Genomic DNA, 87,959 nt, shown 5'->3' with positions numbered 1-87,959 from the left:
CGACTACCTCGCAAGCGTCGTCACGGCATGACCCGTTCACCCGATTCCCCTGCCGCTCAGGTCGGAACAATGGGGTCCTCGGCCCGGTGCTGACAGTCGACGCGCGGACAGACCCGGCAGGAGACGCCAACGGGCTCCGCCCGCGCCCGTCCGGACAGGTCCAGCCCGTCGCCATACACCAAGCGATCCGCATACTGGGCATGACAGACGATGGCCACCGAAAGCTGCCGCGCGGGCACGGCGAAGCTGTCCACTCCCTTGCGCACGACCCGGGCAACAAACAGGAACCGGTCACCGGCCGGCAGTTCAACCAGCTGCCGCACCACCGGCCCGGGCGTCTGGAAGGCCCGATAGACCGCCCACAGCGGGCAGGCCGCGCCGTGCCGGGGCATGGGAAGACGCGGCAAGGGAAAGCGTTTCGACAGGTTGCCCGCCGGATCGACCCGCAACATGGCAAAGGGCACGCCCTCCGCCCCCGGCCGCCGCAGGCTGACCAGCCGCTGGCAGATCTGTTCGAAACTGGCCTGGTAGCGCCGGCGCATCAGGCCGATGTCGTAACGCAGGCGCTCGGCGTCCTCCAGGAATGGGTCGTAGGGAAACAGCAGCGCGGCCGCGCCATACGAAGCCAGGACACTGACCACGCGCTGCCGAGCCTCCTCGGAAATCAACTGCGGCGCCTTCGCGACAAGGTCGTCGATGGTGTCCTTCAGATCATGCAGCACGGCGTGGCGAGCCATCGCGAACCGCCGCCCCGCCTCGCTGGCCGTCTCGTCCCCGTCCCACAGCGGGTCCTCGCCATGCCCCCCGTTTCGATACCCGGCCCGGGCGCGGCGCGGCGCACTGAGCGGGCGGTGGTTACCCTCGGCGACGTCCTTTCTGGACGCCAGAACCGCGGCCAGCGCCACCGGTCCGCCCGCCGCGTTGGCGCCCAGGCGCGCGCGCAAGCGGGCGGTGCCCTCTTCCAGGGCCGGGAAGTGATTGCCATGGGCGATGATGAAGTCGTCCACCTCCTCGCCCGGTGTGATGGCCTGCTTCGGCGCCTCCGAGCGGTCGAAGAAGTCCGCCAGGGCCTGAGCCGCCTCGGACAGCCGCGTGCTTTCGGCCGCCAGATTGGCGCGGAAGCGCCGCGACTGGGTCGCCTCCAGGTCATCCACGCTGTCCAGGATCTCGGCCGTCGAGCGGATGCCGGCGATCGTCGTCAGCATCCGGTGCACGACGTCGGACAGGAACGGATCCTGACTGAGACGATCGGACATGGCGGAGATCACCTCGCCGCGATCGCGGCATTCTCGGTGCAGCAGGGCCAAGGCGCGCGCCCAGGCGGGATGGCGCCCGACCAGGGCCGGCACCGCCGCCGCATCCAGGTCAAGACCGCTGAGCAAGGGATCGGCCGCCGTTTCCGTCAGTTCGGTGACCAGCCGGCGTTCCGCGTCGTCGTCCAGCGCCGCCGGATCAAGGTCCAGGGCGCGGGCGATCCGCAACAGCAAGGCCCCGCCAATGGATCGCTTGCCGCGCTCGATGAGATTGAAATACGACGTGGAGATGCCCACCGACCGGGCCACCTCGGCTTGCGTCAGGCCGAGGGTCTTGCGCTTTTCCCGGATCTTCAGCCCGAACCCGCTCTCCATCCAGGCCTCCCATCCCTCGCCCTTGTGCGCCGCAAGGTGGAAAATTTGACAAACTCGGCGCTCCGCAAAGACAATTTGTTACAAAAAGCGGCTGGCAAATCAATATTTTATTGTCATTTTTACAAGGGACCTGTAACACAACGCCAGAAAGCCCGGATGAACCGCCGCAGACAGAGCGCGGAGCGGGCTTCGATCGCGTGGGCGCCGGGCGGCGGCAGCCATGGCCGGGACACCCCTCGGGCCGAGCCACGCCGTATGATCCACAGGGAGGAACGCAATGGTTGATTTCTTGAATCCCAGCCGTCGTGGTGTGCTCAAGGGCGGCGCCGCCGTTGGTGCCGGTCTGGCCATGCCGACCATCTTCAGCTCCAAGGCCTGGGCGGCGGACTACCTGAACAAGCCGACCGGCGACACCGTCACCTTCGGCTTCAACGTGCCGCAGACCGGCCCGTACGCCGACGAGGGCGCCGACGAGCTGCGCGCCTACCAGCTTGCCGTCAAGCACCTGAACGGCGAGGGCGACGGCGGCATGTTGAACACCATGAACCCGACCGTCCTGACCGGGAATGGCGTTCTGGGCAAGAAGGTCGCGTTCGTCACCGGTGACACCCAGACCAAGTCCGATGCGGCCCGCGCCAGCGCCAAGCGCATGATCGAGAAGGACGGCGCCCTTATGATCACCGGCGGCTCGTCCTCCGGTGTGGCCATCGCGGTGCAGTCCCTGTGCCAGGAAGCCGGCGTCATCTTCATGGCCGGCCTGACGCACTCCAACGACACCACCGGCAAGGACAAGCGTCGCAACGGCTTCCGCCACTTCTTCAACGCCTACATGTCCGGCGCCGCGCTGGCCCCGGTGCTGAAGGACGAGTACGGCAACGACCGCAAGGCCTATCACCTGACCGCCGACTACACCTGGGGCTGGACCCAGGAAGAGTCGATCAAGAACTCCACCGAGGCCCTGGGCTGGGAGACGGTCAACGCCGTCCGCACGCCGCTGGGCGCCGGTGACTTCTCGCAGTACATCACGCCGGTGCTGAACTCCGACGCCGACGTGCTGATCCTGAACCACTACGGCAAGGACATGGTGAACAGCCTGACCCAGGCCGTGCAGTTCGGCCTGCGCGACAAGCAGGTCAACGGCAAGGACTTCGCCGTGGTCGTGCCGCTGTATTCCCGCCTGATGGCGCAGGGCGCGGGCGAGAACGTCAAGGGCATCCTGGGCACCACCAACTGGCACTGGTCGCTGCAGGACGAGGGCTCCAAGGCCTTCGTGAAGTCCTTCGGCGAGGAGTACGGCTTCCCGCCGTCCCAGGCCGCGCACACCTGCTACGTCCAGGCGATCCTGTACGCCGACGCCTGCGAGCGGGCCGGCACCTTCGCGCCGTGCGGCGTGGTCGAGGCGCTGGAAGGCTTCGAGTTCGACGGCATGGGCAACGGCCCGACGCTGTACCGCGCCGCCGACCACCAGTGCTTCAAGAAGGTCCTGGTGGTGAAGGGGAACGAGAACCCGACCTCGCAGTTCGACATCCTGGAAGTCGTCCAGGAGGTTCCGGCCGAGCAGGTCACCTACGACCCGTCGATCTTCGGCGGCGAACTGGGCGAGTGCAACAACGGCGCCTAAGCCGGACCCACACCCATCCCAGGCGCGGTCGCTCCGATCCCGGGGCGACCGCGCCGCGTCTCCGGCCGCCGCAAGCCTCTTGCGGCGTCCTTGGTCGACGTCATTCGGTCCACGGCCCGGTCGCGCGTCCCGTTCCCGATGACGGAGCGGCCGCAGGCGGGCCCCCAAGGAGCGTTGGCGAATGGATGCGATCCTTCTCCAAATTCTGAACGGGCTCGACAAGGGCGGTGCCTACGCCCTGATCGCGCTCGGCCTGACCCTGGTGTTCGGCACCCTCGGGGTCGTCAACTTCGCCCACGGGGCGTTGTTCATGCTGGGGGCGTTCTGCGCCGTCACCTTCAATCAGTTGATCGGCCTGGAGAAGGTCACCATCGACCCGACGCAAACCACGCCGTGGGGCTCCCCCGTCGAGATACGCGTGCCGATGATCGAGGAGTGGCTGGGTCCCACCGGCACCTTCATCCTCGATTACTCGGTGCCGTTCTCCATCCTGGCCGCGATCCCGGTGATGATCGTCATCGGCCTGATCATGGAACGGGGGCTGATCCAGTTCTTCTACCGGCGACCGCACGCCGAGCAGATCCTGGTGACCTTCGGCCTGGCGATCGTCCTGCAGGAGATCATCAAGTCCTTTTTCGGCGCCAACCCCATTCCGCAAAATCCGCCGGACACGCTTCGCGCGGCGGCGGATATCGGGGCGCTGTTCGGATTCGAGCCGGGGAACATCGTCTATCCGTACTGGCGACTGGTCTACTTCCTGTTCTCCGCCATCGTCATCGGCTGCGTCTTCGCCTTCCTGCAGTTGACCACGTTCGGCATGGTGGTGCGCGCCGGCATGGCCGACCGCGAGACCGTGGGCCTGTTCGGCATCGACATCGAAAAGCGCTTCACGGTCGTGTTCGGGCTGGCCGCCGTGGTCGCCGGCCTGGCCGGGGTGATGTACACGCCCATCCTGCCGCCCGACTACCACATGGGCATGGACTTCCTGGTGCTGTCGTTCGTGGTGGTCGTGGTGGGCGGCATGGGCAGCCTGCCGGGCGCGGTCGCCGCAGGGTTCATGCTTGGGATCCTGCAGTCCTTCGCCTCCATGACCGAGGTCAAGAGCATTTTCCCCGGCATCGACCAGATCATCATCTATCTGGTGGCCGTCATCATTCTGCTGGTGCGGCCGCGCGGTCTCATGGGCCGCAAGGGCGTGATGGAGGGCTGAGGTCATGACGAAAATCGTACGAGAGACGGCCCACGGGGACGCGATTCGCTTCAGCCTCTTCGCCGTGTTGATCCTGGCCATGCCGGTGTGGCTGGTGCCGTTCGGCGCCGCCTATCCCGACCTGATGCAGAAGTTCGCGATCTATGGCCTGTTCGCCATCGGCTTCAACATCCTGTTCGGCCTGACCGGCTATCTGTCCTTCGGCCACGCCGCGTTCCTGGGGGTGGGGTCCTACACCGCCGTCTGGAGCTTCAAGCTGCTGGGCATGAACCCGTTGCCGGCCATCGCCCTGGCCATTCTGCTGGCCGGCGCGTTTGCCTGGGTGATCGGCTACGTCAGCCTGCGCCGGACCGGCATCTACTTCGCCATCCTGACGCTGGCCTTCGCCCAGATGTCCTACAATCTCGCCTACTCGGTTCTGACGCCGATCACCAATGGCGAAACCGGCCTGCGGGTGCTGAACAGCGATCCGCGCGTGCTCGACCACATGATGGGCGCCGGCGAGGTCGACGGGCCGCTGGTCACCAATCTGTTCGGGATGGAAATGAGTGGCCTGCCCGGCTTCTATTTCTGCGCGGTCTGGCTGCTGATCGGCATGTTCATCTCGTTCCGGATCTTCCGCTCGCCGTTCGGGCTGATGCTGATGGCCATCAAGTCCAACCAGAACCGCATGAACTACACCGGCATCAGCACCCGCCCCTACGCGCTGACCGCGTTCGTCATCTCCGGCATGTACGCCGGCCTGGCCGGCGCCCTGCTGTGCGTGACCGACCCCCTGGCCGGCGCCGAACGGATGCAGTGGACGGCCTCGGGCGAGGTGGTGCTCATGACCATCCTGGGCGGCGCCGGCACCCTGCTCGGCCCCATGCTCGGCGCGGGCATCATCAAGTATTCCGAAAACATCTTCTCGGCCTTCAACGAGCAGACCCTGCATAACATCTTCGGCTTCCTGCCCGACGGGATCGAAGGCGCCGTGGTCTCGGTGGCCGGCCTGTTCGTCGGCGAGGGCTGGCACCTGACGCTCGGCCTGCTGTTCATGCTGATCGTCATCTTCCTGCCCGGAGGCCTGATCGAGGGCGGGCACCGTATCCAGGCCGCAGTGGCCCGTCGCGGCAAGGGCGGGGGCTCAGGCCACCAGGCCCAGCCGCAGGCCGCCGAATAGGGTCGAGGGAGACACACCGATGGGCATTCTCCAGGTCCAGAACGTCAACAAGAGCTTCGGCGGCCTGAAGGCGCTGAACAACGTCAACCTCGACATCGAGGAAGGCTCGCTGCACGCCATCATCGGCCCCAACGGCGCCGGCAAGTCGACGCTGCTGAACTGCTTCGTCGGCCGCTTGCGCCCGGATACCGGCACGGTCAAGTTCAATGGCCGCTCGCTGTTGGGCTTGTCGCCGCACGAGATCAACCAGGCCGGCGTCGCCCGGGTGTTCCAGACGCCCGAAATCTTCAGCGACCTGACGCTGCTGGAAAACGTCATGATCCCGGCGCTGGCGGTGCGCGACGGCGCGTTCCGCATCAACACATGGCGCCGGGTGGACAAACAGCCCGACGTGCGCGACCGCGCCGAGGCCATGCTGGCCGACGTCGGCCTCGCCGACAAGCGCAACGACCACTCGGGCAACCTGTCGCGCGGCGACAAGCGCCGCCTGGAGCTGGCCATGTGCCTGGTGCAGCGCCCCAAACTGGTGCTGTTGGACGAGCCCACCGCCGGCATGTCGCGCGCCGACACCAACAACACCATCGACCTGCTGGCCCGCATGTCGGAGCAGCACGGGGTCACCAAGATCATCATCGAGCACGACATGCACGTCGTGTTCTCGCTGGCCGACCGCATCACCGTGTTCGCGCAGGGCCACCCGATCGTCGAGGGCACGCCGGAACAGATCAAGGGCGACCCCAAGGTGAAAGAGGCCTATCTGGGAGGAGCACACGTATGAACGCCCCCACGCCCCTCGACCGCGTCATCCCGGCCGCCGCGCCGGCGGGCGGCGCCGCCGCCGCCGCCACCTCGCGCGCCGACGCGCCGTACTTCCAGGCCCACGACTTGCACGCCTATTATGGCGAGAGCTACATCGTCCAGGGTGTCAACTTCTCCATGAAGGAAAGCGAGATCCTGGCCCTGCTCGGGCGCAACGGCGCCGGCAAGACCTCGACCCTGCGCACCATCGCCCGCCTGGCCGAGCCGCACCTGACCCAGGGCGAGGTGTGGCTGGCCGGCCAGCCGCTCCACCGCATGAAGGCCTATCAGGCCTCCCGCCTGGGCGTCGGCTTGGTGCCGGAAGACCGTCGCGTCATCCAGGGCCTGACGGTGCAGCAGAACCTGCAACTCGCCCAGATCGCGCCGCCCAAGGGCTGGTCGCTGGAGCAGATCTACGAGCTGTTCCCGCGCCTGGGCGAACGCAAGAACCAGGAAGGCACCACCCTGTCGGGCGGCGAGCAACAGATGCTGGCCATCGCCCGCACGCTGGCGCGGGACGTGAAGCTGCTGCTGCTCGACGAGCCGTACGAGGGCCTGGCGCCGGTCATTGTGCAGGAAATCGAAAAAACGCTGCAGAAGGTCCGCGACCTGGGCATGACGACGATCATCGTCGAACAGAACGCCCTTGCCGCCCTGCACCTGGCCGACCGCGCTGTCATCCTCGACATGGGCGAGGTCGTCTACGACGGCACGGCGAAAGAGGTGCTCGACAACGAGGACCTGCGGCACGAGTATTTGGCGGTGTAGTGCGGTGCGGCCCGAAGGTGGCGCAATACTTCTGACGCGAAAGTGTAATTGTTCCGACGCCAAGGCGTCGCTCAATCTTCACAGTGTTCCGATTGCGGGCATGGGGAGGCCAGCCTAGACTCCAAACGATGATGGTTCGCGCGATGGTGGGGGCGGAGGCGATAATATCCGCCCCGGTCGCGCGAAAGATCTCTTCCGCGAAGAGCATCCAACGGAGTCTCCCATGCACGACCACTTGACCTTTGGCCAACGCCTTGAAGCCGACGACGATGTCGCCGTCAACCGCTCGACCGAGCGGCCGTTCGAGTCCATTCTCGCCGCCCGCCTGAGCCAGATCGGCACACCGGCCGGCGTGGCCGCGACCGCCGTCGGTGGCGTCGTCGCCGCCAGCCTGTTTAGCGGCAAGACCCTCAGTCGTCGCGGCCTGATGAAGGGCGCCGCCGCCTCCGTGGCGCTGGCCAGCGCGGCCGGCGCCTTGGGCACGGCCATTGCGCCGCGCGCGGCCCAGGCCGCCGAGGGCGCCAGCACCCTGACCTTCCCCGGCCTGCCGCACAGCTATGACGAGAATAGCCACGTCGCCGAGGGTTACGAGATCCAGACGCTGATTCGCTGGGGCGACCCGGTGGTCGCGGGCGCGCCCGAGTTCAACCCGATGAACCAGACGGCCGAGTCCCAGTCCAAGCAGTTCGGCTACAACAACGACTATGTCGGCTTCATGCCACTGCCAGTCGGCTCCAACACCTCCGACCACGGCCTGCTGTGCGTGAACCACGAGTACACCAACCCGGACCTCATGTTCCCGGGCAGCCCGAGTGCCGAGGACCTGACCGCCGAGCAGGTTGACATCGAGATGGCCGCCCACGGCCATGCCGTCGTCGAGATCAAGCGCGAGGGCAACACCTGGAGCGTGGTCAAGGACAGCCCGCTGAACCGCCGCTTTACCGCGTTGGAAACCGAGTTCGAGTTGACCGGTCCGGCCGCCGGCTCCGACCGCCTGAAGACCAGCGCCGACCCGACCGGCACCAACGTGATCGGCACGGTCAACAATTGCGCCGGCGGCAAGACCCCCTGGGGCACCATCCTGTTCGCCGAGGAGAACTTCCACGGCTACTTCATGGGTGACGTCACCAAGACGGCGGAGGCCGAGAACTACGAGCGCTACGGCGTCGGCGGCGGCCGCTATGCCTGGGGCAACTTCCACGACCGCTTCAACGTCGAGAAGGAGCCGAACGAGCCCAACCGGTTCGGCTGGATGATCGAATACGACCCGTATGATCCCAATTCCGTGCCCAAGAAGCGCACCACCCTGGGCCGCTTCAAGCACGAAGGCGCCACCACCGCCCTCGACAAGAGCGGTCATGTGGTGGTCTACGCCGGTGACGACCAGCGCTTTGAGTACGTCTATCGCTTCGTGACCAAGAATAAGTTCAACCCGAACGACCGCGCCGCCAACATGGACCTGCTGGACGAGGGCACGCTGTCGGTCGCCAAGTTCAATGAGGACGGCACGCTGGACTGGAACCCGCTGGTGTTCGGCGAGGGTCCGCTGACCCCGGAGAACGGCTTCAACAGCCAGGCCGACGTTCTGATCGACACCCGCAAGGCCGCCGATCTGGTGGGCGCCACCCCGATGGACCGCCCCGAGGACGTCGAGCCGAACCCGGTCAACGGCATCATCTACGCGATGATGACCAACAACACCAAGCGCGAGGGTGACGACCTTAACGTCGCCAACACCCGCGCCCACAACCGTCATGGTCACGTGGTAGAGATCATTCCGCCGGGCACCGCTCCGGACGGCGACGGCGCCAACGCCGACCACACCGCCGACCAGTACACCTGGGACATTTTCCTGCTGGCCGGTGACCCGGCCAAGGACGAGGATGGCGCCAAGTACGGCGGTGATGTCGGCGAGAACGGCTGGCTGTCCTGCCCCGACAACGTCGCCTTTGACAGCAAGGGCCGCATCTGGATCTCCACCGACGGCGGTCCGAAGAGCGGCATCGCCGATGGCGTCTGGGCCGCCGACGTGCATGGGCCGGGTCGCGCCATCACGCGGCGCTTCTACGCCTGCCCGCGCGGCGCGGAGCTGTGCGGTCCGGAGTTCACCCCGGACGACAGCGCCTACTTCGCGGCCGTCCAGCACCCGGCGGACGAGAAGGGCAGCACCTTCGAAAACCCGTCGACCCGCTGGCCGGACTTCGACGAGGCCATGCCCGCGCGCCCGGCAGTGCAGGTTCTGGTGAAGACGGGCGGCGGCGCCATCGGCTGATCCCGACCGACGGCTGACGTCCGACCTTGAGAGGGCCGGCCGGGGGATGACTCCGGCCGGCCTTTCCGTCGGGGTGACCGCTCGGGGTGACCGGTCTTGATGACAGGATGACGATTGGATGACACGCGCTGCCGCGTTGCGCGCCGTCAAGGCCGCGCGGTCGCACGAGGCGCATCCTGCCCCCCACGACGATAGCGCATTGTGAGAAAAGGCAACGGAGGTGATCCCATGACCTTCTCCCGTCTCAACTCGGCCAGCCGCCGCGCCCTGTTGCGCGGTCTACCCGCCGCGCTGCTCGGCCTGTGCGCCCCCGCCCTGGTGGGCGTGGGTCCGTCGCGGGCCAAGGCCGGAACCGATGCGGCGAACGCGTCCTATGACCCTCTCAAGCAGGTGTGGGTCTGCACGTTCAACGAATGCGACCCCTACTATTATCACCCCGAGAAGGGCGACCCTGTAAACATCGTCGGCGGTCACCCCATCCCGCCCAACACGGCGTTCGAGGATCTGCCGAGCGACTGGCGCTGCCCGATCTGCGGCGCCGGCAAGGACTGGTTCGTCAAGGAGACGTGATGGGCGCGGACGAGGGCGGATCGCTGCTGCACCCCGCGCGAACCAGCCCAAGGGCCGCCTCACACCGGCGCGCCCTGAGGCACGCCCTCGCGCAAGTGGCGCACGATGTCCTTGAGCGAGGCTGGTTTTCGCAAAAGGGCATCGGCCCGCTGGCGCAAGCGTTCGAGTTCCCGGGTTGAGCGGGCGGCCTAGGGCCTCTGCCCAAGGTCTATTGGCGGGTACACCCCGGAGGTGGAGCGCATCGGCAAGGGCAAGGCCCACAAGACGTACGAGTTCGGCTGCCAGGTCAGCGTGCCATGACCCCTACCCGGGCCACGTGACAATCGTGCCAATGACGGCCACCCCCAGGCACACGGCACCCAGGATCAGCCCGCGCCGGCGCCACGTCGGCGACATCGGGAACGCCTGTACGCCAATGAACAGCGCCAGCGACAGCAGGACCAGCACTTCCATGGCCTGCGCTTCACCGGTGGTGACGATCATGGCCGCCTCGCTCCGGCAGGCAATCGCTTACGCCCCCGTGCCACCCACCGTCAGGCGGTCCATCAGCACTGTCGGCTGGCCGACCCCCACCGGCACGCCCTGCCCGTCCTTGCCACAGGTGCCGATTCCGGGGTCGAGCGCCAGGTCATTGCCGATCATGGAGACGCGGGTCAGGGCCTCCGGCCCGTGGCCGATCAGGGTGGCGCCCTTGACCGCAGGGCCGACCTTGCCGTCCTCGATCAGGTAGGCTTCCGACGCCGAAAAGACGAACTTGCCGGAGGTGATGTCCACCTGCCCGCCGCCGAAGTTCACGGCGTACAGGCCCTTCTTGACCGAACGAATGATCTCCTCGGGGTCCTTGTCGCCGGCTTCCATCGTGGTGTTGGTCATGCGCGGCAGCACCGGGTGCGCGTGCGACTCGCGCCGTCCGTTGCCGGTGGGCGCCACGCCCATCAGGCGCGCGTTCATGCGGTCCTGCATATAGCCCTTGAGGATGCCGTCCTCAATCAGCACGGAGCGCGAGGTCGGCGTGCCCTCGTCGTCCACCGACAGCGAGCCGCGCCGGTCCGGCAGGGTCCCGTCATCCACCACCGTCACGCCCGGCGCCGCCACGCGCTCGCCCAGGCGGCCGCAGAAGGCCGAGGTCTTCTTGCGGTTGAAGTCGCCTTCCAGGCCGTGCCCCACGGCCTCGTGCAGCATCACCCCGGGCCAGCCGGAGCCCAGCACCACCGGCATCTCGCCGGCCGGCGCCTCGACACTCTCCAGGTTCACCAAGGCCTGCCGGAACGCCTCGTCGACGGCGGCCTGCCAGCGCTCCTCGGTGACGAAGGTATCGTAGACCATGCGGCCGCCGCAGCCATGGCTGCCGCTTTCCATGCGCTCGCCCTGACGCGCGACCAGGGCCACGTTGAGGCGCACCAGCGGCCGGATGTCCGACACCGCCACACCCCCGGGGCGCAGGATGGTCACCGCCTGCCACGACGCGGTCAGGCTGGCCATCACCTGCACGATGCGCGGATCCTTGCCGCGCGCGTAGGCGTCGATGGCCGACAGCACGGCGACCTTGCGGTCCATGGCCAGGCCGTCGATGGGGTTGTCGTCGGTGTACAGGTGCCGGTTGGTGCCCTGCGGCGGTAGGGCCAGGGTGCCGCCCGATCCGATGCGCACGGCCTTGACCGTCTCGGCCGCGCGGGCGATCGCGTCGTCGTCCAGCAGCGTCGCGTGGGCGAACCCGACCGTCTCGCCGGCCTCGGCGTGCAGACCGAAGCCCTGCGCGGTGTCGAACGAGGCACTGCGGATGCGCCCGTCGTCGAGCGCGAAGCTCTCCGACTGCTTGTATTCCAGGAACAAGGCCCCGTCGTCGCAGCCGCTCAGGGCATCGTCGACGATGGTGGTCACCCGTGCTCGGTCGAGACCGGCGCGGTCAAAGAACAGGGCCTCGGCCTGGGCATCATGCGGCATGGAAACAGTCTCCCGGAACGATCACGAGTCGGGCGCGGGACCGCCCCTGGGAACGGCGCGCACCCCGCTTCCTAGCAGATCGGGTCCTGGGCGGCCACGTCAAGGCACCGGCGCAAACCCGCGATCGAGGGGCGCGACGGCCCCGAACCACGCGCGCGGTGACGGACGTTAGGCGCAATGGCTTCAGTTCTTAACGACTTCGTGACATTAATTGGGAGACATTCCAAGGAACAAGGCCCGTCCAGAACCGTGTCGCGGTCGGGCATGGGGACCCATCGACAAGCGATGGGCGGATGCCGGGGGTGCTGTCGGTCGTATGGCCTATCTGAACGAAACACACTTCGCGCCGCCGGAACGGCTGGACCGGGACACGCTGGAGGCGCAGGCCAAGAAGGTCGCCGGAGCCGACTATCCGGCGGCGATCCTCGACGGCGTCAGCACGCCGGTGTTCATTCTCAACAGCAACCGGCAAGTCGTGTTCGCCAACTCGGCCTTCCGCGAATTCGTCCCCGGCGGCGAGACGCTGGATTTCATGGGCCAGCGGGCCGGCGAGGCGGTGAACTGCATCCATGCGGACATGGACGAAGCCCCCGGCGGGTGCGGCACGGCGATCGCCTGCCGCAACTGCGAGGCCATCGCCTCGATGCTGCGCGCCCAGTCCACCGGCCGCGACCAGCGCCCGTTCCAGCTGGCGCTGCGCGGCGGCGACGCCGTCAACGCCGTCATCCGCACCACCCGGATCACCGTCGAGGGCGAAATCTTCATCATCGTCGCCCTGATGGACATCAAGGACACGCTCTGGCACCGCGACATCGAACGCGCCTTTCTGCATGACGTCATGAACATCGCCGGGTCGATCCGCAGTTCGTCGGAGGCCCTGCCCCATTTCGACCCGGAGACGCAGAAAGCCTACATGGAGCGGATCGTCGTCGCCTGCGACACGCTGATCAACGAGATCCAGAGCCACCGGCTGATGATCCATGCCGAGGACGGCATGTTGCAGCCGGTCTACGAAACGCTGAATTCGATCGAGTTCCTGTCCGACATGGTGGCCATCATCAGTCAGCACACGGTCTCGCGCGAACGCCGACTCGAGATGGCGCCGGAGGCGCGCGGCGTCGCGTTCGCCTGCGATCGAGGCCTGCTGTCGCGGGTCCTGATCAACCTTTTGAAGAACGCCCTGGAAGCCAGCCAGCCCGGCCAGACGGTCACGGCCAGCACCGGCGGGTCCGGCTCCGAGGTCTGGTTCTCGGTTCACAACGAAACAGCCATGCCGGAAGCCGTGAAGGGCAAGATCTTCCAACGGTTCTTTTCGACCAAGGGCAAGGCGCGCGGCGTTGGCACCTACGCCGCCAAACTGTTGACCGAGAAGTACCTGCACGGGTCGATCGGGTTCACGACCGCCCCGGACACCGGCACCACCTTCACCGTCAGTTATCCGCCCGGGCCGGGCCCCAGTGCCCCGGATGTCGAAAACAGGTCGGCCTGACCCACGCCAGCGCCGGAGGGGCCATCGGGATCGGCGGTGACGGCCAGCGGTCCGTCCCACGCCGAGAGCAGCCCACGCACGTCGGCGAACGGGCGCTCGGGGTCGAGCCAGGCCGCCTCGGCCCTCGCGTCGCCCAGGATGGCCGGCATCCGCGAATGCAGCCCCTCCATGGCCGCCGTGGCCGCGCGGGTGATGACCGTGAACCGCCCCTGGCCGTCCACCAGGCCGGCCATGGCCCACAAGGGGGCATCGGGCCGCGCGATCCGATGGCGCCGCTTGCGCGCGCGGGCGGGGGCGCCGGGCACGGCGGCCCATTCGAAGAACCCGGTCGCCGGCACCAGGCATCGGTGGCCGACGAAGCGGCGGAACGTGGGCTTCTCGGCCAGGGTCTCGGCCCGCGCATTGATCAGCGGCTTGGCGTCCCAGTCCACCCGAAAGCCCCACGACAGCGCCACCGGCACCCGCCGTGGCCCGATCACCGGCGCCTGGTCGGTCGGGCGGATTTCGGCCTTCGGCAGCCCCGCGAGCACGCTTCGGGTGGCCGCGTCGTCGTCGGGCGGCGCCTCCAGGCCGAACCGCGCCAACAGATCGTCCGGCGCCACATTCAGTTCGAAACGAGAGCACATGAACGATAGGATGGGGCTTTTCGAGACCACCGCAAGGACCCTCGCCCATGACCGACGCGACCGACCCCCTCGCCGAGCCGAAAAACCGACCGGCGCCGGACGAACCCCGCTACACCGGTCACTCGGTGGTCATCACCGGCGCCAGCCAGGGCATCGGTCATGCCATCGCCTCGCGCTTCATGGCCGAGGGCTGGCGGGTGATCACCTGCGCGCGGCGCGACGTGCCCGCCCATTGCCGGCGCGACCCGCTGTGGACGCACCACTTCGTGGCCGACCTGGCGCAAGCCGAGAGCCTGGACAGCTTCGCCCGCCAGACCATCGAGGCCCTGGGCGACGAGCCCCTGCACGCCCTGATCAACAACGCGGGCGTCTCCCCCAAGACGCCGTACAAGGAACGCCTGGGCATTCTCAACGGCTCGATCGAGGGCTGGCATGAGGTGTTCGAGCTGAACTTCTTCGCACCGCTGCGACTGGCCCGGGCGCTCGGCGTCAAGCTGTCGCGCGGCAAGGGCACGATCATCAATATCACGTCGATCGCCGGTCACTATGTGCATCCGTTCGCCGGCTCGGCCTACTCGACCTCGAAGGCCGGGCTGTCCGGCCTGACGCGCGAGATGGCCGCCGAATTCGCCCAGTTGGGCGTGCGCGTCAACGCGGTGGCCCCCGGTGAGATCGCCACCGAGATGATCAGCGAGGAATACGAGGCTCTGATCCCGCGCATCCCGCTGGACCGCATGGGCACCGTGGCCGACGTGGCGGGGGTGGTGTACCGCCTGTGCGACGCCGATTTCAGCTATGTGACGGGCAACGAAGTGTTCGTGGATGGGGGACAGCGGCTGTTGTGACGGTGGTCGGGCTGTGGGACCCGTTGGAACGAGAGACCGGCGCGGCGCGTTCCAGAGGTGACACTCACAGAGCCGGTTCGACACCGGCCCGAACCACAGGACCGTGCCCATGACTCTCACCATCCCCGGCATCGAGCCGATTCTCGCCATCGTCGCCGGCATCGCCATCCTGATCGTGCCGCGGCTGCTGAACTACATCGTCGCCGCCTACCTGATCGTGATCGGAATCCTGGGGCTGGGGTTCATCAACATCTAGCGGACCCCTCTCGATGGACACCGACCAGTTGCTTCCGGCGCGCTCAGAAAGATCGGTCGGGCATCCCGCGCCGCAACCAAGTCTCGTATTCCACCAGGATGTTGAACTGATCCAGGGCAACGACGGCGCCCGCCACCGCAAGGGACAGCCCGACGAGGCCCCAGGATAGCCCGCGCCGCAGGCGATGCGGTGCACGCAAACCGGCCAGTCCCATGACCAAGCCCGGGAGGGCGACCATCAGGGCCAAGTACGGCGAAGCCCCGATGTGATTGACCGAGGAGCCGGCGATCCTGACAAACAATGCAGCCACGATCCCGGCCTCAAGGACCAGGACGGCCGCGATGGCCAGCAGATGCAGGCGGCGAAGGCGTGTGGATCTCGTCATGGTGATGGCCTGAAAGGTAGGGTCTCAAAGTAACTTGTATTATACCGGGCGACGATAGGAATGACTCGTCCCCGTTCGCCGGGCGCAGTGCCGAGGCGGGAGATCCCTCGGCTCGCTGTCGCTCGCTCGGGATGACGATTTTCTTAAAAAAACAAACACCTACGTCATCCCGAAGCGTCCGTTAGGACGCGAGGGATCTCCCAAGGTGGTGTGCCGACGGTCCGGAAACCGTGTCACGATTTCCGTCGCTTGGTATTAAAGGTCGTCTGATGCAACGCCAGAAGGCGAACCGGCCCACACCATCCGCGCCGCATAGAACCCATCCATGCCACCCTGCTCGGCCAGATGGCACGGCAGCGTGCGCAGGTCACCCTCCGGCGTGACCACGTCGGCCTGGCCGCCCACCTCGCCCGGCGCGATCGGGTCGCGGGCCAAGTCGGGGTGACGGCCCAGGGCGGCGGCGACCACGGCCGGCCCTTCCTCCGGCTGCAACGAGCAGACGCAGTACACCAGCACGCCAGCCGGCCTGACCATCCGCAGGGCCGCGTCCAGCAGCGCCGCCTGGGTCTCGGCCAGGCCGGCCACGGCCTCCGGCGTCTTCAGCCACAGCGCATCCGGATGGCGGCGCAGTGTCCCCGTCGCCGAACAGGGCGCGTCCAGCAGCACGGCGTCGAACGGCGCCTCATCGGGGGTCCAGGTCAGGGCATCGGCCGCCACCAGCCGGGCTGTCAGGCCGGTGCGCGCCAGATTCTCCCGCACCCGCGCCAGTCGTCCGTCCGAGCGGTCGAGCGCCGTGACTTCGGCGCCGGCCGCCGCCAGGTGCAGGGTCTTGCCGCCCGGCGCGGCGCACAGGTCGAGCACCCGCACCCCCGGCCCGGCCCGCAGCAGTGGCGCCGGCAACGCAGCGGCAGCGTCCTGGACCCACCACGCCCCTTCGGCGTAGCCGGGAAGCTCGGTCACCGGGGCATGGTCGGCCGCCAGACGCAGGCCCCCGGCGGGCAGCACCCTGGCCCCCAGGCGCTCGGCCCACTGCTCTGCTTCGGCCGAGTCACGAAGTGTCAGGTCCAGCGGGGCCGGCGCCAGGTGCGCCGTGGCGATGGCCCGCGCGGTCGCCTCGCCATAGGCCGCACACCAACCTTTCCACAGCCAATTCGGCGTGTTCATGTGGGGCGCGTCCTGGGCCGCCCACCACGCCCGGCCCTCCCGATCGAGCCGGCGCAGCACCGCGTTGACCAGCCCCTTGTGCCCGCCCTGCTTCGCCGCCACGCACAGGTCGACGGCGGTCGACACGGCCGCGTGCGACGGCATGTCGAGGACCAAGAGCTGTGCCGCGCCCAGGCGCAGCACATGCCGCACCGGTCGCGCCTTCGGCGGCAGCGGTCGTTGCAGGCAGCGGTCCAGCAGGGCGTCGAGCCGGCCCAGATGGCGCAGGGTCGCCGCCACCAGCGAGTGGACGAACGCCCGGTCGCGGGCGTCGAGGCCACCGGTGGCGCCGCCCAGCACCTCGTCCAGCGGGCGGCGGCGGTCCAGAACCTGGCGCAAGGCGACCAGGGCGGCATGGCGGGAGGCGGTCATGGGCTCCGCTTACGCCCCGCCCGGACCGCCGTCAAGGCACCGCTTGGCGCGAGCTCTCACCCCAGGATGACGTGCGCCTCCAACGCCTCGGAATGGTCGAGGGCGATCATGGGGCCGTTGGTGGGGAACAGCCAGCCGCGCACCTGGATGAACTGGTGCTTCAGGTCGAGCAGATCGGCGACCGCAAGGCCTGCGTCGCGGGGGCGCTCGACCATCACCGTGAAGTCGCGGCGCCAGTCGGGGCCGAAGTTGAGATAGACCCGCCCCCGCACGCGGGCGGCGTCGCGCACCGTGCCGCGCACGATCTGAAAGGTGCCGATCCAGGGCCAGGTCTCGGTGGGCGCGCGCGGCGCATAGAGCGGATCGTCCCACAGGCCGCGTCGCGCGATACGCGCCCGGGCCTCCAGCCGCAGCAGGCGGTCGGCCCCGGCGGCGGCGCCGGGCATGGTGGCCACCCGCGCCAAGCCGCGCCCGATCAGGTCCGCCTGCAGCCAGCCAACGCCGGGCGACAGCACCACCTGAGCCACCACCCGGCCGTACCGATCCCGCGCCACCCGCGGCGTCCACAGGCGCACCGGTCGGCCGACGCAAACCGCCCGCAGTCGGTCCCGCGCCGCCCCTGCCCACGCCGCGACCCGCGTTCGCTCGTCCGCCGACGCATCCGGTGGAAGGTCGGTGGCATGGGGCAAACGGAGGGCCGCCAATCGCACGCGGCGCGCATCCTCCAGCACCAGCACACCATCGTCGCCCACCGCGCGGACGACCCCGTCGGCGGCCGGGCTCAATCCGGCCGCTGGGGCCACGTCGTCGCTCCCCCAAGCGGCCCGCGCGCACACAGCCGAGACGCCCGCCAGCGCCACAAGAGCGCCTCGTCGGGTCCACGGCTGGCCGGGTGTCATGGGAAGCCTCACCGAACCGGGTCGGCCGGCGCCCCGCCACCCAGGGCAGGGCCACGGCCCCACCCGCGACGGCCCGCCAGCAGGCAGATCAACTGTTCATCGACTCGAAAAAGTCGGCGTTGTTCTTGGTTTCCTTGAGCTTGCCCAACAGGAATTCCATGGAATCCTGCACCCCCATCGGCATGAGGATGCGCCGCAGCACCCACATTTTCGACAGTGTCGGCTTGGGCACCAGCAGTTCCTCCTTGCGGGTGCCGGAGCGGGTGATGTCGATGCTGGGGAAGATACGCCGGTCGGCCAGCTTGCGGTCGAGGATGATCTCGGAGTTGCCGGTGCCCTTGAACTCCTCGAAGATCACCTCGTCCATGCGCGAGCCGGTGTCGATCAGCGCCGTGGCGATGATGGTCAGCGAGCCGCCCTCCTCGATGTTGCGGGCGGCGCCGAAGAACCGCTTCGGCCGCTGCAGGGCGTTGGCGTCGACACCGCCGGTCAGCACCTTGCCGGAGCTGGGCACCACGGTGTTGTAGGCGCGCGCCAGGCGGGTGATGGAATCGAGCAGGATGACCACGTTGCGCTTGTGCTCGACCAGCCGCTTGGCCTTTTCGATCACCATCTCGGCCACCTGCACATGGCGGCTGGCCGGCTCGTCGAAGGTCGAACTGACCACCTCGCCCCGCACCGAGCGATCCATGTCGGTCACCTCCTCGGGCCGCTCGTCGATGAGCAGCACCATGAGGTAGACGTCGGGGTGATTGGCCGAAATGGCGTGGGCGATGTTCTGCAGCACCATCGTCTTGCCGGTGCGCGGCGGCGCGGTGATCAGCGCGCGCTGCCCCATGCCCAGCGGCGTCACCAGGTCGATGACACGGGTCGTGTAATCCTTGCGGGTCGGATCGTCGATCTCCAGCCCCAGCTTCTGGTCCGGATACAGCGGCGTCAGGTTGTCGAAGTTGATCCGGTGACGGACCTGATCCGGTTCCTCGAAGTTGATGGTGTTGACTTTGAGAAGGGCGAAGTACCGCTCGCCGTCCTTCGGCGCCCGGATCTGGCCCTCGACAGTGTCGCCCGTCCGCAACGAGAAGCGGCGGATTTGACTGGGCGAGACATAGATGTCGTCGGGTCCGGGAAGGTAGTTGGCCTCGGGCGATCGCAGAAAGCCGAATCCATCCTGAAGGATTTCCAGCACGCCTTCGCCAAAGATGGCCGTATCGTTGTCGGCCAGTTGCTTGAGGATCGCGAACATCATCTCCTGCCGCCGCAGGGTGCTCGCGTTCTCGATTTCCAGTTCTTCGGCAAACGCCAGAAGATCCTTGGGCGTTTTCTTTTTCAGGTCTTGAAGCTGCATGATTGTCTCGAAGGTGGCACCGCAAGGGGGGTGTGCGGCTGGGCCTGTCGCGGGTGAGGGGCCGACCCGACCCGCCATTCGCTTCGACGCGGTGCGGCGACGTCGGACCGCTGGCCAGGACATGGGCCATCAGGCCCGTCGACAACGGAAAGCGAAAGACCGATCCGGGTGGCCGGAAACGGGACGCCGGGGGCCTGGACAGGGCCGCGAAGACCAGCCGTCGCGGAGGTGGCCGCGCATGGCCGGTGGGCCTTCATCATCCTGTTCATCGCCGATCGCTCGCTTCAGTGCGGAGCGACGCAGACGGCCTGGATGATTTCTTTTTTGGAGGGATCGTGTCCGTCCGGGAAGAACCGAACGAACACAACAGTAGGAAAACCGAGCGTGCGGCGCAAGCAGAATCTCCACGCCTTTTGCGATTAGTCACCGAAGGGCGTGGCCGTCCGGTTGGCCGTCTTGGCGGCCGCCCGGCAGTCCAGCCGCTGTCCGGCGCGCCCCGCACACAGCGGAAAGCCCGTCACCCGGATCGAGCCGATGCGCGAACAGGGCCCGTCAAGGGCCGGAAACACCGCCGGGGTGGCCTCCCCCGGGATCAACGGCATGGCCAGGACGTCGACCTGCCGCAGAACGCCCCCATCCGGGGCGAACAAAAGCAGCCGCAGACTGAACGTGCTCACCGGCACCGCGCCCGCGTGCTCGATGCGCAGGTGCGCCCGGCAGGGATCCGCGCCGCCGCCGTCCTCCAGCGCGGTCAGGACGATGGTCAGATCGCCAGGGGACAGGTCGGGGCCGCTCTCCGCCGCCCGCGCCGGCGCCAGGTCGTTCGCCGTGCTCCACGCCAACGCCAAGGCCAGGACAATGGCCAGGGCCTGCGGGGTCCGGCGACGGACACGCGCGAGCGGACACGACGGAACGGCGGGCATGGTCGGTTCCCTTACGATCCGTGGGGACTTGCCATGCTACTGTAGCACGCCCGTCACGGAAAGGAAGGCACCGGCCCCCTGCAAGCCTGCCGCAAGCGCCCCGCTCCCCCTACACCCGCAGAAACCCGACCGTCTCGTAGACCTCGTCTAGCACCGGGCCGGCGATGGCCTGGGCGCGTTCGGCGCCGCGCCGCAGAATGGCATCGATCTCGCCTGGGTTGGCCAGCAGGCGGTTCATTTCCGCGTTCATCGGCCCCAGGGTCTCAACCGCCAGGTCGGTCAGGGTCTGCTTGAAGGCGCTGAAGGGCTGCCCGCCGGCCTCGGCCAGCACGTCGGCGCGCGAGCGATCAGCCAGGGCGGCGAAGATGCCCACCAGGTTGGCGGCCTCCGGCCGGCCCTCCAGCTCGGCGGCCTCGCTCGGCAGCGGCTCCGGGTCGGTCTTGGCCTTGCGAATCTTCTGGGCGATCAGGTCGGCCTCGTCGGTCAGGTTGATGCGCGAGAAGTCCGAGGTGTCGGACTTGCTCATCTTCTTGGTGCCGTCGCGCAGCGACATGACGCGCGTCGCCTCGCCCAGGATCAGAGGCTCGGTCAGCGGGAAGACCTCACGCTCGAAGTCATAGTTGAACTTGGCGGCGATATCGCGGGCCAGTTCCAGGTGTTGCTTCTGGTCCTCGCCGACGGGAACGTGCGTGGCCTTGTACAACATGATGTCGGCGGCCATCAGCGCCGGATAGGCGAACAGCCCGACCGACGCGTTTTCCTTGTGCTTGCCGGCCTTCTCCTTGAACTGGGTCATACGGTTCAGCCAGCCCATGCGGGCCACGCAGTTGAACACCCAGGCCAGTTGCGCGTGTCCGGGCACCGCCGACTGGTGGAAGATGATGCAGTCCTCGGGATCGATGCCGGCCGCGATGAAGGCGGCGGTGACCTCGCGCGTGCTTGTTCGCAGCTCGGCCGGATCCTGCCACTGGGTGATGGCGTGCATGTCGACGACGCAGAAGATGCTCTCGTAGTCCTTTTGCAGGCGCACCCAGTTGCGGATGGCGCCCAGGTAGTTGCCGAGGTGCAGGTTGCCGGTGGGCTGGACGCCCGAGAAGATGCGCTTCATCGCGGAGGCCTGTGCAGCGAGGGAACGGGAGCGTGTCGGCGCGGAGGTAGCCCAATCCCCGCCGCCGGTCAACGGGGCTGCGCATGGGGCCGCCGCGATTTCCGGCTGCCCTCGCGTCGCCCCGTCATGTTAAGAGACGATGACAGGCGGGCGACCGCCGCCGGCCCGCGTTCTCATGACCCAAGCAGAAGACCCCCGCCCCGATGATCGTCGAGTGGATCCGTCACACCGTCACCCCGGCGCCGCGTCCGTTGCGCCGCATGGGCGCCCTGCATGACCTGATCGCCATTGATGCCCGCCGGCGCCGCCACCCGCGCGCCTGGGCGCCGCATCTGCGCGCCACCCACGGCGTCATCCTGGACTGCGCCGCCCGCCTGGAGCGCTGGGATACCGTGGTGGTGATCGGCGCCGGGCTGACCGCCGACATCCCGCTGGTGAGCCTGGCCCTGTTGTTCCGCCGCGTGGTCTTGGTGGACCTAATGTTCATGCCGTCGGTGCGGCTGTCGGCCATGCGCATGACGGCGGTCGAACTGGCGCCGTGCGACGTGACCGGCGTGATCGAGGCCGTGCGCGCCTTGCCGGAGGGCGCCGAACTCCCCGCGCCGCAGGGCGCCGTGCCCGAGATCGACAGGGCCGACCTGGTGATCTCCTGCAACGTGCTGTCGCAACTGCCGCACCTGCCCGCGCGATGGCTGGGCCAGCACCACCATCTCGACGAGGCGGCGCTGGAGCCGTTCCGCCGCGCCCTGATCGCCGATCACCTGCGCGTGCTGAGAGAGGCCCCCTGCCCCGTCTGCCTGATCACCGACACCGAACGCCAGGAAATGACCGCCGACCGGCCGACCGCCGCCGAGGACCTGCTGTACGGCGTCGAGCCGGAGGTTGAGGGGTCCGCCTGGTGGTGGAACATCGCCCCCAAACCCGAGCAACGCTGGCTGCACGACGTGCGCCACCGTGTCATCGGCGGCTGGTTGAAGGGCTACAGCATGCGCGACGAGGCGCCAACGGATGTGGGTCCGGGCCCGGCTCACGGCGGGGCGGGGTGAGGATTGAATCCGCCGGGCGTCAGGTTTCGTCCGGCGCCGCCCGAACCTCCCGCGCCCGTCCGCCTACCGCTCCATCACGCCCAGGAACCGCTGGAACCGGTCGCAGGTCCGGTTGGTGGGCGGCGAGACGTTGCAGCCGCACGCGAAATAGTCCCAGCCCACCGTGGTACAGTCGCGGCCCCTGAGGCGCTGCCGCACGCCACGGCTCAGGCACACCTCCTGCGCCTGCCGCGCCGAGGCCATGGGCGTGAAGGTACCGCCCGGCTCCACGTAGTACATCGTCGGCGCCTCGGACTCGTGCCACACGAAAGTCGGCTTCTTGTTTTTCGAGGTGCATTCGGTGATGTCGGCGGCCTCGGCCCCGCCCGCGATTCCCATGGCGACCAGCACCGCGACGGCCCATCCCATGCCGCGCCCCATGTGAGTGTTTCCTCGTCTCTTCATCGTCCTGTCCGATCAGCGCGTGGCGGAGGCCCCATGAGCTCCCCGCATTGTCCTGTGGTCAAATCATGGCGGCGGTGTGGCGGGACCCCGTGTGCGCGCCGGTCACGCCGCGCCTACATCCGCAACGTCCGCCGCCGGGGAGAAAACGCCGACAGGGCGGCGCGTGCTTCATCCGACAACGCCCGCTCCAGGGACCGACGGGTGTATCGGTCGTGCAGCATGTGCGCCAGCCGCACCGACGGCTTGGCCGTGAACAAGACGCTGCCGACCACGAAGAGCCAGATGGCTGGGTTCTCGGTCTCTTTCCAGAAGAACAGCACGCTGCCCACCGTGAAGGTCAGGCCGGCCAGGAAATCGACCACCAGATGACCGAACGCGTACAGGTCGTGCAGGTGTTGGACCCGGTCGCGGGCTTCGTCCAGAGACGAGTCATTCGCACCCGGCGCCGAGGCCTTTGCGGTCCGTTCAGACGCTGCACTGGAGTCATACATTGTGGGCTCCGTCCAATATCAGCGGCAGACGAGTGTTTGGGCCGAACTCCGTGAGGCGTGGACAGGATTTTGGGGAGCGCGCCCGGCCGGTGCAAGAGGGCCAAAGGGGGCCACCGCCCGCCCGGAAGGGGGATTCGTTTTCCTCGCGCCGGCAACAGCGTTAGGATGCGCGCCACATCTGCGAACCGCTGGACGACGCTTCGGTCTGCTGGTCGATCGCCCCGGTCCCCTGCTGAGGAGCATGTTGCCATGAACGCTCCGCCGTTTTCCCTCCGCCTGCCCCCGGATCTCAAGGCCGCCGCCAGTGAACAGGCCCAGGCCATGGGGATCAGCCTGAACCAGTACGTGGCCACGACCCTGGCCGCGCGTGTCGGCGCCCAAGCCGAGGCCGCGCGGTTCTTCCGCCAGCGCGGCGCCCGGGGTGATCCGGCGACGGCCCTGACGCTGCTGGACGGCCTGGGCGACCCGGATGTCGTGGCCGACGACGACCGGCTGGACGCGCCGTCCGCCGACGCGGACGACATCGACGACGAGGGACGCGACACGCCGGCGTGAGCCGCCGCCCCACGGTTCCCTCGCGGCGCCAACGGCGCTAGGATAGGCGCCGGCTGACCCGTCCCCGACACCGCCCGTTCCCCGCTCCCTCTCGCCGCCTGGAGGTCCCATGCCGCGCGCGCGTAAAGCCACCCCCGCCGCCACCCTGTCCGACGGTCCGGCCTGGACGGCGCTGGCCGCCCACCGCGACGCCCTGGCCGGCACGACCATGCGCGAGATGTTCGCCGCCGACCCCGACCGTTTCGAGCGGTTCTCGCTCCGGCTGGGCGACGTGCTGCTCGACTACTCCAAGAACCGCATCACCGAGGAGACGATGCGCCTGCTGCTCGACCTGGCCGCCGAGACCGGGGTCGAGGCCAAACGCGACGCCATGTTCGCCGGAGAGGTCATCAACGCCACCGAGGGCCGGGCGGTGCTGCACGTCGCCCTGCGCAACCGCTCCAACCGGCCGATCCTGGTGGACGGCGCCGACGTCATGCCGGAGGTCAACCGGGTCCTGGACCAGATGCGCGCCTTCTGCGAGGCGGTGCGCGGCGGCGCCTGGACCGGCGCCACCGGCCAGGCGGTGACCGACGTGGTCAACATCGGCATCGGCGGTTCCGACCTGGGACCGGTGATGGTGGCCGAGGCGCTGAAGCCCTATTGGCACGACCGCATCCGGCCGCACTTCGTCTCCAATGTCGATGGCACCCACATCGCCGAGACCCTGCGCGGCCTGAACCCGGAAACGACCCTTTTCCTGGTGGCGTCTAAAACCTTCACCACCCAGGAGACGCTGACCAACGCCCACACGGCACGGCGCTGGCTGACGGCGGCGCTGGGCGAGGGCGCGGTGGCCAAGCACTTCGCCGCGTTGTCCACCAACGGCCCGGCGGTGGAGGCGTTCGGCATCGACACCGCCAACATGTTCGCCTTCTGGGACTGGGTCGGCGGGCGTTATTCGCTGTGGTCGGCCATCGGCCTGCCCATCGCCATCACCATCGGCTTCGACCGGTTCACGGACCTGCTCGACGGCGCCCACGTCATGGACGAGCACTTCCGCGCGGCGCCCCTGGCCGAGAACATGCCGGCCATCCTCGGTCTGCTGGGGGTATGGTACGTCAACTTCCACGGCGCGGCGGCGCACGCCCTGCTGCCCTACGACCAATACCTGCACCGCTTCGCCGCCCATTTCCAGCAGGTGGACATGGAGAGCAACGGCAAGCGCGCCCGGCTGGACGGCGCGCCGGTCACCTATGACACCGGCCCGGTCATCTTCGGCGAGCCCGGCACCAACGGCCAGCATAGCTTCTATCAGCTCATCCACCAGGGCACGCGGCTGGTGCCCTGCGACTTCATCGCCCCGGCCGTCAGCCACAACCCGATGGGCGACCACCACCCCATCCTGCTGTCCAACTTCTTCGCCCAGACCGAGGCCCTGATGAAGGGCAAGACGGAGGACGAGGCGCGGGCCGAGCTGGAGGCGGGGGGCAAGAGCGCCGATGAGATCGCCGCCCTGCTGCCGCACAAGGTGTTCCCCGGCGACCGGCCCACCAACTCCATCCTGGTCAAAAAGATCGACCCGCACACCCTGGGGATGCTGGTGGCGCTGTACGAGCACAAGGTGTTCGTGCAGGGCGCGGTGTGGGGCGTGAACAGCTTCGACCAGTGGGGCGTGGAACTGGGCAAGCAATTGGCCAAGGCCATCCTGCCCGAACTGGCGGGCGACGGCCCGGTGTCCGGTCACGACGCCTCCACCAACGGGCTGATCAACGCCTACAAGGCCTTGCGCGACTCGTGAGGGACGGCGCGGCCACCATCCGGGCGCTGCCGCCCACCCTGGTCAACCGCATCGCCGCCGGCGAGGTGGTGGAGCGGCCGGCCAGCGCGGTCAAGGAACTGGTGGAAAACGCCATCGACGCCGGGGCGGCGCGCATCGACGTTACGCTGGGCGACGGCGGCCGGGGCCTGATCGTGGTGGTGGACGACGGGCGCGGCATGGGGCCGGACGACCTGGCCCTGGCGGTCGAGCGCCACTGCACCAGCAAGCTGGCGCTCGACGCCGACCTGACCGACATCCGCACCCTGGGCTTCCGGGGAGAGGCGCTGCCGTCCATCGGCTCGGTGGCGCGGCTGAGCCTGACCAGCCGCGCGGCCGGCGCCGACGCGGCCTGGCGCATCGCCGTGGACGCCGGCGTGGTCGGGCCGGTGGAGCCGGCGGCGCATCCGCCGGGGACGCGGGTCGAGGTGCGGGACCTGTTCCATGCCACGCCGGCGCGGCTGAAGTTCCTCAAGGCGCCGCGCACCGAGCAGGGCCACGCCGTGGACATGGTCAAGCGCCTGGCCATGGCTCATCCCGAGGTGGCGTTTTCCCTGACCGACGGGACGCGCACGGTGCTGCGCGCCCCGGCGCTGTCCGGCGACCTGCTGGGCGACGTACACGAAGCGCGGCGGGCGCGGCTGGGCGCCGTGCTGGGGCGCGACTTCGCCGAGAACTGTGTCACCGTCGATGTGGAGCGCGAGGGCACGCGCCTGTCCGGGCACGTCGGCCTGCCCACCTTTCACAAGGGCACGTCGCAGGAACAGTACCTGTTCGTCAACGGTCGCCCGGTCCGGGACCGCCTGCTGCACGGCGCCGTGCGCGGGGCCTATCAGGACTTTCTGGCGCGGGACCGCCATCCGGTGGTGGCGTTGTACCTGGACCTGGACCCGGCCGCCGTGGACGTCAACGTGCATCCCGCCAAGGCAGAGGTGCGCTTCCGCGACGCCGCCCTGGTGCGCGGGCTGATCGTCTCCGGCATCCGCCATGCGCTGGCCGAGGCGGGGCACCGCGCCAGCACGACCGTCGCCGCCGGGGTGCTGGGCCGCGCGCGGCCGGAGGGCGGAGAGGAGCGGCCGGCGCCGCGCCTGGCGCTGCCGCAGGGGTGCTGGGGCGGCGGCCTGCGGCCGGCGTCGGACACGCTGGAAACGGCGCGCGCGTGGCAGGCCCCGGACCCCGACGCGCCCCCGGGCTTCGCCGAGGCCACGGCGCCGTTCGGGGCCGAGGGCGCGCCGGCATCCGGCCCGCCAGACGACGCCGACAGGCCGCTCGGCCGGGCGCGGGCGCAGGTGCATTCCACCTACATCGTCGCCGAGACCGCCGAGGGGCTGGTCATCGTCGACCAGCACGCCGCGCACGAGCGCCTGGTCTACGAACGCATGAAGGCCGCCCTGGCCAACGGCGGCATCGCCCGCCAGGGCCTGCTCCTGCCCGAGGTGGTGGAGCTGGACGAGGGCGCGGCCGACCGCCTGCTGGCCCGCGCCGACGACCTGGCCGAGCTGGGGCTGGTGATCGAGGGCTTCGGCCCCGGCGCCGTGGTGGTGCGCGAGGTCCCCGCCCTGCTGGGACAGGTCAATGCCGCCGGGCTGGTGCGCGACCTCGCCGACGAGCTGGCGGAATGGGGCCAGACCCTGGCGCTCAAGGACCGGCTGGCCGACGTGTGCGGCACCATGGCCTGCCATGGCTCTGTGCGGGCGGGGCGGCGCCTGAACGAAGCCGAGATGAACGCCCTCTTGCGCCAGATGGAGGCCACGCCCCACAGCGGCCAGTGCAACCACGGCCGGCCGACCTATGTGGAACTCAGGTTGGCGGATATCGAGAGGCTGTTTGGGAGACGGTAGGGGAATTGCGGCGGGTCGGACGGGCCGCTATATTTCTGGTGACCATGCCCGGCCAGACGGAGACCGCCTGATGACCGCCCCGGCGCGGCACCCCGCTCCTCCCACGCGAACGCCACGCCCGTCCGGACGCGAACTGGCACGCGTGCAGGTGCGCGCGCCCGAGGCCGACCGTCCTTTGGTGCGCGCGCTGGCCCGCCGTCTGTCGGAGGGCGGACCCGACGCCGAGCGCCTGCGCGCCCTCGTGCGCGACGCCCTGGGCACGGAGGGGGCCGAGACCGGCGGCGTGCTGGCTTCGTTGCGGCGCTCGCCCATGGCTGGGGCGGACCTGGATCTGTCGCGGGACGACGTCAGCGAATAGGCCCGTAGGGTGCGTCCGCGCCGAAGGCGCGACGCACCGTCCGGCGATGGCACGGTGCGTTGCCCGCCGCGTCCCTACGGGCCGCGACGGTCGAATGCACCCTACGGACTTGAAGCGCCCCCGGTGCTGTTCAACCCGATGCGGGCCGAGGATTGAGGCCCGTAGGGTGCGTCCGCGCCGAAGGCGCGACGCACCGTCCGGCGATGGCACGGTGCGGTGCCCGGCGCGCCCCTCTCGGGCCGCGCCGGTCGAACGCACCCTACGAGCCGCCGCGCCACACCCCCGTCTCCCGGATCGCGTCGTACAGCGCGTCCGGGGCCAGATCGGCGCCGGTGGGCCAGGTCACCGCGCCCAGATCCACCGTGGCCCCCGCGAACACGGCCGGATCGGCCAGGGCGGCGAACACACCGGCGTCCGGCGCACAAACCAGGGCCGACAGGTCGGCGATGCCCTCGGTGCCGTCGTTGAACCGCACGCGCAGGCGGTAATCCCCCAGCACCATCACGTCGGCCACCCGCCAAGGGGCAGCCGGGGTCACAGACGTCTTCATTGTCACAGCCGATTCACGCACACCACTGGAATTCCAAGGAACACCAGTGGTTTGCGATCGGCTGTGAGGGCGCGATCTTCCTCGGAGACGGCTTGCGTTCGCATTGTGCCCAGTCCTCCAGCAATTCGTCCCGGTGCTCCGCCGCCCAATCCAGCTCCAGCGCCAAGGCCCGCCGGGGCAGCCGACCCCGCAGGACCTCCAGCGTCCTTATGTTCACATGGGCCTCATGCTCGCCATACAGGGCATGGAAATGCGGCGGCGCATGGTCTTCCCAGAACATCTGGATGATGATGCCATAGAACACGCTGATGGTGGGCATGGGCGCGGCTCCGGACGGATCAACCACCATACCATATCGACGCAACGCGCGACCGCTCACCCCGCGCCGCGCGGGCGGGCGAGGCCCTTAGGGTGCGTCCGCGCGGAAGGCGCGACGCACCATTGGCGATGGCGGCGATGGCACGGCGCGTTGTCCGCCGCACCCCTGCCGGCCGCGACGGTCGAATGCACCCTACGGACTTGAAGCGCCCCCGGCTGCCCGCCGAAGCCGCGACTCTCTCAAAACGTCGGGCATCGTGCCGACGCGGGAATTCCCGTCGGGACGACGATTTTCTTCAAGAACAACCACATCCGTCACCGCGAAGCGCCGTCAGGCCACAAGAGACCTCTCGGGGCAGAGGGCCGCTTGCCCGGCTGGCGCAGCCATTTCGGCGAACGGGTCGGGCTAGCGGTTCTGCCCGGCGTAGCAGCCGTCGCGCGCGCACACCTTAAGCTGGCCCTGGCGGTTGATCCACAGCGCGGTCACGCTGTCGAGCTGGCGGTTGTCCATGGGCAGGACGCGCGCGGCGCGGTCCTGATTGCGCCAGATCCAGGCGTTGCAGACGTTGCGCACGGCGATCGGCTCGCACGCCTCCTGGCCGGCGCTGATGAACTCGGCGTCGGTGTCGGCGTCCGGACACACCACCAGGGCGATCGTCCCGTACACGCCGACCACGTTGCAGGACTCGCTGCCTTGCGCCGCCTGGGCCGAACCCGACACCGTCACCAGGCCACACAGCACGGCCAACCACTTGAGATTCCGCATCTGTCGCTCACCCCGTCGTCTTCGCCATGTCGCGCCATGGCTCGTCGTCTCTCTCCGGTTCCCGCCGCCGGCCGTTCGTTCGGCACCAGCCCACGCGCCCTCTATCCATGGACCAACGGCGGAGTCGTGCCGCCGGCCGGTCCGGGCGCAAGGTCATCAGGGGCTTGCGTGCGAGATGGCGGCACCCTGCTGGTTTGGAACGGCCACGTCAACCGTATGAATGCCGTTCATCGAGTCGCAGGCACCACAAGCCCTGCCTTAGGTCTGACAGAGTACCCTAAAGAGAATTACAGATCAATACTTTGACCGCCCCTCTTAAGGCCTAGCACAAAGGTCCAGCCTGCCGGCCCGCCACGCGTCGCCGCGCGCCCGCCTCCCCCGCCAACCGCCGGCGGGCGCGATCCGCGCGGCCGGGACTCCGCGTGGGCGCGTCGAAGTGCGAGTTCAAATGACTCGAATGTTGCCGTCGGCCGTATCCCCTGCAATACTTGACCGAAACGAATGGACATGCGGATGGCGGCTGCCCGGCGTCACCGCGCCGGAGTGGCCCGGGTCCGAGCGAAAGCCAGCAGGGATCAGGGAGAACGGGACCATGCGCAGGGTTTTCATTGGAATGGCAATGGTGGCGGTGACCGCGTTGGTCAGCGGGTGCGTCACGGTGCAACGGCCCACCATCGCCCACACCCACATCGGACACACCATGACGGCGTGGACCGACACGCCGGACAAGGCCGGGCTGCTCGACACCGCCGAGCAGGAAGCCGCCGCCGCCAGCCGTGCCGCCACGGCCGCCGCCGGCGCCGGGGATCTGGCGGGCATCAAGGCCCACGTGCGGGACATGCGCCACGCCATCGATCCGACTCTCGAGCCCAGCGGGGCCGGCGCCGGGTATGGCCTGCGCCGCGCCCTTGAGGGCGCCATCAGCCATGTTCAGTTCGCCGCCGCGTCGGCGGACGCCACCGCCAACGTGCGCGGCTACGCGCCGGAGTTCGCGGCCAAGGGCGAGGCCATCCTGCGGGACGTGGATGTCATGGCCGGCCTGTCCGACGCCGCGCTCCAGGCCAGGTCCACCACCGAGGCCCGCACCCTGGCCCAGGAACTCGCGCGCCTGGCCGGCGAGGTGCGGCGCGGTGCCGACGAGAACAACGACGGCGAGATTTCCGTCGAGGAAGCCGGCCTGATGCAGATGCGCCAGAGCATGAACGAGACCCTGGCGCAAGAGGCCCCACCCTATACAACGGTGCCCCGCCGGTGGCTGTTCAACCTGATCCGCCTGCCGTCCGGGGACTGGGCGTGGCGCGATCCCGCCGGCGGCACGGGCGGCTCGTCGATCATGGGCGGCGAAGCGGGAGGTGGTGGAGGTGGTGGCGGGTACTAGTCGTTTTTCCCGGATACCGCGTTCACTACGGCGAGCATCTATTTTGGCGCAAGTAGGACGGCGGATCGGCCTTGCGGTGCTCGCTGGGGCTCTTCTGTGGGCCCCGGCCGGCCCTGCGGCAGCCCAGTCGTTGGCGGCGCAGTGCCTGTCGACCGGTCCGGCCCAGGCCGTCTCGTCCTGCCGCCGCGCGTTCGAGGCCGACCGCAGCGACACCCGGGTCGCTGTGAAACTGGCCGAGGCGTTACGCTATAGCGGCGAGGCCGCCGAGGCGGTGCGGGTACTGGAACAGGCGCGGGCGGCAGGGGCTGGCGGGTCGGCGTTGGCGCACGCGCTCCAGGTCTCACGCAGCTATCTCGAAGAGCAGCGCTTCCAGGAGCAGCAGGCCCAATCCCGCAACGATGGCGGCGCCGCCGTCCAGCTCCAGGTGGCGCGGATCAAGTGCACCACCCTGAGCGGCCGGGCGGCCCTGGCGGCGTGCGACGAGGCCTTGCGGCTGGCCCCCAACGACAGCGAGCTTCGCGTGGCCCGGACCCGCCTGCGCGCCGCGCTGGGCGGCGCGGGAACGCCCTCCCCCGCACCAGCGTCACCCGCCCCGAGCCCGGCGCCGCAGCCGCAGGTGGTCGTTTTGCCCCCTCCCGCCGGGGTCGGTCATCAGGCCCTGGGACCCAAGCCACCGCCGCCCGGGTCGATCCCCGAGCCGATCGCGACCGCCCCGGAGACGGTCGCTGAGGCCGAAGCCGCCGAGGCACCCCCCGCGCCGCCGCCGGAGGACCCCGCACCCGCCGCGATCCCGGATCAGCAGCCCCCGGATCAGCAGCCCCCGGATCAGCAGCCCCCGGATCAGCAGGTTGTCTCGCTCCCTGAGACGGAGGCGGAGCCGGAGGCCGTCCGCGAACAGGCCCCGGCCGCACCGGACCCGGCGGACCAAGTCACCGACGCGCCGGCGGATCCGCCCGAGACGACGCCCGCCGCCACCAACGACGCGCCCCCGCCCGCGGACGCGAACACGCCGGACCAGGCGGATGCCCCTCAAAACACGCCGGCTGATGGAACACCTGATGCGGACTCGATCGCCCAGAAGCTGGAGGCCTTGAAAACCCTGCTGGTGCTCGGACAGATCAGCCGCGAGGAGTTCGCGGCCCGGCGGACCAGCATCCTCAACGCCGCGTTCGGCGACGTGACCGACCGCTCGGGCGGATCGGAAACCGCCGCCGATACGCCCGACGAGACGGCCGACGAGGGTCCCGGGGTCGAACTGGCGACCTTCTCAGACATCGACTTCGGCACCTATCACGCCCTGATCATCGGCAACCAGACGTATCGGGAACTGCCCGATTTGGGCACGGCCGCCGACGACGCGAAAGTCCTGGCCGAGATCTTGGAAACTCAGTACGGGTTCAAGGTCCGCCTGCTCCTGGACGTCGGCCGCGCCGAGATCATCGAAGCCCTGGATGCCTACCGCAACAGCCTCGGGCCGAACGACAACCTGCTGATCTACTACGCCGGCCACGGTTGGCTCGACGAAGGCGCCGACCAGGGTTACTGGCTGCCGGTCAACGCCCATCTGGACCGCCGCACCCACTGGGTGTCCAACGCCACCATCCGCGATGCGGTGCGGGCCTTGCGCGCCAAGCATGTGCTGGTCGTCGCCGACAGTTGTTTCGCCGGCACGCTCACCCGCAGCCTGACGGTGCCGGAGGCGCCGACGCCCGCCTATCTGCGCCGCATGGCCAGCAAACGGGCGCGCCTCGCCATGTCGTCCGGTGGCCTGGAGCCCGTGGCCGACAGCGTCGGCGATGGCCATTCGCCGTTCGCCAGCGCGTTCATCTCGACGTTGCGGGACAACACAGGCGTCATCGACGGCACCAACCTGTTCGCCCAGTTGCGCCGGCCGGTGATCCTGAACACCACACAGACGCCGGAGTATTCCGACATCCGCCTGGCCGGGCACGAGGGTGGTGACTTCCTCTTCGTGCGGGTGCAATAGGGCCGAGAGGGGCAATCGGGTGAACGATGCCTGTGGGAGCGAGAACCCTCCCAAGTGGTTTATTGGGGTCGCGAACACACAATCCGTCATTGCGAGGAACGAAGTGACGAAGCAATCCAGATCCTTGTGGGGCGGGGGTTGGCCCCCGCCCCACAAGGGGGCAATCCAGGGCGAATACATCATGAACAAGCCCTGGATTGCTTCGCCGGCGTCCAAAGACGCCGGCTCGCAATGACGGGTTTTGTGCGGGCCTCTGCCCCGGTGGTCCGTCTCGACGATGGGCCCACGTTCACCCGATTGCCCTGAGGGTCGAGCCCTACCCCATTGCCCGCAGGTCCTTGCGCATGATCTTGCCGGTGGTGGTCATGGGCAGGCTGTCGACAAAGGCGATGCGGCGCGGATAGGCGTGGGCGGCGTGGTGCGCCTTGGCGAAGTCCTGCAAGGCGCGAATCAACGCCGCCTCGCCGCCGTGGGCCTCGATCGCGCCCGGGACCGGCACCACGAACGCCTTGACGATCTCGGTGCGCTGGGGATCGGGGACGCCGACCACGGCCACCATGGCCACGGCCGGGTGCTTCAGCAGGCAGTCCTCGACCTCGCCCGGGCCGATGCGGTAACCGGCGGAGGTGATCACGTCGTCGTCGCGCCCGACAAACCAGACATAGCCGTCGTCGTCCATGCGCCCGGTGTCGCCAGTCAGCAGCCAGTCGCCGACGAACTTGGCCGCCGTCGCGTCGGGATTGTTCCAGTAGCCCAGGAACATGACCGGGTCGGGCCGGCGCACGGCGATGGACCCCAATTCGCCTGCCGCCACCGGCGCGCCTGTGTCCGGATCGACCACCGCCACCGTGTGACCCGGCACGGATCGCCCCATGGATCCCGGTCGTACCGGAAACAGGTCCGCGCAGTTCGAGACCACGAGGTTGCACTCGGTCTGGCCGTAGAACTCATTGATGGTCACGCCCAGGGCTTCCCGGCCCCAGTCCAGCAGGCCTTCGCCCAGCGTCTCGCCGCCCGACCCCACCGAGCGCAGGTCACCGCCGAAGCGGCGCGGATCCGGAACCTGCCGCAGCATCTTCAGCGCCGTGGGCGGCAGGAAGACATTGCGCACCCGGTGCCGCGCCATCAGGGCGAAGGCGCCCTCGGGATCGAACTTGGCGCCGCGATGGGCCAGAACCGGCACGCCGTGATGTAGCGACGGCAACAGCACGTCGATCAGGCCGCCGATCCAGGCCCAGTCGGCGGGCGTCCAGAACAGGTCTCCCGGCTTCGGGAACAGCCGTTGCGGCAACTCGACGCCCGGCAGGTGGCCGAGCAGCACGCGGTGAGCGTGCAGCGCGCCCTTGGGCTTTCCCGTGGTGCCCGAGGTGTAGATGATCAGCGCCGGGTCGTCCGCCGCCGTGTCCACTGGCGCGTGCGCCTCCGACGCGGCGGCCAGCGCCGCGTCCCAGGCGATCAGGCGTTGCGCCGGGTCCGCAACGTCGCGGGAGCCCGCCCCCAGGCAGATGATGGTGCCCAGGTCGGGCACATCGGGCAACAGGTCGGCGATGCGCTCGACCTGCGCCGCGTCGGTCACCAGCGCCCGCGCACCGCTGTCCGACAGACGGTAGGACAATGCGTCGAACCCGAACAGGGTGAACAGCGGCACGGAGATCGCGCCCAGACGCCACGCGGCGACATGGGCCACCGCCGTTTCCCATTGCTGCCCCAGCAGCACCGCCACCCGATCACCAGCCCCGACGCCCCGTCCGGCCAGGACGTTGGCCAGACGGCTTGAGGCCCGCCGCAGGTCCGCGAAGCTGTACCGGCGGACCGTGCCGTCCGGAGATTCTTCGATGATCGCCGGCGCCGCGCCCCCCTCACCGCCGGCGCAATGGCGGTCGCACACATCGACGGCCAGGGAGTACCGCTCGGGCACATGCCACGTGAACCGGCGCAGCAGGTCATCGAACGTCCCCGCCTCAGGAAGCATGGGACACATCCTCCCGGTTGGCATCGGCCCCATCGCATTGGCCCACGGTTCCGGCCCGGACCATGGCAAGAAGACAGGGGGTGGCGGCCGCCGCCTCGGACGGCGCGGTCACGGTGACCGTCACGGTCCGGGAGCCCTCGCCGTCCGGACGCGCCAGCATCCCGTCGAGCGGCGCGCTCCGCGTACCCGGCTTCGCCAGGGCGTGGGCCGTGGCCTCGGCCAGCGCGTCGCTGTCCGCCTCCGTCACGAGTTCGCCAAGCGGCCGTCCCACCAGTTGGGTGACAGACCGGCCGAACAGGTCCACGGCGGCGGGGTTCGCGTTCTCAACCCGGCCATCGGCGCTCAGGACAAGAATCGGCGCGGGCACCATGTCGAGCACGGCCGCCTGGCGGTCCGCGTACTCGCGCACAGCCTCCGCCAGGCGCCGCCGTTCCGCGTCCAAGGCACCGACGGCCTGCGCCAGAACCCCGATCTCGTCGCCCAGCAGATCGTGGTCCGGCACATTCACCGGCGCGTCGTCGCGGGCCGCCCGCACCGCCTCGGTCAGCCGCCGCAGCCGGTGCAAGCCACCGCGCCACAGCACCAGCCCAGACCACAGCGCCAGCCCGATCCCCAACAGGGCCACGCCACCGATGCCCACGGTCCACATTGGCGCCAACAGGGCTCGGTCAGCGGCGCGCACGGCGCGGGCCTGCTCCAGGTCGGCGATGATCTGGGTCACGGCGGCGCTCAGCCGATCCGACGCCTGATGCGCCCGTTCCAGCACCGCCGGCAGGTTCTGCGCCATGGTCAGGCGCTGGCGCCGCACCCGGAACACGCTGTCGGCGCCGTCCACCCCCTCGGACAGAGCCACCAGTTCGGCCTGAACCGCCTCCATCACCGGCATGGCGCCCCGATCACCGGCGCGGATGGCCGACGCGGCCCGGCGCAGGGACTCCTCGGCACGCGCGGCCAGGTAATCCAGGTCGGGGCCGCCGCCCGCGCCCGACGCCGCCAGCATCATGCCCACGGTCACCTGGGCGTGGCGCGCCCAGCCCCGGATCGCATTTGCCGCCTTGGTGCCGCTGGGACCGGGCGGAAAGGTGAGGTCCTGGGTCTCGAGCACGCCCGCCACCGCCTCCGGCGCCCGCCCCGCCAGCAACGCCTGCTCCAGGTCCGGCAACAGGTCGCCCAGCATCCCGAGCCGGGCGTTCAGGTCGGCGGTCGCCTGGCGCATCTGAAGGCGGCGGGCCACCAGGGCGTCCAGGGTCTCCAGCGTCTCCCCCACGTCCGCCACGGCGGCACGCAACCGATCGCGCGTTGCCGCCTCAAGCTGGCTGCCGTTCAGGGCGGCCAGTCGCGCCTCCAGGTCGGCCCGGGCGCGGTCGGCGGTTTCCAGGGCGGCGCGGCGCTGAGCGGTGTCGACAGCCGTGGCCAGGGCGCCGGCGGTCTCGGCAAGTGTGTCGCCGAGCCGGCTGACCTCCAGCATGTCGGAAAACCGAGGCAGAGCCGCGTCCAACAGGGCGCGCCGATCCTGCTCGTACCAGCGCTGAACGAACAACAACGCGCCGGCGAGCGCCAGACAAATCAACGCCAAGCCGCCGTGCCCAAGCAGCAGTCGCGTGGAAAAACGGGGACGGGGTGTCACGGTGGGCGGGTCCATTCTGCGACCACGGGGTCAGGGTTCGCGACCCACTATGCCATCGCCGCCGCCGAATGGCACCCATTGTGGCGAGCGCCTCAGGCCACATTCTGGCCCGTTATCCGGCAATCACCCGCGCGGTTCCAGCCGCCGCCACGCACAGAAACGCCACCGCGAGCAAGGCCCCACCCCCCACCGTGCACCAGACATGCAGCCGGTAGCCGCCCAGGAGGTCATCAAGGAGCAGACGGCGGAGGGTTTGAATGTCTTCGGGCGAGGCGCCCTTGATCGACTTGAGTCCATCGAGCCGGTCCCAGAACCGCCGCTTGCTCAGATCCATCAGAGCTGGGATGGCGAGAACGATCGAGCCCAGAAGACCGAAAGCGCCCCCGACGATCTCGATGGCAGCCAACCAAGTGGTCACGGAAGCGCTCTTCGCTTGATGGATCGATCGTTTTCCGGTTGAACGCTGACGGGCCGCGTCGCCCGCGCCGTGACGGCCAGCGGCACGAACGCCACGTCCATGCCCAGTGCTTTGGCGATCGCCCGGATCTTCCGATACGTCGGGCCGTCCTTGCCTTCGCCGCGTTCGATGGCGCTGATGGCCGATTGGTGCAAGCCGGCCGCCTCGGCGAGGTCGCGTTGCGACATCCCCGCCGCCAGACGCATCTCCCGGACCATCTCACCGATTTCCAGAGCAACGCTGGAGATGGGGGCTTCCGCCGCCAGATCCGGATGGTCCCGTTCGAGTTCAACGATCACGTCCATGACCGACGCACCATGGGTCTCCCGACGCTTCCGTCGGGGAAGGGCGGTCAACCGCTCAGACTTGGTTCGATCACTAGAGTCCTCCATGGGTATCACCCTCGCATAGACCGAGTGACAGACACCGCCGGTGGATCAGGTGCTTCAACTGATCTTTGAGGTCCTCATCGGCCCTCGACAACCGGCGAAACCCGCCGAGCACATGGATCACGACCCGCACCGCTCCATCTTCGTCTTGCTCTTCCACCGGCGCGAAGAGCGCACCAGGTTCTCCCGGAGTCTGGTACACAGGCAGGTCATCGAACCATCGCCAGACGGTGTATCCGACGAGATGGTCCAGAAGACCGTCGTATGCCATTCCTTTCATCTCAAGCAGGTCTTCAAAGACCAACTCGTAAGCCCGGTTTCTCTCGTGACGATCGCCAATCTCGATGATCCGGATCATGTCGTCCATGAACCGCCCCTCATCGTGCGGCCAGTCCATTGGCGTTTCGTAGAACTCGACCGTGATCCGCATCCGGACGTCCCAAATATAATGAATTCTGTATCACCCTGCAATGCGCCGCTCGGCATATCCAGCAATGCACGCGGACGCGCGCCATCAATGCCAGAACGAGCATTGGCACACAAGCAAACCCCCGCCGTCCGGCGGCGGGGGCGAAGACTTGCAGGAAGGGTGGGCGTGCGGATGGACGGGCGGCTAGGCGCCCCGCTTCAGGCCGCGTCCTGGTCCGTCTTGCGGTTGGCGTGGCTGGCGCCGGACCCGGCGCAGGCCCGGGCCGACTCACGGTCGGCCTTGGCCGCGTCGGCCCGGTTCATTTGCCGCCGCACGAAATCGTCGAACACCCATTGCGCCGGGCGCTGGTGCTCGAACGACACCTCCGGCGCCATGGGTCCATCGGTGCGGATGCCTTTCAGCGCCACCGTGAGCGCCTTCCACGGCCGGCGCACGGTGTCCTCGACCGCCGTCGCCTCGTAGCCGCAGTGCATCATGCAGTTGGCGCACTTCTCGTAGCGGCCGGTGCCGTAGCTGTCCCAGTCGGTGGTCTCCATCAGTTCCTTGAAGGTGGCCACCGAGCCCTCGTTGAGCAGGTAGCATGGCCGCTGCCAGCCGAACACGGTGCGCGTCGGATTGCCCCAGGGGGTGCAGTCGTAGGTCTGGTTTCCGGCCAGGAAGTCGAGATACAGCGACGACTGGTTCCAGCGCCAGCCCTTGCCCTTGCCGCGCGCGAACAGGTCGCGGAAGAGCTGTTTCGTGCGCTGGCGGTTCAGGAACACCTCCTTCATTGGCGCCCGCTCATAGGCGAAACCGGGAGCGATTGTCACGCCCTCGACGCCCAGATCGTCAGTCGCGAAGGAGAGGAATTCGGCCACCCGTTCCACCTCGACGCCCTCGAACAGGGTGGTGTTGCAGGTCACACGGAAGCCGCGCGCCCGCGCCTCGCGGATGGCCGCCGTGGCCTTGTCGAACACGCCCGTCTGGTCCACCGCCTTGTCGTGGTGCTCGCGGTCGCCGTCCAGGTGGATGGAGAACGTCAGGTACGGGCTCGGCGTGAAGTCGTCCAGGCGCTTCATCAACAGCGTGGCATTGGTGCAGAGATAGACGAACCGCTTCCGGGCCGTCAGGCCCTCGACGATCTGTTTGATCTCGCGGTGCAACAGGGGCTCGCCCCCGGCGATGGAGACCACGGGCGCGCCGCATTCCTCGGCCGCCGCGACGCAGTCCTCGACCGACAGGCGCTTGTTCAGGATGCTGTCCGGGTAGTCGATCTTGCCGCAACCGGGACACGCCAGGTTGCAGCGGAACAGTGGCTCCAGCATCAGAACCAGGGGGTAGCGCCGGGTGCCGCGCAGGCGCTGCTTCATCAGGTACGCGCCGACACGGACTTGCTGGATCAGGGGAACGCCCACGCTCTTAACCTCTTTGGAGATCGGAAGGAAACCGGCGCTTGGTCACGCCACGTGAAGGTCGGTGCGGTCGCGATCGGTATCGGGTTGAATGCCGCGTTCGGCCATGGCGTCGGCCAGGACGCGCGGCAGCTTGAACTGCATGTTTTCCTTGATGCCCTGGAGCTGCTCGACCGTCGACGGCGCCACCGCGTCGATCCGCGCGATCAGGTCGCGCACAAGTCGTTCCGGGGCCGAGGCACCGGCGGTCACCCCCACCAGCGACACCCCCCGGAACCACTCGTCCTGGACCATCGAGGCGTCGTCAATCAGGTAGCTGGGCACGCCCATCGTGACGCCGATCTCGGCCAGCCGGTTGGAGTTGGACGAGTTGCGCGCGCCCACCACCAGCAGCAGGTCGACCCGCGCCGCCAACTCGCGCACCGCCGTCTGCCGGTTCTGGGTGGCATAGCAGATGTCCTTGACGTCCGGCCCCTGGATGTTGGGGAAGCGCGTCTTCAGGGCATCGATCACGTCCTTGGTGTCATCCACCGACAGCGTGGTCTGGGTCACGTAGCCGACCATGTCCGGATCGCGGACCCGCAGGTTCTCGACGTCCTCGACCTTGCTGACCAGATGGACGCCGCCTGGGACCTGCCCGCGCGTGCCCTCCACCTCGGGGTGGCCGGCGTGGCCGATCATGATGACCTCGCGACCCTTGGCGGCGAGGTTCTGGCCCTCCCGGTGGACCTTGGAGACCAAGGGACAGGTGGCATCGATCACCGGCAGGGCACGGCGCCCGGCCTCCTTGACCACCGCCTGCGGCACGCCGTGGGCACTGAACACGGTCATGGCGCCGTCGGGCACCTCGTCCAGCTCCTCGACGAACACGGCACCCTGAGCGCGCAGGGTCTCCACCACGTGCTTGTTGTGCACGATCTCGTGGCGGACGTAGACCGGCGGCCCGTAGATCTCCAGCGCGCGCTCGACGATCTCGATGGCCCGTTCGACGCCGGCGCAAAACCCGCGCGGGCTGGCCAGAATCACCTGCAACCGTGAGGGCATCTCACCGGGAGGCGTGCGCGCCTTATCGACGGGCGGGGTGTGTTCAGGGGTGGTGGCGGTCTCGTCCACGGCGACCATCCTCGTGCAAAAGCTTGATTCCGGACCTTATCTAGCGGCCCACCCCAGGCGGATGCAAGGATGGGCTCACCTCAATCGACCAAGGGGCTTCCACCTGCGACGGATTCGCAACAGTGCGCGCCCCTTGCCCCGCACCGCCCCCCAGGGTAGGCATGAGGCCCCTGTCCCGCGGCCGAGAGACCCTTGCCCATGCCCACACTCGTCACCGGAGGCACCGGCTTCGTCGGATCCGCCGTCGTGCGCGCCCTGTTGGCGCGGGGCGAGGCGGTGCGCTGTCTGGCGCGGCCGGACGGCGACCGGCGCAACCTGGCTGGGCTGGACGTCGAGATCGCCGACGGAGACCTGACGGACCCGGCCTCGCTGAAGGCCGCCGCGCGGGGCGTGGACGCGCTCTACCACGTCGCCGCCGACTACCGCCTGTGGATCCCCGATCCCGCCGCCATGGAGGCCGCCAACGTCCAGGGGTCCCTGAACGTGATCCGGGCGGCGCTGGACGGCGGCGCGCGTCGGGTCGTCTACACCAGTTCCGTGGCGGTGCTGAAGCCGAACGACGACGGCACCCCGGCCAACGAGGACACACCGACCACCGAGGCCGACATGATCGGCGCCTACAAGGGCAGCAAGTTCCGCGCCGAGCAGGCCGTGCGCCTGCTTGTCGAGGCCGAGGGCGCGCCGGTGGTCATCGTCAATCCCTCCACGCCCGTTGGCCCGCGCGACATCAAACCCACGCCCACCGGCCGGGTGATCGTCGAGGCCGCGTCGGGCCGAATGCCGGCCTATGTCGACACCGGCCTGAACATCGCCCATGTGGACGACGTGGCGGCCGGGCACCTGCTGGCCTTTGACCGAGGCGCCGTCGGCGAGCGCTACATCCTGGGCGGCGAGGACATGACGCTGGCCGACATCCTGACCGGCGTGGCCCGCCTGATGGGCCGCCGCCCGCCCCGCGTCAGCCTGCCGCACGGCCTGATCCTGCCCTTCGCCCACGTGGCCGAGGCCGTCGCCCGGGTCACCGGCCAGGAGCCCTTCGCCACCGTCGACGGCCTGCGGATGGCCCGCAAGCGCATGTATTTCTCCAGCGCCAAGGCGGAACGGGACCTCGGCTATCGCGCGCGGCCGGCCGGTGACGCCATCGCCGACGCCGTCGCCTGGTTCAGGGCCAACGGGTTGGTGAGATGACGGCCGGCCTGATCGCCGCATGGGTCGACACCGCCCGGCGTCATCGCTGGCTGGTGCTGCTGGTCGCCCTTCTGCTGACCGCCCTGTCGCTATGGCTGGCGGCCACACGGATCGGCGTGTCCACCGACACCTCGACCATGCTGGACCCGGACCTGCCGTTTCAGCGTCAGAACCAAGCGCTGAAGGAGGCCTTCCCGCAGCTCGGCGGTGACCTGGTGGTGGTGGTCGAGGGCCGAACCACGGCGATGACCGACCACGCGGCGGCACGGCTGAGCAACGCACTGGCCGCCCGAACCGACCTGCTGGCGTTCGTGTCCGACCTGCAGGGGGACCCGTTCTTCCGCCGCAACGGCCTGCTGTTCGTGCCGCTGGACGACTTGTACGCCCTGTCGGACACCCTGGCCGAGGCGCAGCCGGTGCTGGGAACCCTGGCGGCGGACCCGTCGCTGCGCGGGGTGGCCGACCTGATGGACACGGTGGCCGACGGGCTGGCGAACCCCGGCACCGGAGCGCCGCCGGTGCCGCTGGCGCCGGTGCTCGACCGCATGAAGGAAACGACCCAGGCGCGGCTGGCGGGCGAACCGGCCCGGCTGGACTGGCAACGGCTGATCGGCGGCGAGACCGGCCCCCTGGCCGAGACCAACCGACGCCTCATCCTGGCCAAGCCGGCGCGCGACCTGACCGGCCTGTCGCCGGCGGGAGAAGCGATGACGGCGGTGCGCACCGCCGCGCGGGACCTCGGACTGACGCCGGAGAACGGTGTGACGGTGCGCCTGACCGGCGCGGCGGCCATGGAGACCGAGGAACTGAAGAGCGTGCAGACCGGGATGGACATCGCCGGCGCCATCACCTTCGCCGCCGTGGTGACCCTGTTGATCCTCGGCCTGCGCTCGCCGCGCCTGATCGGGGCCACGGTGATCACCCTGGTCGCCGGCCTGTGCTGGACCGCCGGCCTGGCGGCGGCGGTCGTGGGCACGCTGAATCTGATCTCGGTGGCCTTCGCCGTGCTGTTCATCGGCCTGTCGGTGGACTTCGGCATCCACTTCGCCCTCCGCTACAAGGAGGCCCGCGACCAGGGCGCGGACAACGCCGCCGCCCTGGACGAGGCCGCGCGCGGGGTGGGACCGGCGCTGGCCCTGTGCGCGGTGGCGGCGGCCATCGCCTTCCTGTCGTTCCTGCCCACCGACTACCGGGGGCTGGCGCAACTGGGCCTGATCTCCGGCCTGGGCATGGCCGTGGCCTTTGTCGCCAATCTGACGCTGCCGCCCGCTCTGCTCGGCCTGATGCCGGCAAGGGCCGGGCGCGGTGCCGCGATGGATGCGTCCGGGCGCCTTGCCGGCCGCCTGGAGGCCGCATTGCGCCGCCACGCGCGGACGGTGGCGCTGGTGGCGCTGGTCGTCGGCGTCGGCGCGGCGGCGCTGGCCCCGGGGGCGCGTTTCGATTTCGACCCGCTGAACCTGCGCGACCCGAACACCGAGTCCGTGGCCACGCTGTTCGACCTGATGGAAGACCCCCGGGTCACCCCCTACACCATGGACATCCTGGCCGAGGATCTCGACACCGCGGAGGCCCTGGCCGACCGCGTCGCCGCCCTGCCGGCGGTGGGCAGCGCCATCACCGCGCGCGATCTGGTGCCGGACAACCAGGACGAAAAGCTAATGGTGATCCAGGATCTGGCACTGTTCCTGGGGCCGACGCTGGCGGTCGATCCCCTGCCCTCGCCGGACGCCGAGGCACGCCGCGCCGCGCGCGCCGCCCTTGTGGACGCCTTGCGCCGGCTGGCCAGCACGCCCGGCGCCGACGCCGTCCTGCGCGACGCGGCCACCGGCTTCGCTGAGGCTCTGGCGCGGGCCGACACCGACGATGCGCTGGCCGCTGTCGCCGAGGGGCTGACCGTCGACCTGCCGCCGATGCTGGAGCGGCTGGAGACGTCCCTTGGCGCCCAGCCGGTCACGCTGGACGACCTGCCCCCTGCCCTCCTGGGCCGCTATCTGGCCCCGGACGGCCGCGCCCGGGTCGAGGTGCGCCCGGCGCTCGACCCTCGCGAGCCGGACCAGTTGGCGCGCTTCGTCGACGCGGTGCGGGCCGAGGTCCCCAAGGCCACCGGCTCCCCCGTGCTGATCCGGGAGTCCGGCCGCACCGTGGTCTGGGCCTTCGCCGAGGCGGCGGGCCTCGCGTTCGTCGGCATCACGATCCTGCTGGCCGTCACGCTGCGCAGGGGACGCGACATCCTGCTGGTGTTCGCGCCGCTGGGGCTGGCGGCCCTGTTGACGGTGGCCACGGCGGCGGTGTTCAACCTGCCGTTCAACTTCGCCAACGTGATCGTGCTGCCGTTGCTGTTCGGGCTGGGGGTGGCCAGCGCCATCCACCTGGTGCAGCGCGAGCGCGACGAAACGGACGTGAGTCGCGCCATGACGAGCAGCACGCCGCGCGCGGTGGTCTTCAGCGCGCTGACCACCATCGGCTCGTTCGGCTCCATCGCCGCGTCGAGCCACCCCGGCACCGCCAGCATGGGCGTGCTGCTGACCATCGCCATCGGCCTGACGCTGGTGTGTACGTTGGGCGTGCTGCCGGCGTTGCTGGCGCTGTGGCCGAGCCGGCGGCATCCGCCGCCCGGTTGATCCGTTCGGCCCTGCCGAACCGCACTCCTAAGCCGCTGACACCGTGGCCGCGTCGTACTCCGGCACCAGATCGCGCAGCCGCGCCAGGGCGCGGTCGGTATCACCCTCGCGGCAGGCCGCTTCCAGCGCGTCCATCAGGGCGGCCACGCGGGCGTGGTCCTGGTGGCGCGGGTCGGCGATCAAAACGCCCTCGCATTCCGTCGGCAGCGGCCGTTCGGCACCGTGGAAGATCTCCTCGAACAGCTTCTCGCCCGGGCGCGCGCCGGTGAAGACGATGGGGATGTCCTCGTCCGGCCGCAGCCCGGCCAGCCGGATCATCTGCCGCGCCACATCGACGATGCGCACCGGCTTGCCCATGTCCAGCACGAAGATGCGCCCCCGATAGGCGTCGGCGGCCGTGCCCAGGGCGGCGGCCTGCAACACCAGTTCGACCGCCTCGCGGATGGTCATGAAGTAGCGCGTCATCTCGGGATGCGTCACGGTCAGCGGGCCGCCGCGCGCCAACTGGCGCTGGAACAGCGGCACCACGGACCCGGTCGAGCCCAGCACATTGCCGAAGCGCACGGTGACGAACCGGGTGCGGCCCGGGCGATCCTGGTCGAGCACGTCCAGCGCCTGGCAATAGGTCTCGGCGGCGCGCTTGCCGGCGCCCATGATGCTGGTCGGATTGACCGCCTTGTCGGTGGAGATCATGACCAGGGTCGCCACGCCGTGAGCGCGGCAGACGTCGGCGACGTGGCGGCTGCCGGCGGCGTTGGTCCACAGGCCCTCGGTCGGGTTCATCTCAACCATCGGCACGTGCTTCAAGGCGGCGGCGTGGAACACCACGTCGGGCCGGGCCTCGGCAATGACCTGATCGAGCCGGCGCCGGTCCCGCACCGAGCCCAGGCAGCCGGTCCGGGCCAGGTCGGGGTACCGCTCGGCGATCTCCAAATCGATGGCGTAGAGGGCGAATTCACTGTTGTCCAACAGGGTCAGCGCCGCCGGCCCGAGCGCCGCCACCTGCCGCACCAGTTCCGATCCGATGGAGCCGCCGGCCCCGGTCACCAGGACCCGCCGCCCGCTGACCAGGGCGGCGATGGCGTCACGGTCCAGCACCGCCTGCGGGCGGCCCAGCAGGTCCTCGACCGAGACGGGGCGCACCTCCAGGCGGTCGGCGGCCCCGTCGCGGAGGTCGGTCGGGCGGGGCAGCCGGGCCAGCGTCAGGCCCAGCCGGTCGGCGACGTCGAGCAGCGCCTGCACGTCCTCGCCCGCCAGATTGGCGTCGGTCAGCACCAGCTTCATCGGCCGCTGATTGCGGCCGGACAGGGTGGCGACGATGTCCTCCACCTGGTCCAGCGTGCCCATGACCTCGACGCCGTGGATGTGGCGGCCGACCCGGCGCTTCTTGTGGGTGACGATGCCGACGACGCGGTAGCTGGCGCCCTGCTGGCGCTGCACGGTGCGCAGGAATAACTCGGCGCCGTCGCCGGCCCCCACCAGCAGCACCGGAATGGCGTCCGGATCGCGCCGCGCCTCGAAGCGGAAGTCCAGGCGCCCGTCCTTGAGCACCCGGTAGATGAAACGCGGCCCGCCCAGCAGGGCCATCAGCACGAACCAGTTGATGAGGAAGGCACTGCGCGGCAGGTCGTCCAGCCGCCCGGTCAGGAACATCGCCGGAACGAACAACAGGATCGTCAGCGTCACCGCCTTGGTGATGGCCACCAGGTCGCGCATCGACGCATAGCGCCAGATGCCCTTGTACATGGGCTGGTACAGGAACACGACCGCCGCGATCGCGGTGAACAGGACCGCGCCGATCGTCAGGGTCTCGGGCGCGACATGCACTTGCCATGCGTCGCCCACCCTCAGGTAGATGGCCAGCAGGAACGACAGGCCCGCCATCGCCACATCGTGGACATAGGCGATCCGAGCACGCGGCGAGGTGCTGAGGAACGGAGGCAGTAGGGCCAAGGCGGACGTCCCTGCGGTGCGGCGCCGACTCCGGATATCGGCGGAAACCCGACGAATAGGACATCGCGCCCCGCGAGGCCAAGAAAAACCCTCGGCGCCATGCCCTCGCGCCTCACCGCGCCGGGGCGTTGAAGTTGGCCGACTGGTTCACCGCCTCGCCGGTGGCCGGATTCTCGATCCGGAAGCGGAAGGGAGTCGCGGCCCCGTCCAGCGCCTCCGGCGGGGCCGAGACGTAGACGCGGAACGTGCCCACGCTGTCGCCGGTCACCGGCAGGCGGGCCGTGGCCGCATCCCCCGGCACCGTCTCGTGACCGACGATGTCCATGGTGGCCTGAGGCAGGTCCTCAACGGCGACGGTGAACGTGGTATCGGTGCGCTCCATGTTGAGGATCTTGACGGTATAGCCGTTGCGGATGGAGCCGTCCGAAAGCTGCACATAGAGCGGGCTGCGCTCGGCCAGGACGTTCACCTCCAGGCGCGAGCGGGTCACGAAGGCCGTGGTCATGACGGCGATGGCCACCACCAGCGCCGTGATGTAAATGAGGGTGCGCGGGCGCAGCCAGCGGATCGAGACGTCTTCGCCCCGCGCGCGGCGCGCCTGGTTCTTGACCGAGTCGAAGCGCACCAGTCCGCGCGGCAGGTTGAACCGGTCCATGATGCTGTCGCAGGCGTCGGCGCACAGGCCGCAGCCGATGCAGGCAAGCTGCGTGCCCTTGCGGATGTCCACGCCGGTCGGACAGACCTGATAGCACAGCGTGCAGTCGACGCAGTGGCCGCGCTGGCTGAAGTCCTCGGTCTTGCGGGCCTTGCCGCGCGGCTCGCCGCGCCATGCCTCGTAGGTGACGATCAGCGACTCGTCGTCCACCATGGCCGACTGGAAGCGGGCATAGGGGCACATGTAGATGCACACCTGTTCGCGCGCGTATCCCGCCAGCAAAAAGCAGAACCCGCCCACCACGGCGATGGTGCCGTAGGGCGCCGCGCCGGCCTGCAGCGTGACGATGTCCATCACCAGCGTCGGCGCGTTGCCGAAATAGAGCACGAAGCCCAGCCCGACCAGGAAGGCCACGGCCAGCCAAGCCGCGTTCTTCATCGCCTTGAGGCCGACCTTCCGGACCGTCAGGCGCCCCCGGTCGAGCCGCATCCGGTCGGCGCGCTCGCCCTCGATGGCCCGCTCGATGGTCACGAAGATGTCCGTGAACACGGTCTGGAAACAGGCAAAGCCGCACCAGACGCGCCCCAACAACGCCGTGGCGAAGAACAAAATGATGGACAGCAAAACCAGAATGCCGGTGAGGTAATAGACCTCCTGCGGCCAGATCTCGATGGCGAAGAAGTAGGCCTTGCGGTCCGGCATGTCGATCAGGATGGCCTGATCGGGCGCGTTCGGCCCCCGGTCCCAACGCAGCCAGGGGCCGACGAAGAAGATCGACAGCAGAACCCAGTTGGCGATCGTCTTGAGCCGGCGGAACGGCCCGTTCACATAGCGCGGATAGACCTTTTCGTGATCGCCGTACAAGGAGGCCTTGCGCGCCGCCTCCGCCGTGTTGGCCTTGGTCGTGGTCTTCTCCCGGGTCGACGTTGCGGCCACTCCGTCCGTTGCCGTCATGTGCCCTGTGCCTTTCTGGTCGTGCGGCCCGATGGGAATCGTCCGGACCGCTCCGACCGCGATCCCGGGTCCGTTCCGTCCGCCCGTGTGGTATCTTGTGTCTCGCTGTACCGCCTGCAACGCAGTCGCGACATTGATGTCGATCAAATCTTTCGTCGCCTGCGCGGGCCGCGCGCGGCCCCAACCCTGATCACGGACCGCCGATCCCAAGGACAGGAGCCCCACAATGGACTATAAAATCACCCACGGGCCGGCCTTTGCCCTGCTGGAAATGGACATGGCCCAGGGCGAAGAGGTGCAATGCGAATCAGGCGCCATGGTGTGCATGTCCGCAACCCTGTCATTACGCTCCAGCATGGGTGGCGGCTCCGGCGGTGGTGGAGGTTTTCTCGGCCGCGCCGTCGGCGCCCTGACCCGCTCGGCCATGGGCGGCGAGAGCTTCTTCGTCACCCACATCACCGCCACCGATGGCCCCGGGTACCTGGCGCTAGCCCCGGCCACGCCGGGCGACATCCACGACGCCGAGGTCGACGCCGCCACGCCGCTGATCGTGCAGGGCGGGTCGTTCCTGGCCTCGGCCCCCGGCGTGACGGTCGATCCCTCGTGGGGCGGCCTGCGCGGGATGCTCGGCGGCGAGGGTTTGTTCATGCTGCGGGCCAGCGGCACCGGCACGCTGTTCATGGCCAGCTTCGGCGCCATCTTCCGCCGCGACCTGGCGCCGGGCGAGCGCTTCGTCGTCGACAGCGGCCACATGGTCGCCTACCAGGAGGGCATGGCCGTGCAGACGCGCATGGTCGCCGGCGCCGGCGGCTTTTTCCAGCGCATGGTGACCAGCGCCACCAGCGGCGAGGGCCTGGTGATGGAGTTCACCGGTCCCGGCCCGGTGTGGATGCAAACCCGCAATCCAGAGGCCTTCTCCGGCTGGGTGCGCAGCCTGCTGCCCAACCTGAGCGGCAAGTCGAGCGGGCAGTGAGGCGGGATAACCGCCACACCTACAGGCTGATCGGCCACACGATCCATCCACGGGCGCTGGCACCCTTCGCGACGCATTGATAGGATGCGCCGCGTGCCGGCGGCCCCCGCGATGGGCCGGTGCGCGCCGGATGAGGTGTCCTCGTCCGCCCCTGGTGTTGTCCGTCAACGGCCGCGTCCCGCGCCGCCGGGTTGGCCGCCACAACAAAGGAGCCCTCGCCCCATGCGACCCCGCATCGCCGTGGCCGCCGCCGCGCCCTTGATCGCTTTTGGATTGCTGTTCTCCACCCCCACCGCCCACGCCCAGAGCAGCGATGGGTCCACCGCGCCGCCGGCCGACGGCGGCGGGTCCGGCATCGTCAGCAACGTCACCATGGGCCAGTGGCGCATCCACCACATTCCGGAACTGCGGCTGGGCCAGCCCACCATCGACCCCGCCACCGGCGCCATCTATCACCCCGTGGCCATCACCGGCACCTCGATCTCGTTCTACGTCATCGGCGCCGGCGAGCAGGAACTGTGGGAGGTGCCCGTGATCTGGGCCGGCGACCAGCCGACCGGCAACAAGTACCACAAACTGGACTACTTCGGCATTCTTGAGGAAACGGGCGGGCTTTACATCTATAGTCGTGAAACCGAGTAGAGCCGTGCCTTCGCGCCCTGGCCGGGTCGCGGTCTGGAGCCTGTCCCTGGTCGTGGCGGCCCTGGCGGTGGCGGCCGTGGGGATGGGCACGCGCGCGGCGCTGCCGCCCGCGCCGGAGCCGGCCCCGGCGCTGGCGTTGACGCCGTCCCGGACCCTGACCGTGGCCACGGTCGGCGGGGCGCTGCCGCTGTCCGGAACCGGGCCTGACGGGCGCGCGGCCGGCCTGCATGTCGCCGTCGCTCGTGCCGTGTGCGAGCGCCTGGACATCGACTGCCGATTCACGGCGGTGGCCCCCGACGGGCTTGTCGACGCCCTGGCCTCCGGCGCCGTGGACATGATCGCCGCCGATCTGGTCGCCGCGCCGGCGCGGGCGGCACGCGTGCACTTCGCCCCGCCCCATGCCCGCGCCGCGTCGCTGCTGCTGGGCCGTGCCGCCTCCTGGACCCATGCGCAGGGAAACGAGTTCGCGATGGAACACCTGGCCGGGCGGGTGGTGGTCACCGCCGCCGGATCGGACCAAGCACAAGCACTCCGGCGCCTGGCCCCGGCGGGCGCCAGCGTCGTCTTGGCGACCACCCAGGACGAGGCCCTGGCCGCCCTGCGACGCGGCGAGGCGGACGCCGCGTTCCTGCCCCTGGCCGTGGCGATGGAGGCCCTTGGTCACGTCGCGCCCGGCGATGCCCTGGTGCCGCTCGGCCCGCCGCGTATCGAGCACGGCGCCGGCGGGCCGGTGGCGCTGGCGACGGGCGCTGGTGACGGGATCCTGGCCGAGGCGGTCGACGCCGCCCTCACCGCCTTGCGCGACGAGGGACGCCTGCGGGCGCTGGCCCGGCTCAGCCCCGACCCTCTGGCGGCGAGCCCTCACCACGGGTCCGCAGAGGCCGGCCGATGACCCCCACACCGGGAGCCAAGCGCCCGCGTCCCGTGCTGGGGCTCGTGGTGGCGGCGATGGTCGTGTTCGCCCTGCTGTGCGCCCCGGCGGCGCTGGTCGGCTGGCGCGTTCTCGATCTGGCCCCCCACGTTGACGACGGGGCGCTGGACGCGGCCCGGGCGGAGGCCGACGCGTTGGCCACTGTTGCCCGCGCGGTCGAGGGCTTGCGTGGTCTGGCGCGGCAGATCCGCCACGCCCCGGCCGGAAGTGCGGGCGAACCGGCGCGGCAGCGGGCCGTGTCGCGCTTTCGCGTGCTGTCGAGTGATCCGGCATGGCGCGCCGGCCTGCCGGCGGCGTTCGGCACGGCCCTGGACGACGCCCGCGCCGCCGTCGACCGCCTGGCCGCGCACCGCAACGCCCAGACGCCCTGGACCACGCTGATCGCCGACCGCCTGCGCACGCTGGACCGGTTCGCGACCGCGCCGCAGGACGAGGCGGCCACGCCGCGCGCCCGCCAGCTTGGCCGGTTGAGCGAGACTCTGACCCTGGCCGCCCGCGCGCAGGCGCCTGCCCTGCCCTTCCTGGACCGCGAGGCGCGGCGGCTGGCGGCCCGGGCCATCGCCGCGCCTGGCCTGCCCGCCGGCCTGGACCGCACCGGTCCGCTGGGATCAGGGACTGGCGTGCACGCGGCCATGGCCGACGCCCTGGACATTCCGGCCGCGCGCCGGGCGGCCCTGCTCGACCAGGCTGCGGTCGACCGGCTGTGGCAGAGCGCCGACGGCACTCTGACCCGCGCCGCCGATCTCGCCCACACCACCGCCGACACGCGCCTGGCCGAGGCCCACGCGACCGTCGCCACCGGCTTCGTGCGTCTTCAAGACGCCCTGATTGCCGCCCTGCTGGCGGTGTTGGCCGTGGCCCTGGGCAGTGCGGTGCTTGCCGGGACGGCCTATGCGGCGCCGCTGGGGCGAATCGGCCGCCGCGCGGAGGTCCCGGCCGCCGCCCCCGTGCAACCGACCGCACCCGACCGCGACGCCGCCACGCTGCGGACCGCCCTGCTCGGCGCGGCGACGGAGGCCGCCGCCGGGCGCGCCCTGGCCGCCACGGCTCCCCTGCTGGCGCAGGCGCTGCCCGACGACCCGACCACCGCCGCGCGGGTGGCCTCGGCGCTTGGCCACCTGACGGCGGCGCCGGACACCCCCGCGCCGCCGCTCGACCTCCTGCTGGAGGACATCCTGGCCGTGCTCGGTCAGCGAAGCCGGGCCCGGGGCGTTGACCTCACCCTGGCCTGCCCGCCGGACCTGGCGGCCACGGCCCACCCGGGTTTGCTGGCGGCCGTGATCGGTTATGCCGTGGAAAGCGTCCTGTTACGAGTCGACGGCCCCGTGGATCCGGACCAAGCCCCGTCCCGCACCGTTTCGGTCAGCGTGCAGGGGAACGACAGCGGCGGCGTCCGCCTCACGATAGAGGATGACGGCCCGCCGCCGTCGGCCGCCGCGCGGGAGATCCTGACCGCCCACACAGCGCACGGTGCGGCACCGGTCGATCCCGCCACCCTTGCCGAAGCGCTGCGCGCCGAACCCGACGCGGCCGCCCTGCTGTTGGCCGACGGCCTGGCGCGGGCGGGACTGGGGCGGGCGCTGGAGCTCACCCTGGACACCGGTCACGGGCCTCGGGTGACCCTGCCTCTCGCTTGACGCACCTGGTCGAACCGCCGCACCGCCGGCCTCAAGGTTGGCCCGGACACGATGCCGCCACGCCATTGCCCCGCTTGGCCCGCCGCGATAGACTGAACGAATCCTGAACAGGGCGGATTGCGCCGGCGACGTTGTTTGAGTTGGTTGAAAGGCCCAGGGCATGGATCATGTCACGGTTTCCCTCCCCGAGCCCCTGAAGACGTGGTGCGAGACCCAGGCGAGCGCCGGCGGGTATGCCGACGTTGGCGCCACCGTCCGCGACCTGATCCAGCGCGACCACGCCCGGGCCGGGCTTCAGCGCGCCATCGACGAGGGACTGGCCAGCGGCGTCAGCGACAAATCGCTGGACGAGATCATGGCGGAGGCGCGGGCTCTGAATGCCGCTTGAATCGACGTGAGTGCATGACCATTCACGTTATCATAAGCCGTTGTGCGATTAAATGTCGCGGCATCGAAGGCGCGTGGCTACCGGGCATGGCGGTTGACACAGTGATGCTTCACCGGAAGTTGGCGAGATGAGCAAGTCCTACGTATTTGTCGTTCAGCCGAGCGGCGGGAAGACGAAGCCCCTCGCGATCGATGATGCGATGCACCAAATCCTCGATTTGGTGGAGTGGTTGCGCGCGCCCGCACGAGCCAGGGGAAACGTGTGCCGTTATACCTGGGTCTTGAAAGCAGCCACGACCAACAGCCCCCTAACGGTGGAAATCGCACCAGAAGCGACCGAAGAGGGCACCGATGTGAGCGGCGAGGCCGACGCCGACTTTGCCCGGGCTTCTGACGCAATGAGAGGCCTTTTGGGTGACATCAATACGGGCATCCCGGACTGGTTGGACCGAAAGGGATTGGTGGTCGGAAAACGTATACTGCAACGACACCAAGAACGGATCGGCCTGACACGTGTATATCGACGTGGGGAAGACGACAACGTTATCCATATTACCCCACACATCTCCAAAACGGCCCTTGATCATATTGAGTTATATGAAATTCCTGCTGGAAGTGACATTCCGAAACATACCTCCTTTGGCGAGGTCTTCGGCCGTATTCAAAATGTTGGGGAATACCGAAATCGGCCCGCCTTCTGGATCTTGACCAAGGGCGGAGACCGCATTACTTGTCGTCTGACCGAAACGCGCGCCAAGAACGTTGGAATGGATAAGACATTAACGGATGTATGGGAAGGAAAGCGGGTTCGTGTTGTCGGCCGCAAATACTACGGTGACGGTGGTGATATCCGCTATATTGAAGCCGAGGCGTTGGACATTATTAGTTTTTCTGCTGTCGGCCTTGACGCTATTTTGGATGACACGTTTACCGGCGGCATGAAATCTGAGAACTACGTTGACATGCTAAGAGGCGGAGATGGCTGAAAAGCGCATATACTGGGATTCGTGCTGCTTTATTAGCCTTATTCAACAGGAAGATGGAAGATTTCCCATATGTCGCAGCATATATACGGCCGCAGAAAAAGGAGATCTTGTTATTGTAACTTCTACATTGACGCTGTCAGAAGTATGCAAGGTTAGGTGCGAAGACGGAAAAACGAGGGAATATTTTCAGGAACAGCACGATCACTTATTGGATCGATTTTGGGACAACGATTTTTTTGATATTATTGATCTTTCCCCTTCTATAGCTACACATGCCAGAAATCTTTTTCGTCGCCATCCGAAGATAAAAAAACCAAACGATGCCATTCACCTCGCCACTGCATTGTTCTCCAATTGTGATGAGATGCACACGTTTGACGGAAATGATCTGCTCGGGCTGAGCGGTACCTTTCGCAGACGGGACGGCGAGGCCTTGGTCATAGGGCCACCACAACCATTGCAGCATGATCTTGTGACCTTGGCAAAAAAAGAAGACGATTTGGACGGGTCGTGAACACCCAACCAAGAGACTCGCTTCGCCCCCCACCCCATTGCCCGCCCGGTGATCCTCCGTTAGAACGGGCGCCACCTGATGCGACCCAGCCACGCACGGCCCGTGTGCCCACACGGGGCCGCGTTTGGCGTCCGCCCTGTCTTTAGCCCCTCCCGGAGGAGCCCATGCCCGCCTACCAGTACATCTACGTCATGAAGAACCTGTCCAAAGTCTACCCGGGGGGGCGGGAGATCCTGAAGGGCCTGACGCTGTCCTTCCTGCCGGGCGCCAAGATCGGCGTGCTCGGCCCCAACGGCGCCGGCAAGTCCACCGTGCTGCGCATCATGGCCGGAGAGGACACCGACATCGGCGGCGAGGCCTGGGCGGCGGACGGTGTCCGCGTCGGCTATCTTGCGCAGGAACCGCATCTGGACGAGTCCAAGGACGTCATGGGCAACGTCATGGACGGCGTGGCGGAGGTCAAGGGCCTGCTCGACCGCTTCGAGGAGGTCTCGGCCAAGTTCGGCGAGGTCACCGACGACGACGAGATGAACGACCTGATGGCCGAACAGGCCGACCTTCAGGAGAAGATCGACGCCGCCGACGCCTGGGACATCGAACGCCACGTCGAAATCGCCATGGACGCCCTGCGCTGCCCGCCCGGCGATGCCGATGTCTCAAAGCTGTCCGGCGGCGAGAAGCGCCGGGTGGCGCTGTGCCGCCTGCTGCTGTCCAAGCCGGACATGCTGCTGCTGGACGAGCCCACCAACCACCTGGACGCGGAATCGGTCGCCTGGTTGCAGCGCCACCTGGAAGAGTTCCCGGGCACCGTGGTGGCCGTCACCCACGACCGCTATTTCCTCGACAAGGTCACCGGCTGGATCCTGGAGGTCGACCGGGGCCGCGGCATCCCCTACGAGGGCAACTACTCCACCTACCTGGAACAGAAGGCCAAGCGCCTGGAACAGGAGGCCCGCGAGGAGAAGTCCCGCCAGCGGGCCATCAACCAGGAACTGGAGTGGATCCGCTCCTCGCCCAAGGCCCGCCAGACCAAGAGCAAGGCCCGTATCACCGCGTTCGACGAACTGGTCAGCCGCGCCGCCGACCGGGGGCCGGATCAGCTCTCCATCACCATTCCGCCGGGCGAGCGCCTGGGCAACCGGGTGATCGAAGCCGAGGGCCTGACCAAGGGCTTCGGCGACCGCCTGCTGATCGAGGGACTGGACTTCAAGCTGCCGCCGGGCGGCATCGTCGGCGTCATCGGCCCCAACGGCGCCGGCAAGACCACCCTGTTCCGCATGATCACCGGCCAGGACACGCCCGATTCCGGCACCCTGACCATCGGCGACTCCGTAAAGCTCGGCTACGTCGACCAGAGCCGCGACAGCCTGGACGGCAAAAAGACCGTTTGGGAGGAGATCTCGGACGGTCTCGACGAGATCGATCTGGGCAAGCGGAAGATCCCGTCGCGCGCCTACGTCGGTCAGTTCAACTTCAAGGGACCGGACCAGCAAAAGAAGGTGGGCCAGCTTTCCGGCGGCGAGCGCAACCGCGTGCACCTCGCCAAGATGCTGAAGAGCCACGCCAACGTGCTGCTGCTTGACGAACCGACCAACGACCTGGACGTGGAAACCCTGCGCGCGCTGGAAGAGGCGCTGCTGGAGTTCCCCGGCTGCGCCGTGGTCATCTCGCACGATCGTTACTTCCTGGACCGTATCGCCACGCACATCCTGGCGTTCGAGGGCGACAGCCATGTGGAGTGGTTCGAGGGCAATTTCGAATCCTACGAAGAGGACAAACGGCGGCGTCTGGGCGCCGACGCGACCGAACCCCACCGCATCAAGTACAAGCCCATCACCCGATGACCCCGGCCGCGGTCGGTCCGCCCGGCAAGAGGGTTTGACCGGCGACCGGACGCCGATAGGATCCGGGGCGACACTCGCGGCGGAGCACGACCATGGTCCCCTCGGACGCTTCTGATCCCCCGATGCCAGGGCCCCCAACGGGCACGATCAGTGGCAGCTTCCTCGGGGACGATGCCGCGCGCCTGTTCGATGCGCTCGGCGATCCGGTCTATGTCCATGACCAGACGGGACGCTTCCTGGCGGTCAACGAAGCGGCCTGTGCCGCGCTCGGGTACAGCCGCGACGAATTCCTGACCCTGCGCGTCAGCGATGTCGAAACCGCGATCCCCCCCGAGACCGCAAGGGCGATGTGGGAGCGCCTCAAGACCGAGGGCGTCCCGCTCAATGCGCACGGCCGGCATCTTCGCAAGGACGGGTCTTTTGTTGATGTCGAACTGCGCGGCACGCACATGGTGCGGGACGGCCGCGACCTGTTCGTGATCCTGGCCCGCGACGTCACCGCCCAGCGGCAGGCGCAGGAGGTCCTGCGCGACAGCGAGGCCCACTTCCGTACCCTGATCGAACTCAGCCCGTTCGGCATCGCCGTGACGCTGAAGGACGGGCGGGTGCTGATGGCCAACCGGCGGCTCGCCGACCTCCTGGGCCAGACCACGTCCGCCCTGAAGGGAACGACGATCAACGACCTGTATGTCGACCCGCAGGAGCGGGCGCGGATGCTGGAGTTGTACGCCTTCCGGGGTCGCGTCCTGGAGCACGAGGTCCGCCTGCGCACGCGCGACCCCGACACGGGTGCGGACACCGCCCGCTGGTTCCTGGTGTCCTGGCAGCCGACACGGTTCGAGGGCCAGACGGCCATCGTCAGCTGGTTCCAGGACGTGAACCACCGCCACCTCGCCCAGAGCGAGATGAGCGACCTTCACGCCGAATTGCAGTACCGCATCGAGGAACGGACCCGCGAACTGGGCGTCGAGATCACCGAGCGCCGCTACGCCGAGGCGGCCTTGAAGGAGACCAACGAGTTCCTTGAACAGCAGGTGGAGGAACGCACCCGCTATCTCAAACGCGAGATCGAGCAACGCCGCCGCGCCGAACAGGAGCGGGAAAAGACCGAAATGGAGCTGCTCGACATCATCCAGACCGCGCCCATCGCCATGGGAATCGCCGCCCAGGACGGCCGGTTCCTGTTCTGGAATCCGATGTTTTACAAGTTGGGGCGTCAGAACCTTGACGATCGTGGCAAGTACAACTTCAGCCTCGACTGCTCGGACCCGGACCTCGTTCAGGCTTTGCAGAAACAGGCCATCGCCGGCAAGCTCGTGGAGCATGTCGAGGCCCATGTGCGCACCGGCAACGGCGATGCCCGCTGGGTGCTGGTCTCCATGCGCCGGCTGACGTTCGAGGGGCAGGCGGCGATCCTGACCTGGGTTTTCGACATCACCGACATGAAGGAACAGGCCGAGGCCCTGGAAGAGGCCCGCCAGGCGGCCGAGGACAGCGCGCGCGCCAAGTCGGTCTTCCTGGCCACCATGAGCCACGAGATCCGCACGCCCATGAACGGCGTCATCACCATGGCCGAAATGCTGGGCCAGACGCGACTGGACGCCGAACAGCGGCACATGCTGGACGTGGTGACGGAAAGCGCCAACGCGCTGGTGACCATCATCGACGAGATCCTGGACTTCTCAAAGATCGAGGCGGGCCGCGTCACCCTGGAGACGGTCAGCCTGTCCCTGACCCAGGTGGTCGAACGGGTCGCCGACCTGCTGGCCCCCAAGGCCGCCGCCAAGGGCCTGGACCTGATCTGCCGCCCCACACAGGACAGTCACGACCATTACGGCGGTGATCCCCACCGGTTGCGGCAGATCCTGATCAACCTGGCCGGAAACGCCATCAAGTTCACCGAGCACGGCCATGTGACGCTCTCCGTCAGCCGCATCGACGCGGCCCCCCGCGACAGCGACAACGCCGACGCGCCGCACGGGATCCGCTTCGAGGTCACGGACACCGGCATCGGCATGACGGATCAGCAGATGGCCGGCCTGTTCAAGCCGTTCTCGCAGGCCGACCACACGACCCAGCGACGCTTCGGCGGGACCGGCCTGGGGTTGTCCATCTGCCGCACGCTGGTCGACCTGATGGGCGGCCGCATCGGCGTGCACAGCACACCCGGAAAGGGATCAACCTTCTGGTTCGAGGTACCGCTCACTCCCCGGCCGGAGCGGCGCGACCTGAGCCCGCCGCCGATCCAGGGCGCGCGCGCGGTCGTGGTCAGCGACAGCGGCACGGCGCGCGACCACTTCGGCGGCATTCTCGACTGGGCCGGCGCCGAGGCCATCCCGGCCGACACGACCGACGCCCTGAAGGCCGCCCTCATGCTCGCCCTGGTGCGGGATCAGCCGGTGGACGCCGTGATTCTCGACCGCCGCGTGGAGGACGCGCCGGCCCTCCGCCTGGTCGACGACATCCTGCGCATCGGCGCGGCGAATCCACCCCGGATCCTGGCGGTCGTTCCGCGCGGCAGCAGCGAGACCAGCCGCGCCGCAGAAAGGCCCGGCGTCAGCGCCGTCATCGGCTGGCCGGTGCATGGGTATGAGGTGGCCTTCGCCCTGGCCGTGGCCCTGGGCCGCCTGGCCCCAGACGCCCAGAGCCCATGGCGCCGCCGCCTGTCCGACCGCCCGATCACCGGCACCACGGGAACCTACCAGGCCCCTGACCGGGCCACGGCGGAACGTGAAGACTGCCTCGTCCTGGTGGCCGAGGACAATCCCACCAACCAGACGGTCATCCGCATGTTGCTGGATCGACTGGGCCTGGTGGCGGACTACGCCGTCAATGGGGTCGAGGCCCTGGCTCTGTTCAAGGGCCGATCGTACGGCCTGGTCATCACAGACTGCCACATGCCGGAGATGGACGGGTACGAGTTGACGGAACGCATCCGGCGTCGCGAAGGGGAGGCGGCGGGCGCGCGGCACACCCCGATCATCGCCCTGACGGCGGATGCCATCGCCGGCACCGCCCAGGCCTGCCTGGAGCGGGGCATGGACGACTACCTGACCAAGCCGGTGGCCGTCGCCGATCTCGATGCCGCCATCACGCGGTGGCTGCCTCGCGCGCTGGATCTGCGCCACATCAAGGTGCCCGGGATGGCGGCCGACCCACCCTCCGAGGCGCCTCCCAGCGATCCCGGCGCCACGTCATCCAGTGCCCCCGCGCCCGACGTGGACTTGGTTCCGGACGCGCCGGTGCTGGACACCACCTATATGGCGGACCTGGTGGGTGGGGACACGGCCGTTCTCAAGGGGCTGTTGGCCGAGTTCCTCGAGTCCACCCAGGGCGATCTGCGGGAAACCGTGGCCGCGCTGGACGACGGCCGCCTGGAGGCGGCGCGCAAGGCGGCTCACACCGTCTCGGGCGCGGCCCGCTCGGCCGGGGCGCTACGCCTGGGCACTCTGTGCAAGCAGGTCGAACAGGCGCTCTTTCACGGCGACACGAAGACGCCGAAGGCCCTGCGCGACAGCCTTGAACCGGCGTTCCGAGAGGTCGAGGCGGCCATCCAGGCCCTGGACGGCTGAACGCCAAAGCGGATGGCCGTTGCACAGGATGGACGTTGCACAACTGTATCCGAAAGGATACGCTGAAGGCCATGTGCACGAACCTCCGCACGGACGCCTTCGACGCGGCCGACTATCTGACCGATGACGAGACCATCGCGGCCTACCTGACCGCTGCCCTGGAGGACCCCGATCCGGACGCCTTCCTGGCCGCCGTGAAGGACATCGCCCGCGCCCGGGGCATGGCGCAACTGGCCCGCGACACCGGGCTGGGCCGGGAAAGCCTCTACAAGGCGCTGTCCCCGGGGGCCAAGCCGCGCTTTGAGACCGTGGTCAAGGTGGCCCATGCCCTCGGCGTCCGGCTGGAGGCGAAGCCCCTACATCCGGCGTGAAAGGACGGCCGACGTCTGTCCGAATGGGATGCATCCCCTCCTGTGCACCGCCAGCAGAAGGCCTAGCCCATTGAAGACCCTAACGTGTCGACACCAGAAAGCGTGTCTGGGGGATGGTGCCCGGGGCGAGACTCGAACTCGCATGGTGTTACCACCGCCGGATTTTGAGTCCGGTGCGTCTACCAATTCCGCCACCCGGGCCGGGCGACAAGGTCGTCCGGAGGTTATTGCAGGGCCGCCGCCGGCCGTCAATGGCGCGCGGAGCGGCTCGTCAGTTCACCTCGGTCAGTTCACCTTGGTCGGTTCGCAGAACTGGCCGGCGCCCCGCAACTGGTCGCACAAGCGCGCCGTGCCGCCCGGGATCTCCACCGGGCCGGCCTTCAGGCGGATGAACTCGCCCTTGTCGGGGATGGTCACCCGTTCGAAGGTCGGCATCATGCCGCGCATCAGGCCGGCATAGCGCGCGCTGAGCGCCGCCCAGCCGGCCTGGGCGCTCTGCAAGGTGCGGTACGAGGCCAAATGGACGTGGTTGCCGTCAGGCTGGGACGCGGCGGCATCACTGCGGGCGCCGGTGACGCCGGAAAAGCGTTGCGTGGCCGGGTCCTCGGCATTGGCCGTCGGCGGCCCGGCGGTCACGCCCGGTTGGGTCGGCACCGGCAGCAGCGGACGCGGCCCGTCGGCGGAGTCCTCGCTCGCGTCGTCGGTGTGCCCTTCGTCCTTGGCGGGGTCGTCCATCCCGCCGTGTCCGCCCGGCGCTGGCGGCGGCACGGCCGCCGTGGCCGCCTGCCCGTGCTGCCGCGCCAGGGCGTTCAAGGCCGCGCGTTCGGCATCGTACTCGGCGTTCGTGATCAGACCGCGCCGCAAGGCGTCCTCCAGCCGGCGGGCCATGCGGGCGACATCACGGGCGTTGCGCGGCCGCATGTCCGCGGTTTCGTGGGTCACCGGCTCGGCGGGCAGCAGGGCATCAAGGATCGCCCGGCGCTCGGCGGCGTGCTGGCTGGCGGAGATGGCACCGCTCTCGAACGTGCCGGCCAAATCCCGCAGGCGGCCCACGACGGCCGTCGCGCGCGGCGCCGGCCGTGTCAGGCCGGCCGCCGGCGGCTCCTGCGTGAGCGGCAGGAGGGCGCCCAGATTCTCGCGCCGCCGCTTGGCGTATTCCGTATCGGTGATGAGGCCCTGGTCGAACAGCCGTTCAAGCGTTTCGAAGCGGCCGGAGACGTTCTGCCACGCCTCGTCCCGCGCGGTGGGGGCGGTATTCGTCTGCGGGTCCGGCGTCTCCATCGCCGTCGGGCCGGTGACGCCGGGCACGCGGGCGAAGCCGGGCCCGACTGGTGTCGGCGGCAAACGAGAGAGGCGGTCAGCCGCGATCTCGACAACCGGGCGCGGCGCGGAGTCCATGTCCATCGGCGTCGGATCAATGGTCGCGTCGGGCTCAAGCCGCAGGATGGTTTCGTACGCCTCGCGCGCCACGGCCGGTTGACCGGCCTGCTCGGCCATCATGCCCCGGATCAGAAGGGCGTGGGGATCGGCGGGATTGGCGGCCAGGGCGCGCGCCGTCCACGCCTCGGCATCGCCGACCCGGCCCCGGGCCAGGGCGGCCAGCGCCGAGTCGACGGCTGGGGTCGGCCGATTCATGACCTCCACCATGCCGCCCTCGCCGACCGCGCAACCGCCGAGCAGAAGGGCGCCCGTCAGGCCCAGCGCGGGAAGGCCCAAAGTGGCAAGATGGTGTGTTCGTTTTGGCTTGCGACCCTGAACCGGGTGTGCATCACGGGTTTGCGGCATGGTGGCCTCTCTGTTGTCCCCTCTGCGGCGAAGCCAGGATGCGGCGTCAGAGCCCGGCGCGAACCGAACTCTCCCCCGACCAACGCCAGCCTGGGCCACAACACTACAACTCTACTTTAATATAATCTGTTAAAATCCCGCAATCAATAACGTTTTCGTCCAGCAATTCGCAACGCGAACGAATCGCGTTGGAATGTGGGGGAAGAGGCAGCAAGGCAAAATGGGCTGGTGAGTCTAAAGTATCACAGGCAGTGGGTTTTGTCGGAAGAGACACGAAATGTAGGCGGTAGGGATTGATTGTAGGGTCTTGGGAGCAACTCTCTGTTGGCATGAGCGTGCTGGAGAGCCTCATTGGAGAGGTGCGGTCTGTCTGCGCCGGCCTTCAGGACCGCCGGGTCGGGCCAAAGGCGGCGCATGGCTATGCGATGGCCGACATCGGTCTGGCGGCGTTCTCGCTCTTCTGGGCGCAAGGGCTGTACTCGGCGCTGGCCATGGGTGCCCTTCTCGGGCTGGCGATGATCGTCTCGGGCGGACTGTACGAGGCCGTCGGAGGGTTGGCGTTCCTGCTGGGAACGGGGCTGTGCGCCGGGTCGGTGGTGGCGGGGCTGGTTTTGGTAAGGCGGTGGGATGGTCAGGCGTTGTGGACGTGAAATACCGCCCCGGCACCGGACACCCCACGTTTCCACGGGTCCGTTCGTCCGGCGTCGGGAGGAAAAACTCACCCCAGCCCTCCCCATTTCATCTATCAGATTCACGCATCTTTACTCTTTCTCGTCATTGCGAGGAGCGAAGCCCAAATTAAAGAAATGGGGCAATCCAGGGCGGATACTTGTGTTTTACGCCCTGGATTGCTTCACCCTCGTCTTGCGACGAGGGTTCGCAATGACGGATCATTTTCCGACGGGGCAGTCAACCCCAGCTTGGCGGGAAAAGAAGTGTGAATATGATAGCCCATTTCATGGGGAGGGAGTCCGGCCGGCATGTACCGCTCGAACACCTCCCCCATTTATGGGGGAGGGCGGGAGGGGGTTCAGGCGGGAGGAAACCTCCCGCCCGACAAACGTACTATGGTCCGGGACTATTCCATCGCCTGCACGATTTCCTCGGTCATCTTCTTGGCGTCGCCGAAGAGCATCATCGTGTTATCCTTGAAGAACAGCGGGTTCTGCACGCCAGCATAGCCTGACGCCATCGAGCGCTTGACGAACAGCACCGTCCCGGCGTTCTCCACATCCAGCACCGGCATCCCGTAGATCGGGCTGGCCGGATCGGTCTTGGCCGACGGGTTGGTGACGTCGTTGGCGCCGATGACATAGGCCACATCGGCGGTCGTGAACTCTGAGTTGATGTCCTCCAGCTCGAACACCTCGTCATAGGGCACGTTCGCCTCGGCCAGCAGCACGTTCATGTGCCCTGGCATCCGGCCGGCCACCGGGTGGATGGCGTACTTCACGTCGATGCCCTCGGCCTTCAGCTTGTCGGCCATCTCGCGCAGGGCGTGCTGGGCCTGGGCCACCGCCATGCCGTAGCCCGGCACGATGATGACCTTGGAGGCGTTCTTCATGATGAAGCTGGCGTCGTCGGCGCTGCCCGGCTTGACCGCCTTGTCGCCGTCCGACCCGGCCGCCGCCGTGACACCCTCGCCGCCGAAGCCGCCCAGGATGACGTTGAAGATCGACCGGTTCATGCCCTTACACATGATGTACGACAGGATGGCACCGGACGAGCCGACCAAGGCGCCGGCCACGATCAACAGCGGGTTGCCCAGCGTGAAGCCAATGCCGGCCGCCGCCCAGCCCGAGTAGCTGTTGAGCATGGAGATCACCACCGGCATGTCGGCGCCGCCGATGGGGATGATGATCAAGAAGCCGAGGATGAAGGCCAGCGCGGTCAACAGGCCGAAGACGACGTAGCTCTCGGTGATACAGAAGATCACCAGCAGCACCACGATGGCGATGCCCAGCGCGGCGTTGAGCTGGTGCTGGCCCTTGAACACCACCGGCGAGCCCGAGACCAAGCCCTGCAGCTTGGCGAAGGCCACCACCGAACCCGAGAACGTAATGGCACCGATGGCCAGGCCCAGCGACATCTCGACCATGCTGGACACCGGAATGGAGCCGACGGCGCCGATGCCGTAGTTCTCCGGCGTCAGCAGCGCGGCCCAGGCCACCAGCACGGCGGCCATACCCACCAGCGAGTGGAACGCCGCCACCAGCTGCGGCAGCGCCGTCATGTACACCTTGCGCGCCACCACGGCGCCGATACCGCCGCCGATGGCCACCGCCAGCGCCATGGGCAGGTAGTTGACCACGTTGGGAGAAACCAGCGTCGTCAGCACGGCGATGCCCATGCCGATCATGCCGAACAGGTTGCCCTGCCGCGCGCTGGTGGGTGAGGACAGGCCCCTGAGCGCCAGGATGAAGCACACCGCGGCGACCAGATAGGCCAGCATTGTCAGACCCGAGGTCATGTCTCGCCCTCCCTAGCTCTTTTTCTTCTTGAACATGGCGAGCATTCGCTCGGTGACGATGAAGCCGCCGAAGATGTTGATCGACGCCAACAGCACGGCGACAAGCCCCAGCCAGCTCGCGCTGGTGAACTCGGCCGGGCCGGCGGCGATCAGGGCGCCGACGATGATCACCGACGAAATGGCGTTGGTCACGCCCATCAAGGGCGAGTGCAGCGCCGGGGTCACACTCCAGACGACATAAAAGCCGATGAAGCAGGCCAGCACGAAGACGGTGAACAGCCACCAGAACTCGCCGGCATGGCTGGCGGCGCCGGCGGCGCCCATCGCCGAGCCGGCAACCTGCTCGGCCAGGCCGCGCGCCTGTTCGGCCAGCGTGCCGGCCTGTTCGGCCAGCGCCTCGGCCTGGGACGCGATGGTCTCGGATTGATTGGCCATGGTGTCCCTCTCCTAGTTCGAGCCTTCGACGAGCTTCGGGTGCACGACCTTGCCGTCGTGGGTGACGCAGGTCCCTTTCACCGTCTCATCCTCCCAGTTCAGTTTGAGGCTCTTGGCCTCCTTGTCGAACTGGGGCGTCAGGAAGTTCAGCAGGTTCTTGGCGAACAGCGGGCTGGCGTCGGCCGCCACCCGGCTGGGCAGGTTGGGGTAGCCGAGGATCTTGACCCCCTCGACCTCGATCGCCTTGCCGAGTTCGGACAGCTCGCAGTTGCCGCCGGTCTCGACCGCCATGTCGACGATCACCGAGCCCTTTTTCATGCTCTTGACCTGCTCGGCGGTGACCAGCTTGGGGGCCGGCCGGCCGGGGATCAGGGCGGTGGTGATGACGATGTCGGTCTTCTTGAGGTGCTCGGAGACGATCTGCTTCTGCTTCTCGAAGTATTCCGGCGGCATCTCCTTGGCGTATCCGCCCTCGGTCTCCGCCTGCTTCTCCATCTCCTCGTCGACGGTGACGAACTTGCCGCCCAGGCTTTCCACCTGCTCGCGGGTGGCCGGACGCACGTCGGTGGCCAACACCACCGCGCCCATGCGCTTGGCGGTGGCGACGGCCTGAAGGCCGGCCACGCCGGCACCGAACACCAGCACGCGAGCCGGCGGCACCGTACCGGCGGCCGTCATCATCATGGGAAAAGCGCGGGAGAAGGCGTTGGCCGCCTCGATCACCGCCTTATAACCGCCCAGGTTGGCCTGTGAAGAGAGAATGTCCATCGACTGCGCCCGGCTGATGCGCGGCATCAGTTCCATGGCGAAGGCCGCCACGCCGGCCGAGGCCAGGGCGTCGACCATCCCTTTTTCGGTGAGCGCATTCAAATGGCACATCAGCGTCGCACCGCGTTTCATCAGGGCGATCTCGTCCGTGCCCTCGTCGGCGGTCATCGGCCGTTGAACCTTCCACACGAGGTCGGCGTCGCCCAACGCGGCCTTGGCGTCCGGGGCGATGGTGGCGCCCACGTCCTGGAGCATGGCGTCGGTGACGTCGGCGCCGAGCCCGGCGCCGGTCTCCACCACCACCTCGACGCCAAGCCCGACCAGCTTCTTGGCGACCTCGGGCGAGATCGCCACGCGCGCCTCGTCGGGGCGGCGTTCTTTTGGTACGGCGAGTTTCATGGATTGGGACCCTCGATCGATCAACGAATGACGGGTTTCTGCGAACCGGATGCCGCAACCCCACACGGATATTGGACCGGCCCGGGATTTCGGCAACGCGTCGTGCGGCGGCGCGGGCTCGCACGCCGCCGCGACGGGAGGGACGATCCGTCCCGAAGTGCGGGGACCCTAGCCGATCGGACGAGCCAAGGCCACCGTTTCGCATCACAGGATCGAGGTGAAGCGCGCGCAGGGCGCCTGCGGGTGGGGATGGCCGCCAGGGTGTTCGCGGCGTTGATGGCCGCCCTGGTCGCCGTGGCGCCGCCGGCTCCGGCCTCGGCCGCCGCGCCGCGGGAGCAGCACCTGCTGTACCAGGCGCGCTTTCTGGGCCTGCCGGTGGGTGACGTGGCGGTGCGGATCGTCGAGACGGCGGACCGCTACCAGGTCACGCTCAACGCCCGCGCCACCGGGTTGTTCTGGGCCTTCCGGGGCATCCGCGCGCACCGCGCCGCCAACGGCCGGATCACCGAAGACGGGTCGCTGGAGCCCGCCGCCTACCGCCGTGCCTATCGCGAATGGGACAAGCAGGGCGAGGTGCGCGTCGCCTACGACCGGCCGGACGGCATCCCCAAGGGGTTCAAGAACGGCGAACCGGTCGATCGCATGGAGCCGGATTTGCGCGCCGGCACGCTTGACCCGTTGTCGGCCCTCATGAGCGTGCGCCGGCGGGTGGCCACGCTGTCCGACCAGGGCAGCGCCGACCCGGCCGAGATGGTGGTGCCCGTGTTTGACGGCAAACTGCGGTACGATGCCCACATCCGCGTCGCCCCGCCGGAGACCATTACCGCCGCCGGTCAGCCGTGGCGGGCGCGGGTCGTGACGGTGAGGTTCGAGCCGCTGGGCGGATTCAGCGAGAACCACGCCGCCGAGTGGCGCGAGGGTGGCCTGCGGATCGCGGTCACAGACCACGACTTGGCCATCCCGCTGCGAATCGAGGTCGACCAGGGCTGGGGCCTGTTCGATCTGGTCTATGTGGGCCGCTGCGGCGTGGTCGAAACGCCGTGCCCGGACAACGAGGTAGATCCGCTGGAGCACCCTAAGCCGTGACGCTGGCGTGCCTGGTCTATCCAGTCTACCCAGGCGCATCCGGCCCCAAACCGACGACAAGATCGGGACGCTTCGCCAGTTTCGCCAACGTATTCAGGACATGGTTCTGAAACCGGCTGGAGGCCATGTGGACGATGCCCTTCTCCTGCGATTCGAGACGGGGAAAGAAGGCCTTGGTGACGGGCACAAAGGCCACCTTCCGGGCATCCAGAACAAAGCCTTTTTGGTTCATGGCCTGGGCCGTACCATGGTCCACTGGGACGACCCCAAGAGGGAGGCGTGCGTCCGGCTCCCATGGGACCGTGGTTGTATAAAGGGCCATCACTGTAAGGTGGACGTTACCCCGAATCCGGCCGACCTCGGCGATGTAGGCGATGCGCTCCTTCGGTCCAGGGCGCACGGGGTCTTCCATGTAGGGAAACTGGCACCACACAAACTGGCCAGGCCGGAACGGTGGCTCCATCAACGCCCACTGGCGTCAAGAACGGCGGAAACGATGTCGGCCCGTCGGTTTCGCTCGTCCTCGGTCTCGCCGGTGATGGTCACTGGCACGAAGTCGCGAACGTCGGCGGGGGCGATCACAACGAGATCCGGGTCGGCTGCTGCTGGCTGGAGGTCACGGCGCATCAACGTTTCGACATAGTTCGTCAGCGTCCGGTTGTCGCCGGCCGCTTTGAGTCGTGCTGCCTTCAAAACGTCAGGGTCCAGACGCATGGTCACGGATTGGCGCATGGGATACCCCTCGATGAAATCGCGCACCCCAATGTACATACATCGCGGTGCGCTGCCAATCCCATCTTCGGCTGTTTGGGCCGGACGGACCTCCACCCTAAGCCGTGACGCTGGCGTCCAGGGCGTAGCCGGCGGCGCGCACGGTGCGGATCAGGTCCACCTCGCCCTCGGTGTTCAGGGCCTTGCGCAGGCGGCGGATATGCACGTCCACCGTGCGTGGCTCGACGTAGATGTCCGGACCCCAGACGGCATTCAGCAGCGCCTCGCGCGAGAACACGCTGCCCGGGTTCTGCATCAGGAAGCGCAGCAGGCGGAACTCGGTCGGCCCCAGGTGGACATGCCGCCCCGCGCGGGTCACCCGGTGGGCGCCCAGGTCCATGGTCACCGTGTCGTATTCCAGTACGCCCTTGGGCTGCGACGGCTGCACCCGGCGCAAATGCGCCTTCACCCGGGCCAGCAATTCCGGCACCGAGAACGGCTTGGTAATGTAGTCATCGGCGCCGGTGTTCAGGCCGCGCACCTTGTCGGCCTCCTCGCCGCGCGCCGTCAGCATGACGATCGGCACCTCGCGCACGCCCGGTTTGCGGCGCAGTTGGCGGCAGACCTCGATGCCCGACAGCGCCGGCAGCATCCAGTCCAGCAGCACCAGATCCGGGTTGCTTTCGGCGAAGACGGTCAGGGCTTCCTCGCCGTCCATGGCCTCGCAGACCCGGTAGCCTTCCTTCTCAAGGTTGTAGCGAAGGACCGTGACCAGGGCGGCCTCGTCCTCGACGATCATCACCAGCGGCTTCATGGTCTCCATGGTCTCCACCACTCGCTCACGCCATAGGGGCTGACCCGACCGTCGGGTCAATGGTTTGCCCTGCTCCCTTCGGCCGCGCGTCCTTCAGCGGCCGCCCCTGCACCAGGTAGTAAATGGTTTCGGCGATGTTGGTCGCGTGGTCACCGATGCGCTCGATGTTCTTGGCGATGAACATCAGATGCGTGCAGGCGGTGATGTTGCGCGGGTCCTCCATCATGTACGTCACCAATTCGCGGAACAGACTGGTGTGGAGTTCGTCCACCTCCTCGTCGCGCCGCCAGACGGCGATGGCCCGTTCGACATCGCGTTCCACATACGCGTCGAGCACGTCCTTGACGATCTCTTGCGCCAGCCGGGCCATGCGCGGCATGGCCGCGACGGTACGCACGGGCGGCGCCTGGTTGACCACCATGGTCCGCTTGGCGACGTTGGCGCCGTAATCGCCGATGCGTTCCAGGTCCCCGGCGATGCGCAAGGCCGACACGATGTGGCGCAGGTCCTGGGCCACCGGCTGGCGCAGCGCCAGGAGCCGCACGGCCATGTCCTGGATTTCCTGCTCCAGGGCATCGACCTTGGCGTCCCCGGCCACCACGTCCGCCGCCATCTGGCTGTCGCGCCGGACGAGCGCCTGCATGGCGGCCGCCAGTTGCGCCTCCACCAAGCCACCGGCGCGCACGACCGTATTCGCCAACTTGAGGAGTTCGGCGTCGAAGGATCGGACCGTATGGTCTTCCCTGTCCGCTCCCACCGTTTCCATCCTTCGAACCGCGTGCGAGGGGGCCGCCTCAGCCGAAGCGGCCGGTGATGTAGCCCTGAGTCAGCTTGTGCTCGGGATTCGTGAAGATCGTTTCGGTATCGCCCATCTCGACCAGGTTGCCAAGATGGAAGAACGCCGTGCGCTGCGAGACGCGCGCCGCCTGCTGCATCGAGTGTGTCACAATGACGATGGTGTAGTTCTCGCGCAACTCGTCGATCAGTTCCTCGATCTTGGCCGTGGCGATGGGGTCCAGCGCCGAGCACGGCTCGTCCATCAGGATCACCTCGGGGCTGACCGCGATGGCCCGGGCGATGCACAGACGCTGCTGCTGACCGCCGGACAGGCCGGTGCCGGGCGTATCGAGGCGATCCTTCACCTCGCCCAGCAGGCCGGCGCGCTCCAGGCTGGTGTGAACGATCTCGTCAAGTTCGTCCTTGTGCGCGACCAGACCGTGAATGCGCGGGCCGTAGGCCACGTTCTCGAAAATCGACTTCGGGAACGGGTTGGGCTTCTGGAACACCATCCCGACGCGGGCGCGCAACTGGACGACATCGACCCTGCGGTCATAAATGTCCTCGCCGTCGAGGCGGATATCGCCCGTGACCCGGCAGATATCGATGATGTCGTTCATGCGGTTCAGCGCCCGCAGGAACGTCGACTTGCCGCAGCCCGACGGACCGATGAAGGCGGTCACCTCGTTGGGCGCGATGTCCAGGCTGACGTTCTTGATGGCCTGCTTGTCGCCGTAGTACACGTTGGCATTGCGCGCCGCCACCTTGACGTTTCCGTCCACCATCGGCTTGCCGGCCGTGGTCTCCGGATAGGCGTGCTCCTGCTCGGACTCGTTCCGCTGCTCGGTCATGGCTCTTACCACCGTCGTTCGAAGCGTTTGCGCAGCAGCACCGCCGCCGCGTTCATCAGGATGAGGAAGCCCAAAAGGCACATGATCGCCGCCGAGGTCCGTTCGGTGAAGCCGCGTTCCGGACTGTCGGACCACAGATAGATCTGCACCGGCAAGGCCGTCGCCGCGTCCAGCGGCGAGGACGGGATGTCCACCACGAAAGCCACCATGCCGATCATCAGCAGCGGCGCGGTTTCGCCCAGCGCCTGGGCCATGCCGATGATGGTGCCGGTCAACATGCCGGGCATGGCCAGCGGCAGCACGTGATGCGTGATGGTCTGCAGCTTGGAGGCGCCGACGCCCAGCGCCGCCTCGCGGATCGACGGCGGCACCGACTTCAACGCGGCACGGCTGGCGATGATGATGGTCGGCAGCGTCATCAAGGTCAGCACCAGACCACCCACCACCGGCGCCGAGCGCGGCAGACCGAAGAACTGCAGGAACACGGCCAGACCCAGCAGACCGAACACGATCGAGGGCACGGCCGCCAGGTTGTTGATGTTGACCTCGATGATATCGGTCCAACGGTTCTTCGGCGCGAATTCTTCCAGATAGACGGCCGCCGCCACGCCAACCGGGAACGACAGGGCCAGTGTCACCATCAGCGTGAAGATGGAACCCACGGCCGCGCCCCAGATACCCGCCAGTTCCGGCTGGCGGCTATCGCCATTGGTGAAGAACCAGATATTGAAGCTCGCCTCGACCTCTCCCTGTCGGATGAGCTGCTGGAGATACCCAGCCTGCTTTTCGGTGATCAGGCGCTCGTCGGGCGGCAGTGACCAGGGGATGTCCGTGCTGCGCTCCTCGATCACATCGAAATTCACGTCGGGGTCGATGTTGCCCTTGAGAACCTGGTCGAAATCCGAGGCCAGCGGCACGCGCACGCTGACGCGTTGCCCGACCAGGTCCGGATTGTCCAGAACCTTGTCACGGAGAACGAAGTTGGCACCCGGGCTGATCAGGGCGCGGACGGCACTGCGGTCCTGCCGGCTGGTGGCCTCGGGAAACAGCGAGTACAGCGCGTCCTTGATGGCCGACTGGTAGTCCGCCTTTGCCAGCACCTCCGGGTCGCGGTTGCCGTCCGGATCAATGTCCTGCGGATACAGGGTCACGTCCAGACGGACGGTGTACTGCCAGAAGGCCGTGTACCCGGTGCCGATGATGGTGGCGAACAGGGTCACCAGCATGGCCATCGCCAGGACGATGGCGATGACGCCGTAGGACTGGAAGCGCTTCTCGGCGGCGTAGCGCCGGCTCAGCGTGGCCTGCATCTTTTCCATGGAGGTCGACGTCGACCCGGCTTTCTTCGTCATGGATTTCTTTCGCTCCCGGTTGGACGGGGTCAAAGGGAGGCGGCGCGCGCCCCGATCATCTTGGTCCCATCGAAGCCGGCCGCGGCGGCGCGGGTTCCACGGCCGGCCCCGCCCCTATTCGTACTGTTCGCGGTAGCGGCGCACGACGTGCAGCGCGATGATGTTGAGGACCAGGGTCATGACGAACAGCATCAGGCCCAGCGCGAAGGCGGCCAGGGTCTTGGGACTGTCGAACTCCTGGTCGCCCACCAGCAGGGTCACGATCTGCACCGTGACGGTCGTGACGGCCTCCAGCGGGTTGGCCGTGAGGTTGGACCCCAGCCCGGCGGCCATCACCACGATCATCGTTTCGCCGATGGCCCGGCTAACGGCCAGCAGGACGCCGCCGATAATGCCCGGCAGGGCGGCCGGCAGAATGACGCGGCGAATCGTTTCCGAGCGCGTGGCGCCAAGGCCGAACGACCCCTCGCGCATCGACTGCGGCACGGCCGTAATGACATCGTCGCTCAACGAGCTGACGAACGGAATGATCATGATGCCCATCACGGACCCGGCGGCCAACGCGCTCTCCGACGAGACGTCAAGGCCGATGCTGTTACCGAGATCGCGGAAGAACGGCGCCACCGTCAGGGCCGCGAAGAAGCCGTAGACCACGGTCGGAATGCCGGCCAGGATCTCCAGCAGCGGCTTGACGACCGCGCGCACCCTGGCATGGGCATATTCGGCCATGTAGATGGCCGACAACAGGCCGATGGGCACCGCCACGCACATGGCGATGAACGAGATCAACAGCGTGCCGGTGAACAACGGAACAGCGCCGAAGGTCCCTTCCGACGCGACCTGTCCCTCGCGAATGGCGATCTGCGGGCTCCAGTGCAGGCCGAACAGGAACTCCGTAATGGGAATCTTGGCGAAGAACCGCAGGGCCTCGAACAGCAGGGACAACACGATACCCAGGGTGGTCAGGATGGCCACCGTCGAGCAGATGATCATGAACCACTTGACCGCCTGTTCGACATGGTTGCGCGCCCGCATTCCGGGGGCGATGCGGCTCCAGGCGAAGCCGGCGCCGGCGCCGGTCAGGCCCACGCAGGCCGCGAACATGAGGTAGTAGCTGGTCTGGCGATAGCTGGAATAGTAGTCCGCAACCTCCTGGATGAACGCCGCGTGCCCAGCCGAGGCGGTGCCGGAGGCCATGTTGCGGATTTCCGTCTGCAACAGCTGGAACTGGTCGGTGGACAGCTCATCGAGCTTGATCGTCGTCGCCTCCTGCGACAGGCCCAGCAACAGGGACAGCTTGGACTGCCGGATTTCCTCCATGTTGCCCGGCTCGGAGATGTGGGCCTGGAAGTAGTCCAGGGCGGCATTCATCGCCAGCACGGGCTCGAAGGGAACCCAAAGCGCCAGGAGGATCAACGAGGGCACGGCGGCCCATAGGGCGACGAAATGCCCGTGATAACCGGGAAGGGAATGCAGGCTCCTGCTTTCGCCGCCACTCTTCACGACCGCGCGTTGGCGCCCCAGAAAGAAGCCGACCAGCGCCAGCACGAGAATCACACCGATGACCAGCAAGATATTCATTGACGACTTCCCGTTTCCCGGATCGCGGTCCGATGAGCGTCCGCAGCGCCAAACCGCGCGCAGTCAGGCGAGGTCGAGCCGTGCGGTGTGCCTTGACGTGAAAACCCCGAAAACCCCGCGCCCGTGACGCGCCCGCGCACATGCGACGGATGCGACCACAGGCAACGCGACGGCTTACCGCCCCGGTCTAGCGAATCCCGGCCAGCGGCACGACCGGCGGGATCGGAGACAGGGCCGGGAAACCCTCGCACGTCAGCGTGGGACAAGAACGCGGTTCGGTGGAACCATCCCCCCGACGTCGTCGGCGACCGGCCGGGGCCGGTCGCCGACGGTCACCGGTGTCATCGCCCACACTGGTGCGGGCGATGACCAGAACCCGGCGCGACGGACCCCTTACATGTTGACGTTGTCAACACCGTTCAGGGCGGCTTCGCGCATCTTCTCGCGCATACCCTCGTCCATCGGGATCAGGCCCTTGTCGATCAGGTAGCCTTCCGGACCCCAGGCGGCGTCGGAGGTGTACTCTTCCAGGAACTCTTCCATGCCCGGGATCACGCCCATGTGCGCCACCTTGACGTAGACGAACAGCGGACGGGAGACCGGGTAGGAGCCGGAAGCGATGTTCTCGAAGGTCGGGGCGGCGCCGTCGATGGTGGCACCCTGGATCTTGTCACGGTTCTGATCGAGGAAGGAGAAGCCGAAGATGCCGACGGCGGCCGGGTTGGCTTCCAGCTTCTGGACGATCAGGTTGTCGTTCTCGCCGGCCTCGACGAAGCCGCCGTCCTCACGCATGGTCATGGCGCGGGCGTCGAACTCGTCACCGTCCAGAGCGGCGCACGCCTCGATTTCCTCGCAGCCGGCTTCCATGACCAGCTCGCCGAAGGCGTCGCGGGTGCCGGAGGTCGGGGGCGGACCCAGCACCTCGATCTTGGCGTCCGGCAGGGACGGGTCGATGTCCGACCAGTTCATGTTCGGGTTGGGAACCCACTCGCCGTCCTGCGGGATGTCCTTGGCCAGGGCCAGGTAGACCTGCTGCTTGGTCAGTTCGAGGGCCGGGGCGTTCTTGGCGTTGGCCATGACGATGCCGTCGTAGCCGACCTGCATCTCGGTGATCGCCTCAACGCCGTTGCTGGCGCAGGTCTCGATCTCCGAGCTCTTGATGGCGCGCGAGGCGTTGGTGAAGTCCGGGTGCTCGACGCCCAGGCCGGCGCAGAACAGCTTCAGACCGCCGCCCGAGCCGGTGGACTCGACAACCGGGGTCGGGTGACCGGTCTTCTTGCCGAAGTTCTCGGCCACGACCGTGGTGAACGGATACACCGTCGAGGAACCGACGATGCGGATCTGGTCGCGCGCCTCGGCGACGCCAGCGAAACCGACGGTGGCCACGGCGGCCAGCAGAATGCTCTTCTTGATCACGAGGACCTCCAAGTCATTGTGGGAGCGTCTTTTCGGGAGGGGCACCCCCCCGATTGGCTTCAGCGCGGGGGTTCCCGCAACCGAAGGAACACGCCGTTCGGATACCGCGCCCGGCACCCGAATTGCCGGCACGGTACTCACGGACGACGACTCCCGTGTGACAGGCCTGTGAATGTTTGGTTACAACGGGCGACGAAAGGGCGCGTCGTTGGGTCGGCGTCGCCTGCGCCAAGACCTGCTCGCCAAGTGCGTTGGTCGCCGTGAACTCGCGCTAAATCGTCCGCCAGATGCGTTGGGTCGTCGCCAGGCGATGGCGCCACGCGATCGAGGGAGATCCCTCGGCTCGCTTCGCTCACTCGGGATGACGCGGGTTAAAGCAAGAAAGTCATCCCGAACCGGCCGAAGGCCGGGAGGGATCTCCCGCGCTGGCGTTCCGCCCTGACCGCGCCGGCTCAGCCGTCGGCGGTGATGCGGCGGACCAGTTCGGCCTTCACGTCGTGCGCCTTGTCGTTGCCGATCTGGCAGGTGCCGGCGGCGTGATGGCCGCCGCCGCCATATTCGAGCATCAGTTCGCCGACATTGGTGCGGGACGACCGGTCGAAGATCGACTTGCCCACCGCGAAGACCGTGTTCTGCTGCTGCCGGCCCCACATCACATGCATCGAGATATTGCACTGCGGGTACAAGGCATAGACCATGAACCGGTTGCCGGCCCAGATGGTCCCTTCCTCGCGCAGGTCCAGCACCACCAGATTGCCGTGCACGGTGCCGCAGCGCTGAAGCTGCTCCTTGAAATGCTCCTGATGCTCCAGGTACAGACTCACGCGCTCCTGCACGTCGGGCAGGGCGAGGATTTCCTCAATGGAGTGCTCGAGGCAGTAATCGATCAACTCCATCATCAGATTGTAGTTCGAGATCCGGAACGTCCGGAACCGGCCCAGGCCGGTGCGCGCGTCCATGATGAAGTTCAGGAGTTCCCATCCCTTCGGATTGAGGATCTCGTCTTTGTCGTATTGCGCCGAATCCGCCTTGTCCACCGCGTCCATCATTTCGTCCGAAATCCGCGGGAACGCGGATCGGCCGCCGAAATGCTCGTAGACGACACGGGCGGCGGAGGGAGCGAGCGGATCAATGATATGGTTGTCCTGCCGCCCGACACGGATGGTTTCGGACAAATGGTGGTCGAACGCCAAATAGACACCCGGGACATACGGCAGGTTGGTTGTAATGTCGCGCCCGGTGATGTCGACCTTTCCGTCCTGCATATCCTTGGGGTGGACGAACATGATCTCGTCGATCATGTCCAATTCCTTCAGCAGGGCCGCACAGACCAAGCCATCGAAATCGCTTCGTGTGACCAGACGATGTTTGGCGTCCGCCATCCCGCGTCCTCCCCGCGTTCAAGACAAGGCCCCATATAAAGCATGGACGCGGGCGCGCGCAAGCGAGGGACGGCGCGTGCAAAAATCGTTTTGATTTCGGCCGTCCCCGGCTTCAAAACAGGGCGCGGGCCACACCGCGAGGCCCGCCGTCCCTCCCTCCCCGCCCCCACACCACGGAGGTCTCCGCGTCGTGATCGCCTGGCGACAGAAGTTCAACGACGGCTGGATCGGCCGGGTGATCCTCCTATCGGCCGCGCTGGCCGCGACCCTCACGGCCTGCGGCGCACCGTTCGTGGACAGCCGCCGCGAGGCCGGCAGCACCGCGATGGTGGGCGCCTCGACACCGGACCGACCGGTCATCTGCTACGCCAAGGGGGAAACGACCCCCGAACAACTCCGCGCTCTGGCGGCGGAGGTCTGCGCGGAGACGGACCGCGTGCCCCGGTTCGAAGGTGAAAGCCTGGGAACGTGCCGGCTCATGCAGCCGTGGCGCGCGACGTTCGCGTGCGTCGCGCCCGGCCCGGCGCGCGCCAAACCAGGGGTCACGACCGGGTCGCCCGCTCCGGTCCCCGACGATCCGTGGTCCGGCGCCATCTACCCGGGCGGCACCCTGCCGGATCCGCCGCGCCTTTAGGATCGTAAGAAATTGCAACCCGGCGGCGCGACCATGGTCCTTTTGCCGGTGGCACAAATGAGTCCAAGCCTGTATATCCATAGTCGTGGATGATGCCGAATTGGTATATCCTTTCCGTCGCTTTAGCGCGGATGTCTGGCGACCGCACGCGCGGCGCACGGGGTGCGGTGGTCGGTCTCGCTCCCGGACAGCGAAAAGCAGATCAACGAGCAGCGGCAAGAGGACGTGGTGAGAATACTGATCGCAGACGATCACGAACTGTTCCGCGACGGGTTGCGGCTGGTTCTGTCAGAGCTTGATCCCGGCCTGGAGATCCTTGAGGCCAGTTCGTTCGACGAGGCCATCACCCGCGCCGCGGAACCGCCCGGCGTCGACCTTGCCCTGCTTGATCTGGTGATGCCGGGCATGAGCTGGCACGAGGGCCTCACGACCCTCAAACAGCGCCTGGGCGAAGTCCCGCTGGTGGTGCTGACGGCGGCGGAGGACCGGCGGCTGGTGGCCGACGCGGTGCGGCTCGGCGCATCCGGCTTCATCCCCAAGACCTCCAGCAGCAAGGTCATGATCGGCGCTTTGCGCCTGGTCCTCTCGGGCGGCGTTTACCTGCCGCCGGCGTTGCTGGAAGACAAGGAGGTCGCCAGCCTCAAGCAGGCCCTGCCCCTGGGCAGCGACAGCCCGGACGCGCTGAACGATCCCGAGCGCGCCGGCGTCCGCCCGGCGACCAGCGCCCTGCTCACACCGCGCCAGCGGGAGGTCCTGGCCCTTCTGGGTCAGGGCAAGTCCAACAAGGAGATCGCCCGCGTCCTCGACCTGTCCGAGGGCACGGTGAAACTTCACGTCACCGCCATTTTGAAAGCGCTCAAGGTCCACAATCGGACCGGCGCGGTGGTGGCGGCGGCCCGCCTCGGCTTTCCCACCGGTGCCGACGCCACCGCCCTTGGGGGTCGCGGCACCCCGTGAACGTCGACCACGCGAAACCGGCGGCGGAACACGCCCCCAGCCGCGCGGGGTGTGGGGCTGAGCTATGACCGCGCCACACGGCCCATTGACACGATATCGCACGCTTCTCGAATCCGGAGACCTGCGGCCCGATCCGGCCCAGGAGCATGTGGTCCACCGGCTCGACGACCTGGCCCGGGGGCTGTCGGAGCATGATCGAACCCGCCCCCGAACCATGAACGCGCCGGTCGGCGCCGCCGGTCTGCTGTCGCGGCTGACGCCCAAGGGCGCCCGCCGGGGCGGCGCGTCCGGCCGTACCCCGCAACACAGCCCGCGCGGTCTCTACATCCACGGCGCTGTCGGTCGCGGCAAGTCGATGCTGATGGACCTGCTGGCCGCGACGGCGCCGATCGACCGCAAACGGCGTGTCCACTTCCACGAACTCATGCGAGAGGTGCACGAAACGCTGCACCACTGGCGCAAGGACGGCCGCGAGGGCCGCGACCCGCTGGTGCGCCTGGCTGATCAGTACGCGGCCGAGGTCACGCTGCTCTGCCTGGACGAGATGGAAGTGCGCGACATCGCCGACGCCATGATCGTCGCGCGCCTGTTCGAACGCCTGCTCGACGCCGGCGTCGTGGTCGTCACCACGTCCAACCGTCCGCCCGCCGATCTCTACAAGGACGGCCTGCAACGCGAAAAGTTTTTGCCCTTCATCGCCCTGTTGGAAACGCGGCTGGACGTGCTCGAACTGGACTCCCCACAGGATTACCGGCTGGGCCGTCTTCAGGGGCATGAGGTCTACCACCACCCCCTTGGGCCGGACAGCGACGCGGCCCTGGAGGAGACGTTCCGCGCCCTGCTGGACGGCACGTCGGAGGCGCCCGACAGCGTGGTGGTACACGGGCGGACCATCCCGGTCCCCCGCGCCGGCAACGGTGTCGCCTGGTTTTCCTTCGACGAGGTGTGCGGCCGCGCGTTGGGCGTCACGGACTACCTGGAGATCGCCACCCTCTATGACGTGGTCATGGTCTCCGGCATTCCGGCGCTCGGCCCCGAAGACCGCGACCGGGCGCGCCGCCTGGTCCTGCTGGTCGACGCGCTATACGACCATCGGACGGCGCTGATCTGTTCGGCCGAGGTCCCGGTCACCGACCTTTATCGCGCCGGGGACGGGCGTTTCGAGTTCGACCGCACCATCTCGCGCCTGATCGAGATGCAGGCGCAGGACTACCTGGGCCGGCCGCACCGGCTGGACCGTGGTCCGGAGACGCCCGACGCGACGGGCCGATGAGGGCCATGGCCACCCCGTGGCCCGATTCGCCCACCCCCCGTGGACTCATGCGGTGCACCATTCCACGCCTCTGCTACCTTAGATACGCCCCTTGGCACCAAAGTATGATGATATCATGTCATCCTACCCGAAAATCGCCCCTACGGCTGGAACGGCTTTTCCAACTCGTGTAGCATACGACGTGTGAATGGGGAGCGCGGTCGCCGAAGACCCTGATGCGGCTCCCCACCCAACACCGTTGGAGCCCGCCTAAAACGGCTCCAAAGTTTATCGGCGTGGGTTTCATCACCAAGCCGCGTGCCGCACTCACGACGGCGCGCACGGAACAACAGTATAGAATACTTGCTGCCGGATGCGGGGCATGAGCCTGCGCGTCCGGACGTTCCGAGGCTCGCGACCGACGGACCATTATGCCCGGGGACGCCCCCGCCCAGCCGACACATCCGTCGGCGGTCGGCGCGCGTCCCTGGCCTGCCCAGGGAGAACGAGCACCGTGACCGACTCTTACATTTTCACCTCTGAATCGGTCGGCGCCGGCCATCCGGACAAGCTGGCCGACAATGTTTCCGACGCCATCCTGGACGCCATCCTGGCCCAGGACGCCCATGCCCGTGTGGCCTGCGAGACCATGGTGAACACCGGCATGTGCATTCTGTCCGGGGAAATCACCACCACCGCGCATGTCGACTACGCCCAGGTGGCGCGGGACACCATTCTCGACGTTGGCTATGACGACCCCCGGTACGGCTATGATGGGCGCTCCTGCGCCGTCCTCGTGGCCCTGGACAAGCAGTCCCCGGATATCGCCCAGGGCGTCAACGAGGGAACCGGCCTGGATCTGGATCAGGGCGCCGGCGATCAGGGCCTGATGTTCGGCTTCGCCTGCCGCGAGACCGAGGAGCTGATGCCCCTGCCGATTCAGTTGGCCCACCGCCTGACCGCGCGCCAGGCCGAGGTGCGCAAGGCCGGCCGGCTGTCCTGGCTGCGCCCGGACGTGAAGAGCCAGGTGTCGGTGCGCTACGAGGCGGGGCGCCCGACCGGCGTCGACGCCGTCGTGCTGTCGACCCAGCACGATGAGGACGTGGCCTACGAGACCCTGCGCGAGGCGGTCATCGAGGAGATCGTCAAGCCGTGCGTCCCGGCCGACATGCTGACCGCCGAGACCAAGTACCACATCAACCCGACCGGCCGGTTCGTCATCGGCGGCCCGGTGGGCGACTGCGGCCTGACCGGACGCAAGATCATCGTCGACACCTACGGCGGCATGGGCCGTCACGGCGGCGGCGCCTTCTCCGGCAAGGACCCGTCCAAGGTCGACCGCTCGGCCGCCTACGCCGCGCGCTACGTCGCCAAGAACATCGTCGCCGCCGGCCTCGCCGACCGCTGCGAGGTGCAACTCGCCTATGCCATCGGCGTCGCGCAACCGGTGTCGGTGCGCGTCGATACCTTCGGCACCGGCACCATCCCGGAACCCCACATCGAGGCCTTGGTCCGCGAACACTTCGACCTGCGGCCCAAGGGCATCATCGCCATGCTCGACCTGCTGCGCCCGATCTACCGCCCCACGGCATCCAACGGCCATTTCGGTCGTCCGGACGTGCCCTGGGAGAACACCGACCGGGCCGCCGCGCTATCCGCCGACGCCACGAAAACCATCGCCGCGGAATAGGAGAGGCCTCTCATGGACACCATCGATTTTCGCGAGAAGAACACCGATCTTGTCGCCAAGGAGCAGGACTACGGTGACGATCCCATCGCCGTGCGCGACAGCGATCAATACCGTGCCGAGTACATCCAGACCTTTGTCGAGAAGTGGGATGAACTGATCGACTGGAACGCCCGCGCCGAAAGCGAAGGGCGCTTCTTCATCGACGTGCTGAAGGCGCGCGGCAAGACCCGCATCCTCGACGCGGCTTGCGGCACCGGGTTCCACTCGGTGCAGCTGATCAAGGCCGGGTTCGATGTGACCTCGGTGGACGGCTCGGCCGCCATGGTGGCCAAGGCGTTCGAGAACGCCAAGGATCACCACATCATCCTGCGCACCTGTCAGGCCGACTGGCGGTTCCTGAACCGCGACCTGCACGGCAAGTACGACGCCATCATCTGCCTGGGCAACAGCTTCACCCACCTGCATGACGAACAGGATCGGCGCCGCGCCCTGGCCGAGTTCTACGCCGCCCTGAAGCATGACGGCGTGCTGATCATTGATCAGCGTAACTATGATGCGATGCTCGACCACGGCTACAGCAGCGCCCACAAGTACTATTATTGTGGCGACAAGGTCGTGGCCGAGCCGGAGCACGTGGACGAGGGATTGGCCCGCTTCCGCTATGCGTTCCCGGACGGGTCGGAATACAAGCTGAACATGTTTCCGCTCCGCAAGAACTACATGCGGCGTCTGCTCACCGAGGCGGGTTTCCAACACATCCGCACCTACGGCGACTTCCAGGAAACGTACCAGGAAGACGATCCGGACTTCTTCATTCACGTCGCGTCAAAGAGTTACGACCTGGAACATGGTCCCCGCGACCTGAAGAAGATCGCCTCGGTGGCCGAAACGTATTACGACAGCGGCGACGCCGACAACTTCTACTTCCACATCTGGGGTGGCGAGGACATTCATATCGGCCTGTACACCGACAAGGCCGGTGAACAAATCAAGGACGCCAGCCGCCGCACCGTCGACACCATGGCGGAACAGGTGGAGTTGAGCGCCGACAGCCGCGTGCTCGACCTGGGCGCGGGCTACGGTGGCGCCGCGCGGCGACTGGCCGCCACGCGCGGCTGCCGCGTGCATTGCCTCAACATCTCCGAGATCCAGAACACCAAGAACCGCCAGCTCAACGAGGAACAGGAGCTGGCCGACAAGATCACGGTGATCCACGGCACCTTCGAGGACGTGCCCGAGCCAGATCAGCGGTTCGATGTGGTCTGGTCGCAGGATTCCATCCTGCACGCCGGCGACCGCGAACTGGTGCTGGAAGAGGCGTACCGGGTGCTCAAGCCGGGCGGCCACCTGATCTTCACCGACCCGATGGAGATCGACGACGTGCCCGAGGGCGTGCTGCAGCCGGTGTACGACCGCATCCACCTTGAGAACCTGGGCTCCATCGGCTTCTACAAGGAAGCGGCCGCGCGGGTCGGGTTCGAGACGGTGTCCATCACCGAGTTGACCGACCACCTGCCGCGCCACTACGGCCGGGTCGCCGAGGTCCTGCGCGAGCGCTACAACGAGCTGGCCAAGGTGTGCAGCCGCGGCTATCTCGACCGGATGCTCGTGGGGCTGGACAACTGGGTGAAGGCCGGCGAGGCCGGGCACCTCGCCTGGGGCATCCTGCACTTCCGCAAGCCGGAATAGGCACCGACAATGCGGACAAAGGGGCGGGCGCCGCAAGGCCCCGCCCCTTTTCCCATGCCGCCCGGCGTTCGGCAAAAACCAAACCGCCCGGCGGCGCCTGCCCCTAATAGTCCATGTAGATCTCGGCGCGGCGGTTGCCGGCTTCGCCGGTGGGCATGATCTCGTAATAGACGGGTTGGCTGTCCGACACGGCGCCCACATACAGATACCGCCCCGGCACCCCGGCGTTCATCAAGGCCCCCGCGACGGCATTGGCACGGCCCAGCGACACCGTGAAATTCGCCAGCTTGTGGCGGGTGATGTCCATGGCCCCGGTGCGGCTGGAGGCATGGCCGACCACCCGGATCACGCCGCCATAGTGCTGTTGGAGGGCGGCCACCTGCCGCAGCACGTGGCGATCCCGCCCCGAGAGATTGGCCGAGCCGTCGGCGAAATAGATGACGGCGACCCGCTGACTGCGCGCGCCGCCCAGGGGACCGTAGGCCGACAGCGGCTGGGCCCCCGGCGCGGTGGCCACGGCGGGTCCGTACGCCCCGGCATAGCCCGACGCGGCCACGGGCGCGCCGGCCACCGGGTACGGCCCAGGTGTCGTCAGTGGCCCGCCCGGCCCCATGGTCGTCACACCCCGCGAATCCACAACGATCGGCCCGCCGTGAAAGCCCGTGCCGGGCGGAGGTCCGGCGAAGACATGCGGACCGGTGGGGGCCGTCTGGCGTGGCATGGGCCGGCCCGGCGTTGCCTCGGAGACGAACGGGCCAGGGGTCGGTGTGCCGGCGGCGACGGCCGACCGCTCCTGGCCGGGCGGCGCCGGGATGTCGCGCCGCGTGATGGACGCGTCCGGCCCCGGCCGCGCCGCCGTGGCCGGTTGTTCCCCGGCGTCAAGGCGCGCGGCGGGGGGCGTCGGCGCCGGTGAGTCCGTCTCGGGCGGCGGGGTGTATTCGGGCGGCCGCACCTCGCTTGAGCGCTGCCGTGGACCAAGGTCCTCCTCGTACCGATCCTCACGGCGGTCGGCGCGCAGGCCCTCGGCGATCTGTTCGCGCTCGCTGGCCGGGGTGACCTGTGGCCGCTCGGCCGGACTGTCGGCGATATCGGGATACTCGCCCGACGCTTCCGGTGGCGGATCGTCGGCGCAGGCGGTAACCGCCAGGGCGCCACACAGGGCCAGAAAGCCCAAGACGGCCGCCCGGGCCGTCAACGGACGGCCTGTCCGGCGGCTTGAATGCCGCGGCCGGGACTTCTGTCTCGTCACGCCGGGTGTCGTCACGCCCGCTGTCTCCCCTTTTCATGAAGGGCCGAACCGGGGGCTCGGGCCTGTTGTGTTGTGTTGACCGGAGTTCGCCCCGTGTGTTCCCACCCGCCGGCCGCCGACACCGATCCCAGCCCCGCCCATGGGGACTGCTTCGGGTTGCCCGATCGATCCTGGGGCCCCATCTTGGAAAAACCAACCGCCGCCCGTGGCAACCCCCTTGGCCGACACGGCAATGTATCCCACAATGCCCATCAAAACCGCTTCACCTTGACATCCCGGCCAGCGGGGCAAGGCCCGACACCGCCACGGTCTCAACGCGGATTGGATGATAGAGGAAGGGACGATGGCCGATCAACAGGGCAAGACCGACGAGATTCCGAAGCACCCGGACCCGCAGGAATTCGCCCGGGCGATGACGGAGATCGCCGAACACGGCCAGCATCTGGTCAGCGATTTCCTCAGCCGCCAGGCGTCCGGCAACGGCGGCCTGCCATTCGGCGACCCGCTGAACGTCAGCGAGGCGTTCCTGGACATGACCGCCAAGATGATGGCCAATCCGGCCAAGATCATGGAGGCGCAGTTCAATCTCTGGCAGGAGTACATGTCGCTGTGGCAGAACGCGGCCCAGCGCTGGCTCGGCCAGGAGACGGAACCGCTGGTCCGTCCAGAGAAGAGCGATCACCGTTTCCGCGACGAGATGTGGCAGGAAAACGAGGTGTACGACTTCATCAAGCAGTCGTACCTGCTCACGTCGCGTTGGCTGCTCGGGCTCGTTCACGACGTCGAGGGCGAGGGCAGCCCGACCGCGCGCAAGGTGGAGTTCTACACCCGCCAGCTCGTCGATGCCATGGCGCCCACCAACTTCGTCATGACCAACCCCCAGGTCCTGCGCACGGCCATCGAGACCAATGGCGAGAGCCTGCTGCACGGTCTGGAACACATGCTGGCCGACCTGGAGCGCGGCAAGGGCCAGCTGCGCATCACCATGACGGACGAGAACGCCTTCAAGGTGGGCGAGAACATCGTCACCACGCCGGGCAAGGTCGTGCACCAGAACCGGCTGATGCAGCTCATCCAGTATGCGCCGGCGACGGACACGGTGGCCAAGCGGCCGCTGCTGATCGTCCCGCCCTGGATCAACAAGTTCTACATTCTCGACCTTCGCGAGAAGAACTCGTTCATCCGCTGGGCCGTCTCCCAGGGGCACACGGTGTTCACCATCTCATGGGTGAACCCGGACGAGTCCTACCGCGACATCACGTTCGACAATTACCTGTTGGAAGGGCCGCTGGAGGCGCTCGACGCCATCGAGAAGGCCACGGGAGAACGCACGGTCAACGCCATCGGCTATTGCCTGGGTGGCACGCTGCTTGGTGTCACGCTGGGGTGGCTCCATGCCAAGGGGCAAGAGGACCGGATCGCCTCGGCGACCCACTTCACGACGCTGATGGAATTCTCCGAACCCGGCGAACTGGGGGTCTTCATCGACCCGACCACCATCGACCACCTGGAAAAGGAGATGTTCGAGCGCGGCTATCTGGACGGCGCCGAGATGGCGACCACCTTCAACATGCTGCGCTCCAACGACCTGATCTGGTCGTTCGTGGTGAACAACTACCTGATGGGCAAGGAGCCGTTCCCGTTCGACCTGCTGTACTGGAACTCCGACAGCACACGGATGCCGGCGGCCATGCACAGTTTTTACCTACGCAAGTGCTACCTCGAAAACGCGCTGAAGGAGCCCGGCGCGGTGACCATCGGGGATGTCCCCATTGACCTGACGAAGGTCAAGACGCCGTCGTATTTCCTGTCCGCACGCGAGGACCACATCGCGCCCTGGGTCTCGACGTTCCGAAGCGCCCAGCTTTACAAGGGGCCGGTGCGGTTCGTGCTTGCGGCGTCGGGCCACATCGCCGGCGTCATCAACCCGCCGGCGTCCAACAAGTACTGCCACTGGATCAGCAACAGCCGGTCCAAGGATCCGGAAACCTGGCTGGGCGCGGCGACCGAGCACCCCGGCTCCTGGTGGCCGGACTGGCAGAAGTGGATCGGCCGCCACGCCGGCGAGCAGGTGCCGGCGCGCCAGCCCGGCGAGGGCGAATTGAAGCCGATTGAGGACGCCCCGGGCAGCTACGTGAAGATGCGGGCGGTCTGATGATGCGGCCGTTCGGAGGCAACCCGCGCCGCGTTCCCGCCGTGTTGGCGGTCGCGGTCCTGACCTGCGGGTCTTGGGCCTGCGGATCTTGGGGCCAGGTCCGCGCGGCCGAATCGGCGATCGACACCCTGGCACCGGCGGACCTCATGGCCCGTTATCAGGCCGAATGCCTGGACCGCACCGTCCGGGACGCGGCGCGAACCGACGCCGGGCGGGCGCGGGCCCATGGCACTCGGTGCGACGCGCTGGCCGAGGCGATCCAGTCGCTCGATCAGGAGACGAAGCGTGAGGGCAGCGCCGACCTGGCGCGCCCGGATTTCTACACGCCGGGCCAGCCCTGATCCGGGTGCGGCACCGGACGGCGAATCACGCCGCCGGTTTGGGCGTGACGTCCACCATGGCCTCGACGCGCGCCGGTCCGGCGTCGCGCAGCTGCGGCGTCTGGCCGCGCTTCAGGAACGTCAGGCCGATGGCCACGCCCAGCGGACCGTCGGGATCGCCGACCATCACATGCACGGGGCCGTCGTCCTTCTCCAGGGACTCCTTGACGTGCATGGCGATGTGGCGCGCGTCCTCCGCCACCCGCGCCATCTGCGAGCCCAGGGCAAACGGTGCCATGGCCGGCATCAGGGCCATGGTCATCAGGGACGGTGGTGCTGTGCCGAACGGCGCGGCACCGGACGTGGACCCGTCGGTCTCGGCGGCGTTACGGCTGGCCCACGGATACCCGCCGAACGGAAACAGGAACGGGAACGGCGGCACCGGGCCGAAGGGGAAGAAGGGGAACATGGCCTCGAGACTCCTGACAGCCGGCCCGACTCCGGCGACACACACGATCGTTCGGCGCAGATATCCTCTCGAACGGACACCTTGCGCCCCTCCAAAGTGCGCCCCCCAAAGGATCATTGCAAGACCCGATCGGACCCGGGGCCGCTTCGGCGATTTCAACCCAAAACAAGACGGCGCGAGACGACGCGCCAGATTTCCGACCGCGGGGGGTGACCTTTGGCCCTCAAAGTCGCTATGATGGCTTTGCCGCGTCCACGGTGGCCCTTAATCGGCCGCACAGGACAACGCATTTCAACGTGCCACCGTGTGGTGAGACCGCACAGCCGACCCCCAATGGTCAAACACGACATGGGTTGGTGGATTGAACCAGACGGAACGCGGGGAAGACGGGCGGTTCGGCCATTCCTCGCATTGTGGTCGGTCCTTCACGGGCTCTTTTTCACACGGTCAATCTGGGAAGGGGGGACATGACGGACCCGACACCGTGGCCTTGGGCCGGACAAGGCCTGACGGCCATCATCTGCGACCTGGACGGGGTGGTCACCGACACCGCCGCCGTTCATTCCTCGGCCTGGAAGAATCTGTTCGACGGCGTCCTGAGGGCACGCGCCGAACAGACCGGCGAGCCGTTCGTCCCCTTCACGCCAGACGACTACCTGCAGCACGTGGACGGCAAGCCCCGCTATGACGGTGTGCGCACGTTCCTCGCCTCCCGTGGCATCACCCTGCCCGAGGGCACGCCGGACGACAGCCCCGACGAACAGACGGTGTGCGGGCTCGGCAACCGCAAGAACCTGGAGTTCAACGAGGTCATACGCCGCGACGGCGTCACCGTGTTCGACGGCGCCGTCACCGTGATCCGCCGCCTGCGGGCCGAGGGGATGCGCGCCGCCGTGGTCTCGTCCTCCAAGAACTGCGGCCCGGTACTGGCCAGTGCCGGCCTGACCGACCTGTTCGAGGCCCAGGTGGACGGCATCTCGGCGGTCGAGAAGGGCCTGCCCGGCAAGCCGGCGCCCGACACCTTCATCGAGGGCGCGCGCATGGTCGGCGCCACGCCGGCGGAAAGCATCATGGTCGAGGACGCCATCGTCGGCGTCCAGGCCGGCCGCGCCGGCGGCTTCGGCCTCGTGATCGGCATCGATCGCGGGCTCGGCGAAGCGGCTTTGCTGGAGAACGGCGCTCACATCGTTGTCAAGGATTTGGGAGACTTCCTCCGTGACGCATGACCCCCGCCTCCGCCCGGTGCAGGACCTGCCGCACGCCCTGGACGCGTTCGACGCCCTGACCGCCGCCCTGAACGGCCGCGAGCCGGCCATCTTCCTGGACTACGACGGAACCTTGACGCCGATCGTCGACCGGCCGGAAAACGCCATCCTGTCCGACGAGGGCCGCGCCGTCGTCGACGCCCTGGCCCGCAAGCGACCGGTCGCCGTGGTCAGCGGCCGCGACCGCCCGGACGTCGAGAAGCTGGTCGGGATCGACACCCTGACCTTCGCCGGCAGTCACGGCTTCGACATCCGCACGCCCGAGGCCGGGGTCCTGACGCTTGAGGGCATCGGTGACTTCACCGCGCTGATGGACGAGGTCGAGGCGCGCCTCAAGGACGGCCTCGACCCCCTCCCCGGCGCCCTGGTGGAACGCAAGAAATTCTCTGTCGCCGCCCATTATCGCCTGGTGGCCGACGAAGCCTATCCGGTCTTCAGGAGCGTGCTTGATCGCCTGCTTGGCGCCGTGCCGGGGCTGAAGGAAAAGCCCGGCAAGAAGGTGTTCGAAATCCAGCCGGACATCGACTGGGACAAGGGCAAGGCCGTGCGCCACCTGCTCGGCACCCTGAACCTTGACGATGCCGGTCATGCGCCGATGTTCTTCGGCGACGACGTCACCGACGAGGATGCCTTCAAGGCGTTACAGGAGATCAACGGGGTCGGTGTTCTCGCCGCCCCGGCCAGCGACGGCGCGAACGGGCGGGTCTCGGCCGCCGACTTCCGCGTCGACGATCCCGACCAGGTGCTCGACCTGTTGCGCCGCATGACCCCATGATGCCTTGAACGAAACGTCCTTGGCTCCTGACCACCCCGCGTCCACGGCCCCAGCCACGAAAGGTCCGCGACCCATGTCCGAATGGTCCCTGGTCTACGACCAGTTCGAACCCAA

At 68.1% G+C, this 87,959-nt stretch carries 79 protein-coding genes and 1 tRNA gene; 40 read left to right on the top strand and 40 right to left on the bottom strand.

Features of this window, described 5'->3' with window-relative positions:
• Positions 1–56: 56 nt before the first annotated feature.
• On the bottom strand, positions 57–1,628 hold the full coding sequence (locus Q0309_RS11435) for an XRE family transcriptional regulator (protein WP_299440757.1): 1,572 nt from the start codon (positions 1,626–1,628) through the stop codon (positions 57–59).
• A gap of 277 nt (positions 1,629–1,905) precedes the next feature.
• On the opposite strand from Q0309_RS11435, the gene Q0309_RS11430 reads away from it, so the two are divergent.
• The 7 genes from Q0309_RS11430 (at position 1,906) to Q0309_RS11400 (ending at position 10,029) form a co-directional block, all read left to right on the top strand.
• Complete coding sequence (locus Q0309_RS11430; protein WP_299440754.1) at positions 1,906–3,249, top strand: substrate-binding protein; 1,344 nt, start codon at positions 1,906–1,908, stop codon at positions 3,247–3,249.
• A gap of 181 nt (positions 3,250–3,430) precedes the next feature.
• Positions 3,431–4,459, top strand: a complete 1,029-nt coding sequence (locus tag Q0309_RS11425; RefSeq protein WP_299440751.1) for a branched-chain amino acid ABC transporter permease — start codon at positions 3,431–3,433, stop codon at positions 4,457–4,459.
• 4 nt (positions 4,460–4,463) lie between these two features.
• On the top strand, positions 4,464–5,621 hold the full coding sequence (locus Q0309_RS11420; RefSeq protein ID WP_299440748.1) for a branched-chain amino acid ABC transporter permease: 1,158 nt from the start codon (positions 4,464–4,466) through the stop codon (positions 5,619–5,621).
• Positions 5,622–5,640: 19 nt separating this feature from the next.
• Positions 5,641–6,399, top strand: a complete 759-nt coding sequence (locus Q0309_RS11415) for an ABC transporter ATP-binding protein (protein ID WP_299440745.1) — start codon at positions 5,641–5,643, stop codon at positions 6,397–6,399.
• Positions 6,396–7,187, top strand: a complete 792-nt coding sequence (locus Q0309_RS11410) for an ABC transporter ATP-binding protein (protein ID WP_299440743.1) — start codon at positions 6,396–6,398, stop codon at positions 7,185–7,187. Before Q0309_RS11415 ends, Q0309_RS11410 begins: the two co-directional genes overlap by 4 nt.
• Positions 7,188–7,410: 223 nt before the next feature.
• Complete coding sequence (locus Q0309_RS11405; protein ID WP_299440740.1) at positions 7,411–9,459, top strand: PhoX family phosphatase; 2,049 nt, start codon at positions 7,411–7,413, stop codon at positions 9,457–9,459.
• A 228-nt stretch (positions 9,460–9,687) separates the two neighbouring features.
• Positions 9,688–10,029, top strand: coding sequence for a rubredoxin (locus Q0309_RS11400; RefSeq protein WP_299440737.1), 342 nt, complete (start codon positions 9,688–9,690; stop codon positions 10,027–10,029).
• Between the two features lie 303 nt (positions 10,030–10,332).
• Here the strand turns inward: Q0309_RS11400 and Q0309_RS11395 are convergent, their stop codons facing one another.
• A complete protein-coding gene (locus tag Q0309_RS11395; protein WP_299440734.1) occupies positions 10,333–10,512 on the bottom strand; it encodes a hypothetical protein in 180 nt (59 codons plus the stop codon).
• 27 nt (positions 10,513–10,539) lie between these two features.
• Positions 10,540–11,973 carry a metalloprotease TldD gene (gene tldD, locus Q0309_RS11390; RefSeq protein ID WP_299440731.1) on the bottom strand — a complete coding sequence of 478 codons (1,434 nt, stop codon included), beginning with the start codon at positions 11,971–11,973 and terminating at the stop codon, positions 10,540–10,542.
• A 316-nt stretch (positions 11,974–12,289) separates the two neighbouring features.
• Here tldD and Q0309_RS11385 point away from each other — a divergent pair, with 316 nt between their 5' ends.
• Entirely contained in the window at positions 12,290–13,462 is a 1,173-nt protein-coding gene (locus Q0309_RS11385; protein ID WP_299440728.1) for a PAS domain-containing sensor histidine kinase, read from the top strand.
• Here Q0309_RS11385 and Q0309_RS11380 read toward each other — a convergent pair.
• Entirely contained in the window at positions 13,408–14,088 is a 681-nt protein-coding gene (locus tag Q0309_RS11380) for an SOS response-associated peptidase (protein WP_299440725.1), read from the bottom strand. The genes Q0309_RS11385 and Q0309_RS11380 overlap by 55 nt on opposite strands.
• A 47-nt stretch (positions 14,089–14,135) precedes the next feature.
• On the opposite strand from Q0309_RS11380, the gene Q0309_RS11375 reads away from it, so the two are divergent.
• Entirely contained in the window at positions 14,136–14,933 is a 798-nt protein-coding gene (locus Q0309_RS11375; protein WP_299440722.1) for an SDR family oxidoreductase, read from the top strand.
• Between the two features lie 109 nt (positions 14,934–15,042).
• Positions 15,043–15,189 carry a DUF3096 domain-containing protein gene (locus Q0309_RS11370; RefSeq protein WP_299440719.1) on the top strand — a complete coding sequence of 49 codons (147 nt, stop codon included), beginning with the start codon at positions 15,043–15,045 and terminating at the stop codon, positions 15,187–15,189.
• Positions 15,190–15,232: 43 nt separating this feature from the next.
• On the opposite strand, the gene Q0309_RS11365 is transcribed toward Q0309_RS11370, so the two are convergent.
• The 6 genes from Q0309_RS11365 to trpS form a co-directional block, all read right to left on the bottom strand.
• The gene (locus tag Q0309_RS11365) at positions 15,233–15,574 is read right to left on the bottom strand and encodes a hypothetical protein (RefSeq protein ID WP_299440716.1); all 342 of its coding nucleotides are present in this window, start codon (positions 15,572–15,574) and stop codon (positions 15,233–15,235) included.
• Between the two features lie 255 nt (positions 15,575–15,829).
• Positions 15,830–17,149, bottom strand: coding sequence for a transcription antitermination factor NusB (locus Q0309_RS11360; protein WP_299440713.1), 1,320 nt, complete (start codon positions 17,147–17,149; stop codon positions 15,830–15,832).
• Positions 17,150–17,205: 56 nt separating this feature from the next.
• Complete coding sequence (locus Q0309_RS11355; protein ID WP_299440710.1) at positions 17,206–17,952, bottom strand: thermonuclease family protein; 747 nt, start codon at positions 17,950–17,952, stop codon at positions 17,206–17,208.
• A 184-nt stretch (positions 17,953–18,136) separates the two neighbouring features.
• Positions 18,137–19,393, bottom strand: a complete 1,257-nt coding sequence (gene rho, locus Q0309_RS11350) for a transcription termination factor Rho (RefSeq protein WP_299440707.1) — start codon at positions 19,391–19,393, stop codon at positions 18,137–18,139.
• Positions 19,394–19,812: 419 nt separating this feature from the next.
• Positions 19,813–20,316, bottom strand: a complete 504-nt coding sequence (locus Q0309_RS11345; RefSeq protein ID WP_299440704.1) for a hypothetical protein — start codon at positions 20,314–20,316, stop codon at positions 19,813–19,815.
• Positions 20,317–20,425: 109 nt separating this feature from the next.
• Entirely contained in the window at positions 20,426–21,424 is a 999-nt protein-coding gene (gene trpS, locus Q0309_RS11340; RefSeq protein WP_299440701.1) for a tryptophan--tRNA ligase, read from the bottom strand.
• A 203-nt stretch (positions 21,425–21,627) separates the two neighbouring features.
• Between trpS and Q0309_RS11335 the strand changes: the two genes are divergently transcribed.
• Positions 21,628–22,470: a hypothetical protein gene (locus Q0309_RS11335; protein ID WP_299440698.1), complete on the top strand. Its 843-nt coding sequence runs from the start codon at positions 21,628–21,630 to the stop codon at positions 22,468–22,470.
• Positions 22,471–22,533: 63 nt separating this feature from the next.
• On the opposite strand, the gene Q0309_RS11330 is transcribed toward Q0309_RS11335, so the two are convergent.
• A complete protein-coding gene (locus Q0309_RS11330) occupies positions 22,534–22,890 on the bottom strand; it encodes a hypothetical protein (protein WP_299440695.1) in 357 nt (118 codons plus the stop codon).
• A gap of 137 nt (positions 22,891–23,027) precedes the next feature.
• Positions 23,028–23,405 (bottom strand): YrhK family protein, encoded by a 378-nt coding sequence (locus Q0309_RS11325; RefSeq protein ID WP_299440692.1) that lies wholly within the window; start codon positions 23,403–23,405, stop codon positions 23,028–23,030.
• Between the two features lie 249 nt (positions 23,406–23,654).
• Here Q0309_RS11325 and Q0309_RS11320 point away from each other — a divergent pair, with 249 nt between their 5' ends.
• From Q0309_RS11320 to Q0309_RS11305, 4 genes are all read left to right on the top strand, one after another.
• Positions 23,655–23,960, top strand: coding sequence for a toxin-antitoxin system HicB family antitoxin (locus Q0309_RS11320; RefSeq protein ID WP_299440689.1), 306 nt, complete (start codon positions 23,655–23,657; stop codon positions 23,958–23,960).
• 109 nt (positions 23,961–24,069) lie between these two features.
• Positions 24,070–25,740 carry a glucose-6-phosphate isomerase gene (gene pgi / locus Q0309_RS11315; RefSeq protein ID WP_299440685.1) on the top strand — a complete coding sequence of 557 codons (1,671 nt, stop codon included), beginning with the start codon at positions 24,070–24,072 and terminating at the stop codon, positions 25,738–25,740.
• Entirely contained in the window at positions 25,737–27,599 is a 1,863-nt protein-coding gene (gene mutL, locus Q0309_RS11310) for a DNA mismatch repair endonuclease MutL (protein ID WP_299440682.1), read from the top strand. Before pgi ends, mutL begins: the two co-directional genes overlap by 4 nt.
• Positions 27,600–27,669: 70 nt before the next feature.
• Complete coding sequence (locus Q0309_RS11305) at positions 27,670–27,957, top strand: hypothetical protein (RefSeq protein WP_299440679.1); 288 nt, start codon at positions 27,670–27,672, stop codon at positions 27,955–27,957.
• 259 nt (positions 27,958–28,216) lie between these two features.
• Here Q0309_RS11305 and Q0309_RS11300 read toward each other — a convergent pair whose 3' ends face one another.
• The 3 genes from Q0309_RS11300 to Q0309_RS11290 form a co-directional block, all read right to left on the bottom strand.
• Positions 28,217–28,495, bottom strand: a complete 279-nt coding sequence (locus Q0309_RS11300; protein WP_299440676.1) for a DUF2442 domain-containing protein — start codon at positions 28,493–28,495, stop codon at positions 28,217–28,219.
• Positions 28,496–28,520: 25 nt separating this feature from the next.
• On the bottom strand, positions 28,521–28,826 hold the full coding sequence (locus Q0309_RS11295; protein WP_299440673.1) for a DUF4160 domain-containing protein: 306 nt from the start codon (positions 28,824–28,826) through the stop codon (positions 28,521–28,523).
• Positions 28,827–29,231: 405 nt separating this feature from the next.
• Positions 29,232–29,591, bottom strand: a complete 360-nt coding sequence (locus Q0309_RS11290; protein WP_299440670.1) for a hypothetical protein — start codon at positions 29,589–29,591, stop codon at positions 29,232–29,234.
• A gap of 592 nt (positions 29,592–30,183) precedes the next feature.
• Between Q0309_RS11290 and Q0309_RS11285 the strand changes: the two genes are divergently transcribed.
• Both Q0309_RS11285 and Q0309_RS11280 read left to right on the top strand, forming a co-directional pair.
• Positions 30,184–30,969 (top strand): hypothetical protein, encoded by a 786-nt coding sequence (locus Q0309_RS11285; protein WP_299440667.1) that lies wholly within the window; start codon positions 30,184–30,186, stop codon positions 30,967–30,969.
• Positions 30,970–31,045: 76 nt separating this feature from the next.
• The gene (locus Q0309_RS11280) at positions 31,046–32,956 is read left to right on the top strand and encodes a caspase family protein (protein ID WP_299440665.1); all 1,911 of its coding nucleotides are present in this window, start codon (positions 31,046–31,048) and stop codon (positions 32,954–32,956) included.
• Positions 32,957–33,272: 316 nt separating this feature from the next.
• Here the strand turns inward: Q0309_RS11280 and Q0309_RS11275 are convergent, their stop codons facing one another.
• The 7 genes from Q0309_RS11275 to ispH form a co-directional block, all read right to left on the bottom strand.
• Positions 33,273–34,928: an acyl-CoA synthetase gene (locus Q0309_RS11275; protein WP_299440662.1), complete on the bottom strand. Its 1,656-nt coding sequence runs from the start codon at positions 34,926–34,928 to the stop codon at positions 33,273–33,275.
• A complete protein-coding gene (locus tag Q0309_RS11270; RefSeq protein WP_299440660.1) occupies positions 34,918–36,555 on the bottom strand; it encodes a PAS domain-containing protein in 1,638 nt (545 codons plus the stop codon). Before Q0309_RS11270 ends, Q0309_RS11275 begins: the two co-directional genes overlap by 11 nt.
• Positions 36,556–36,667: 112 nt before the next feature.
• Positions 36,668–36,973, bottom strand: coding sequence for a hypothetical protein (locus Q0309_RS11265; RefSeq protein ID WP_299440657.1), 306 nt, complete (start codon positions 36,971–36,973; stop codon positions 36,668–36,670).
• The gene (locus Q0309_RS11260; RefSeq protein WP_299440654.1) at positions 36,970–37,317 is read right to left on the bottom strand and encodes a helix-turn-helix transcriptional regulator; all 348 of its coding nucleotides are present in this window, start codon (positions 37,315–37,317) and stop codon (positions 36,970–36,972) included. Before Q0309_RS11260 ends, Q0309_RS11265 begins: the two co-directional genes overlap by 4 nt.
• 73 nt (positions 37,318–37,390) lie before the next feature.
• Positions 37,391–37,831: a hypothetical protein gene (locus Q0309_RS11255; protein WP_299440652.1), complete on the bottom strand. Its 441-nt coding sequence runs from the start codon at positions 37,829–37,831 to the stop codon at positions 37,391–37,393.
• 197 nt (positions 37,832–38,028) lie between these two features.
• Complete coding sequence (gene hpnH, locus Q0309_RS11250) at positions 38,029–39,225, bottom strand: adenosyl-hopene transferase HpnH (protein WP_299440650.1); 1,197 nt, start codon at positions 39,223–39,225, stop codon at positions 38,029–38,031.
• Between the two features lie 42 nt (positions 39,226–39,267).
• Entirely contained in the window at positions 39,268–40,254 is a 987-nt protein-coding gene (gene ispH / locus Q0309_RS11245) for a 4-hydroxy-3-methylbut-2-enyl diphosphate reductase (RefSeq protein ID WP_366940596.1), read from the bottom strand.
• 279 nt (positions 40,255–40,533) lie between these two features.
• On the opposite strand from ispH, the gene hpnA reads away from it, so the two are divergent.
• Together hpnA and Q0309_RS11235 are read left to right on the top strand one after the other, a co-directional pair.
• The gene (hpnA, locus tag Q0309_RS11240) at positions 40,534–41,523 is read left to right on the top strand and encodes a hopanoid-associated sugar epimerase (protein WP_299440647.1); all 990 of its coding nucleotides are present in this window, start codon (positions 40,534–40,536) and stop codon (positions 41,521–41,523) included.
• The gene (locus Q0309_RS11235; RefSeq protein ID WP_299440644.1) at positions 41,520–44,144 is read left to right on the top strand and encodes an MMPL family transporter; all 2,625 of its coding nucleotides are present in this window, start codon (positions 41,520–41,522) and stop codon (positions 44,142–44,144) included. The genes hpnA and Q0309_RS11235 overlap by 4 nt, the downstream gene beginning before the upstream one ends.
• 27 nt (positions 44,145–44,171) lie before the next feature.
• Here the strand turns inward: Q0309_RS11235 and Q0309_RS11230 are convergent, their stop codons facing one another.
• Both Q0309_RS11230 and ccoG read right to left on the bottom strand, forming a co-directional pair.
• The gene (locus tag Q0309_RS11230) at positions 44,172–46,097 is read right to left on the bottom strand and encodes a nucleoside-diphosphate sugar epimerase/dehydratase (protein WP_366940595.1); all 1,926 of its coding nucleotides are present in this window, start codon (positions 46,095–46,097) and stop codon (positions 44,172–44,174) included.
• Positions 46,098–46,209: 112 nt separating this feature from the next.
• Entirely contained in the window at positions 46,210–47,706 is a 1,497-nt protein-coding gene (gene ccoG, locus Q0309_RS11225; protein ID WP_299440641.1) for a cytochrome c oxidase accessory protein CcoG, read from the bottom strand.
• 226 nt (positions 47,707–47,932) lie between these two features.
• Between ccoG and Q0309_RS11220 the strand changes: the two genes are divergently transcribed.
• The 10 genes from Q0309_RS11220 (at position 47,933) to Q0309_RS11175 (ending at position 59,563) form a co-directional block, all read left to right on the top strand.
• Positions 47,933–48,679, top strand: coding sequence for a TIGR00266 family protein (locus Q0309_RS11220; protein ID WP_299440638.1), 747 nt, complete (start codon positions 47,933–47,935; stop codon positions 48,677–48,679).
• 222 nt (positions 48,680–48,901) lie between these two features.
• Positions 48,902–49,321 carry a hypothetical protein gene (locus Q0309_RS11215; protein WP_299440635.1) on the top strand — a complete coding sequence of 140 codons (420 nt, stop codon included), beginning with the start codon at positions 48,902–48,904 and terminating at the stop codon, positions 49,319–49,321.
• Positions 49,322–49,325: 4 nt separating this feature from the next.
• Positions 49,326–50,213, top strand: a complete 888-nt coding sequence (locus Q0309_RS11210; RefSeq protein WP_299440632.1) for an ABC transporter substrate-binding protein — start codon at positions 49,326–49,328, stop codon at positions 50,211–50,213.
• Complete coding sequence (locus tag Q0309_RS11205; RefSeq protein WP_299440630.1) at positions 50,210–51,889, top strand: hypothetical protein; 1,680 nt, start codon at positions 50,210–50,212, stop codon at positions 51,887–51,889. Before Q0309_RS11210 ends, Q0309_RS11205 begins: the two co-directional genes overlap by 4 nt.
• A gap of 160 nt (positions 51,890–52,049) precedes the next feature.
• A complete protein-coding gene (locus Q0309_RS11200; RefSeq protein ID WP_299440627.1) occupies positions 52,050–52,277 on the top strand; it encodes a type II toxin-antitoxin system ParD family antitoxin in 228 nt (75 codons plus the stop codon).
• Positions 52,278–52,404: 127 nt separating this feature from the next.
• Positions 52,405–53,262, top strand: a complete 858-nt coding sequence (locus tag Q0309_RS11195; RefSeq protein WP_299440624.1) for a hypothetical protein — start codon at positions 52,405–52,407, stop codon at positions 53,260–53,262.
• Positions 53,255–53,776, top strand: a complete 522-nt coding sequence (locus Q0309_RS11190) for a type II toxin-antitoxin system VapC family toxin (RefSeq protein ID WP_299440621.1) — start codon at positions 53,255–53,257, stop codon at positions 53,774–53,776. Before Q0309_RS11195 ends, Q0309_RS11190 begins: the two co-directional genes overlap by 8 nt.
• Positions 53,777–53,940: 164 nt before the next feature.
• A complete protein-coding gene (ettA, locus tag Q0309_RS11185) occupies positions 53,941–55,620 on the top strand; it encodes an energy-dependent translational throttle protein EttA (RefSeq protein ID WP_299440618.1) in 1,680 nt (559 codons plus the stop codon).
• 122 nt (positions 55,621–55,742) lie between these two features.
• Positions 55,743–59,192 (top strand): PAS domain S-box protein, encoded by a 3,450-nt coding sequence (locus tag Q0309_RS11180; RefSeq protein WP_299440615.1) that lies wholly within the window; start codon positions 55,743–55,745, stop codon positions 59,190–59,192.
• 71 nt (positions 59,193–59,263) lie between these two features.
• On the top strand, positions 59,264–59,563 hold the full coding sequence (locus Q0309_RS11175; protein ID WP_299440612.1) for an addiction module antidote protein: 300 nt from the start codon (positions 59,264–59,266) through the stop codon (positions 59,561–59,563).
• A gap of 114 nt (positions 59,564–59,677) precedes the next feature.
• On the opposite strand, the gene Q0309_RS11170 is transcribed toward Q0309_RS11175, so the two are convergent.
• Together Q0309_RS11170 and Q0309_RS11165 are read right to left on the bottom strand one after the other, a co-directional pair.
• Positions 59,678–59,764, bottom strand: a tRNA-Leu gene (locus Q0309_RS11170).
• 84 nt (positions 59,765–59,848) lie between these two features.
• Positions 59,849–61,348 carry an SHOCT domain-containing protein gene (locus Q0309_RS11165; RefSeq protein ID WP_299440609.1) on the bottom strand — a complete coding sequence of 500 codons (1,500 nt, stop codon included), beginning with the start codon at positions 61,346–61,348 and terminating at the stop codon, positions 59,849–59,851.
• 329 nt (positions 61,349–61,677) lie between these two features.
• Here Q0309_RS11165 and Q0309_RS11160 point away from each other — a divergent pair, with 329 nt between their 5' ends.
• Entirely contained in the window at positions 61,678–61,998 is a 321-nt protein-coding gene (locus Q0309_RS11160) for a hypothetical protein (RefSeq protein WP_299440606.1), read from the top strand.
• Between the two features lie 428 nt (positions 61,999–62,426).
• Here Q0309_RS11160 and Q0309_RS11155 read toward each other — a convergent pair whose 3' ends face one another.
• From Q0309_RS11155 to Q0309_RS11145, 3 genes are read right to left on the bottom strand one after another with little or no spacing between them, the layout of a single operon-like run.
• Positions 62,427–63,818 (bottom strand): NAD(P)(+) transhydrogenase (Re/Si-specific) subunit beta, encoded by a 1,392-nt coding sequence (locus Q0309_RS11155; protein WP_299440603.1) that lies wholly within the window; start codon positions 63,816–63,818, stop codon positions 62,427–62,429.
• Between the two features lie 12 nt (positions 63,819–63,830).
• Positions 63,831–64,253, bottom strand: coding sequence for an NAD(P) transhydrogenase subunit alpha (locus Q0309_RS11150; RefSeq protein WP_299440600.1), 423 nt, complete (start codon positions 64,251–64,253; stop codon positions 63,831–63,833).
• A 12-nt stretch (positions 64,254–64,265) separates the two neighbouring features.
• Positions 64,266–65,420: a Re/Si-specific NAD(P)(+) transhydrogenase subunit alpha gene (locus Q0309_RS11145; protein WP_299440597.1), complete on the bottom strand. Its 1,155-nt coding sequence runs from the start codon at positions 65,418–65,420 to the stop codon at positions 64,266–64,268.
• A gap of 249 nt (positions 65,421–65,669) precedes the next feature.
• Here Q0309_RS11145 and Q0309_RS11140 point away from each other — a divergent pair, with 249 nt between their 5' ends.
• On the top strand, positions 65,670–66,506 hold the full coding sequence (locus Q0309_RS11140) for a DUF3108 domain-containing protein (RefSeq protein WP_299440593.1): 837 nt from the start codon (positions 65,670–65,672) through the stop codon (positions 66,504–66,506).
• A 25-nt stretch (positions 66,507–66,531) separates the two neighbouring features.
• Here Q0309_RS11140 and Q0309_RS11135 read toward each other — a convergent pair whose 3' ends face one another.
• From Q0309_RS11135 to Q0309_RS11095, 9 genes are all read right to left on the bottom strand, one after another.
• Positions 66,532–66,918 carry a hypothetical protein gene (locus Q0309_RS11135; RefSeq protein ID WP_299440590.1) on the bottom strand — a complete coding sequence of 129 codons (387 nt, stop codon included), beginning with the start codon at positions 66,916–66,918 and terminating at the stop codon, positions 66,532–66,534.
• A 50-nt stretch (positions 66,919–66,968) separates the two neighbouring features.
• A complete protein-coding gene (locus tag Q0309_RS11130; protein ID WP_299440587.1) occupies positions 66,969–67,238 on the bottom strand; it encodes a hypothetical protein in 270 nt (89 codons plus the stop codon).
• Positions 67,239–67,335: 97 nt separating this feature from the next.
• Positions 67,336–68,031 carry a phosphate regulon transcriptional regulator PhoB gene (phoB, locus tag Q0309_RS11125; protein WP_299440766.1) on the bottom strand — a complete coding sequence of 232 codons (696 nt, stop codon included), beginning with the start codon at positions 68,029–68,031 and terminating at the stop codon, positions 67,336–67,338.
• Positions 68,032–68,056: 25 nt separating this feature from the next.
• Complete coding sequence (gene phoU / locus Q0309_RS11120; RefSeq protein ID WP_299440584.1) at positions 68,057–68,788, bottom strand: phosphate signaling complex protein PhoU; 732 nt, start codon at positions 68,786–68,788, stop codon at positions 68,057–68,059.
• Between the two features lie 37 nt (positions 68,789–68,825).
• On the bottom strand, positions 68,826–69,593 hold the full coding sequence (gene pstB, locus Q0309_RS11115) for a phosphate ABC transporter ATP-binding protein PstB (RefSeq protein WP_299440763.1): 768 nt from the start codon (positions 69,591–69,593) through the stop codon (positions 68,826–68,828).
• Positions 69,594–69,664: 71 nt separating this feature from the next.
• Positions 69,665–71,011 carry a phosphate ABC transporter permease PstA gene (gene pstA / locus Q0309_RS11110; RefSeq protein ID WP_299440581.1) on the bottom strand — a complete coding sequence of 449 codons (1,347 nt, stop codon included), beginning with the start codon at positions 71,009–71,011 and terminating at the stop codon, positions 69,665–69,667.
• Positions 71,012–71,125: 114 nt separating this feature from the next.
• On the bottom strand, positions 71,126–72,592 hold the full coding sequence (gene pstC / locus Q0309_RS11105) for a phosphate ABC transporter permease subunit PstC (protein WP_299440578.1): 1,467 nt from the start codon (positions 72,590–72,592) through the stop codon (positions 71,126–71,128).
• 393 nt (positions 72,593–72,985) lie between these two features.
• A complete protein-coding gene (locus tag Q0309_RS11100) occupies positions 72,986–74,008 on the bottom strand; it encodes a substrate-binding domain-containing protein (RefSeq protein WP_299440575.1) in 1,023 nt (340 codons plus the stop codon).
• Between the two features lie 452 nt (positions 74,009–74,460).
• The gene (locus Q0309_RS11095; RefSeq protein WP_299440573.1) at positions 74,461–75,390 is read right to left on the bottom strand and encodes an exopolyphosphatase; all 930 of its coding nucleotides are present in this window, start codon (positions 75,388–75,390) and stop codon (positions 74,461–74,463) included.
• A gap of 190 nt (positions 75,391–75,580) precedes the next feature.
• On the opposite strand from Q0309_RS11095, the gene Q0309_RS11090 reads away from it, so the two are divergent.
• The 5 genes from Q0309_RS11090 (at position 75,581) to Q0309_RS11070 (ending at position 81,612) form a co-directional block, all read left to right on the top strand.
• A complete protein-coding gene (locus Q0309_RS11090) occupies positions 75,581–76,024 on the top strand; it encodes a hypothetical protein (protein ID WP_299440571.1) in 444 nt (147 codons plus the stop codon).
• A 162-nt stretch (positions 76,025–76,186) separates the two neighbouring features.
• A complete protein-coding gene (locus Q0309_RS11085) occupies positions 76,187–76,981 on the top strand; it encodes a response regulator transcription factor (RefSeq protein WP_366940593.1) in 795 nt (264 codons plus the stop codon).
• A 64-nt stretch (positions 76,982–77,045) separates the two neighbouring features.
• A complete protein-coding gene (zapE, locus tag Q0309_RS11080) occupies positions 77,046–78,254 on the top strand; it encodes a cell division protein ZapE (protein WP_299440569.1) in 1,209 nt (402 codons plus the stop codon).
• Between the two features lie 493 nt (positions 78,255–78,747).
• Complete coding sequence (gene metK, locus Q0309_RS11075) at positions 78,748–79,923, top strand: methionine adenosyltransferase (RefSeq protein WP_299440567.1); 1,176 nt, start codon at positions 78,748–78,750, stop codon at positions 79,921–79,923.
• Between the two features lie 12 nt (positions 79,924–79,935).
• A complete protein-coding gene (locus Q0309_RS11070) occupies positions 79,936–81,612 on the top strand; it encodes a methyltransferase domain-containing protein (RefSeq protein ID WP_299440565.1) in 1,677 nt (558 codons plus the stop codon).
• Between the two features lie 103 nt (positions 81,613–81,715).
• Here Q0309_RS11070 and Q0309_RS11065 read toward each other — a convergent pair whose 3' ends face one another.
• Positions 81,716–82,807 carry an OmpA family protein gene (locus Q0309_RS11065; RefSeq protein WP_299440563.1) on the bottom strand — a complete coding sequence of 364 codons (1,092 nt, stop codon included), beginning with the start codon at positions 82,805–82,807 and terminating at the stop codon, positions 81,716–81,718.
• A gap of 397 nt (positions 82,808–83,204) precedes the next feature.
• Here Q0309_RS11065 and phaC point away from each other — a divergent pair, with 397 nt between their 5' ends.
• Both phaC and Q0309_RS11055 read left to right on the top strand, forming a co-directional pair.
• Positions 83,205–85,016: a class I poly(R)-hydroxyalkanoic acid synthase gene (phaC, locus tag Q0309_RS11060; protein WP_299440561.1), complete on the top strand. Its 1,812-nt coding sequence runs from the start codon at positions 83,205–83,207 to the stop codon at positions 85,014–85,016.
• Complete coding sequence (locus Q0309_RS11055) at positions 85,016–85,357, top strand: hypothetical protein (protein ID WP_299440559.1); 342 nt, start codon at positions 85,016–85,018, stop codon at positions 85,355–85,357. Before phaC ends, Q0309_RS11055 begins: the two co-directional genes overlap by 1 nt.
• Positions 85,358–85,382: 25 nt before the next feature.
• Here Q0309_RS11055 and Q0309_RS11050 read toward each other — a convergent pair whose 3' ends face one another.
• Positions 85,383–85,805: a hypothetical protein gene (locus tag Q0309_RS11050; protein ID WP_299440557.1), complete on the bottom strand. Its 423-nt coding sequence runs from the start codon at positions 85,803–85,805 to the stop codon at positions 85,383–85,385.
• A 467-nt stretch (positions 85,806–86,272) separates the two neighbouring features.
• Here Q0309_RS11050 and Q0309_RS11045 point away from each other — a divergent pair, with 467 nt between their 5' ends.
• Positions 86,273–87,031, top strand: coding sequence for a beta-phosphoglucomutase family hydrolase (locus Q0309_RS11045; RefSeq protein WP_299440555.1), 759 nt, complete (start codon positions 86,273–86,275; stop codon positions 87,029–87,031).
• Positions 87,021–87,845: a trehalose-phosphatase gene (gene otsB / locus Q0309_RS11040; RefSeq protein WP_299440553.1), complete on the top strand. Its 825-nt coding sequence runs from the start codon at positions 87,021–87,023 to the stop codon at positions 87,843–87,845. Before Q0309_RS11045 ends, otsB begins: the two co-directional genes overlap by 11 nt.
• Positions 87,846–87,959: the final 114 nt, after the last annotated feature.

The sequence above is a fragment of the uncultured Rhodospira sp. genome, from assembly GCF_937138205.1.
GTDB lineage: Bacteria > Pseudomonadota > Alphaproteobacteria > Rhodospirillales > Rhodospirillaceae > Rhodospira.
This window is presented reverse-complemented; position numbering and strand designations above follow the sequence as displayed.

What these genes read in the sequence shown, in the direction of transcription:
- Q0309_RS11435 (WP_299440757.1), bottom strand. Translation starts at nt 1,628, where the DNA reads ATGGAGAGCGGGTTCGGGCTGAAGATCCGGGAAAAGCGCAAGACCCTC.
- Q0309_RS11430 (WP_299440754.1), top strand. Translation starts at nt 1,906, where the DNA reads ATGGTTGATTTCTTGAATCCCAGCCGTCGTGGTGTGCTCAAGGGCGGC.
- Q0309_RS11425 (WP_299440751.1), top strand. Translation starts at nt 3,431, where the DNA reads ATGGATGCGATCCTTCTCCAAATTCTGAACGGGCTCGACAAGGGCGGT.
- Q0309_RS11420 (WP_299440748.1), top strand. Translation starts at nt 4,464, where the DNA reads ATGACGAAAATCGTACGAGAGACGGCCCACGGGGACGCGATTCGCTTC.
- Q0309_RS11415 (WP_299440745.1), top strand. Translation starts at nt 5,641, where the DNA reads ATGGGCATTCTCCAGGTCCAGAACGTCAACAAGAGCTTCGGCGGCCTG.
- Q0309_RS11410 (WP_299440743.1), top strand. Translation starts at nt 6,396, where the DNA reads ATGAACGCCCCCACGCCCCTCGACCGCGTCATCCCGGCCGCCGCGCCG.
- Q0309_RS11405 (WP_299440740.1), top strand. Translation starts at nt 7,411, where the DNA reads ATGCACGACCACTTGACCTTTGGCCAACGCCTTGAAGCCGACGACGAT.
- Q0309_RS11400 (WP_299440737.1), top strand. Translation starts at nt 9,688, where the DNA reads ATGACCTTCTCCCGTCTCAACTCGGCCAGCCGCCGCGCCCTGTTGCGC.
- Q0309_RS11395 (WP_299440734.1), bottom strand. Translation starts at nt 10,512, where the DNA reads ATGATCGTCACCACCGGTGAAGCGCAGGCCATGGAAGTGCTGGTCCTG.
- tldD (WP_299440731.1), bottom strand. Translation starts at nt 11,973, where the DNA reads ATGCCGCATGATGCCCAGGCCGAGGCCCTGTTCTTTGACCGCGCCGGT.
- Q0309_RS11385 (WP_299440728.1), top strand. Translation starts at nt 12,290, where the DNA reads ATGGCCTATCTGAACGAAACACACTTCGCGCCGCCGGAACGGCTGGAC.
- Q0309_RS11380 (WP_299440725.1), bottom strand. Translation starts at nt 14,088, where the DNA reads ATGTGCTCTCGTTTCGAACTGAATGTGGCGCCGGACGATCTGTTGGCG.
- Q0309_RS11375 (WP_299440722.1), top strand. Translation starts at nt 14,136, where the DNA reads ATGACCGACGCGACCGACCCCCTCGCCGAGCCGAAAAACCGACCGGCG.
- Q0309_RS11370 (WP_299440719.1), top strand. Translation starts at nt 15,043, where the DNA reads ATGACTCTCACCATCCCCGGCATCGAGCCGATTCTCGCCATCGTCGCC.
- Q0309_RS11365 (WP_299440716.1), bottom strand. Translation starts at nt 15,574, where the DNA reads ATGACGAGATCCACACGCCTTCGCCGCCTGCATCTGCTGGCCATCGCG.
- Q0309_RS11360 (WP_299440713.1), bottom strand. Translation starts at nt 17,149, where the DNA reads ATGACCGCCTCCCGCCATGCCGCCCTGGTCGCCTTGCGCCAGGTTCTG.
- rho (WP_299440707.1), bottom strand. Translation starts at nt 19,393, where the DNA reads ATGCAGCTTCAAGACCTGAAAAAGAAAACGCCCAAGGATCTTCTGGCG.
- Q0309_RS11345 (WP_299440704.1), bottom strand. Translation starts at nt 20,316, where the DNA reads ATGCCCGCCGTTCCGTCGTGTCCGCTCGCGCGTGTCCGTCGCCGGACC.
- trpS (WP_299440701.1), bottom strand. Translation starts at nt 21,424, where the DNA reads ATGAAGCGCATCTTCTCGGGCGTCCAGCCCACCGGCAACCTGCACCTC.
- Q0309_RS11335 (WP_299440698.1), top strand. Translation starts at nt 21,628, where the DNA reads ATGATCGTCGAGTGGATCCGTCACACCGTCACCCCGGCGCCGCGTCCG.
- Q0309_RS11330 (WP_299440695.1), bottom strand. Translation starts at nt 22,890, where the DNA reads ATGGGGCGCGGCATGGGATGGGCCGTCGCGGTGCTGGTCGCCATGGGA.
- Q0309_RS11325 (WP_299440692.1), bottom strand. Translation starts at nt 23,405, where the DNA reads ATGTATGACTCCAGTGCAGCGTCTGAACGGACCGCAAAGGCCTCGGCG.
- Q0309_RS11320 (WP_299440689.1), top strand. Translation starts at nt 23,655, where the DNA reads ATGAACGCTCCGCCGTTTTCCCTCCGCCTGCCCCCGGATCTCAAGGCC.
- pgi (WP_299440685.1), top strand. Translation starts at nt 24,070, where the DNA reads ATGCCGCGCGCGCGTAAAGCCACCCCCGCCGCCACCCTGTCCGACGGT.
- Q0309_RS11305 (WP_299440679.1), top strand. Translation starts at nt 27,670, where the DNA reads ATGACCGCCCCGGCGCGGCACCCCGCTCCTCCCACGCGAACGCCACGC.
- Q0309_RS11295 (WP_299440673.1), bottom strand. Translation starts at nt 28,826, where the DNA reads ATGCCCACCATCAGCGTGTTCTATGGCATCATCATCCAGATGTTCTGG.
- Q0309_RS11290 (WP_299440670.1), bottom strand. Translation starts at nt 29,591, where the DNA reads ATGCGGAATCTCAAGTGGTTGGCCGTGCTGTGTGGCCTGGTGACGGTG.
- Q0309_RS11285 (WP_299440667.1), top strand. Translation starts at nt 30,184, where the DNA reads ATGCGCAGGGTTTTCATTGGAATGGCAATGGTGGCGGTGACCGCGTTG.
- Q0309_RS11275 (WP_299440662.1), bottom strand. Translation starts at nt 34,928, where the DNA reads ATGCTTCCTGAGGCGGGGACGTTCGATGACCTGCTGCGCCGGTTCACG.
- Q0309_RS11260 (WP_299440654.1), bottom strand. Translation starts at nt 37,317, where the DNA reads ATGGACGTGATCGTTGAACTCGAACGGGACCATCCGGATCTGGCGGCG.
- Q0309_RS11255 (WP_299440652.1), bottom strand. Translation starts at nt 37,831, where the DNA reads ATGCGGATCACGGTCGAGTTCTACGAAACGCCAATGGACTGGCCGCAC.
- hpnA (WP_299440647.1), top strand. Translation starts at nt 40,534, where the DNA reads ATGCCCACACTCGTCACCGGAGGCACCGGCTTCGTCGGATCCGCCGTC.
- Q0309_RS11235 (WP_299440644.1), top strand. Translation starts at nt 41,520, where the DNA reads ATGACGGCCGGCCTGATCGCCGCATGGGTCGACACCGCCCGGCGTCAT.
- ccoG (WP_299440641.1), bottom strand. Translation starts at nt 47,706, where the DNA reads ATGACGGCAACGGACGGAGTGGCCGCAACGTCGACCCGGGAGAAGACC.
- Q0309_RS11220 (WP_299440638.1), top strand. Translation starts at nt 47,933, where the DNA reads ATGGACTATAAAATCACCCACGGGCCGGCCTTTGCCCTGCTGGAAATG.
- Q0309_RS11215 (WP_299440635.1), top strand. Translation starts at nt 48,902, where the DNA reads ATGCGACCCCGCATCGCCGTGGCCGCCGCCGCGCCCTTGATCGCTTTT.
- Q0309_RS11205 (WP_299440630.1), top strand. Translation starts at nt 50,210, where the DNA reads ATGACCCCCACACCGGGAGCCAAGCGCCCGCGTCCCGTGCTGGGGCTC.
- Q0309_RS11200 (WP_299440627.1), top strand. Translation starts at nt 52,050, where the DNA reads ATGGATCATGTCACGGTTTCCCTCCCCGAGCCCCTGAAGACGTGGTGC.
- Q0309_RS11195 (WP_299440624.1), top strand. Translation starts at nt 52,405, where the DNA reads ATGAGCAAGTCCTACGTATTTGTCGTTCAGCCGAGCGGCGGGAAGACG.
- Q0309_RS11190 (WP_299440621.1), top strand. Translation starts at nt 53,255, where the DNA reads ATGGCTGAAAAGCGCATATACTGGGATTCGTGCTGCTTTATTAGCCTT.
- ettA (WP_299440618.1), top strand. Translation starts at nt 53,941, where the DNA reads ATGCCCGCCTACCAGTACATCTACGTCATGAAGAACCTGTCCAAAGTC.
- Q0309_RS11180 (WP_299440615.1), top strand. Translation starts at nt 55,743, where the DNA reads ATGCCAGGGCCCCCAACGGGCACGATCAGTGGCAGCTTCCTCGGGGAC.
- Q0309_RS11175 (WP_299440612.1), top strand. Translation starts at nt 59,264, where the DNA reads ATGTGCACGAACCTCCGCACGGACGCCTTCGACGCGGCCGACTATCTG.
- Q0309_RS11165 (WP_299440609.1), bottom strand. Translation starts at nt 61,348, where the DNA reads ATGCCGCAAACCCGTGATGCACACCCGGTTCAGGGTCGCAAGCCAAAA.
- Q0309_RS11160 (WP_299440606.1), top strand. Translation starts at nt 61,678, where the DNA reads ATGAGCGTGCTGGAGAGCCTCATTGGAGAGGTGCGGTCTGTCTGCGCC.
- Q0309_RS11155 (WP_299440603.1), bottom strand. Translation starts at nt 63,818, where the DNA reads ATGACCTCGGGTCTGACAATGCTGGCCTATCTGGTCGCCGCGGTGTGC.
- Q0309_RS11150 (WP_299440600.1), bottom strand. Translation starts at nt 64,253, where the DNA reads ATGGCCAATCAATCCGAGACCATCGCGTCCCAGGCCGAGGCGCTGGCC.
- Q0309_RS11145 (WP_299440597.1), bottom strand. Translation starts at nt 65,420, where the DNA reads ATGAAACTCGCCGTACCAAAAGAACGCCGCCCCGACGAGGCGCGCGTG.
- Q0309_RS11140 (WP_299440593.1), top strand. Translation starts at nt 65,670, where the DNA reads ATGGCCGCCAGGGTGTTCGCGGCGTTGATGGCCGCCCTGGTCGCCGTG.
- Q0309_RS11135 (WP_299440590.1), bottom strand. Translation starts at nt 66,918, where the DNA reads ATGGAAGACCCCGTGCGCCCTGGACCGAAGGAGCGCATCGCCTACATC.
- Q0309_RS11130 (WP_299440587.1), bottom strand. Translation starts at nt 67,238, where the DNA reads ATGCGCCAATCCGTGACCATGCGTCTGGACCCTGACGTTTTGAAGGCA.
- phoB (WP_299440766.1), bottom strand. Translation starts at nt 68,031, where the DNA reads ATGAAGCCGCTGGTGATGATCGTCGAGGACGAGGCCGCCCTGGTCACG.
- pstB (WP_299440763.1), bottom strand. Translation starts at nt 69,593, where the DNA reads ATGGTGGACGGAAACGTCAAGGTGGCGGCGCGCAATGCCAACGTGTAC.
- pstA (WP_299440581.1), bottom strand. Translation starts at nt 71,011, where the DNA reads ATGACGAAGAAAGCCGGGTCGACGTCGACCTCCATGGAAAAGATGCAG.
- pstC (WP_299440578.1), bottom strand. Translation starts at nt 72,592, where the DNA reads ATGAATATCTTGCTGGTCATCGGTGTGATTCTCGTGCTGGCGCTGGTC.
- Q0309_RS11095 (WP_299440573.1), bottom strand. Translation starts at nt 75,390, where the DNA reads ATGGCGGACGCCAAACATCGTCTGGTCACACGAAGCGATTTCGATGGC.
- zapE (WP_299440569.1), top strand. Translation starts at nt 77,046, where the DNA reads ATGACCGCGCCACACGGCCCATTGACACGATATCGCACGCTTCTCGAA.
- Q0309_RS11070 (WP_299440565.1), top strand. Translation starts at nt 79,936, where the DNA reads ATGGACACCATCGATTTTCGCGAGAAGAACACCGATCTTGTCGCCAAG.
- phaC (WP_299440561.1), top strand. Translation starts at nt 83,205, where the DNA reads ATGGCCGATCAACAGGGCAAGACCGACGAGATTCCGAAGCACCCGGAC.
- Q0309_RS11055 (WP_299440559.1), top strand. Translation starts at nt 85,016, where the DNA reads ATGATGCGGCCGTTCGGAGGCAACCCGCGCCGCGTTCCCGCCGTGTTG.
- Q0309_RS11050 (WP_299440557.1), bottom strand. Translation starts at nt 85,805, where the DNA reads ATGTTCCCCTTCTTCCCCTTCGGCCCGGTGCCGCCGTTCCCGTTCCTG.
- Q0309_RS11045 (WP_299440555.1), top strand. Translation starts at nt 86,273, where the DNA reads ATGACGGACCCGACACCGTGGCCTTGGGCCGGACAAGGCCTGACGGCC.